General features: G+C 60.4%; 102 protein-coding genes, 1 tRNA gene and 1 riboswitch (1 of these 104 running past the window's edge). Of the genes, 68 read left to right on the forward strand and 35 right to left on the reverse strand.

Features of this window, described 5'->3' with window-relative positions; all coding sequences use genetic code 11:
- The 3 genes from CQ019_RS12715 to CQ019_RS12725 form a co-directional block, all read left to right on the forward strand.
- Nucleotides 1–575: cytidine deaminase (locus tag CQ019_RS12715; RefSeq protein ID WP_258133973.1), on the forward strand; the 575-nt coding region annotated here is incomplete at its 5' end.
- Nucleotides 576–930: 355 nt separating this feature from the next.
- Nucleotides 931–1,416: an AAA family ATPase gene (locus tag CQ019_RS12720; RefSeq protein WP_181148478.1), complete on the forward strand. Its 486-nt coding sequence runs from the start codon at nt 931–933 to the stop codon at nt 1,414–1,416.
- Between the two features lie 229 nt (nt 1,417–1,645).
- Nucleotides 1,646–2,209: a GNAT family N-acetyltransferase gene (locus CQ019_RS12725; RefSeq protein ID WP_105569855.1), complete on the forward strand. Its 564-nt coding sequence runs from the start codon at nt 1,646–1,648 to the stop codon at nt 2,207–2,209.
- 342 nt (nt 2,210–2,551) lie between these two features.
- Here the strand turns inward: CQ019_RS12725 and CQ019_RS12730 are convergent, their stop codons facing one another.
- A complete protein-coding gene (locus CQ019_RS12730) occupies nt 2,552–4,339 on the reverse strand; it encodes an ABC-F family ATP-binding cassette domain-containing protein (RefSeq protein WP_096287593.1) in 1,788 nt (595 codons plus the stop codon).
- 188 nt (nt 4,340–4,527) lie between these two features.
- Here CQ019_RS12730 and CQ019_RS12735 point away from each other — a divergent pair.
- The 3 genes from CQ019_RS12735 to CQ019_RS12745 all read left to right on the forward strand — a co-directional run bounded on the left by CQ019_RS12735 (nt 4,528) and on the right by CQ019_RS12745 (nt 7,240).
- Nucleotides 4,528–4,602, forward strand: a tRNA-Gln gene (locus tag CQ019_RS12735).
- A 135-nt stretch (nt 4,603–4,737) separates the two neighbouring features.
- On the forward strand, nt 4,738–6,189 hold the full coding sequence (glmU, locus tag CQ019_RS12740) for a bifunctional UDP-N-acetylglucosamine diphosphorylase/glucosamine-1-phosphate N-acetyltransferase GlmU (RefSeq protein ID WP_105553845.1): 1,452 nt from the start codon (nt 4,738–4,740) through the stop codon (nt 6,187–6,189).
- A 70-nt stretch (nt 6,190–6,259) separates the two neighbouring features.
- The gene (locus tag CQ019_RS12745) at nt 6,260–7,240 is read left to right on the forward strand and encodes a ribose-phosphate diphosphokinase (RefSeq protein WP_096287589.1); all 981 of its coding nucleotides are present in this window, start codon (nt 6,260–6,262) and stop codon (nt 7,238–7,240) included.
- A gap of 83 nt (nt 7,241–7,323) precedes the next feature.
- On the opposite strand, the gene CQ019_RS12750 is transcribed toward CQ019_RS12745, so the two are convergent.
- Nucleotides 7,324–7,767 carry a DUF1801 domain-containing protein gene (locus CQ019_RS12750; protein ID WP_105569856.1) on the reverse strand — a complete coding sequence of 148 codons (444 nt, stop codon included), beginning with the start codon at nt 7,765–7,767 and terminating at the stop codon, nt 7,324–7,326.
- A 302-nt stretch (nt 7,768–8,069) separates the two neighbouring features.
- Between CQ019_RS12750 and CQ019_RS12755 the strand changes: the two genes are divergently transcribed.
- The 4 genes from CQ019_RS12755 to sufU all read left to right on the forward strand — a co-directional run bounded on the left by CQ019_RS12755 (nt 8,070) and on the right by sufU (nt 10,934).
- Nucleotides 8,070–8,354: a 50S ribosomal protein L25 gene (locus tag CQ019_RS12755; protein ID WP_105553843.1), complete on the forward strand. Its 285-nt coding sequence runs from the start codon at nt 8,070–8,072 to the stop codon at nt 8,352–8,354.
- A gap of 45 nt (nt 8,355–8,399) precedes the next feature.
- Nucleotides 8,400–8,981 (forward strand): aminoacyl-tRNA hydrolase, encoded by a 582-nt coding sequence (gene pth, locus CQ019_RS12760; RefSeq protein ID WP_105569857.1) that lies wholly within the window; start codon nt 8,400–8,402, stop codon nt 8,979–8,981.
- A 198-nt stretch (nt 8,982–9,179) separates the two neighbouring features.
- Nucleotides 9,180–10,481, forward strand: a complete 1,302-nt coding sequence (locus CQ019_RS12765) for a SufS family cysteine desulfurase (RefSeq protein WP_105553841.1) — start codon at nt 9,180–9,182, stop codon at nt 10,479–10,481.
- Entirely contained in the window at nt 10,482–10,934 is a 453-nt protein-coding gene (gene sufU / locus CQ019_RS12770) for a Fe-S cluster assembly sulfur transfer protein SufU (protein ID WP_105553840.1), read from the forward strand.
- 97 nt (nt 10,935–11,031) lie between these two features.
- On the opposite strand, the gene nhaA is transcribed toward sufU, so the two are convergent.
- On the reverse strand, nt 11,032–12,315 hold the full coding sequence (nhaA, locus tag CQ019_RS12775; protein WP_308727260.1) for a Na+/H+ antiporter NhaA: 1,284 nt from the start codon (nt 12,313–12,315) through the stop codon (nt 11,032–11,034).
- 228 nt (nt 12,316–12,543) lie between these two features.
- Nucleotides 12,544–13,038 carry a DUF2505 domain-containing protein gene (locus CQ019_RS12780; protein ID WP_096287575.1) on the reverse strand — a complete coding sequence of 165 codons (495 nt, stop codon included), beginning with the start codon at nt 13,036–13,038 and terminating at the stop codon, nt 12,544–12,546.
- A 226-nt stretch (nt 13,039–13,264) separates the two neighbouring features.
- Here CQ019_RS12780 and mfd point away from each other — a divergent pair, with 226 nt between their 5' ends.
- Nucleotides 13,265–16,891 (forward strand): transcription-repair coupling factor, encoded by a 3,627-nt coding sequence (gene mfd / locus CQ019_RS12785; protein WP_105569859.1) that lies wholly within the window; start codon nt 13,265–13,267, stop codon nt 16,889–16,891.
- A 59-nt stretch (nt 16,892–16,950) separates the two neighbouring features.
- Here mfd and CQ019_RS12790 read toward each other — a convergent pair whose 3' ends face one another.
- The 5 genes from CQ019_RS12790 to CQ019_RS12810 form a co-directional block, all read right to left on the reverse strand.
- Nucleotides 16,951–17,430, reverse strand: coding sequence for a tetratricopeptide repeat protein (locus CQ019_RS12790; protein ID WP_258133972.1), 480 nt, complete (start codon nt 17,428–17,430; stop codon nt 16,951–16,953).
- 104 nt (nt 17,431–17,534) lie between these two features.
- Nucleotides 17,535–17,786, reverse strand: a complete 252-nt coding sequence (locus CQ019_RS12795; protein WP_105569860.1) for a hypothetical protein — start codon at nt 17,784–17,786, stop codon at nt 17,535–17,537.
- A 35-nt stretch (nt 17,787–17,821) separates the two neighbouring features.
- Nucleotides 17,822–18,508: a deoxyribose-phosphate aldolase gene (gene deoC / locus CQ019_RS12800; protein ID WP_181148502.1), complete on the reverse strand. Its 687-nt coding sequence runs from the start codon at nt 18,506–18,508 to the stop codon at nt 17,822–17,824.
- 56 nt (nt 18,509–18,564) lie between these two features.
- Nucleotides 18,565–20,295, reverse strand: a complete 1,731-nt coding sequence (locus tag CQ019_RS12805) for a phospho-sugar mutase (RefSeq protein ID WP_105569862.1) — start codon at nt 20,293–20,295, stop codon at nt 18,565–18,567.
- A 37-nt stretch (nt 20,296–20,332) separates the two neighbouring features.
- Nucleotides 20,333–21,133, reverse strand: coding sequence for a purine-nucleoside phosphorylase (locus tag CQ019_RS12810; RefSeq protein ID WP_105569863.1), 801 nt, complete (start codon nt 21,131–21,133; stop codon nt 20,333–20,335).
- Between the two features lie 114 nt (nt 21,134–21,247).
- On the opposite strand from CQ019_RS12810, the gene CQ019_RS12815 reads away from it, so the two are divergent.
- The 3 genes from CQ019_RS12815 to CQ019_RS12825 all read left to right on the forward strand — a co-directional run bounded on the left by CQ019_RS12815 (nt 21,248) and on the right by CQ019_RS12825 (nt 25,362).
- Nucleotides 21,248–22,660 (forward strand): NAD(P)H-quinone dehydrogenase, encoded by a 1,413-nt coding sequence (locus CQ019_RS12815; protein WP_105569864.1) that lies wholly within the window; start codon nt 21,248–21,250, stop codon nt 22,658–22,660.
- Nucleotides 22,661–23,037: 377 nt separating this feature from the next.
- Complete coding sequence (locus CQ019_RS12820) at nt 23,038–24,426, forward strand: MFS transporter (protein WP_105569865.1); 1,389 nt, start codon at nt 23,038–23,040, stop codon at nt 24,424–24,426.
- A 183-nt stretch (nt 24,427–24,609) separates the two neighbouring features.
- On the forward strand, nt 24,610–25,362 hold the full coding sequence (locus tag CQ019_RS12825) for an SDR family oxidoreductase (protein WP_105569866.1): 753 nt from the start codon (nt 24,610–24,612) through the stop codon (nt 25,360–25,362).
- A gap of 78 nt (nt 25,363–25,440) precedes the next feature.
- On the opposite strand, the gene CQ019_RS12830 is transcribed toward CQ019_RS12825, so the two are convergent.
- From CQ019_RS12830 to CQ019_RS12855, 6 genes are read right to left on the reverse strand one after another with little or no spacing between them, the layout of a single operon-like run.
- Nucleotides 25,441–28,635, reverse strand: a complete 3,195-nt coding sequence (locus tag CQ019_RS12830) for a type I restriction endonuclease subunit R (protein WP_219844261.1) — start codon at nt 28,633–28,635, stop codon at nt 25,441–25,443.
- A gap of 22 nt (nt 28,636–28,657) precedes the next feature.
- Nucleotides 28,658–29,764: a YhcG family protein gene (locus tag CQ019_RS12835; protein ID WP_105569868.1), complete on the reverse strand. Its 1,107-nt coding sequence runs from the start codon at nt 29,762–29,764 to the stop codon at nt 28,658–28,660.
- A gap of 47 nt (nt 29,765–29,811) precedes the next feature.
- Nucleotides 29,812–30,525 (reverse strand): hypothetical protein, encoded by a 714-nt coding sequence (locus CQ019_RS18300; RefSeq protein WP_146113372.1) that lies wholly within the window; start codon nt 30,523–30,525, stop codon nt 29,812–29,814.
- Between the two features lie 29 nt (nt 30,526–30,554).
- Nucleotides 30,555–31,760 (reverse strand): restriction endonuclease subunit S, encoded by a 1,206-nt coding sequence (locus tag CQ019_RS12845; protein WP_181148480.1) that lies wholly within the window; start codon nt 31,758–31,760, stop codon nt 30,555–30,557.
- Nucleotides 31,747–33,375, reverse strand: coding sequence for a class I SAM-dependent DNA methyltransferase (locus CQ019_RS12850; protein WP_105569871.1), 1,629 nt, complete (start codon nt 33,373–33,375; stop codon nt 31,747–31,749). Before CQ019_RS12850 ends, CQ019_RS12845 begins: the two co-directional genes overlap by 14 nt.
- On the reverse strand, nt 33,362–35,401 hold the full coding sequence (locus CQ019_RS12855) for a hypothetical protein (protein ID WP_105569872.1): 2,040 nt from the start codon (nt 35,399–35,401) through the stop codon (nt 33,362–33,364). The genes CQ019_RS12850 and CQ019_RS12855 overlap by 14 nt, the downstream gene beginning before the upstream one ends.
- A gap of 232 nt (nt 35,402–35,633) precedes the next feature.
- On the opposite strand from CQ019_RS12855, the gene CQ019_RS12860 reads away from it, so the two are divergent.
- From CQ019_RS12860 to CQ019_RS12875, 4 genes are read left to right on the forward strand one after another with little or no spacing between them, the layout of a single operon-like run.
- The gene (locus tag CQ019_RS12860; protein WP_105569873.1) at nt 35,634–36,104 is read left to right on the forward strand and encodes a hypothetical protein; all 471 of its coding nucleotides are present in this window, start codon (nt 35,634–35,636) and stop codon (nt 36,102–36,104) included.
- Between the two features lie 2 nt (nt 36,105–36,106).
- Nucleotides 36,107–36,754, forward strand: coding sequence for a DUF3552 domain-containing protein (locus tag CQ019_RS12865; protein ID WP_105569874.1), 648 nt, complete (start codon nt 36,107–36,109; stop codon nt 36,752–36,754).
- 52 nt (nt 36,755–36,806) lie between these two features.
- Nucleotides 36,807–37,586, forward strand: coding sequence for a TM2 domain-containing protein (locus CQ019_RS12870; protein ID WP_258133970.1), 780 nt, complete (start codon nt 36,807–36,809; stop codon nt 37,584–37,586).
- A gap of 11 nt (nt 37,587–37,597) precedes the next feature.
- Nucleotides 37,598–37,876 carry a hypothetical protein gene (locus CQ019_RS12875; RefSeq protein WP_105569876.1) on the forward strand — a complete coding sequence of 93 codons (279 nt, stop codon included), beginning with the start codon at nt 37,598–37,600 and terminating at the stop codon, nt 37,874–37,876.
- Nucleotides 37,877–37,985: 109 nt separating this feature from the next.
- Here the strand turns inward: CQ019_RS12875 and CQ019_RS12880 are convergent, their stop codons facing one another.
- On the reverse strand, nt 37,986–39,758 hold the full coding sequence (locus tag CQ019_RS12880; RefSeq protein WP_105569877.1) for a biotin carboxylase N-terminal domain-containing protein: 1,773 nt from the start codon (nt 39,756–39,758) through the stop codon (nt 37,986–37,988).
- A gap of 1,088 nt (nt 39,759–40,846) precedes the next feature.
- Here CQ019_RS12880 and CQ019_RS12885 point away from each other — a divergent pair.
- Entirely contained in the window at nt 40,847–43,852 is a 3,006-nt protein-coding gene (locus tag CQ019_RS12885; RefSeq protein ID WP_146113373.1) for a hypothetical protein, read from the forward strand.
- Nucleotides 43,853–44,032: 180 nt separating this feature from the next.
- Nucleotides 44,033–44,668, forward strand: a complete 636-nt coding sequence (locus CQ019_RS12890) for a hypothetical protein (RefSeq protein ID WP_146113374.1) — start codon at nt 44,033–44,035, stop codon at nt 44,666–44,668.
- A gap of 460 nt (nt 44,669–45,128) precedes the next feature.
- Here the strand turns inward: CQ019_RS12890 and CQ019_RS12895 are convergent, their stop codons facing one another.
- The 4 genes from CQ019_RS12895 to CQ019_RS12910 all read right to left on the reverse strand — a co-directional run bounded on the left by CQ019_RS12895 (nt 45,129) and on the right by CQ019_RS12910 (nt 51,401).
- Nucleotides 45,129–45,767: a nucleoside triphosphate pyrophosphatase gene (locus tag CQ019_RS12895; protein WP_105569880.1), complete on the reverse strand. Its 639-nt coding sequence runs from the start codon at nt 45,765–45,767 to the stop codon at nt 45,129–45,131.
- Nucleotides 45,764–49,204: an MMPL family transporter gene (locus CQ019_RS12900; protein WP_105569881.1), complete on the reverse strand. Its 3,441-nt coding sequence runs from the start codon at nt 49,202–49,204 to the stop codon at nt 45,764–45,766. Before CQ019_RS12900 ends, CQ019_RS12895 begins: the two co-directional genes overlap by 4 nt.
- A 3-nt stretch (nt 49,205–49,207) precedes the next feature.
- A complete protein-coding gene (locus CQ019_RS12905; RefSeq protein WP_096287537.1) occupies nt 49,208–49,879 on the reverse strand; it encodes a TetR family transcriptional regulator in 672 nt (223 codons plus the stop codon).
- Nucleotides 49,880–50,018: 139 nt separating this feature from the next.
- Complete coding sequence (locus CQ019_RS12910) at nt 50,019–51,401, reverse strand: dicarboxylate/amino acid:cation symporter (RefSeq protein WP_176484225.1); 1,383 nt, start codon at nt 51,399–51,401, stop codon at nt 50,019–50,021.
- Between the two features lie 505 nt (nt 51,402–51,906).
- Here CQ019_RS12910 and CQ019_RS12915 point away from each other — a divergent pair.
- Entirely contained in the window at nt 51,907–52,296 is a 390-nt protein-coding gene (locus CQ019_RS12915; RefSeq protein WP_105553823.1) for a VOC family protein, read from the forward strand.
- A gap of 61 nt (nt 52,297–52,357) precedes the next feature.
- On the opposite strand, the gene CQ019_RS12920 is transcribed toward CQ019_RS12915, so the two are convergent.
- From CQ019_RS12920 to CQ019_RS12930, 3 genes are all read right to left on the reverse strand, one after another.
- Nucleotides 52,358–54,025, reverse strand: coding sequence for a DUF885 domain-containing protein (locus CQ019_RS12920; RefSeq protein ID WP_105553822.1), 1,668 nt, complete (start codon nt 54,023–54,025; stop codon nt 52,358–52,360).
- Between the two features lie 131 nt (nt 54,026–54,156).
- Nucleotides 54,157–54,375, reverse strand: a complete 219-nt coding sequence (locus CQ019_RS12925; protein WP_105553821.1) for an acyl-CoA carboxylase subunit epsilon — start codon at nt 54,373–54,375, stop codon at nt 54,157–54,159.
- Nucleotides 54,376–54,421: 46 nt separating this feature from the next.
- Nucleotides 54,422–56,032 carry an acyl-CoA carboxylase subunit beta gene (locus CQ019_RS12930; RefSeq protein ID WP_105553820.1) on the reverse strand — a complete coding sequence of 537 codons (1,611 nt, stop codon included), beginning with the start codon at nt 56,030–56,032 and terminating at the stop codon, nt 54,422–54,424.
- 195 nt (nt 56,033–56,227) lie between these two features.
- On the opposite strand from CQ019_RS12930, the gene CQ019_RS12935 reads away from it, so the two are divergent.
- The 7 genes from CQ019_RS12935 (at nt 56,228) to CQ019_RS12965 (ending at nt 63,896) form a co-directional block, all read left to right on the forward strand.
- Complete coding sequence (locus CQ019_RS12935; protein WP_105553819.1) at nt 56,228–57,085, forward strand: NAD(P)-dependent oxidoreductase; 858 nt, start codon at nt 56,228–56,230, stop codon at nt 57,083–57,085.
- Nucleotides 57,086–57,124: 39 nt separating this feature from the next.
- Nucleotides 57,125–57,991, forward strand: a complete 867-nt coding sequence (locus CQ019_RS12940) for a biotin--[acetyl-CoA-carboxylase] ligase (protein WP_105553818.1) — start codon at nt 57,125–57,127, stop codon at nt 57,989–57,991.
- Between the two features lie 86 nt (nt 57,992–58,077).
- Nucleotides 58,078–58,629, forward strand: coding sequence for a hypothetical protein (locus CQ019_RS12945; RefSeq protein WP_105553817.1), 552 nt, complete (start codon nt 58,078–58,080; stop codon nt 58,627–58,629).
- Nucleotides 58,626–59,837: an adenylate/guanylate cyclase domain-containing protein gene (locus CQ019_RS12950; RefSeq protein ID WP_105553816.1), complete on the forward strand. Its 1,212-nt coding sequence runs from the start codon at nt 58,626–58,628 to the stop codon at nt 59,835–59,837. Before CQ019_RS12945 ends, CQ019_RS12950 begins: the two co-directional genes overlap by 4 nt.
- On the forward strand, nt 59,838–60,767 hold the full coding sequence (locus tag CQ019_RS12955; RefSeq protein WP_105569882.1) for a PP2C family serine/threonine-protein phosphatase: 930 nt from the start codon (nt 59,838–59,840) through the stop codon (nt 60,765–60,767).
- 87 nt (nt 60,768–60,854) lie between these two features.
- Nucleotides 60,855–63,098 (forward strand): NAD-dependent DNA ligase LigA, encoded by a 2,244-nt coding sequence (gene ligA, locus CQ019_RS12960; protein WP_105569883.1) that lies wholly within the window; start codon nt 60,855–60,857, stop codon nt 63,096–63,098.
- Nucleotides 63,099–63,896, forward strand: coding sequence for an inositol monophosphatase family protein (locus CQ019_RS12965; protein WP_105569884.1), 798 nt, complete (start codon nt 63,099–63,101; stop codon nt 63,894–63,896).
- Nucleotides 63,897–64,002: 106 nt separating this feature from the next.
- Here the strand turns inward: CQ019_RS12965 and CQ019_RS12970 are convergent, their stop codons facing one another.
- From CQ019_RS12970 to CQ019_RS12980, 3 genes are all read right to left on the reverse strand, one after another.
- Entirely contained in the window at nt 64,003–64,515 is a 513-nt protein-coding gene (locus tag CQ019_RS12970) for a hypothetical protein (RefSeq protein WP_146112477.1), read from the reverse strand.
- 277 nt (nt 64,516–64,792) lie between these two features.
- Nucleotides 64,793–65,017, reverse strand: coding sequence for a hypothetical protein (locus CQ019_RS18875; protein ID WP_308727261.1), 225 nt, complete (start codon nt 65,015–65,017; stop codon nt 64,793–64,795).
- A 266-nt stretch (nt 65,018–65,283) separates the two neighbouring features.
- A complete protein-coding gene (locus CQ019_RS12980; protein WP_105553931.1) occupies nt 65,284–66,090 on the reverse strand; it encodes a glucosamine-6-phosphate deaminase in 807 nt (268 codons plus the stop codon).
- A 566-nt stretch (nt 66,091–66,656) separates the two neighbouring features.
- On the opposite strand from CQ019_RS12980, the gene CQ019_RS12985 reads away from it, so the two are divergent.
- Nucleotides 66,657–67,193, forward strand: a complete 537-nt coding sequence (locus tag CQ019_RS12985; protein ID WP_105569885.1) for a GNAT family N-acetyltransferase — start codon at nt 66,657–66,659, stop codon at nt 67,191–67,193.
- 72 nt (nt 67,194–67,265) lie between these two features.
- Entirely contained in the window at nt 67,266–69,179 is a 1,914-nt protein-coding gene (locus tag CQ019_RS12990; protein ID WP_105569886.1) for a penicillin-binding transpeptidase domain-containing protein, read from the forward strand.
- A 13-nt stretch (nt 69,180–69,192) separates the two neighbouring features.
- Here CQ019_RS12990 and CQ019_RS12995 read toward each other — a convergent pair whose 3' ends face one another.
- Nucleotides 69,193–69,795 carry a GNAT family N-acetyltransferase gene (locus CQ019_RS12995; protein ID WP_181148482.1) on the reverse strand — a complete coding sequence of 201 codons (603 nt, stop codon included), beginning with the start codon at nt 69,793–69,795 and terminating at the stop codon, nt 69,193–69,195.
- 54 nt (nt 69,796–69,849) lie between these two features.
- On the opposite strand from CQ019_RS12995, the gene CQ019_RS13000 reads away from it, so the two are divergent.
- From CQ019_RS13000 to gatB, 4 genes are all read left to right on the forward strand, one after another.
- The gene (locus CQ019_RS13000; protein ID WP_105719015.1) at nt 69,850–70,476 is read left to right on the forward strand and encodes a 1,4-alpha-glucan branching protein; all 627 of its coding nucleotides are present in this window, start codon (nt 69,850–69,852) and stop codon (nt 70,474–70,476) included.
- An 86-nt stretch (nt 70,477–70,562) separates the two neighbouring features.
- Nucleotides 70,563–70,859 (forward strand): Asp-tRNA(Asn)/Glu-tRNA(Gln) amidotransferase subunit GatC, encoded by a 297-nt coding sequence (gatC, locus tag CQ019_RS13005; RefSeq protein WP_096287501.1) that lies wholly within the window; start codon nt 70,563–70,565, stop codon nt 70,857–70,859.
- The gene (gene gatA / locus CQ019_RS13010) at nt 70,849–72,402 is read left to right on the forward strand and encodes an Asp-tRNA(Asn)/Glu-tRNA(Gln) amidotransferase subunit GatA (protein ID WP_181148484.1); all 1,554 of its coding nucleotides are present in this window, start codon (nt 70,849–70,851) and stop codon (nt 72,400–72,402) included. The genes gatC and gatA overlap by 11 nt, the downstream gene beginning before the upstream one ends.
- 9 nt (nt 72,403–72,411) lie before the next feature.
- Nucleotides 72,412–73,920, forward strand: coding sequence for an Asp-tRNA(Asn)/Glu-tRNA(Gln) amidotransferase subunit GatB (gene gatB / locus CQ019_RS13015; protein WP_105553806.1), 1,509 nt, complete (start codon nt 72,412–72,414; stop codon nt 73,918–73,920).
- A gap of 355 nt (nt 73,921–74,275) precedes the next feature.
- Here the strand turns inward: gatB and CQ019_RS13020 are convergent, their stop codons facing one another.
- Together CQ019_RS13020 and CQ019_RS13025 are read right to left on the reverse strand one after the other, a co-directional pair.
- Nucleotides 74,276–74,506: a hypothetical protein gene (locus tag CQ019_RS13020; protein WP_146112476.1), complete on the reverse strand. Its 231-nt coding sequence runs from the start codon at nt 74,504–74,506 to the stop codon at nt 74,276–74,278.
- A gap of 310 nt (nt 74,507–74,816) precedes the next feature.
- Nucleotides 74,817–75,290, reverse strand: a complete 474-nt coding sequence (locus tag CQ019_RS13025) for a DUF664 domain-containing protein (protein WP_105553804.1) — start codon at nt 75,288–75,290, stop codon at nt 74,817–74,819.
- A 137-nt stretch (nt 75,291–75,427) separates the two neighbouring features.
- On the opposite strand from CQ019_RS13025, the gene CQ019_RS18305 reads away from it, so the two are divergent.
- Nucleotides 75,428–75,607, forward strand: a complete 180-nt coding sequence (locus CQ019_RS18305) for a hypothetical protein (protein ID WP_146112475.1) — start codon at nt 75,428–75,430, stop codon at nt 75,605–75,607.
- Nucleotides 75,608–75,996: 389 nt separating this feature from the next.
- The gene (locus CQ019_RS13030; protein ID WP_105553803.1) at nt 75,997–76,212 is read left to right on the forward strand and encodes a hypothetical protein; all 216 of its coding nucleotides are present in this window, start codon (nt 75,997–75,999) and stop codon (nt 76,210–76,212) included.
- On the opposite strand, the gene CQ019_RS13035 is transcribed toward CQ019_RS13030, so the two are convergent.
- Complete coding sequence (locus CQ019_RS13035; protein ID WP_105553802.1) at nt 76,209–76,415, reverse strand: hypothetical protein; 207 nt, start codon at nt 76,413–76,415, stop codon at nt 76,209–76,211. The two genes, CQ019_RS13030 and CQ019_RS13035, sit on opposite strands and share 4 nt — an antisense overlap.
- Before the next feature lie 147 nt (nt 76,416–76,562).
- Between CQ019_RS13035 and CQ019_RS13040 the strand changes: the two genes are divergently transcribed.
- From CQ019_RS13040 to CQ019_RS13090, 11 genes are all read left to right on the forward strand, one after another.
- Nucleotides 76,563–77,471 carry an aminoglycoside phosphotransferase family protein gene (locus tag CQ019_RS13040; protein WP_105553801.1) on the forward strand — a complete coding sequence of 303 codons (909 nt, stop codon included), beginning with the start codon at nt 76,563–76,565 and terminating at the stop codon, nt 77,469–77,471.
- A gap of 101 nt (nt 77,472–77,572) precedes the next feature.
- Nucleotides 77,573–78,760 (forward strand): ROK family protein, encoded by a 1,188-nt coding sequence (locus CQ019_RS13045; RefSeq protein ID WP_105553800.1) that lies wholly within the window; start codon nt 77,573–77,575, stop codon nt 78,758–78,760.
- Nucleotides 78,761–78,886: 126 nt separating this feature from the next.
- The gene (locus CQ019_RS13050; protein ID WP_105553799.1) at nt 78,887–80,482 is read left to right on the forward strand and encodes an ABC transporter substrate-binding protein; all 1,596 of its coding nucleotides are present in this window, start codon (nt 78,887–78,889) and stop codon (nt 80,480–80,482) included.
- A 79-nt stretch (nt 80,483–80,561) separates the two neighbouring features.
- Nucleotides 80,562–81,485: an ABC transporter permease gene (locus CQ019_RS13055; RefSeq protein ID WP_105553798.1), complete on the forward strand. Its 924-nt coding sequence runs from the start codon at nt 80,562–80,564 to the stop codon at nt 81,483–81,485.
- The gene (locus CQ019_RS13060; protein ID WP_105553797.1) at nt 81,482–82,390 is read left to right on the forward strand and encodes an ABC transporter permease; all 909 of its coding nucleotides are present in this window, start codon (nt 81,482–81,484) and stop codon (nt 82,388–82,390) included. Before CQ019_RS13055 ends, CQ019_RS13060 begins: the two co-directional genes overlap by 4 nt.
- Complete coding sequence (locus CQ019_RS13065) at nt 82,390–83,406, forward strand: ABC transporter ATP-binding protein (protein ID WP_105553796.1); 1,017 nt, start codon at nt 82,390–82,392, stop codon at nt 83,404–83,406. The genes CQ019_RS13060 and CQ019_RS13065 overlap by 1 nt, the downstream gene beginning before the upstream one ends.
- On the forward strand, nt 83,387–84,424 hold the full coding sequence (locus CQ019_RS13070) for an ABC transporter ATP-binding protein (protein WP_105553795.1): 1,038 nt from the start codon (nt 83,387–83,389) through the stop codon (nt 84,422–84,424). Before CQ019_RS13065 ends, CQ019_RS13070 begins: the two co-directional genes overlap by 20 nt.
- A gap of 71 nt (nt 84,425–84,495) precedes the next feature.
- Nucleotides 84,496–85,677, forward strand: coding sequence for a Gfo/Idh/MocA family protein (locus CQ019_RS13075; RefSeq protein WP_105553794.1), 1,182 nt, complete (start codon nt 84,496–84,498; stop codon nt 85,675–85,677).
- Nucleotides 85,678–85,789: 112 nt separating this feature from the next.
- On the forward strand, nt 85,790–85,939 hold the full coding sequence (locus tag CQ019_RS18565) for a hypothetical protein (protein ID WP_181148486.1): 150 nt from the start codon (nt 85,790–85,792) through the stop codon (nt 85,937–85,939).
- A gap of 54 nt (nt 85,940–85,993) precedes the next feature.
- On the forward strand, nt 85,994–86,638 hold the full coding sequence (locus tag CQ019_RS13085; RefSeq protein ID WP_105553792.1) for an isochorismatase family protein: 645 nt from the start codon (nt 85,994–85,996) through the stop codon (nt 86,636–86,638).
- A gap of 98 nt (nt 86,639–86,736) precedes the next feature.
- Complete coding sequence (locus tag CQ019_RS13090; RefSeq protein WP_181148488.1) at nt 86,737–88,011, forward strand: low temperature requirement protein A; 1,275 nt, start codon at nt 86,737–86,739, stop codon at nt 88,009–88,011.
- Nucleotides 88,012–88,088: 77 nt separating this feature from the next.
- Here CQ019_RS13090 and CQ019_RS13095 read toward each other — a convergent pair whose 3' ends face one another.
- Nucleotides 88,089–88,763: an HAD family phosphatase gene (locus CQ019_RS13095; RefSeq protein ID WP_258133599.1), complete on the reverse strand. Its 675-nt coding sequence runs from the start codon at nt 88,761–88,763 to the stop codon at nt 88,089–88,091.
- A 34-nt stretch (nt 88,764–88,797) separates the two neighbouring features.
- Nucleotides 88,798–89,244, reverse strand: a complete 447-nt coding sequence (locus CQ019_RS13100; RefSeq protein ID WP_105569888.1) for a MarR family winged helix-turn-helix transcriptional regulator — start codon at nt 89,242–89,244, stop codon at nt 88,798–88,800.
- A 113-nt stretch (nt 89,245–89,357) separates the two neighbouring features.
- On the opposite strand from CQ019_RS13100, the gene CQ019_RS13105 reads away from it, so the two are divergent.
- Both CQ019_RS13105 and CQ019_RS13110 read left to right on the forward strand, forming a co-directional pair.
- Nucleotides 89,358–90,542, forward strand: a complete 1,185-nt coding sequence (locus CQ019_RS13105; RefSeq protein ID WP_105569889.1) for an MFS transporter — start codon at nt 89,358–89,360, stop codon at nt 90,540–90,542.
- A 79-nt stretch (nt 90,543–90,621) separates the two neighbouring features.
- Nucleotides 90,622–91,452, forward strand: a complete 831-nt coding sequence (locus tag CQ019_RS13110) for an aldo/keto reductase (RefSeq protein ID WP_105553788.1) — start codon at nt 90,622–90,624, stop codon at nt 91,450–91,452.
- Between the two features lie 195 nt (nt 91,453–91,647).
- On the opposite strand, the gene CQ019_RS13115 is transcribed toward CQ019_RS13110, so the two are convergent.
- On the reverse strand, nt 91,648–92,553 hold the full coding sequence (locus CQ019_RS13115) for a LysR family transcriptional regulator (RefSeq protein WP_105553787.1): 906 nt from the start codon (nt 92,551–92,553) through the stop codon (nt 91,648–91,650).
- A gap of 136 nt (nt 92,554–92,689) precedes the next feature.
- Between CQ019_RS13115 and tdh the strand changes: the two genes are divergently transcribed.
- The 5 genes from tdh (at nt 92,690) to hutI (ending at nt 100,946) form a co-directional block, all read left to right on the forward strand.
- A complete protein-coding gene (gene tdh / locus CQ019_RS13120) occupies nt 92,690–93,736 on the forward strand; it encodes an L-threonine 3-dehydrogenase (protein WP_105553786.1) in 1,047 nt (348 codons plus the stop codon).
- A 10-nt stretch (nt 93,737–93,746) separates the two neighbouring features.
- Entirely contained in the window at nt 93,747–94,946 is a 1,200-nt protein-coding gene (locus CQ019_RS13125) for a glycine C-acetyltransferase (RefSeq protein WP_105553785.1), read from the forward strand.
- Nucleotides 94,947–95,080: 134 nt separating this feature from the next.
- On the forward strand, nt 95,081–98,044 hold the full coding sequence (locus tag CQ019_RS13130) for an AAA family ATPase (RefSeq protein WP_181148490.1): 2,964 nt from the start codon (nt 95,081–95,083) through the stop codon (nt 98,042–98,044).
- A 90-nt stretch (nt 98,045–98,134) separates the two neighbouring features.
- Entirely contained in the window at nt 98,135–99,550 is a 1,416-nt protein-coding gene (locus CQ019_RS13135) for an FAD-binding oxidoreductase (RefSeq protein WP_105553783.1), read from the forward strand.
- Between the two features lie 196 nt (nt 99,551–99,746).
- Nucleotides 99,747–100,946: an imidazolonepropionase gene (gene hutI / locus CQ019_RS13140; RefSeq protein WP_105569890.1), complete on the forward strand. Its 1,200-nt coding sequence runs from the start codon at nt 99,747–99,749 to the stop codon at nt 100,944–100,946.
- Here hutI and CQ019_RS13145 read toward each other — a convergent pair.
- Entirely contained in the window at nt 100,930–101,562 is a 633-nt protein-coding gene (locus CQ019_RS13145; RefSeq protein ID WP_105569891.1) for a bifunctional 2-polyprenyl-6-hydroxyphenol methylase/3-demethylubiquinol 3-O-methyltransferase UbiG, read from the reverse strand. The genes hutI and CQ019_RS13145 overlap by 17 nt on opposite strands.
- A gap of 132 nt (nt 101,563–101,694) precedes the next feature.
- On the opposite strand from CQ019_RS13145, the gene tpx reads away from it, so the two are divergent.
- The 12 genes from tpx to CQ019_RS13205 all read left to right on the forward strand — a co-directional run bounded on the left by tpx (nt 101,695) and on the right by CQ019_RS13205 (nt 112,632).
- Complete coding sequence (tpx, locus tag CQ019_RS13150) at nt 101,695–102,195, forward strand: thiol peroxidase (protein WP_105553780.1); 501 nt, start codon at nt 101,695–101,697, stop codon at nt 102,193–102,195.
- A gap of 275 nt (nt 102,196–102,470) precedes the next feature.
- The gene (locus CQ019_RS13155) at nt 102,471–103,343 is read left to right on the forward strand and encodes an SIS domain-containing protein (protein ID WP_374954795.1); all 873 of its coding nucleotides are present in this window, start codon (nt 102,471–102,473) and stop codon (nt 103,341–103,343) included.
- A 9-nt stretch (nt 103,344–103,352) separates the two neighbouring features.
- Nucleotides 103,353–104,291 (forward strand): ROK family protein, encoded by a 939-nt coding sequence (locus CQ019_RS13160; RefSeq protein ID WP_105569893.1) that lies wholly within the window; start codon nt 103,353–103,355, stop codon nt 104,289–104,291.
- Complete coding sequence (locus tag CQ019_RS13165) at nt 104,288–105,220, forward strand: 1-phosphofructokinase family hexose kinase (protein WP_105569894.1); 933 nt, start codon at nt 104,288–104,290, stop codon at nt 105,218–105,220. Before CQ019_RS13160 ends, CQ019_RS13165 begins: the two co-directional genes overlap by 4 nt.
- A 12-nt stretch (nt 105,221–105,232) precedes the next feature.
- Nucleotides 105,233–106,069, forward strand: coding sequence for a class II fructose-bisphosphate aldolase (locus CQ019_RS13170; protein ID WP_105553776.1), 837 nt, complete (start codon nt 105,233–105,235; stop codon nt 106,067–106,069).
- A gap of 511 nt (nt 106,070–106,580) precedes the next feature.
- Complete coding sequence (locus CQ019_RS13175; RefSeq protein WP_105553775.1) at nt 106,581–107,840, forward strand: extracellular solute-binding protein; 1,260 nt, start codon at nt 106,581–106,583, stop codon at nt 107,838–107,840.
- Nucleotides 107,841–107,976: 136 nt separating this feature from the next.
- Complete coding sequence (locus CQ019_RS13180; protein WP_105569895.1) at nt 107,977–108,906, forward strand: carbohydrate ABC transporter permease; 930 nt, start codon at nt 107,977–107,979, stop codon at nt 108,904–108,906.
- A gap of 2 nt (nt 108,907–108,908) precedes the next feature.
- Nucleotides 108,909–109,766 (forward strand): carbohydrate ABC transporter permease, encoded by an 858-nt coding sequence (locus CQ019_RS13185; protein WP_219843930.1) that lies wholly within the window; start codon nt 108,909–108,911, stop codon nt 109,764–109,766.
- Between the two features lie 2 nt (nt 109,767–109,768).
- Complete coding sequence (locus CQ019_RS13190; protein WP_105569896.1) at nt 109,769–110,479, forward strand: copper homeostasis protein CutC; 711 nt, start codon at nt 109,769–109,771, stop codon at nt 110,477–110,479.
- Nucleotides 110,480–110,491: 12 nt separating this feature from the next.
- Nucleotides 110,492–111,295, forward strand: a complete 804-nt coding sequence (locus CQ019_RS13195; protein ID WP_105569897.1) for a DeoR/GlpR family DNA-binding transcription regulator — start codon at nt 110,492–110,494, stop codon at nt 111,293–111,295.
- A 119-nt stretch (nt 111,296–111,414) separates the two neighbouring features.
- On the forward strand, nt 111,415–112,167 hold the full coding sequence (locus tag CQ019_RS13200) for a CPBP family intramembrane glutamic endopeptidase (protein ID WP_374954796.1): 753 nt from the start codon (nt 111,415–111,417) through the stop codon (nt 112,165–112,167).
- A 57-nt stretch (nt 112,168–112,224) separates the two neighbouring features.
- Nucleotides 112,225–112,632 carry a GNAT family acetyltransferase gene (locus CQ019_RS13205; protein ID WP_219844260.1) on the forward strand — a complete coding sequence of 136 codons (408 nt, stop codon included), beginning with the start codon at nt 112,225–112,227 and terminating at the stop codon, nt 112,630–112,632.
- A gap of 97 nt (nt 112,633–112,729) precedes the next feature.
- Here the strand turns inward: CQ019_RS13205 and CQ019_RS13210 are convergent, their stop codons facing one another.
- A complete protein-coding gene (locus tag CQ019_RS13210) occupies nt 112,730–113,374 on the reverse strand; it encodes a VOC family protein (protein WP_105553769.1) in 645 nt (214 codons plus the stop codon).
- A 173-nt stretch (nt 113,375–113,547) separates the two neighbouring features.
- A riboswitch (SAM riboswitch) is annotated at nt 113,548–113,665 on the forward strand.
- A 91-nt stretch (nt 113,666–113,756) separates the two neighbouring features.
- Here CQ019_RS13210 and CQ019_RS13215 point away from each other — a divergent pair.
- Nucleotides 113,757–115,100: a bifunctional o-acetylhomoserine/o-acetylserine sulfhydrylase gene (locus CQ019_RS13215; RefSeq protein ID WP_105569900.1), complete on the forward strand. Its 1,344-nt coding sequence runs from the start codon at nt 113,757–113,759 to the stop codon at nt 115,098–115,100.
- A 2-nt stretch (nt 115,101–115,102) separates the two neighbouring features.
- Nucleotides 115,103–115,343, forward strand: the 5' end (the start) of a protein-coding gene (locus tag CQ019_RS13220) for a homoserine O-acetyltransferase (RefSeq protein WP_105569901.1). The gene runs 905 nt beyond the window's last position; only the first 241 of its 1,146 coding nucleotides appear in the window; its start codon is at nt 115,103–115,105; the stop codon falls past the right edge of the window.

Raw genomic sequence — 115,343 nt, forward strand, 5'->3', positions numbered from 1 at the left:
CTGAATCAGGAACGGCCACCGGGAATCCATTGGTAGAGGATTTCGGCAGCCGTTGGATAACTGATGAAAGATCTGGGTTAGAACTAGCCAATAACATTTTGCTGAGTGGTTCATGCCAGAATGCGTTTATGAAACTTAACCAAAAACTCGTCAACGCGGCAATAGAACACATCAATCGTCGCTGGCCAGATGCGGAGCAGGCCGTCGCTGCCGCCTTGTACCTCGAAGATGGACAAATATTAACTAGCATCAGCCTCGACAATTTTAATGCTGCGGCTAACCTGTGTGCTGAAACGGGTGCCATCTGTCAGGCGTACAACATGGATCGACGAGTAACCGCCTCAGTTTGCGTGAGCAAGGCAGCCGGTGAAGACCAAGTTACGATTCTTGCTCCTTGTGGTCTTTGTCAAGAAAGACTCGCACTTTGGGGGCCGGACGTTCAGGTCGCGGTATCAGATCCCGGCTCAGCTGGAGGGTGGGCTGCGCGTACGCTGATTGAAGTCAATCCGTACTACTGGGCCACGGAGTTCACCGATGATGGGGCATGGCCAACTACTGCGGACCACAACGGATAACCGAAGGCAACACTTCTTTTCGCGTCGTTGGCTTTCGTCCCGCATACATTCCACTGGCTAATGCAGTCCACGCTTTACTAATTGCAATGCCATGTTGCACTAAGCGGACCATTTTTGGAGTCGTGCCAGATTTTAGGTTCCCTAAAAATGAGAGTCTACGATCCGTCCCATGAGCCGGTCGCTAGCCGATGAGTTTGCGGTGGGTGTTCGGAGCCTTCAGCATCTGGGCAGTACGCCCGCATGCCGAACGCTCTGTGGGACGCCGTCATCTATGCCAGAGCTAGAATGAGGTCATCTGCGTGCAGCGATGCGTATCGGTTTCATATTTGGATCTTAAGGAATGCAGGTGATGTGTATGTTGATAGTGATTCGTGGAAATTCAGCCTCAGGGAAAAGCACGATCGCGCGCATGCTGCAAACCAAACTCGGGAAACTTACAGCGGTGCTTCAGCAGGATCACTTTCGCAGAGTTATTTACCATGAGCGAGAGCAGGAAAGCCTAGCTCACGCAGACCTACTCGAAATTGCTGCCATTCATTGTCTAAACCGTGGACACAACGTAATCCTGGAAGGGATCTTTAACGCCTCCAGATACGGGGGAATGTTAGAGCGCGTGGCAGCGCATACTGCTGATGCCAGATTTTATTCATTCGATCTCGCTTTCGAAGAGACTGTCAATCGACATTCGACGAGACCGCAAGCCACTGAATTCAGCGATAAAGATATGCGCGGTTGGTACCACGGATGGCAGCCTCTTCCGTTCGTATCAGAGATGCGAATTGTTGCTGATGAAACTCCCGAGCAAATCGTTGAACGTATTTTGCAGCGCCCCACCCGCTAGAAGGAACTTTTCACCTACAGGTTTCCCGTAAGCCGGTCCTCTGGGGAAACGTACGTAAGAGGAACGCTCTACGGGACGAAACCATCACCACGGCGTATCCCGAAGATAGATAGCACCTTTGCGGACACCGGCCCGGCACGTTGTTGTTGGGCAAAGCGTCATGCCTGATGTCGCGCTGGCTTCCTCGCCTGGAATGCTCCTGAGGAAACAAGACATAGACTGAGTCACTATGAGAGAGACCGATCAAGAAGTTGGTTACGTCCGGTTCGAGCATGTTGCCCCGGACGAGATTTGGGCTGAAGTCACAAATCTCTTCGTCTTGTGTTTCGCAGCCCATCCTTACAATGAATCAGCAGATGAGCTACAAAGTATTGTTCAATGGGGCCCAGAGAAACTTGCTAGTCCTGGTGGGCGGCTTGTCGTGGCGAGGCACGATGATCAACTGGTCGGCTTTGCTTTATCTCAGAGGCTTGACCAGGACAGCTCTTGGTTGCAACGACTCAATGGGATGCCGCCAATGCTAGATTTGGACATCTTGCCTTCGAGAACCTTGGTTGTCCAGGAACTCGCTGTCAACGAAAACTTTCGAGGCCGTGGGATAGCCAAACAATGCATCCGTGGACTTCTCTCTAACCGAGCCGAACAAGATGCCGTCCTAGGTGTTTTTGGCCAAGCCACCCAAGTCCGAGAAATGTATAGGCACTGGGGTTTTTCGGAGCTCGGCACCTCTCCCATTTACGGCGGAACCGTGACCCTGCATGCCTTGCATCACAAACTTCCATGGACGGCCTAGGTTTCCAGCTTCAGACCAGTCCGTATGCGGGAACCCGCAAGCAATCATCTTCACCTCTGCAACAGTCGCTTCGTCCCACAGGGGTATGTTGGGACTATCGTTCGGGACCGTCCCGCAAGACGGTCGTTATACGGGACAGACGCTCAGCTGACTTCTGATATTTTCAAAACTTCGAGTTTCCAACGATTTCGCATTCCCATATACCCCGCCCGAGAAAATGCCCGGTGAACGGGGGCTAAGCGGGACACATTTCTGGGCGTTTGCTCCATAAAAATAGTGGCGCAGAAACCGAAGTTTCTGCGCCACCATTTCGTCAATTCAGGAAGTACCCGAAGCGGCCGACTAGTCGACTAATTCTGACAGTTCCAGCCAACGTTCTTCCAGGACGTCAACTTGTTCTCGAAGTTCACGAATCTCGGCCGTGATCTTGCCCAGACCTTCGAAGTCGCTTTGATCATGTGCTGCCAACTTTTCGTTCAGCTTGCTGATCTTCTGGTCGAGCTGACCGACCTTGCGCACGTTCGCGTTCAGTTCTTTCTGCGCGGCTCGACGGTCAACGCCCGAGCCGCCCGCAGTTTTGCCGCCCTTTGCAGAAGCGCTTGTGGGGTTGCCCGAGCCCTTGGAGCTTTCTGAACTGCGCAGCTCCAGGTATTCATCTACGCCACCTGGCACATGACGGAAGTTTCCATCGAGGATTGCGTACTGCTGATCGGTGACGCGTTCTAGCAAGTAGCGGTCGTGGGAAACGACAATCAAGGTACCTGGCCAAGAATCCAACAGATCTTCGAGGGCGGCCAGCATGTCGGTATCAACATCGTTAGTCGGCTCATCGAGGATCAGCACATTTGGCTCATCCATCAGGATCATCAGCAACTGAAGCCGGCGGCGCTGGCCACCGGATAGTTCCCGGACCTTGGTGGACAGATGTGCCGAGGAGAAGCCCAAGCGCTCCAAAAGCTGCGCCGGGGTCAGATCCTTGCCGTCCACATTAAAAGTAGTGCGGTAGCGGGCCAAGATCTCTCGGACCCGATCCTCGCCGATCTTTTCCAATTCACGGAACTGCTGGTCCAGCACCGCGAGCTTAACCGTCTGGCCGCGCTTGATCGTGCCGCCGGTAGGCAATACGGTTCCTGCAATCAGGCCCAAGAGCGTGGACTTGCCTGCGCCGTTGGCACCGAGCAGGCCGGTGCGCTCACCCGGGGCGATGCGCCAGGTGAAAGGCTTCAGGATGCGCTTCTCACCGAAGCTGACCTCGGTGTCCAAGAGATCCACCACATCCTTGCCCAGACGCGTGGTTGCCATCTTCTTCAGTTCCAGCGGATTGCGAACCGGTGGAACGTCGGCGATCAGCTGGTTTGCCGCTTCGATGCGGAACTTCGGTTTGGCAGTTCGCGCCGGGGCACCTCGGCGAAGCCAAGCGAGTTCCTTTTTCATCATGTTCTGGCGCTTGCCTTCGGTCACCGCCGCAATGCGATCACGCTCGACGCGCTGCAGGATGTACGCGGCGTAGCCGCCTTCGAAGGGTTCAACTAGGCGGTCATGGACTTCCCAGGTGTCGGTGCAGACCTCGTCCAGGAACCAGCGGTCGTGGGTTACGACCATGAGCCCGCCCGAATTCTTCGCCCAGCGATTCTTCACGTGATTCGCCAGCCACGAAATGCCTTCGACGTCCAAATGGTTGGTTGGCTCGTCGAGGATGACCACGTCCCAGTCCTGGACGAGCAATGCGGCCAAGGCGACGCGTCGTCGCTGGCCGCCGGAGAGGGTGGAAATTTTCGCTTCCCAATCCAAATCCGCCACCAGGCCGGAAACCACATCGCGAATGCGTGCCTCGCCGGCCCATTCGTGGTTTTCCATGTCGCCGACCAGCGCGTAGTGCACGGTAGCGTCGGAATCCAAGGTATCGCTCTGGTCGAGCACACCGACGCGCACTCCGCTGCGTCTAGTCACGCGGCCTGAGTGCGGCTCGATTTTGCCCGCGAGCATGCGTAGGAGCGAAGATTTGCCTTCGCCGTTGCGTCCCACGAGCCCGATGCGGTCACCTTCGGAAATACCGATGGTGACCGAGTCGAATACGACGTGAGTGGGATATTCCAGATGTAGGGTTTCGCCCCCGAGTAAATGAGCCACACCTCTAGTTTACGAAGCAGGGCAAATCGAGACGGATCCGCATCACCTGGAACCGGTGATTTTTTGCCGGAGAACAGCTGGAAGGACAAAAATACCCCTTCTTGGGTGTGTTGTGCGATTTCACTCAGGACATGGAACGTGGCAGAATAATTAGCGTGCTAAACGGGCAATGCCCGCGCGGTGCGTTTTCCGCCCTGGTGTAATGGCAACACGCCAGCCTTTGGAGCTGTGCATTGTAGGTTCGAATCCTACGGGCGGAACCACTTTGCTCAAGCGCCCCCTGCGGGCGCTTTTCTTTTTGGCGCCAGTTAAGCCGATCTTCTTCCGCGCGATAGACTGTCACCGGGGTTTTACTTCAATGCCGGAAACCTCAAACTCGACTTCGCAGGAGAAAGCACTTGAGCGATCAGGTCAACGCACCAGTAGCCGTTATCGTCCTCGCCGCAGGCGCGGGAACTCGGATGAAATCGGCGAAGCCGAAGATCATGCATGAAATCGCAGGTCGTTCCATGATTTCCCACGCGTTGCACGCAGCTTCTGCGTTGGAGCCAAAGAGCTTGGTCGCCGTGGTGCGTCACCAGCGTGACCTCGTGGCGGCGCATATTCTGGGCCAGTTCCCGAACATCACCATTGCCGACCAGGACGAAGTTCCCGGCACCGGACGCGCCGTGCAGCAGGGCCTTGAAGCGGTGGATCCAGCCCTCGAAGGAACCGTCGTGGTGACCTACGGCGATGTGCCATTGCTCACCAGCGAGGTGCTCTCCGGATTGGTTGTCACCCACGAGGCCAGCGGCAACGCGGTCACCGTGCTGACCACCGAGCTGGATGACCCTTCGGGCTACGGGCGCATCCTTCGCGATGAGAACGGGGACGTCTCCGGCATCCGCGAACAGAAAGATGCCAACGAGGCCGAGCTGGCCGTCAAGGAAATCAACTCCGGCATCTATGCATTCGATGCCGCCATGCTGCGTTCGGCGCTGACCGAGGTCACCACCGACAACGCGCAGGGCGAAATGTACCTGACCGACGTGCTCGCCATTGCTCGCTCGCGTGGCGGCCGCGTCGCTTCCTCGCAGATCGCCGACCGCTGGCAGATCGAGGGCGCGAACGACCGCGTCCAGGTCTCCAACCTGGCCCGCATCTACAACGAGCGCAAGGCCGAATTCTGGATGCGCCAGGGCGTGACCATCGTTGATCCGGCCACCACCTGGATCGACGCGACGGTCATCATTGGCCAGGATGTCACCCTGAAGCCGGGCACCCAGCTGCACGGGGAGACCATCATCGGCACCAACGCGGTAGTTGGCCCCGACACCACCTTGACCAACGTGGTGGTCGGCCAGAACGCCACGGTGAAGCGCACCGACGCTACCGACTCGCGCATCTCCGAGGGAGCCAGCGTGGGTCCATTCGCTTACCTGCGCCCGGGGACCGAGCTCGGCCCGGACGGCAAGATCGGCGCGTTCTACGAAACCAAGAACGTCACCATCGGCCGCGGCTCCAAGCTCTCGCACCTCGGCTACGCCGGGGATGCCGAAATCGGCGAATTCACCAATATCGGCTGCGGCAACATCACCGCCAACTACGATGGCGAAAAGAAGCACCGCACCAAGATCGGTTCGCATGTGCGCACCAGCTCGAACACCGTGTTCATCGCCCCGGTAGAACTCGGGGACGGCGCCTACACCGGCGCTGGCGCGATCGTACGCAAAAACGTCCCGGCCGGTGCGCTTGCGCTGTCCGTGGCCCCGCAGCGCAACACCGAGGGCTGGACGCTGGAGAAGCGCCCCGGCACCCCTTCGGCCGACGCCGCGTTCAAGTCCTCATTGAATGGCTCGGATTCCGAGTAATTCATTCGAGGAAGTCATTTCCTCAGACCACCTCATACGTGATAGCGAAGCGAGCGAGAAAGCAAACCCCATGAGTGAAATCAGCCATAATGTCGATAAAAAGCTGGTCCTGGCCACCGGCCGGGCACACCCGGAACTGGCAGCGGAAGTCGCCAAGGAACTGGACACCGAACTGCTCCCGTTGAACGCCTACGACTTCGCTAACGGCGAGATCTACGTTCGGTCGGATGAGTCGGTCCGCGGCAAGGAAGTCTTCCTGCTGCAGTCCTACCCGGCCCCACTGAACAACTGGCTGATGGAACAGCTGATCATGATCGATTCGATGAAGCGCGCCTCGGCGCGGCGCATCACCGTGGTCGCACCGTTCTACCCGTATGCCCGCCAGGACAAGAAAGGCCGTGGCCGCGAGCCGATCTCGGCTCGTCTGGTCGCAGACCTGTTCAAGACCGCAGGCGCAGACCGGGTGATCTCTTGCGATCTGCACACCGCGCAGATCCAGGGCTTCTTCGACGGTCCGGTGGACCACCTGTTTGCTTTCCCGCTGCTGGCCGACTACATCCGCACCAAGGTGGATGTGGAGCAGGTTACCGTGGTGTCCCCGGATACCGGCCGCGTGCGCGTTGCCGAGCAGTGGGCCGAACGCCTCGGCGGTGCCCCGCTGGCGTTCGTCCACAAGTCCCGCGATCTGACCATGCCTAACCAGGCCGAGTCCAAAACCGTGGTGGGCCAGGTTGAAGGCCGCACCGCGGTGCTGATCGACGACATGATCGACACCGGTGGAACCATCGCCGGCGCGGTGCGCGTGCTGAAGGAAGCCGGAGCCAAGGACGTCATCATCGCCGCCACCCACGCGGTGTTCTCCGAGCCTGCCGCGCAGCGTCTGGCCGAGTCCGGTGCCACCGAAGTGGTTGTCACCAACACCCTGCCGATCCCTGAAGAGAAGCGCTTCGAGAACCTCACCGTGCTCTCGATCGCACCGATGCTGGCTCGCGCCATCTCCGAGGTCTTCCACGAAGGTTCGGTGACGAACCTCTTCGACGGCCGCGCCTAGCAGTCCTCGTTTCGCAAGCCTCTGGCCGGCACCTTCGGGTGCCGGCCAGAGGCCGTTAAAAGCTATTTACCAGCGCATGAAGCTCAGCCGTCGGAAACCGGACCCTGCCCGGCTTCGGTGCGCGCCAAGGTGTGAGAGGCTTCGAGCAGCTCACGAAGCACGCCCAGATCGATCTTGGACAGCCGTCCCAGATAGAGGCAGGCCTTGCTGGCCCGGTGCGGGCCGAGCGCCGCGAGCAGTTCGGGCCACTTCTCGGCGAAATCGCTTTGGAGATAGAGGGTGTGCTTTGCGGATCCTGGGGCGAAGGCCATGAGCGGCGCCCGTGCGCTGCGCCCGTTGGCATGGAAGTATTCGTATTCACCGAACCCGATGATTTTCCCGGCCCAGACCACCGGTGTCTCTGCCGTGATTTCCTGATAGAGGCTCAGCAGCTCCTCGGCCTCGGCCCGCCGTGTCCCGGGGGCACGGTCCAAGACTTCTGAAACCGGCATCTCGGACGGTGACATCGCTGGTTGTTTCGTAGCCACAAGTGCTCCTTGGTTTAGGCGGATTCTCACCGTTGATCTATTGGATTGTTGCCACGCTACCGGGGGAGCGGAACTATGCCAAAAGGTATCATCTCTTGATGATGTGGGATGGGCTACATGTTTTTTCTCCGGGGTGAGTAACTGGTAGAATTACTCATTGTGCCCAGGCGAGGGAAACATCTTTTTTGATGTAGCCGTTATCGACAAGGCCGGAAAAGCTCTTTCATCTCCAGATGATGGATGCTTCCCAGGTCCACGCAGGGCGTAAGAAGTAGCATTCATTTACTCTAAGGAGATTCATCATGGCATCTGTCAACCTTGACGCCGTAGTCCGTTCCGATTTCGGCAAGGGCGCAGCCCGTCAGGCCCGCCGCGACGGCATGATCCCAGCAGTCATCTACGGTGCAGGCTCCGAGCCACAGCACATCCTGCTGCCAATCCACGAGACCACCCTGGCCATCCGTGACCGCAGCGTTCAGCTGGTTCTGAACATCGAGGGCAAGGAAGTAACCACCTCGATCAAGGATGTTCAGGTCCACGCCATCAACCGCACCGTTGATCACATGGACCTGCTGATCGCTGCGTAATTGCACTCTTCGGAACTGCAATACAGCTTTTAGTAGCTAAGACTCATGAGCAATGACACTTGGCTGGTAGCCGGGCTCGGGAATCCCGGGCCCGGCTACGCTGGCAATAGGCACAATATCGGGCACATGGTGCTCGACGAGTTGGCACAACGTTCCGGCTCTAAATTCAAAACCCATTCCTCGCGTGCCCAGATTATCCAGGGCCGGCTAGGCATCGGCGGACCCCGCATCGTCTTGGCCAAACCCCTGACCTACATGAACCTCTCCGGTGGACCGGTCGCGAACCTCGCCAAATTCTTTGGCATCGGGATCGAAAAATTGATCGTCGTCCACGACGAGATCGACATTCCCTTCGATACGGTCAAGCTCAAGCGCGGCGGGGGAGAAGGCGGCCACAACGGGCTGCGCGATATCTCCAAGGCCATGGGCTCCAAGGACTATCTTCGCGTGCGTGCCGGCGTGGGGCGTCCCGCCGGGCGCATGGATACCGCGGACTGGGTGCTGCAGGACTTCTCGAAAACCGAAAAGCAAGCGCTGCCGTTTCTCATCGACAATTCGGCGGACGCAGTCGAACTGTTGATGTCCTCCGGGTTGGAAGCGGCGCAGGAGAAGTTTCACACTTCCTGATCGTATTGCGATCAAAGCGGTCAGAATTTTTGCCACTGCGGCAGGGGTTCTGGCCGTTTTGCCTTTGCTGAGGGGTTGCTAACTAAGGACTTACTTAGATGTGTTCTGCGTTCTAGAGTGGAATAATTAGCTAATGTACCCTTTGCCTAATCAGCTTAAGCGATCTGGCAAACCACATCCATTACCTCGGAGGACCACGTGCAGACGGTTACCGGTCACCCAGAAACCACCGAAGCGCTCTCTCAAGCAGAGGTCGCACGGATCAAAGCAGACTTTGAAATCCTGGAGCACCAGGTCAACGGCACCGAGCTCATCTATTTGGACTCCGGAGCGACCAGCCAGAAGCCACGCTGCGTCTACGAAGCCGAGCAGCATTACTACGAGAACGCCAACTCGGCAGTGCACCGCGGTGCACATACCCTCGCCGTTGAAGCCACCGATATTTTCGAGCAGGCACGCGAGACCGTGGCCAAGTTCATCGGCGCGCGCAGCAACGAACTGGTGTGGACCTCGAATGCCACCGAAGCGTTGAACCTCATCTCCTACTCGCTTTCCAACGCCTCGCTCGGCCGCGGCGGCGAGTCTTCCGCACGCTTCCGGATCGGTGCCGGCGATGAGATCCTGGTGACCGAGATCGAGCACCACGCAAACCTGATCCCTTGGCAGGAATTGGCGTTCCGCACCGGCGCGACCTTGCGTTACGTGCCGGTCGACGAGCACGGGGCACTGCGCTATGAGTTGCTCGACGAGCTGATCAACGAGAAGACCAAATTGGTGGCCTTCACCCATGTGTCCAACGTCCTGGGCACCATCACGGACGTCGCGCGTTTTGTCACCGCCGCGCGGAAGGTCGGAGCACTGACGGTGCTGGACGGATGCCAGTCGGTCCCGCATATGCCCGTTGACGTGAAGGCCCTGGACGTGGACTTCATGGCCTTCTCCGGACATAAGATGCTCGGCCCAACAGGCATCGGCGGCCTCTACGGCCGTGCCGAGCTGCTGGACGCCATGCCGCCGTTCCTGACCGGCGGATCGATGATCACCGTGGTCGATATGGAACATGCCGAATTTCTTCCGTCGCCGCAGCGCTTCGAAGCCGGGACACAGCGCATCGCGCAGGTCCACGGGCTGGCTACCGCCGCCAGCTACTTGGACGAGATCGGCATGGATCGCATTGCCGCTTGGGAGGAACACCTCGGGGCCATGCTCTTCGAGGGACTGTCCAAGCTGGAAGGCGTGCGCGTTTTCGGTCCCTCCGGCATCAAACGCATCGGCACCGTGCCTTTCGAAGTCATCGGGGTCCACCCGCATGATGTGGGCCAGTTCCTGGACTCGCGCGGCATCGCCGTGCGCGTCGGACACCATTGCGCCCAGCCGCTGCACCGTGCCCTGGGAGTATCTGCCACGACTCGTGCAAGCACCTACCTTTACAACACCGAGCAGGACGTTACCGCGCTGATCGAGGCCGTTGCCTCCGTGCGTGAATACTTTGGAGTTTAAATGAACGAGCTAGATCAGCTGTACCAACAGGTCATCCTCGACCATGCCAGGCGTCGTTTCGGCTCGCCCTTGGTCGACCCGGCAGACGGCGAACTGCATGGCGAATCGCACCAGCACAATCCCATCTGCGGAGATCAGATCCGTGTCCGCGTGGCTCTGGATGGCGACGCGCATTTCACGGCGATGAGCTGGGAAGGAGACGGCTGTTCCATCTCCATGGCCTCCGCCTCGGTGCTCAGCGAGATGCTCCCGGAGATGACCAAGGATGAATTCCTGGACAAGCTGGAAGTCTTCCGTGAAATGATGCGCTCGCGGGGCACCATGGTTCCGGACGAGGACGTGCTGGAAGACGCTGCGGCATTCGTTGGTGTCTCCAAGTTCCCGGCACGCGTTAAGTGCGCCATGCTCGCCTGGGTGGCAGCCGAAGCAGCCATGCTGGGTGCCAACGCCTGAGCGGATCTCAGGGCAGCGCCAGAGCCTCTAGATATAAAGAAACCCTTGCTCCGCACATTGAAAATGTGCCGAGCAAGGGTTTCTTCGTCAAGCAGAGCTAGTCTTTGTCGCCGGGCTGGTAAACATCCGGGATGCCATCTTTGTTGTCATCGCGTGTTTCGCGGGCGGCAATGATCTTGTACCCACGGTTGCGCGGGATCAGCCACAAGGCGCCGAGGATCGCGGCAATGAAGGAGCCGGCCAGGATTGCGACCTTTGCATGTTCGTAGTGCACCGATTCCAGACCGAAGGACAGCTCGGAGACCAGCAAGGAGACGGTGAAGCCGATGCCCGCCAGCAGCGTCACGCCGAACAGGTCAGCCCATTTGGCGTCCTTATCCAAGGACGCCTTGGTGAACTTGGTGAGCAACCAGGTGAAGCCCATGATGCCGATCGGCTTGCCGAGCACCAAGCCAAGCACGATGCCCCAGAGCACCGGGTCGGTGAACAGCCCGCCGCCGCCGGAATCGGAGGAAACCACAGTGACACCCGCGGCGAAGAAGGCAAAGATCGGGATGCAGAAACCGGAAGAGAGCGGACGGAAGCGGTGCTCGAAGAGTTCGGACAAACCATAGCCTTCACGACCGTCGGTGCGTTTGACCGGGATGCAGAAGCCCAGAACCACGCCCGCGATGGTTGCGTGAATTCCCGAACCGAAGATGAAGATCCAGGTAATGACGCCCAGCGGCAACAGGATCGCCCACGCCGCCCAGGCGCGCTTGGCGAAGAACTTGCCCAGGGAACGGGCCAGCACGGTGAACAGGATGATCGGAATCAGGGCCAGCCCGAGGTAGGCCAGCTTGAGCTCGTCGGTGAAGACGAAGGCGATGATGACGATGGCGATCAGGTCATCAACCACCGCGAGGGTCAGCAGGAAGATGCGCAGCGCGGCCGGCAGAGCCGAACCGATGACGGCAAGCACCGCGACGGCGAAAGCGATATCGGTCGCCGTGGGGATCGCCCAGCCGCGGAGCAGCTCGGTGCCGCCCCCGGAACCGGCGGCGATAGCCACGAAGACCAATGCCGGAACCAGCACGCCACCGAAGGCAGCGGCAACCGGGACCGCCGCGGTTTTGACGTTGCGCAGATCGCCAATGACGAATTCTTTCTTCAATTCCAGACCGGTCAGGAAGAAGAACACCGCCAGCAAGGCGTCGGCTGCCCAGTGGCCGATGGAAAGATTCAGGTCGACACCGAAGAGGGTGGGCCCGAAATGAAAATCACGCAGCGCAAAATAGGAATCGCGCATCGGCGTGTTGGCCCAAATGAGAGCGAGGATCGCGCCAGCGATGAGGACCATGCCGCCGACGGTTTCCTTGCGCAGGATATCTCCAATGCGCACCGACTCTTTGTAGCTTGGGCGCGAAAACAGGTTCCTTGGCGAACCTGAAGAGGGCGTTGGAGTCATTGTTGAACTCGCTTACTTCGATAAATGAAAATTTGTTCGCCGACCAGACTTCCCGGCACACCTGACTTTAACACTAGCGCGAAACGTGGCTCGAACCACAAAATCCCGGGTGAGCGCATCTTCACACCGACCCGGGATCTTGCCGCTGGTTCTTGACGGCGGTTAGCGCGAAAGCCACTCATTGACCTGAGCGGCCTGCATGTTCAGCGCCTTGCCCAGGTACGGCTCCGCAGCGGAGGCAAGCTTGCCGCCGATGAACGGAATCGACGAGGAAACCTTCGCATCGATAGCGAATTCGCTCTGCTCACCGGCTGGGCTCAACGATTCGGTGCCGGAGACCGACACCGGGACGCCTGCCACGTTGATCTTCACCGAAGCCGAACGATTGCCTGCTGCATCCGGTGCGCTCCACTGCTCGACCTGCGTGACATCAATGGAAGCGCCCACGAATTTACGGGCGAAGTCCGGCACGCGGTCGGTGGGCAGCGCGCGGACGGTGGTCAGCGTGAAGGCGCTATTGGTGTCGCCCTCAACGGTGAAACTCGTCAACGTGCCCTTGGCGAGCGAGGTCAGATGCTCGGCGAAACCGCGATCGGCCAAGGTCGCGATGACCTTGTCTGCAGGGTGCGCGATCTGCGTGCTTGCGTTCAATGCCATGAATACGAATCCCGTTCTTGAAAGGTTCGGCGGTCGTGCAGAACAATCTTGTGTTCCGTGCCGGTTCTGGTCGTTATTAACCCTATCGGTTCCCTCAGGTTAGGTAGGCTAGGAAGGCCGCATAAAACAACATATTGGCATTGCGCCGACCGCGGAAACATTTTGCGGTCGTTGTTTGTGGTGCGCTACCGGATATTTTGCCTTCAGGAGAGGAACTTTAAGCAACATGAGCCTGAGCGGACTTCATGATTTCCTGCGCGAGGAACCGTCATTTAGGCGAATCCAGCAAGGCGCCTCGTTGGCCTTCAACGCCCGCAGCGAAGAGCTGGAGATCGCCGCCCCGCCGGGGATGCGCGCGATTCTCGGCGCCCACGTCGCCGAGGGGCTCTTCTCCGGGCAAGAGCAGTCGATCATGCTGATCGTGACCGCCACCGGGCGTGAGGCCGAGGATGTTTCGGCCTCCCTGACCGCATACATGCCCGCAGAGCAGATTGCGGAGTTCCCTTCCTGGGAGACCCTGCCCCATGAGCGGCTCTCCCCGCGCAGCGATACCGTGGGCCGTCGCCTGGAAGTCCTGCGTCGGCTGCACGACGGAGACCCGACGCTGAAGGTCATCATCGCGCCGATTCGCGCGGTGCTCCAGCCGCTGGTCTCCGGATTGGGGCAGCTGCGCCCGGTGGAGCTCGAGCTCGACGCGGAGCCGGGCTTCGAAAGCGTCATCAGGGATCTGGCCGCGGCGGCCTATGCCCGGGTGGACATGGTCACTCATCGCGGCGAATTTGCCGTCCGCGGCGGCATCATCGACGTCTTCCCGCCAACTCTCGAGCATCCGGTGCGCATCGACTTCTTTGGCGAGCAAATCGATTCGATGCGCTACTTCTCCATCGCCGATCAGCGTTCCTTGGAGGGCGAGGCTCCAGCCAAGATCGTGGCCACTCCCTGCCGCGAAATGCTCATTACCCCGCAGGTGATGAGCCGGGCCGCCAACCTCAAGGCGAACTTCCCCGCGGCGACGGAAATGCTGACCAAAATTGCCGGCGGCATAGCGGTGGAAGGCATGGAATCCCTGGCGCCGCTGCTGGTGGACGAGATGGTGCCGTTGCTCTCGCTGCTTCCGGCCTCGTCCATCGCGCTGGTGATGGAACCCGAGCGAGTCCGCTCCCGCGCCCACGACCTGAATGCGACCAACGCTGAATTCCTCGCCGCGGCGTGGGCCTCGGCCTCCGACGGCGCGGCGGCGCCATTGGATCTGAGCACCGCGGAGTCCGGACGCAAGCTCGCCTCCGGCGACTTCGCCTCACTGGCCGAAACCGTTGAGCATGCCAAAGACGCCAAGGTCTCTTGGTGGTCGCTGACCTCGCTGGGTGCGGATGAAGATCTTGGCCTAGGCGCGGCGACCATCCGGGTCGAGGCCCGCGAACCACGCGGCTACCAAGGCGACATCGAAGCGATGATGGAATTCCTCTCCGGCCGGGTCAAGGACGGGTGGCGCTTGGTGGTGGCCACCGAAGGCCCGGGCCCGGCGGCGCGGCTGTCTGAACTTTTCCAGGAATACCAGATCCCGGCGCACCGTGTCCCGGAGCTCAGCGAGCTGCCCACGGCGGGACTCATCGAAATCACGCAGGCCACCGCCGGGCGCGGCTTCGTTTTTGACGAGCTGAAATTCGGGTTGCTGACCGAAGCCGACCTGCTGGGGCGTTCGAGCGCCTATGGCAGCCGCAAGACGCGCAAGCTCAGTGCCAAGCGCAAGCGCAATGCGGTGGATCCGCTGTCCCTGCAAACCGGCGACTACATCGTGCACGAGCAGCACGGCATCGGCAAATTCGTGGAATTGGTGGCACGCAAGGTGTCCGGGTCCTCGAAGGATGCCAAACGCGAATACCTCGTGGTGGAATACTCCGCTTCGAAGCGCGGGGCACCGGGGGACCGGCTCTTCGTTCCGATGGAGCAGCTGGACCTGGTCACCCGCTACGTGGGAGGCGAAGCGCCAAGCCTGTCCAAGATGGGCGGCTCGGATTGGGCCAGCACCAAATCAAAGGCCCGCAAGGCGGTCAAGGAGATCGCCGGGGACCTGATCAAGCTGTACTCCGCGCGAATGGCCAGCCGCGGCCACTCCTTCGGCCCGGACACCCCGTGGCAGAACGAGCTCGAAGAGGCCTTCGCCTATATCGAGACCCCGGATCAGCTCACCGCCATCAACGAGGTCAAGCAGGACATGGAGCGCGAGATCCCCATGGACCGGCTGATCTCCGGTGACGTGGGCTTCGGCAAGACCGAGATCGCGGTCCGGGCCGCGTTCAAGGCGGTCCAGGATTCCAAGCAAGTGGCCATCTTGGTGCCAACCACGCTGCTTGCCTCCCAGCACCACCAGACCTTCACCGAACGCTATTCGGGATTCCCGCTGCGGGTGAAGTCGCTTTCCCGTTTCCAGACGGCCAAGGAGTCCAAGGAAATCCTTGCCGGGCTCAAGGACGGCTCGATCGATATCGTGATCGGCACCCACCGGCTGCTGTCCAAGACGGTCCAGTTCAAGAACCTCGGGTTGGTGGTCATCGATGAGGAACAGCGCTTCGGTGTGGAACACAAGGAAGAGCTGAAGAAGATGCGCACCAACGTGGATGTGCTGGCGATGAGCGCCACGCCAATCCCGCGCACCTTGGAAATGAGCCTGACCGGAATCCGCGAGACCTCGACGCTGGCCACGCCTCCGGAGGAGCGCCATCCGGTGCTGACCTTCGTCGGACCGCGCAGCGATAAGCAGATCTCCGCCGCGATCCGCCGCGAGCTGATGCGCGACGGCCAGGTGTTCTTCGTGCACAACCGGGTCTCCTCCATCGACCGGGTCGCCGCGGAGCTGCGCGAACTGGTTCCTGAGGCGCGCGTCGAGGTGGCGCACGGCAAGATGAGCGAATCGCGGCTGGAACGAATCATCCAGGACTTCTGGGAGAAGAAGTTCGATGTGCTGGTCTCCACCACCATCATCGAAACCGGCCTGGACATCTCGAACGCCAACACGCTGATCGTGGACCGGGCGAACAACTACGGGCTCTCCCAGCTTCACCAGCTTCGCGGGCGTGTGGGACGTGCCCGCGAGCGCGCCTACGCCTACTTCCTCTGGGATGTGGAGAAGCCGCTCGGCGAGGTGGCGCTGGAGCGGCTGAAGGCCGTGGCAGCGCATAACGAGCTCGGCTCGGGCTACCAATTGGCGATGAAGGATCTTGAATTGCGCGGAGCGGGCAACCTGCTCGGCGGGGAGCAGTCCGGGCATATCGCCGGGGTCGGCTTCGACCTCTACCTGCGCCTGGTCGGCGAGGCGGTAGCGGACTTCAAGGGCGAAGGCGAAGAAGAAGCCACCGAAATGAAAATTGATCTTCCGGTCAATGCGCACCTGCCCCACGAATACGTGCCGGGTGAACGGCTGCGTTTGGAGGCCTACCGCAATATCGCCGGAGCCGAAACCGCCGAAGCGCTCGCCGAGGTCCGCGAGGAACTTGAGGACCGTTATGGCAAGCTGCCGCAGCCGGTAGAGAACCTGATGCGTGTCGCGGCGCTGCGCGTGAGGGCACGCGCGGTGGGGCTGCGTGACATCCAGCAGATCGGGAACCACATCAAGGTGTCACCGGCGAAGATCGAAGACCTTCCGGCCTCGCGTCAGGTCCGTTTGGAACGCCTCTACCCAGGGGCCACGAACAAGCCCGCCTTGAACGCAATCTTCATCCCGAAGCCGCGGACGTCGCCGGTGGGCGGCAAGGACCTTGCCGACGAGGCGATCCTTGAATGGGCCGAGCGCATGCTCTATGGAATCTTCGAGCCGACGCCGGCGGCACCAGCGGCGGCCGAAGCGAAAAAGTAGGCCTCGAGCAAATCGATGGCCGGGATTCCAGAACTGGATTCTGGGATTCCGGCCATCGGTCAGCTGGTGCGCAATTCGGCCGCGTAGGCGTGCACCGGCCGGGCATAGAGTTCCAGGCTCGGAGCCAATGCCTGCAAGGCGACCTGAAGGGCCGCGGAGCCTTCACCGGCATCATGCAAGGCCAAGGCGAGAAACGCTTGGGCATCACGGTGCAAGGAAGAATCCGGGCCGACCATACGGAGCAATTCGATGGCTTCCCGGACCTCTCCCAAATTGCGCAGGGTGCTGGCCAGCTGGATTCGCGCTTCGCTCAGTTTCTGCTCGCTCAACCTCCCGGCAATCGCCGCGCGGTAGGGGCCGACGGCCAGGGCCTCCTCGCCCAGATAATCGTGCAGCGAGGCTCGTTCAAAAAGCGCCTCAGCATCATCGGCTGGCTTTTGCGCAAGTAGTTGCGCCAGCTCATTGCGCAGGGAATCTGGATTTTTCGCCCCTGCGGTGTTCCAGAATAATTCGATACGTTCTTGCCAGCTGCCGGTCATGGCTTGAGACTAGTCTGGCAATCAAAGCCCAAGCAAGCAGCCTTGGCCGGACGGGGCGCGAAAAAGGGGGAGGCCCGAAGACCTCCCCCTAGCTCAAGCTTTACTTACTTGGCGGTGCTAGCTGCGGCAGCCACGGCGATGGAGTCCGAGCGGCCCATCAGGTGCATCGGAATTGCGAAGGCGCCGAACGACAGCACGAAGCATGCGATGGTCGGCCACCAAGCGGTCTCCAAGGTCCAGTAGGACAATGCGTAGATGCCGGCCGAGAACAGCACCAGGAAGATCACGGTATTAACGATGTTGCCAACGAGGCGACCTTCACCAGAGTGGGCGGTGTTCTTGCCGTTCGAGTACACTTTTTCTCCTTGAGGAAACGAATGGGTGCGGTGCCCTAGTAGCTGGACCCGCTTTGCTCTCCCTCTAGGATAGCAACTCCGGAGCTGGAACCGAGACGTGTTGCGCCGGCGGCAATCATGGCCCGGGCGGTTTCCACGCTACGCACGCCGCCCGAAGCCTTGACCCCTAGATCGGGGCCCACGGTTTTGCGCATCAAGGCGACATCTTCCACGGTGGCTCCACCGGTGGAGAAACCGGTGGAAGTCTTCACGAAATCGGCTCCCGCGGCCTTGGCGGCCTCGCAAGCCAGAACCTTGGCCTCTTCGGTAAGCAGGCAGGTTTCGATGATGACCTTCAAGATCGCGCCACCTTCGTGGGCTGCCTGGGCAATGGCGAAGATCTCGTTAACCAGCGCGTCGCCATCGCCACGCAGCGCCGCGGACACGTCGATCACCATGTCGATCTCGTTGGCGCCGTCGGCGACCGCGGTGCGGGTTTCAAAGACCTTGGTATCGGTGGTGGAGGTGCCCAGCGGGAAGCCAATCACCGAACAGGTTAAGACGTTGGAGCCGGACAACTCGCGGGAGACCGTGGAAACCCACAGCGGGTTCACGCAGACGGACTTGAACTCATACTGCTTGGCTTCTTCGCAGATCGTCACGATCTGTTCGCGCGAAGCGTTCGGTGCCAGCAGGGTGTGGTCGATATAGCCGGCAATTTCGCGGGCGCTCAGTTCACTCATCATGATCCTCTGTTCGTTCTCTTACATAGTTTTTGAGCAGGTCCTGTACGAAGAAATTATTCGTTCAGGAACGCTTCGAGTTCGCGCTTTATGGCTAGGCACTGCTCGGTGCCTGCCGCCCGGGCGGCAGGCACGCCGGCCAAGTCATCTGAATGTTCCACGGTTTCGAGGTAGCACTTGAGTTTGGGTTCGGTGCCCGAGGGGCGGACTATGACGCGTGCCCCGGTAAAGGTGTGCAGCACCATTGCATTGGTGGCCGGCAGCTTTTCGGTGCCGCGGGACAGGTCGGTGACCTCGGTGACCGCCGCTCCGGCCAGTTCTGCCGGGGCGTTGGTGCGGATCTTGTCCATCAATACCGGGATCTGCGACAGGTCGGTGAAGCGCAGAGAAAGCTGGTCGGTGACGTGCACGCCGTGTTTGGCCGCCAGCTCGTCCAGGCGTCCCTGGATGCTGTTGCCGCTGGCCTTGAGCTCCGCCGCCAGGTCGGCGAGTACCAACGCCGCGGACATTCCGTCTTTGTCGCGCACGAGCCCCGGGGCTACGCAGTAGCCCAGTGCTTCTTCATAGCCGAAGCCGAGGTTCTCCACCCGCGAGATCCACTTGAAACCGGTGAGGGTTTCCTCGTGTTCGCGCCCGCTGTCCTTGGCAATCGCCGCGAGCATGCGCGAGGAGACGATGGAATTCGCCAGCTTCTGTTCCGCCGGGAGGCTGCGTGAAAGCTGATCTCCGAGCAGCCAGCCCACTTCGTCGCCACGCAGCATGCGCCACGCGGTGCCGTCATGGATGGCGCCGGCGCAACGATCCGCGTCGGGGTCATTGGCGATAACCAGATCTGCGCCGACCTTGCGCGCCAGGGCCAGGGATAAATCGATGGCCCCCGGCTCTTCGGGATTGGGGAACTTCACCGTCGGGAAGTCCGGATCCGGGTGTTCCTGCTCGGGGACCATATGCACATCGGTGAACCCCGCGTTGCGCAAGGCTTGGCGCATGGTGTGGCCGCCGACGCCGTGCATGGCGCTGACCACTACCTTCAGCTGCTTGCGGTGCAGCGCGCGGGCTTCATCCGCCGCGTCAATCACCTTGCCGATCGAATCCAGGTAGGCCGCCTCGACATCTCCGTCCTGGCCGGCACCCGGAAGCACCGTCCACCCGGAGGGCAGACGCTCAATCTGAGCCACCGGCTGGTTCGGGTCGATGAGCTCCGCGATCTGCTCATCGATGGGGGAGACGATCTGCGCGCCGCGGCCCACCTCGTCGGCCACCCTGCCGCCGACATAAACCTTGTAGCCGTTATCTCGGGGCGGGTTGTGGCTCGCGGTGACCATGACTCCGGCCTCGGCGGAGAAGGTGCGCACCGCCCAGGCCAGCACCGGGGTGGGCAGTGCCGAAGGCATGAGCAAGACCTCGAAGCCGGCGGCGGTGAAAACCGCCGCCGAATCCACGGCGAACACCTCGGAGTTGTAGCGCGCGTCGAAACCGATCACTACCTTGGGCGCATAGGCGCCCGCGGCCCGTTCGCTGAGGAACCGGGCGATCCCGGCGGCGGTGCGCATGACCACGACGCGGTTCATCCGCATCGGGCCGGCGCCAAGTTCGGCACGCAACCCGGCGGTTCCGAATTCGAGCACGCCAGAAAAGCGCTCGGCAAGATCGTCCATGGCGATCGCATCCCCGGATTCGACCCGGGCGATCAGCTGCTGGAGTTCTTCGGCGGTAGCCGCATCAGGGTCCTGCGCTGCCCAATGGGCCGCCCGCGCAAGGAGCTGGATTTTCTCGGTGTGGTTCATCGTTTTCCTAGCCTCGAAAAGTGAAGTTGATTCTCGCCTAGAGCCGGGCGATGATCTGCGCCAGAAGTTTCGAGATGCGCGGGCCGGCAGCCTGGCCGGCTTCGATGACCTCTTCGTGACTCAATGGAATCGGGCTGATGCCGGCGGCCAGGTTGGTCACCAGCGAGATGCCGAAGATTTCCATTCCCGCATGGCGGGCGGCGATGGCTTCCAGCGCGGTGGACATGCCCACCAGATCGGCGCCGATGGTTTTGGCGTACCGCACCTCGGCCGGGGTCTCGTAGTGCGGGCCGGTGAACTGAGCGTATACGCCTTCGTCCAGGGTCGGGTCGACCTCACGGGCCACCTCGCGCAGGCGCGAGGAGTAGAGGTCCGTCAGATCCACGAAGGTGGCCCCTTCCAATGGGGACGTGGCGGTGAGGTTGAGGTGATCCGAGATCAGCACCGGGGTGCCCGGAGTCCATGCTGGATTCAGCCCGCCGCAGCCATTGGTCAGCACCACCTGGGTGCAGCCGGCGGCGGCTGCGGTGCGGATGGGGTGCACTACCGAACGGACGCCGCGCCCCTCGTAATAGTGGGTGCGCGCGCCAAGGACCAGCACGCGCTTGCCGGTTTCGGTCAGGATCGAGGAAATGCTGCCGCGGTGGCCGGGTACGGCCGGGGCATGGAACCCGGGGATGTTGGCGGCATCCAGGGTGTGGGTGGTCTCGCCGATCAGCTCGGCGGCCTGGCCCCAACCGGAGCCTAGGACCAGAGCGATGTCGTGCTTTTCGACGTTCGTCTGCTCGGCAATTACCTGGGCGGCCTGTGCCGCCAACGCCTGTGGGTCGTTTTGCATATCATTCACGTGAAATACGCTACCGGTAGGTAGCCCCTTTGTCAGGTGGCAACCGTGGCAACAGGGCGAAATTCACTCGATCGTGATGTGCGCAAATCCGGTGCATGGTGAACAATGGGAAAGGTGAGCGCAGATCGTAGGAATAAAGCAACCCGTTTAGTAATCCTTGGTGGCGGACCAGGTGGCTATGAAGCTGCCATGGGAGCCGCCCAGCTAGGTGCCAATGTCACCGTTGTAGAGCGCGCCGGGATGGGTGGTTCGGCGGTCCTCACGGACGTCGTGCCGTCCAAAACCCTCATCGCTACCGCTGACGCGGTACGCCGGGTGCAGCATGCGGAAACCTTTGGTGTCAACATCGAGGGCATCAACGATGCGCAGACCGACTTCTCGGTGGTCAACCACCGTTTGCTGGCTCTGGCCAAGGAGCAGTCCGGGGATATCCGCACCGGTCTGGAGCGCGCCGGGGTGCGTATCGTGATCGGCGAAGGCCGCCTGGTGGACCGCAAGACGGTGGCGGTAAGCCACCCGGACGGTTCCGAGCAGTCGATCGAAGCAGACGCCATATTGCTTGCCGTCGGCGCCCATCCGCGCGAACTTCCTACCGCCAAGCCAGATGGCGAGCGCATCTTCAACTGGACCCAGATTTATAACATGAATGAGGTGCCAGAGCACCTGATCGTTGTCGGCTCCGGTGTCACCGGTGCCGAGTTCGCTTCCGCCTATAATTTGCTTGGCGCCAAGGTGAGCTTGGTCTCCTCGCGTGACCGTGTGCTTCCGGGCGAGGACGCGGACGCCGCGGCCGTGCTTGAGGACGCCTTCAAGGAAAACGGCGTCAATGTCGTTTCCCAGGCTCGCGCCGAAGGGGTGGAGCGCAAGGGGGACAAGGTGTTCGTCACCTTGGCCGATGGCCGAGTGCTCGAAGGCAGCCATTGCCTGGTTGCGGTCGGCGGCATCCCGAATACCGAAGGCCTCGGTCTGGAGGAAGCCGGCGTTCAGCTCAGCGATTCGGGCCACATCAAGGTGGATGGCGTTTCGCGCACCACCGTCACCAACGTCTACGCGGCTGGCGACTGCACCGGTGTCTTCGCGCTGGCTTCGGTGGCCGCGATGCAGGGCCGCATCGCGGTTGCTCACCTGCTTGGCGACTCGGTGAAGCCGATCGATCTGGATTTGGTCTCCTCGAACGTTTTCACCTCCCCGGAAATCGCCACCGTCGGTGTCTCGCAGCGTGCGGTCGCCGAGGGCAAGTACCAAGCGAACATCATCAAGATTGATCTGAACACGAACGCTCGGGCAAAAATGATGAACGTCGAACAGGGCTTCGTGAAGATCGTTGCGCGCAAGGGCTCGGGCACCGTTATCGGTGGCGTCGTCGTCGCACCGCGGGCCAGTGAATTGATCTTCTCCTTGGCGCTTGCGGTGCAGAACAACCTGCACGTGGATGATGTAGCCGAAACCTTCTCGGTCTACCCATCGCTCTCCGGTTCGTTGGCCGAAGCCGCCCGCCGTTTGCACCGTCACATCTAGTTCTATCGCTGCATAAGCCGGGCGTTCCTGAGCAATATTCGGGAATGCCCGGCTTTTTCGCGCTGCCACGGCGAGTCGAAGCCAGCGCCAGTCGGTGCGCACGGCCACTGCCGCGAAGTTGCGCAGAAATATATTCTCGTGCGGCACTTCACAACCGGATTGCCTTTTGGTAAGTGGCATGAGCTGCGTCCACCTGCCGCGTCTCACTATTCGGGAGCGCATTTCGCGCAAGTCAGGGGCCAATAATGGTACAGATGGGTGTTGAATAATAAATGTGTCCAAATATTGGACACAAATATCCACATACTGGTCGTTTCGGCTTACCATTATGAAGTCATAAACGAGCCTTTACTCGCACTTCAGAAGGAGCCGCCGCCATGTCGCAGGCTAACCAGACAGTAGCGCCAAAGGAAAACACCCGTGGGCGTGTGCTGTTCGCCAGCATGATTGGCACCACGGTCGAGTTCTTCGACTTCTATGCCTACGCCACCGCGTCGGTATTGGTTTTCCCAACGCTGTTCTTCCCCAACGCCACGGCGATCAACGCCATCCTGTCCTCTTTCGCCATTTTTGGTGTCGCATTCATCGCGCGCCCGCTCGGTTCGATCGTCTTCGGCCACTACGGCGACAAGCTAGGACGCAAGGGAACTCTGGTTGCCTCGTTGCTGCTGATGGGTATTGCGACCTTCCTGATGGGCTTCCTACCCGCCGCGCAAGGCCACTGGACGGTGCTTGCGCCCACTGCGCTGGTGATCCTGCGCTTCGCACAGGGCCTGGCCTTGGGCGGCGAGTGGTCCGGTGCCGCATTGCTTGCCACCGAAAACGCTCCGAAGAACAAGCGCGCCATCTACGGAACCTTCCCGCAGCTCGGCGCACCGGTTGGCTTCATCCTGGCTAACCTGATGTTCGTGGTCCTGCAGACCACGCTGACCGCCGAGCAGTTCTTGGCCTGGGGTTGGCGCGTTCCGTTCTACTTCTCCGCGGTGATGGTCATCATTGGCCTGTGGGTGCGCCTGAAGCTCGTGGAATCGTTGTCCTTCCAGAAGGTGCTCAACGAGAAGAAAGTGGTGAAGTCCCCATTCTCGGTGACCATGAAGAACCACTGGCGACCAACCTTGGCCGGTACCTTCATCATGCTTGCCACCTATGTGCTCTTCTACCTGATGACCTCGTTCACGCTGACCTACGGCACCACCGCGGCAACGATTGAACAGGGACAGGCCGCCGCCGATGCCGCAGGAAAGACCTTTAGCGCCGAAGGGTTCGTCCCGGGTCTGGGTATCGAACGCCCAACCTTCTTGACCATGCTCATCATCGGCGTCGTATTCTTCGGTATCTTCACCGTGGTCTCCGGGCCACTGGCCGAGAAGTTCGGCCGCCGCAAGTTCCTGATCTGGGTTACCAGCGGAATCTTGGTCTTCGGCTTGGCCTGGACCCTGTTCTTCGGTCCGGGGCAGGGCGCGGCGATGGCCGGTCTGGTCATCGGTTTCACGCTCATGGGCCTGACCTTCGGTCCGATGGCTTCTTTCCTGCCTGAGCTGTTCCCTTCAAACGTGCGCTACACCGGTTCGGCAGTTGCCTACAACATGTCTTCGGTGATCGGTGCGGCTCCGGCTTCGTTCGTGGCCATCGCATTGTGGAGCGCCGGCAAGGGCAACACGATGGGCGTCGGAATCTACCTGGCCATCGCCGCGGTGCTGACGCTCTTTGCGCTCTTCCTGACCCGCGAGACCAAGGACGTGGACATGGAGGAATTCGTCGAGTAGCCTCGGTCGCCGAATGTTTTCGAAGGTGCGCAGGGAATTCCGCCAGGAAATTCCCTGCGCACCTTCTTTTGCTTTTGGCGGTTCAAAACGGCTGAGCTTGTCGTAGAGTCGGAATGGAAAGAGACGAGCTAGTGCTCATGGTGAGCCTGCTGACGTGGCAGGCATCCGAGATAGGGAAAGCCCATGAAGATTGCTATTGCAGGTGGAACCGGAACTATCGGCCGTCACGTGGTGGCCGCGGTTGAAATGGCCGGTCACCAGCCGCTGATCCTGACCCGAAAAACGGGCATGGACCTGCTGACCGGCCGCGGCCTGGCCCAAGCCCTGGCAGGGGTGGGCGCGGTTATCGACGTTACGAGCACCACAAGCATGCGCACCAGCACGGCGGTGGAATTCTTCACAAAGGTCACCGAAAACCTGCTGGCCGCCGGTCGGGCGGTGGGCAGCGCCAATCATGTGGCCCTGTCGATCATTGGCGCTTTGGCGGTGGACGCCCAATATTATGCGGGCAAGGCAGCTCAGGAGCGTTTGCTGATGGCGCAGCCCGGCGGATATACCCTGCTGCGCACCTCCCAATTCCACGAGTTCGCCGGTCAAATGCAAGGCCGTTTGGGCCTTGGCCCGGCGCAATTTGCTCCGGCTATGCGTTCGCAGCCGATCGCGGCGGCCGAGGTCGCCGCCGAATTGGTGAAGCTTGCGGTGGCCCAGCCGCAAGGCGTGGTGGCAGATCTCGCCGGTCCGCGCGAAGAGCGGATGGTGGATCTGGTTCGCGCCTATCTCAAACACGCCACCGGAAGGGCCAAGCGCGTGATGGAAATACCCATTCCCGGGCCAATGGGCCGTGCCATGCGCAATGGCACATTGCTGCCCGGAACCGGCGCGCGGCTGGGCTCCCAGACCTTTGCCGATTGGCTGCAGGAACAGCAAAGGCAGTAAGAGCCCGTTTGCGGTTTCGCGGAGCCGGCAAGCAGCCGGGAATGCAGGGAAGCAACGCAGGAAGGCCAGCAAGAGGTATCAGTGCACCCTGGCGCGGACGTTCTCGCGCAGGGCCATGGTTTCCATCTGCTCGATCACGAGCTTGATGGCCTCGGGCTGCTGGTCTGGCGGGTAGCCGTTGATCACCAGCAGCCGTTTGACTTGGGAACGCAATTTGGCGCGTACATCTTCGCGTACGGTCCAATCGGTTTTCGCATCCCTTTTCATCATGGCGACGAGCTGGCGGGCGATCTCGGCAAGGATTCCCGGACCTTGCAGATCGACCGCGGACTCATTCTGGCTGATGGCATCGTAGAACGCCAGTTCCTTGTAGTCCAACGGCGGCTCGAAGCGTTCGCCACGGCTGGCCTCATCGGTGATTTCGTCGGCCATCTCCAGCAGCTCTGCGATGATTTCCGCGCTGGTGAGTTGCTGATTCGTGTATTTGCGCATCAGTTCGGTGATGCGCTGCGAAAAGGCGCGCTGGCGAATCATGTTGTGCGCGGTGACGTTGATGGATTCCTCGGCTACCAATTTACGCAGTGCCTCGATGGCCAGATGCTGGTTCTTGGCCTTCTTCGCCTTCGCAACAAATTCCGGGGTGAGCTGGCCTAAGCTGGGCTTGGGCATCCCGGCGGCTTCGTAGATGTCTAAGACCTCACCGGTGACATCGGTGGACCGGGCAATGAGGTTCCCCAGCAGCGTCTGGATCTCGCTTGGAATCGGGCGTCCGTTGGCGCGGCGCTCCTGCGCATCGAATTTCGCCATCCAGACACGTACTTCCTCGAAGAACTGCACATCTGCGCGCAGCTCATCCACCGCGCCGGAGGCGGAGCACAGCGACCAGGCGCGCGCCAAGGCCGAGGATGCGATGCGATAGGTTGCCCCGAGGCTGGCTTCGCCTTCGGCTGGCTGATTGCCTGGAGTCAGCGGATCGCGCAGGTAGTTCACCGTGCTGTGCACCGCGCCGAGCCAGGAACGGGCCGAAGGCCCGCTGCGCAGCAACCGCCAGTCGATACCGGCGAGCATCTTTTCGATCTGGGCGATCAGCTGCTTGGTGAGGACCGCCAGTTCCTCGACGTTGCGGCCCACGGGTTTGCGTTTCTGGTCAGTGGAGGAGTATTCCTGCAAAGCCGCCGCCAGATTATCGGCCAACGGGGCGAAGGCCACCAGCAACCCGTCTTGTTTGCCGCGGAAGGTGCGGTTCACGCGGGCCAGGGTCTGCATAAGCAGGGCGCCCTTGAGCGGGCGGTCCAGGTACAGGGTATGCAAGGCCGGGGCATCAAAGCCGGTGAGCATCATGTCCTTGACGATGACCAATTCCAGTTCGTCCTCGGGGTTCTTCACCCGGGCCTTGACGATATTGTTCAGCGAGTCGCGGCGGACATGCGTGGACACCGGCGGCACATCCGTGGCATCCCCGGAATAAACCACCTTGATTTTGCCGGCGGTCAACTCATCGCTATGCCAGTCCGGGCGCAGCCTGATGACCGCGGCGTAGAGGTTTGCGCAGATTTCCCGGGTTCCGCCAACGATCATGGCCTTGCCATAGGTGGGTTTTCCCTCCGGCTCGGCGATGAACCCGGACATGGTTGCCCGACGCTCCTCCCAGTGATCCACGATTTCCTTGGCGAGCATCTCGATGCGCTCAGGGGCGCCGTAGACCGCATTGACCACGGCCACCGATTGCTCGATCTTGACTCGTTCGGTGTCGTCCAGCCCGACGGTGGCCTCATCCGCCGCGTTGTCGATGTCCTCTTCGCTCAATTCCTCCGAGCGCTGCACCTTGATCAGCCGCGGCTCGAAGTACACCGGAACGGTAGCCCCGTCGTCCACGGCCCGGGACAGGTCGTAGATGTCGATGTAGTCGCCGAACACGTCGCGGGTGTTGCGGTCTTCAAAGGAAATCGGGGTGCCGGTGAAGGCAATGAGCGTGGCACCGGGCAGCGCATCGCGCAGGTGGCGGGCATAACCATCCAGATCGTCGTAGTGGCTGCGGTGGGCCTCATCCACCATGACGATGATGTTCTTGCGGTCCGACAGCAATGGATGGCTTTGGCCGGTTTCGCGTTCGCGCTTGGTCTTGCCGAATTTCTGCAAGGTGGTGAAATAGATGCCCCCGGTCACCCGATTGGACAGTTCTGCGCGCAGGTCGCTGCGCCGTTGGATCTGCATGGGAGTGTCCGGGAGCAGCAGCGAGCGCTCGAACCCGGCGAAGAGCTGGCCGTCCAATTCGTTCCGGTCGGTGATCACCACGATGGTCGGATTCTTCAGCTGAGCGTGCCGCATCACCCGGTTGGCGTAGAGCTCCATTTCCATGGACTTGCCCGAGCCCTGGGTATGCCAGACCACCCCGGCCTTGCCGGTGGACTTCACCGCTGTGATGGTCGAGCCTACGGCCTTGGCCACGGCAAAGTACTGGTGCGGCTTGGCGATGCGCTTTTGCAGCTCCTCGCCGCCGTCGAAGGCGGTGTACCAGAAGAGCAGCTGGAGGAAGCGGGACGGATTGTAAAGCCCGGACAGGGCAGTTTCCAGTGGCAGCGGCGCTTCACCGCTAAGGTCATGGCCGGTTTCCACCGGCACCCCGTCATCATCGACCTTCCATGGAGAAAAATGGTTCAGCGGGGTAAATGGGGTGCCGTACCGTGCATCCAGTCCGTCGGAGGCGAGCGTGAACACGCAGAAGCGGAAAGCCAACGGGAACTCGCGCAGATAGGTTTGCAGCTGGGCGTGGGCAGTGGCCACGGTGGCGGAGACCGCACCGGCCTTCTTCAGCTCGACGATGCTCACGGGCATGCCGTTGCAGTAGAGCACTACGTCGAAGCGGCGCTCGTATTCGCCCTGCACGAGGCGGACCTGGTTGACGGCCAACCAATGGTTGTCCGTTTCCTCCATGCCCATCAGGCGCAGGGTCGGGTTTTGTTCGGTCCCGTCCGTATCGTAGTAGGACAGCCGATAGCCTTCGGTGAACATCCGGTGGACCCGGTAGTTCTCCGCAATGGCATCTTGGGATTTGGGAGCGATGATTTCAGCCAAGGCTTGCTGCAGATATTGGTCCGGCACTCCAGGATTCAACCGACGCAAGGCGGCGAGCAGGCGCGGCTTGATCAGCAGTTCATCCCAGGAGTCGCGCTCGCCGGTGCCAGGGGCAATGTACTTGCCGTGTTTGGGTTCCCAGCCTTCTTCGCCGAGCCGTTCGAGAGTGATACCTTCCCAGACATCCTCGTTGTTCATCGAATTCATGAGGGATCCTTTCCTAGGACTGCTGATCTAGCTGATGGGCATCTTCGAGTTCTGATTCGAGCTCTTCGATGGTTGGAAGTCCTGTGGCGAGCTCCGCCGGCAGGGAGTCCTTGATTTCGGTGGCCCACTCGGCGACGCCGATGGGGGATTTGAACCCACGCAACGCGTATTCGGCCACGACTTCGTTTTTCGTCTTGCACAAGAGCAGTCCGATGGTGGGTTCATCGTCTGGCTGGGCGAGAAGGTCGTCTACCGCGCTCATGTACATGCCCAATTGCCCGAGGTGGCCCGGTTCGAATTTGGTGACTTTCAATTCGATGACGACGAAGCGGCGGAGCTTGAAGTTGTAGAAAAGCAGGTCCGGGAAGAACTCGTCTCCGGCGATATTCAGTCTCATTTGCCGGCCGACAAAGGCGAATCCACGGCCAAGTTCGAGCAGGAAATGCTCGACATGCTTGATGAGCTGGTTCTCGAGGTCCCGCTCGTTGCGTTGGTTGCCCAGCGACAGAAAATCAAAGATATATGGGTCTTTGATGGACTCTTGGGCCAGAGTGGCAGCCGATTCGGGAAGCCTGTCGTGGAAATTGGTTACTGCTTTACCGGAACGTTCATGCAGGTGAGTCGCGATCTCGTGGACGAGGGAGTTACGGGACCAGCCCTCTTCGATAGCTCGCGATGCATACCAGAGCCGAGCCTCGGAATTATCAAGCTTCTCTAGCAAAGCGATGTGGTGGTACCAAGGTAATGTTGCAAGCGGCGCTTGCAACATTACTGAGCCCGGCCATGCCTCGGCTAGCGATTTCATGTACCGGAGATTTCGCGGAGAGTACCCTCGCGCGTCAGGAAACCGTTCCTTCAAGTCAGAAGATAAGCGCGTCACTACACGTGCGCCCCAGCCTTCCTCGGTTTCTCGGGCGAGGAGCTCGGCGCCAATTCCCCAGTAGGTGTGGATTAATCCCTGATTTACGGCGGAAATAGTACGAGCTTGACCAGTCTCGATACGCGTGGAGACAGCCGTCAGGAGGTCGATGTACCATTGCGGAACGGAGGATCGTGCTGGGGCATTCGAGAACCCGATTTTACTCAGTCTGCTGGAATCCCTGGGCTGAGATTCATGCATGATAGAACTCCGTTCAACAAGTTGGGGCGGGTTACTGTCTCGTTTTGCTATCCTGCTTCTTCAATGAGGATTGGGCGGGCCAAAATGATGCGCCGTTCATTAACGTCTGCAGTATCCAATACGGCCGCAGTTAGCCGAGCGGAAGGGAGACGGATTTGCCGATCCCAAGTGCGGCGTGAACGTTCAGTCTCCTGCATGGCAAAAACTGCACGATCACCGCTTTCGATCCATACAGCCATCATTGCGGAGACATCGGCAGCAACTTCTGGTGAGTTGAGCTCAAGTTCCGTCCGCACTATTTCGGCAAGGATTGATGGATCAGAAGGGTATCCGCGTGTTGTGCGTAGCTGCTCCTTGGTCCAACCCCGAACCCAGCCACCATGGGCGACATTGTCAGGCGAACCCACAAGAATTAGATCCGTTTCTTGCTCTCGGAACGGTTGTTGTGGAGGTGTATTCGAATGTCCCCACATGACGCTTGCCTCGCCATAAGTACTGTTCCCGAATAATCCAAATGGCATAACGCCGATGCATAGATTGGTAACGTAAGTATCTAGTAATGAGCCTTCGAATACTTCCCAAGGGTCTTTTCGAATTTGGCGATTCTTTCGTCGTGCCACTTTGAGAGCCATATCGACGCGTTCAGCCGACGAGAGTACTTCGCTATGTTCGATGTTTCGTTCGGCGCTGAAAAATCGCGATAAACCAACTTTCCATCCGCGAGTGCGAGACAGTATATGCCCATCGTGCACGTGATCCATGAGCGCTCGCTCCGAGAAATAGTGCATGGCTAAGCGCCTGCCTGCTGAGCGATATGTTCAGCATCTCTGACACTAAGTTTTCCGGACATGAGCTGCGGGAGGAGCGTATCCCGTGTTAGCTGCAGGAGCTCGTTTTCGGCCAAGAATCCAGCGATGGTATTTTCAATTGCGCCGACCTTTGATTCAATTTCTGATGCAATATCTTCACGCACCGTAGGGACTAGAATCCCATGCAACTGAGACTTGTTTATGGAACCAAAAACGGTCCCTTCTGCTTCGTACGGTGCCCAAACCGAACTTTCATGTCGAAGCAGGTGGAACAAGGTAGCCTGACGGCCAAATTTGTGTCTAACCGCTGAAAGTCCGCGACCTATGCAAACCTCATCTTGAGAGAAATTCACTTCCCCAACAGGGGCACGTACGCTCAACAGTATGTCGCCCTTTTGCGCAAGTCGTAATGCGTTAGTTGTGCTAACGCGACGCGATGGGAAACGCATGCCGAAATCGCGGACCCCTTGGAAAAACGCTATGCCCTCGCTATTTTCATTCAGGTCTGATCCTTTAGGAGAGGTACCCATGACAATGTTCGCGGCTTCATCGAGTCGTTGAGTCAATGACGTGACTGTCATTCGAACCATAGTTTTGGCTAAGTCGTCTGCAGTATCAGCGAGTTTTGTATTTGCCGCGATCTTGTCGTCGAGCGCGCCGAGAACTTCAGCGATGGCTTGTTGAGTGCCGATTAAAGGTAGAGGCACTAAATGCGAAGCGGCAAAATCGGTGTATTGGAATCGAGCAACGCCAGTATGCTGAACTTGGTACTGCTCAATTTCACCGGAGAGATACATCGACTGTAGATACCAGTAGAGGTATCTAGGGTCAACGATTTCACTATTCGCACGCATAAATCGGGCGAAGCTGGCGCATGTGACTGGACTGCTGAACCCTGCTTGAACTCGTTCCGAAAAGATCATGGTGCGCCCGGTTGGCCGACCAGGTGAGCCCCCTGCTGTTTCTATTAGAATGTCACCTGGCTCCAAGGTTCTACGCTGTACGTTTTTCTGATTCAAGAAGCGGACAGGGACTTTTCGCGTATCTCCAACGGAGACATCATGGAAATCAGTAGCACGAATTACTTGGTACTTTTCATAGCCATCCTGCTCCTCTGCTTTCCCCCAATCGCCATCCTTTGTTGTTATCAGGAGGTCTTTGAGGAGAATTCTACTAGTCTTGTGCATTCTGAACTCTTCCCAACTGCTGGCGAACAATTTGATCCAGTCGCGACGACTCATCCAACTGATCGAAGAGTCCCTTCTTCAACCGTTCTATCTTCTCTTCGATTGGTTCACCGTCGTCTTCGACTTCAGCGGCCCCGACGTAGCGTCCCGGGGTAAGGGCGTATCCCGCATCCTTAATTTCCTGAACTGTGGCCGAGTAGCAGAATCCCGGAACGTCTTCGTAGGCCCCTTCGGCAGATTCCTTGCCACGCCACGTATGGAAGGTATTGGCAATCGTTGAAATATCTTCATCGCTGAGTGCTCGTTCGGCGCGGTCAACCATGTGCCCCATACTGCGGGCGTCGATGAACAGCGTTTGCCCCGAGCGGTCCGTGGAGCCACCTACGCTGGCAGTTTTGTCTTTCGCGAAGAACCAGATGCAAACGGGGATGCCGGTGGAGCGGAAGAGCTGGGTTGGCAGGGCCACCATGCAGGAGACCACATCGTTCTCCACCAGCTTGGCGCGGATGTCTCCCTCGCCACCGGAGTTCGAGGACATGGAGCCATTGGCCATAACCACGCCGGCGGATCCGCCGGGTGCAAGTTTGGACAGGATGTGCTGGATCCACGCATAGTTGGCGTTGCCGGTGGGCGGAACACCGTAGGCCCAGCGGGGGTCTTCCTCGTTCCTCGCCCAGTCCTTGATATTGAATGGTGGATTGGCCATGATGTAGTCGGCTTTCATCTCCGGGTGGAGATCGCGGCCGAAGGTGTCTCCCCAACGGGGGCCCAAATTCGCATTTAGGCCGTGAATGGCCAGGTTCATCTTGGCCATGCGCCAGGTGCGCTCATTGAGCTCCTGGCCGTAGACGGAGATCGCCGTGCGATCCTCATTGTGGGATTCAAGGAATTTCTCAGTCTGGACGAACATGCCGCCCGAGCCGCACGCTGGGTCGTAGACGCGGCCGCTCTGGGGTTCAAGCACTTCAACCAGGACTCGCACCACGCCTGCTGGCGTGTAGAACTCGCCGCCTCGTTTGCCTTCGGCACGGGCGAACTTCTCCAGGAAGTATTCGTAGACTTCGCCGAGCAGGTCGCGGGCACGCGTTGACCCTTCACCAGTGAACCGCGCACTGTTAAACATGTCGATCAGTTCACCCAAGCGGCGTTGGTCTACGCTGTCGCGGTTGAAAATGCGCGGTAGGGTGCCGGCCAGCGTTGGGTTGGCTGTCATCAATTCATCCATGGCGGTGTCCACAAGCTCACCGATGTTCTTCGGAGCATTTCCGTCAACCGCGGACAGGCCCTTGGCATTCACAGCCAGGTGGGACCAGCGAGCGGCATCTGGAACAAAGAATGCGCCATGTCCGGTGTACTCGTCCGGATCATCGATCAGCAGGGCGATCTGGGCCTCGGCCAGGCCGCTGTCCGTCAATTCGGCGCGGATCTGTTGACGCCGCTCTTCGAAGGCATCCGAGACGTATTTCAGGAAGACCAGACCAAGGATGACGTCCTTGTACTGCGAGGCATCCATGGATCCGCGAAGCTTATCCGCAGCTTTCCACAAGGTGTCTTTGAGTTCCTTCATAGTTGAAGGAAGCGCGGCTTGGGCCGCTGACTTTTTACGGGGTGGCATTGCTGCCTTCCTTTCGCTGGGTCCTGCGATCAATCATGTCAATTTTTTGGTCAATAACCATATTGGTTAATGAGTTTTCAAGCGCGTTAATCGTTTCTATTCTTTTTTGCGCGATCTTTTGCTCATTTTTCAGAAACTCCAAAGCTCGAACCAGCAGGTCTTTTTTGTCTTCGGGACAGATCCGGATATGCGTTCTCGGCCATTGCTTCAGCTGCTGGCGGTTAAGCGCTTCGACTATGAGGTCAGGGATCAGCCCACTGGAATTGTCCGCGGTAATTCGCAATGCCTTTGCCGGGAATCGCACCACTCGTGAGCCTTCGCGATCTACGACCGCCCGGACTTCGCCGGTTGTGCTGAAGACAATGTCGCCGGGTTCGGTCAGTTGGCTGTTCCCATAGCCGTTGGCCAATGCGAAGTGGGAAATAGTTGCATCCGTTTTGGCACTGGGTAGCAAGCTTGCCTCCCAGATGCCGATGCCAGAACGTACTGAGTCGTCGACATCACCTGGAGCAAATCTGGTGCCCGGCAGATGCTTCAAAGCACCGGACTCAAGCAGCTCACCGATGGTTGGTTCATGTCCGCGCTTGAAGTCCAGTCGAGTTTCCAATGCAGAAAATTCGAAAGGAAAACCGGGGCGGGCTTCGTTGGTTTCCTGCACTACATCGGCAAGAGCCTCCAACTCGGTGACGGCTCGGGCGGACGTTGCGTAGTCGGTGTAGATCTCCCGCTCCATGCGTGGTGCGGGAATCAGTCCTCCGGATGCAGCGACCAACGTGGGAAGTGGCATCCAGCGTGAGTGGATTACGGCCACTGGTCTCTTGCTGGTCATATTCCGTAGACCAAACGCCACCTGCGCGCCAAAATCCGCATTGAGCAACTGCGTCAACGTCCGTAGGCTCAGATCCGAGACGAGCATGCGTGCCGGACTCTCTCCGGTGCTTGGCAGTTCCGGCCCAAGAATCCACAAGGCCATGCGCTGCCGTGGCCTCGCGGCCCTTACGCCAGATGGGAGGGAAACGATCACGTGAACACGCCGACTGCGCAGGATCGTTGAGCGGATCGAGTCCAGCTCCTTGTCTTCCAGCCGGTCGCTGAGAATCGATGCTGGTCCAACGATCAGTGCTCTGTCCTGGCGGTCGAGGCTGAGGGCAAGCTCATCGATTTGGGAAAGCAAGGCACTTGCCGGGGCATCCGGGGCCTCGGGGGATGGCAGTTGGGCCAGATATGTTGCCTGTCCGTCCGTATGGACTGAGTCCAAGATGACATTGTCCTTACCGGCGGCAACGGCTACCACTCGACGCATGGCCATTCGCGCCAGTGCCGACCGCGCGGCCGTGTCCGATTGCTGCAAGCCAACGGTGAGCGATTCTGTTTCCGGGAGCCGTGCCAGTGTGCTGAGCAGCAGGTCGCTTCCGCCGCGGGTGGCCTCAACTATCGCGCCTTGACCGCGCAGGGCCAAGGCCACGTCGGCGAGGAATGAGAGCGCGTCTTCACTGAGAGCCGTTTGGGATCGCTCCTTCAGGTCATCGGTATTCCGCGCCGAATAGATGGCTTCCAAAGCGTGAGCCGCCGTATATGCGGCGTCAGCGCACATGTCCGCCTTCTTTGCCAGATGCTGCAGGTTCCGTGATTCATGGATTTCCTTGAAAAGGAACTCATCATCCGGATCTTCTTCGTCGGCCAGGTCCACGAGGTCATCGACTGCGTAGGTGCCCAAAGGCTCTCCGACCAGGGTCCTCAAGGCCAACAGCGCGGTCAATGGCTCGATGTCCTGCGGATCAATCTGGATATTTATTCCAGCGTCGGTCCGGACATGTGGGTTGTTCCCTTTGCCAGTCTCTTCCAGCCACGACACCACGTCATGCGAGAAGAAATAGCGCTGTTCGCCGCGAATCACGGCAGGTTCTGGAAATGGTGTGGAGCCGGCGGCATGCCGCTTGATCCACATATTCACGACGGGACGCCTGACCTGAGCCAGGCTCGCAATATCGGACATGCTCATGAGGTCACCGTGTTGATTTTCCATGAACACCTCCTGGAATTGTGGCGCCGATTGTTCCTTTCTCCATCATGTCAGAGTTCCAAGCATTATTCTCATTTTCTTTGATAACCCCCATTATCAGTTTATTTAATGACTCAGAGTTAATGTTCTCCGTAGCGTGGACTCGTCAGCACAAGCTGGCATCCAGTTGGGCCGGGCCAAGTTTGGGGACGCGGTCCGGCCCAACAGATCTCATCACTTTCCAGGAGGTAGCGACATGTCGGAGACAGCCGACCAACCGCCAACTGAAACCAGCGAATTGGAGCAAGCAACGCGCTTGCCGCGACGGTGGATGCTCCCGGCAGCAATTGGGGGAGTTGCCGGTTGCCTCATCGGTGCGCTGGCGGTTGCCGGCATGTCGAACCCTGGACTGTTTGCCGGCGGGCCCGATTTTGCCCAGGTTGCCGAAGAATGCGAAGTTTCCGCGGAAGGCTTTCTCGTGCTGGATGACGGCGAGGCGCTGCAGCTGGACAGCAAAGGCAGTGACGTCTGGGATTCCGGAACGGAGGACTTCGCGCAGATTGCCTGCGTGCTGGCCGGGCTGGAGGTCCCCGGATCGGTGATCAGCAAGATCGACAGCACCCGGGCGCTGGATGGCCGCCAAGACGACAGCTGGGACGGCGTGGCAATTTCCTGGTCCTACCACCCCGACTCCGGGGTGGACATTCTTCTAGAAAAGGAGCGGTAACCATGAATTCCACCGAGCAATCCTCCGGAGCTGATTCTTCGCACGTCAACCGAAAGCGCCGCGGATGGTTCAAACCTTTGCTGGCGCTCGTGGTCCTGCTGGGAACGCTGGCCGTCGGTTTCCTTGTCGGAACCGACAGCATGGATCCGACCCAGAGCGAGGAATACGCCGCTCTGGGGGCCGAGAAGTCCGCCGTGGAAGGCGAACGGGATGCCTTCGAGGAGGCGCGCGACGAGGTGCGGCAAGAACTCGACGAGTACCGGGACGAAACCGAAACCCGGGAAGCCGAGCTGGCTGAGCGCAGCGACGAGCTGGATTCCAGATCCAAGGGGCTCGACGAGCGCAAGGAGGAGCTGGATGAAATCGATGTTGCGCTGACCGAACGCGAGAAAGCCGTCGGCAAGGCCGAGGACGAGAAAGAAGCCAATACCGTCAGCAACGGCGTGTGGACCATTGGCGTGGATATCAAGGCCGGAACCTACAGGTCTGACGCGCCAGTCTCCAGCGACTGCTATTGGGCAGTGCTCAAAACAGGGACCAATGGGGACATCATCGACAATGACATCCCGGGCGGCGGACGTCCTTCGGTCACCGTGGGCAAAGGCCAGGACCTCGAGCTGAGCCGTTGCGGTACCTGGACCAAGCAATAACTGATCATCACTACCTATGACGCAGCTTCTGGCTGCGAGATTGAGGAACATCATGTCCAACCATATTCAGCAGGCTTATGGCGCTCCGGGTTATCCCGGTGACCAGGCGCCAGCAAAATCATTTGTCGCCACCTGGCTCTTGTCCTTGTTCTTCGGGTTCCTCGGAGTGGACCGGTTCTATCTCGGCAAGATCGGTACCGGAGTGCTGAAGCTCTTGACCTTCGGTGGTCTGGGAGTGTGGGTGCTGATCGACTGGATCATCATCCTGACCGGCTCGATGCGCGACAAGTCCGGCAGGTTGCTAGAGGGCTACGCTAAGCACCGGCTCGTTGCGTGGATTGTCACCGCCGCGTTGCTGGTCGTGGGGATGGTGTCAGGCGGTAGCAGTGCCGCAATGCTTGCCAAGACGGCCGCAGACGTGCCGGCGGTGTCGCAGCAGGCAGATCCCAGCTCCGCGGCAGCAGCCCCGGCTGAAGCCGAAGAAGAAGTTGTCGAGGACCCGGTCGGCGAAGCCGTCGAAGAGGCTGCAACCTGGCAAGAAGTGGTCACGCTGGACGGCGGAACCGATAAGTCCAGCTCCACCTTCGAACTGACTGGCGCGGAAGCCCGCATGACGTACTCGTTCGCCGGCGGCGAGGACTTCGCCATCGGTGCCATCTACGTCTTGGAAGAAGGGATCGTGTTGCTCGAAGACGGCGGCATTCCCGAGGTCATGCTCGACGGCCCTGCCGAGGATGAAACTGCACTCCATAAGAGCGCGGGCACATACTACTTGGACGTCAACGCGGCGAACTTCAGCGGGTGGACCGTTACCATCGAAGAGCTGCGGTAGGGACGGGGAGAATGAAATATCTGCTGTCCAAAAAGGCGGAAGTCCTTGTATCTGCCATGTTCCTCACCGGCTGCTTGGCCATTGCCGCCTCCAACATTCTGGACAACATTGACGAAGCCACACGCGGGGCGGAGCCCAACTACCTGATCACCGGAGTCTGGGTACTGGTCGCACTAGTGCAGATAGTGCTCTTCATCATGCACTTGAGCGCCTTGCGCACCTATAAGCGGTACGTTGCACAAACCGGAAAAGCGCAGGAAGCCAAAGCCGGATCGGAGAACTTGGAGTAGTCACCGGCAAGACTCGCACAGGGAAGGGCCAGGGCAGATAGCAAAAGCCGGGCTTGTTTGACCTAGGATTCCAAGGTCAAACAAGCCCGGCTTTGTGCTGCCTGTTAGACTAGTCGGCGTCGACGATCGAAGCGATCACGGCACCGGAGGACAATGATTCACCGGGGCTGACTTCCAAGCCCTCGATCTTGCCAGCGCGGTGCGCGGTGATTGGCTGCTCCATCTTCATCGCTTCGAGCACCACGATCAAGTCGCCTTCGGCTACGGTGTCACCGCTTTCAACGGCTACCTTCACGATGGTTCCCTGCATGGGCGAGCGCAGCTCGGCACTGTTTCCAGCGGCGGCCCCGGCCTTGCGGCCCGGCTTGCGCTTCTTCTTGGCAGCCTTGTCATTCGCGGCGGCAGATGCCGCGCCCAGCGAGGAGGGCAAGGTGACTTCCAAGCGCTTGCCGGCAACCTCAACGGTGACCGAGGTGCGTTCTGCAGCTTCTTCCGCCTCGACCTGTGGCATCGGGTGCGGCTCGATGACGGTGGCGAATTCGGTTTCGATCCACCGGGTATGCACCGTAAAAGGCCCGGATTCGGGCACGAAGGCCGCATCGCTCATCACCGCGCGGTGGAATGGCAGCACCGTGGCCATGCCTTCGAGCTGGAATTCTTCCAGCGCGCGGCGGGCGCGGGCCGCGGCGATCTCACGGGTGGAACCGGTGACGATCAGCTTCGAGATCATCGAGTCAAAGTTGCCCGAGACGCTCTCGCCAGCTTCGACGCCGGAATCCACGCGCACTCCGGGGCCGGTAGGCAGAGTCATCTTGGTGATGGTGCCAGGGGTGGGGACGAATCCGCGTCCGGCGTCTTCGCCGTTGATGCGGAACTCGAAGGAGTGGCCGCGGACCTCGGGGTCCGTGTAGCCGAGCTCTTCTCCACGGGCGATGCGGAACTGCTCGCGGACCAGATCCAGCCCGGTGACCTCTTCGGAGACGGTGTGCTCCACCTGCAGGCGGGTGTTGACCTCGAGGAAGGAAATGACGCCATCCTGTCCCACGAGGAATTCGCAGGTGCCGGCACCGGTGTACTTCGCCTCGCGCAGGATCGCCTTGGAGGATTCGTAGAGCCGGGTGATCTGCGCTTCGCTCAGGAACGGAGCCGGGGCCTCCTCGACAAGCTTCTGATTGCGGCGCTGCAAGGAGCAGTCGCGAGTGGAGACCACCACGACGTTGCCCTGGATATCGGCCAGGCACTGGGTTTCCACGTGGCGCGGGGCATCCAGGAAGCGCTCGACGAAGCATTCTCCGCGGCCGAAGGCCGCGATGGCTTCACGCACGGCGGACTCGTAGAGCTCGCCGATGTCTTCGCGGTTGCGCACCACCTTGATGCCGCGTCCGCCGCCGCCGTAGGCGGCCTTGATGGCCAGCGGCAGGCCGAACTCGTCGGCGAATGCGTAGACCTCTTCGGCCGAAGCGACCGGATCCTTGGTTCCCGGAACCAGCGGAGCGCCCACCTTCTCGGCGATATGGCGCGCCTTGACCTTGTCACCCAACTGGTCGATGGAATCCGGGCTGGGGCCGATCCAGGTCAGGCCCGCGTCGATAACGGCCTGGGCGAAATCGGCGTTCTCGGCCAGGAAGCCGTAGCCGGGGTGGATCGCGTCGGCGCCGGAACGCTGGGCGATATCCAGAATCTTCTCGATACGAAGGTAGGATTCGGCGGCGGTGGTGCCGCCCAGTGCGTAGGCTTCATCTGCCAGGCGCACGTGCAGCGCATCGCGGTCCGAGTCGGAGTAGATCGCAACCGATTCGATTCCTTCATCGCGTGCTGCACGGATAATTCGCACTGCAATCTCGCCGCGGTTGGCGATTAGCACCTTCGTCAATGGATTCATGGGTGAACCTTGTCTATAAAAAATTAGGGTTTCTCACCTAGGAGCCTATCGGCTTTGTGGGAAGTATATGTACTTATCCGGAAAATCTGGGGTGTTAGGCCGATATTTTTGGAGGGTTCCTACAAAAGTGATGAGCTAGCACCACTATCATTTGAGCTATTCGAACTTGAATCCTCTTTCTCAGTGCTTGGAGTGTTTCTGTAGCTCTCCATCGGACGCTCATTCTTGAAGACAGCAAGCCCGGTGAAAGGCGCAACCATGAATGTAATTTACCGATTAGCCAATATTTGGTAATTTATGCGGGATTTTCGATGAATCACAAATCTGACCTTACTTGGATCTAGTATGGTAATTCGTTCAGTGCACTGACTGGATGATTTAGTGCTTCCAAGATCTTGGCTCTAGATCGCGATGCTCAACCTTCGGAAACGTGACCGAGTGTGTTGGGAATAATTGACGACAGTTCAATGCGATTAATGAGATCCAGAGGCAGCTTGGAATATTGCGCCCCTTGTTCAGATTTCCATAATCTGTCTGACCGGATAGATTCACGTACGTCAATAATTCCATGGCAGCGTACGCAACTAAAGTACTTACGGGGAAACGGTTCCCAGTAAATGGGGGCGGCGCTTCTTGAAATCGGGTCGGATGCTGCACGAACTAGTGCAAAGTCCTCCGATGGTGCGTTCCCTGAACGTAGCATCTGCGATTGCGGAGTTGCGCTCGATACCATTGTCGAGCCCAACCATGCTTCAATATCTAATTGTCACTGAAGATTTTTACGAGATCCGAAGCGCAAATCGATGGTTGAATCCCAGGAATAGTGTTGCTTTGCTATCTTGTCAGCAATTGCAGTCGGTTGATGACGTTCGTTTTTCCGGTTCGAATCCGTCTAGGGTTAGCCGTTGAACACATGACTGGATTTTGCTCAGACCTGTCGATAATCATCGAACTTGGGTTTTCTGTGGGCTGGAACAGTTAGAACAAGAATTGCCAGTTGAGTTTGAAGCATTTCTAAACCTGTCTGCGTAGCCAATTATGGGGATCAAGTAGAACTGTTTAATCGATACTCCTGACTACTATGAAGTGTGACCGAACGATCGGTGGTGTGCATCGGTGAGATGCAGTTAGGGGATGTTGTGGGACGGAGCAAAACGAGAAGGCGAAAACCTGTCCTCTCAGAGAAGATGAAAACTCATCTCAATGAACTGGCACGATCCTATAGTCGCTACGACGCAGACGAACTATGGACCGCGCTATTTGCGGCAGCTTCATCGCCTTCCGCACGTCACCGCGCCACTTCGATAGGTGCGGCGCTCGCTGCTAGCCTCCGAGTGAACTCGATTCCCAAGATGGATCAACGAGAGCCGCTCCCTGCTGTGCAAGAACTGGTTGACGAGGCAGCGGATTCCCTGGGTATTGGCGCTATGCACGAGGACTACGTCCCGATGGACCCCACGAACGTCGCGACCGTTCGAGTCGGCGACGAATTGCTGCGTTATGTCCCTGGACTGGTCGAGAGGCCGATTGCTGATTTGTCTCGCGCATTGCGACTAGCCGCTGCGGTGGACCATCGGCTTATGTGGCGTTATAAGTTTGGCATCGCAAATGTCGTAAGAGTGGCCCTCAAATACGTGGACTTTTGTCTGCGGAGCCAGCTGGAAAGTTGGGAACCAGCTCCAGACATTAGATTGAGTGACGCGATCTCCATACCCGCCAACGAACTTACCGCTTCACGTAAGCTCCTTTCTCAGGATCCGCTTGATTCGCTACAACTTGAGCCTGCGGATTTGCTTGCACTTGAGTGGATGACGGCACCAGCATCCTCAGTTAAGTTCGACCATGAGAGCCCGACTAGTCCCTTCGGACGGGCGCTGCGTTACCGGAACAAAGACGCCGATCAACATGATCGATGGTTGCCTCCGACCTATGTTCCAGAAGTTCTTGCTCACGCGGTGTCGGAGCTCGTCGGGGGTCTTAACCGCGACAAGCACGCTCGACGGGCGCTCCGAGCATCCTACATTGAAGCGACTCGACGTGCACTTTGGCGTTTTTCGAAGACACTGATTGAAGCACCGCCCAGATCTCTCGACGAAATGCGCCCGCTGGCAGGAAGCGAAATCCATTGGCTAGTTCCTGTTGACGGCGTAAAGTTCATCGCCGTCTCGATCCTCTACGCAGAAGACCTTCCTCAAGCGGGCTCACCCTCAATAGCGTGCGTAAGGCTGGCCGAGCAGATTCGTGCGCACAACCCGTCCAAGGGGCCAATTTCAACGAAACTGGCTGGCGACGGGAACATTACGTTGCTACCCGGCGCGACGGTAGTCCCACTCATTATTGTCGCTGGCACTTCTCATCTGATGTCTCCTCAGATGCCTGGTCAAGCAACTATGGCGTTGGAAGATCTGACGTGGATCGCAGAGACAGCAACAGCGGATGACGATCTATATCGTTTTGCGCGTGATTTGAGCTCGCCGGATTTTCCTTCCAGTTTCGGCTGGGAGGCAATTAATTATTGGGAGCCTTGGAAAGCGAACGGCAAGACCTTCTTCAAAGGCGGGATCAGCCCTACGCATATGCATTTCGAGGCACATGCGGGCGATGCGGAGTGGGAAAGAGCCGTCGCGCTCTCATCACTGGAGTCGGCCCTATATGGGACGGGATTGCCAGCTTTGCGAAACGCAGAGATGGCAGAATCCTCATCTGGAAATGTCGCATCGGTAGCCTTTGATCGACCAGGTAGCAAGTACGACATCCGGCGCGGAACCCATCATGCTCCAGAAAGTGTCGCGTGGACCTTGGCCCTGACCACACCGCCAATTGCAATAGTCAGATCTGATCCCGATTGGACTAGCGGACAAGAGCATCAGTTCTTTTTCGATGTATGTGGAGGACTCGTATTTGCGTTCGTCTCGATTGGTGAGTCGTGGAGAAACGCGCACAAGGAACTCGACGTTCCAGGATATCGACTGGGGCTACGGTCGATTGACGGACAAATTGGCCCGGCCGAGGGGGTAGTTGATTTTTCGCCCTCGATGAATATCGTGGAAGGTGCAACGCGGGTAGCGACTTGGGGCTTCGATGTCGAGGGATTTGTGGAGGAAGCAGACGGGAACCCCCACGCAGCGAACATATTGACGGTTGCCTCTCTCGAGCAGCTTCTCGAATACGGTGGGAATGACTTTAGTATTGCTCAAGAGATCGGAAAAGAGTGGCTTACACGTGGTCCGTTCCTGATTCTCGAAACAAAGTTAGCCCGAACCAAACTGCAACGTTTGCCAAACCCTTGGGCGATAAACCAATCTGATCAGTCGGCAGCAACAGCGTCGTTTGCTCGCCGCTTACATTCTGCAGGAGTACAACCTGGTCGATATAGTGGGGAGGCTGCCAATTCTCTCGTCCAGGAGCATCTAGCTCCTACTGCACTCAAAGAACTCAATGACCGTATCGCGATGCACGATACGCAGATGATCATTGATACAGGGATGGAACAGCTCAATCGGGTAGTTGACCACCTCCAGTACGAACAAGAAAACCTAACCCGAGTCGTGCGCAATTTGGTCACTGAATGGGACCCAATTACGCGAATGACGGATCTCGCTAGTGAATCCTTTGAAATACGGCAGAGCAACGAAATTATTGTAGAAGCCGCTCTGAGATCACAAAGTAATGCTGGCACAGATCATCCTGTCACGCATCAGAGCTGGAGCGCGTTACTGGCAGCCGCGGAAGCCTACCGTGCAATGACTTTGTTGAGCGAGGGACTCCACCACCGAGTAACTCGTACCACCATCGATATAAGTTCTACATATGAGCTCACATTCCAACACGACGAATGTGCGACTGATGATTCTTGGGTATTGGAAAGCGAAGCTTTCAACACAGCGGCCGCCAGTATCCGGCTTGCGCCGACAATTGATGGTGACGTGCCTAGCGCAGATCGAGTCAATGATGCCATCGACCTCGCATTGCTGGAATCATTCGGAGTCTCGACCTTCGACTTATTCCTGACTCTGCAGGCACTAGCACAATGGGAGACCTTCGGAGAATATCAAAGCATCGCGTTCGCATCTGAAGAAGAGGCTGTTAGTTGAGTATGTAAAGTAGACGGTGATCCCAACCAAGAAAAGCGTCTTCGCATTCAACATGCAATTCAAATGCTTATAATTTCCTCCGATGTACTCCGCTCCAGTAGTTGGAAACCTTGGCAAACTCGAACCCGCAGGCATCGGCTTCTCGTCCAACCGTTGGTGAGACGTTCAGATGGCGGGATCTTGATCGCTCCGCAGTATTTACTGACGACATTAAGCGTATACAACAACCACCTGACTCAAGGCGTCCTCCCGTGGACAGGAGGGGTTCCTGAATTAGTGAATAAAGCCCTGGCCGAGAGGCGCGCGAAGCGAAACTTGGCATTCGAACACGGGCTCCAACAGCAACTGCATGAAATTGGTTTCTATACGATCGCGCGTGTAAAGCCTGGTGACCATGCGCGGCTGGGTGTCCCGATACTCACGACGGAGATAGATCTTGTATGTGGCCGTGTCGGGGACCCGAACATCTGGCTGATCGAGGCCAAAGATCCGGCTACAGTCCACGGATTCGCAGAAACCGCACGTCAACTGCGGTCTTTCTACCTTGACTCAGAAGTCAAGGGACGTATTAAACCGTGTTATGCGACTCAGCTTTCACGTAAGGAAGCAGAACTTAAGCCATACATTGAAAAGATAGCAGAAAAGCTCGGTGTAGGCTCGGCGCCTGAACAAGGAGATTTCGTCCTTCAAACACGGTTCGTAACTCGCCGGCTAACCCCCGCCAGTTTCATGATCTCACGGCCCTACGACGTGCTCACCGCAACCGAATTCCTAAATGAACTTGGACAGGTTGGTGGGCATTCGAACGAGAAATAACAGGAGCTAACGTGGATTTCCGACATGTAGGGTACTTTTTCAATTAGGAGTGCCTTTAGTTCGTAGAGAATGCAATATTCGATGAAGTCCTCGCTTCCTCAATCCCAGAAGGTTCGCGAAATTGGGCTACCCATCAAATCAGGTCATTGAATCTGTTGATGCTTCACACCTTGTGACTTTGTGTGTGAGTGAACCCCTCAGGCAGACGGGAGAAAATTCGTGGATTCGAAATCAAAGATCGAGAATTAGTATTGAAAAACTTCCCTATTGTGTCCGCACCGATTGTGGGAATGTCGGTTAACACACAACTGAAATCACGGCAATGCACCGTTCCGACTGAACGAGACTTGATCCGAATCGTTTCGATCGGGCAATTCGACCAACGAATCCGCAGGGGGATAGTTAAACACCGCGTCCCTGTCCGAGAATAAATCTTGGACAGGGACGCGGCGGGAGATGGCTACTTCCAGAGGCTCACAATCGGGATTCCGGCTTCCGCCAGCAGCTCGCGCAGCACGAAGATATCCAGACCCACCACGTTTTGGAAGTTCCCTTCGATGGACTCGATGAAGGCCGAGGCCAAGCCATCGATGGTGAATGCGCCGGCACAGGGCAGCGGTTCACCGCTGGCCACGTAGGCTTCGATTTCCTCGTCGCTGACCTCGGCGAAGTGCACGGTGGTCGAGGAGACACGTCCCCTCGCGCCTTGCGGGGCGTCGGTGTCGACCAGCCAATGCCCGGAATGCAGGATGCCGGTGGCGCCACTGAGCTGCTGCCAGCGTTCGCGGGCCACCTCGGCGGTATAGGGCTTGCCATAGGCTACGCCATCGAGCTCGAAGACGGAGTCGCACCCCAGCACCACTGTGCCCTCGGGGTGCTCACCTGCGGCGACGTTCTCGGCCTTGGCCCGGGCCAGGAGCAGCGCGGTTGCTTCCGGGCTTTGCGGACCGCCGGCGCTCACGGCGGCTGCCAGCACGGCATCCTCGTCAACGCGCGAGACTTGGGTTCCGAAGGCCAGCCCGGCATCGGACAATAACTTCTGCCGCCCAGCGGAGGCGGAGGCCAGCAGCAGCCGGGCGCTCTTTTTGCTAGCGGTCATACGGTTACCTCTTCCTTGGCCGAAGCTTCGCCGAGCGGCCGCTCGGCCTTGCGGTCCAGCATCTCATTGAGCTTTGCGCCCTCGACATCCACGTCTGGAAGGATCTTATCCAGCCATTTCGGCAGGTACCAAGCCTTGTCGCCCAGCAGGTGCATAATCGCTGGAATCAGCGTCATGCGTACCACGAAGGCATCAAAGAGCACCCCGGTGGCCAAGGCGAAGCCCAACGGCCGAATCATTGACAGGTGGGAGAAGATGAATCCGGCAAATACCGCGATCATGATCAACGCGGCCGCGGTCACCACCGGGGCGGCCATGGAGAATCCCGAGCGCACCGCGTCCCTGGCCGACAATCCGTGGGCGTAGTGCTCACGCATCGCCGATACCAGGAACACCTGATAGTCCATGGCCAAACCGAAGAGGATGCCGGTGAGCAGGATCGGCAGGAAGCTCAGCAGCGGGCCGGGGACATTGACGTCGAAGACCGAACCCATCCAGCCGAACTGATAGACCATGACGCTGGCCCCGAAGGCCGCAGCCAGCGAAAGCAGGAAGCCACCGGTTGCCAACAGCGGAACCACTACCGATCGGAAGACCAGCAAGAGCAGGATCAGCGAGAGCCCCACCACGATAGCCAGGTACGGAGGCAAGGCGGAGGTCACCTTCTCCGAGACATCGATCTGCGCTGCGACCTGGCCGGTCACCGCGATCTTGGCGCCCGTGGCATCGTTGATCCTCTGGGCATCGTCGCGCAGCTCGTGCACCAGCGCTTCGGTGGCGGCGGAGGCGGGGCCATCTGCCGGGATCACCTGGATCGCGGACAGCGACCTGTCTTCGGTCATGGTCACCGGGATGGCGGCGACCACGCCGTCGTATTCACGGAGCATGTCTGCGATATCCAATGACTTGGATTCGGCCTGCCGCTCGGATAGGTCTGCGGGAAGGTCCGCGAGGACCAGCAGCGGGCCATTGTAGCCGGCGCCGAACTTGTCGCTGGTCTGCTGATAGGCCTGGAAGGCCTGCGAGTCGGCGGCTTCGGCGCTGCCATCGGGCAAGGCGGTACGCATCTGCGATACCGGGATCGAAATGGCGCCGAGCACCACGACCACCAGCAGCGACACGGGAATCGCGATCTTGGTGACCAGGCGGACCCAGCGCGCCGAGACAGGTTCCTTGGCCACCGGCTTGTCCGCCTTTTTCCGGGCACGCTTGGACACCAGCTTGGAGCCGGCCATGGCCAGCAGCGCGGGGAGCAGCGTGATGTTCAGCAACACCGAGCAGAGCACGGTAAAGGCCGCGGAGAGTCCGAGCACCGTCAAGAACGGCAGACCCGGAACCGCGAGGGCGGACAGCGCGATGATGACCGTCAGCCCGGCGAAGACTACGGCATTGCCGCTGGTACCCACCGCGCGGGCGATCGATTCGCCGACCTCCATGCCGGAGAGCAACTGGGTGCGGTGGCGGTGAATGATGAACAGCGCGTAGTCGATTCCCACCGCGAGTCCCAGCATCAAAGCCAATGCGGGGGTAATCGAGGCCATGGTGAACATCGAGGAGAAGGCAAGCGTGGTGCCCACCCCGGCGCCAACACCCAGCAGGGCGAGCAAGAGCGGCAAGCCGGCGGCGATCAGGGTGCCGAGCATGACCAGCAGGACCACGGCGGCGATCACCACGCCGATGATTTCGGCGGTGCCGAAGACCTCCGAAATGTCCTGCAGGATTTCCTTGGAGAAGAGCACCTCGACACCGGTGGACTGCGGCCCGCTGGCGATTGCGGTGATGGCTTCACGATCCGAGGCGGTCAATGCGTCGGTCGCGATGCGGAAACTGACTTGGGAGACGGCGGTGGAGCCATCTTCGGAGACGAAACGCATGTCCCCGCTGGCGCCTACCTGGCGGGAGGCGAACTCAAGTTCGGCTCGTCCGCTCTCGAGGTCTTTTTCTCCCTTGGCGATGTCTTTTTCGCCCTCTTCGAGCTCTTTGGTCTTTTCCTTGATCGTCGTTTCGGACTCGCGCAGCTGTTTCTCTGCGTCCGCCAGTTGCGCTTTGCCGGCTACGAAGGCAGCCTTTTGCTTGTCGAATTCTGCCTGTCCGGCGTTGAGCTCGGCGCGGCCGGATTCAAGTTCGGCACGCGCCTGCGCCAGCTTTGACTTGTTCGCATCGATTTCTTGCTTGCCCGAGGCAAGCTGTGCCTTGGCCTGGTCAAGCTGCTTTTTGGCGGAGGCCAGTTCGCCGCGGCTAGCCTCGAGCTCCTGGCGGCCTTCGGCGGCCTGGGTGGCCCCGGCATCCAATTCCTTGCGCGCGGCATCCAGCTGCTTCAGGCCCGCCTCGGCCTGGTCGATCTGCTTCAGCGCGGCGCTGGCCTGAGCCTTGCCCTCGGTGGCCTGCAGCTTGGCGGCATTCAGTTCGGCGAGGCCGCCCTGCAGTGCCGTCAGCTTTTCGGTGTACTCGCGAATCAGGGCTTCGTCACCCTCGGCTTCGGCCTGTTTGAGCGCCTGTTCGACTCCGGGGATCTGGGATTCCAGTTCCGAGATTTGCGGTTCAATGGTCTTCAGGCCCTCTTCGGCCTTCGCCAGGCCCTCGGTGGCCTGCTCTTTGCCGGCAACTAGTTCCTTGTCAAACTGGCTGCGGGACTTGCCGTCCAGAAGCTTGTCCAGCCCCGCCCGGTATTCTTCCTCGCCTGCGCTCAGCTGCGCCTCTGCCTGATCGAGCTGCTTTTCTCCGGCTTCGAACTGGCTCCGACCGGACTGGTACTTTTCGAATCCCGCATTGTATTCGGCGAGGCCCGCCTTGTATTTCTTTTCGCCGTCGTTCAGCTGCGCCTGCCCGCTGTTCAGCTGGGTTTCACCGGCGCGTAGCTCATTCCAACCGGCGGCCAGCTTCTTTTCGGCCGCGGCGATCTGCGGCTCGGCGTCCTCGATTTCCTTGGTGCCATCGAAAAGTTCGGACCAGCCCTCGGTGATCTTCTTTTGGCCGTCCGCGAGCTGTACCTTGCCGTTAGCTACCTGTTCCTTGGCATCGTCGAGTTCCTTCTGCCCGTCCACCAGTTCTTGTTGGGCGTTGTCCAGCTCGGGCTTGGCGTCATCAAGCTGTTTCTGCAGTTCGAAGGGGCTCATGGCCTCGACGACCTGCGGATGCAAGGCCAGCTGATCCAGGGAGTCTTGGATCGCCGATTTCTGGTCCGCGTTCAACTCGCGGTTTGAACCTTCACGGAAGACGATGGTGCCCTGTCCGCCGGCAAGATCGGGGAGTTCTTCCTTCATCCGGTCCATGGTGCGCTGGGTTTCGGTGCCCGGCAGGGTGAAGGTGTTCGACAGCTGCCCCATGAACAGGCTGGCACAGACGCCGATGGCGATAAACGCCGCAATCCACATGGAGAGCATGCGGAAACGGTGCCTATGGGCCCACGAGGCGAGGCGGTAAAGGAACGTAGCCATGGCTTAGTCTTCCTTGAGCGAGTTTGGTGCGGTCAGTGGCAGCGAGTTGAAACCCGCATCGAGTGTTTCCATGGCCCGGGTGATGAGCCGATGGAAGGAAGAGATGAGTTCGTCGGAAACGTGCAGCCCGGTCGCATCCGGCTCGGGCAGCTGGTCGATCCACGTATCGAAGGCCGCTTGCCCCGCCCCGAGAATGGCATGCGTGAACACGCGGATGGAGTAGGCATCGGTATGCGGGTACCGGGCGGCTATTTTGGCGATGACGTCGCCGGTGGCGCTTTGCCAGGCAATGAAATTCGGCGGGTAGCAGGTTCCGTTTTCCTGCCGGCGCAGATAGGCGCCGAATTGCGCGACCTGCCCCAAAAGCTCGGTGGCCCGCTCGGATTCCAAGGCGCGGACCACTGCTTGCATCAGTGGCAGCTGGTCGGTCAGGGGAGTTAATGTCTCGACCATGTGTTCGAGCACCGCGTGCAGGGGGTAGGACAAGATTGCATCTACGGAGGGGAAATAATTGAACAGGGTGCGCCGGGAAATGCCGGCAATTTCGGCGATTTGGGTGGCGGTGATCGCCGTGCCGTGCCCCTCGCGCAGCAGTCGAAGGGCGGCGTCGACGATCGCCTGATGCGTCGCCTGCCTATTGAGTTCGCGGCGCGTGCCGGTGCCATTGGAAGTCACGTAATTACACTACGTGCAAACTTGCACGCTGTGCAAAGTGGGGAGTTGTGTTCTGCCCCACGAAAAAGCGGTCGGCATCCTCCTGATGGGAGGATGCCGACCGCTGGGTGCTGCTCAGGCCGCTCGGACCTGAGGGGAACTAGGCATTTGCCGACGTTGCCGCCGACTGATCCTGGGTGGCCGCGATGCTGTCGTCGGCGAATGGATTGCCATTGCGTGGGGCGTTGTACAGCTCCGCATCCAAGATGCCTTCGCGCTTGGCGACAATCGTTGGGACCAAGGCCTGGCCGGCCACGTTGACCGCGGTGCGGCCCATGTCAACAATCGGATCAACCGCGAGCAGCAGGCCAACGCCGGCCAGCGGAAGTCCAAGGGTGGAGAGGGTCAATGTCAGCATCACTACCGCTCCGGTCGTGCCGGCAGTAGCAGCCGAGCCCAGAACCGAAACCAGGGCAATTAGCAGGTAGTCGGTCACGCCGAGGTCAATTCCGAAGAACTGCGCCACGAAGGTGGCGGCAATCGCCGGATAGATGGCTGCGCAACCATCCATCTTGGTGGTTGCACCCAAGGGGACGGCGAAGGATGCGTAGCCCGAGGGCACGCCGAGGTTGCGTTCGGTCACGCGCTGAGTCAGCGGCAGCGTGCCGATGGAGGAGCGGGAGACGAAACCGAGCTGCACCGCGGGCCACACCCCGGAGAAGTACTGCTTGATGGAAAGGCCGTGGGAGCGAACCAGGATGGGGTAGAGGGCGAAGAGCACCAGGGCCAGACCGATGTAGATGGCGAGGGTGAACTTGCCCAGCGCCCCAATGGTGTCCCAGCCGTAGCTTGCGACGGCGTTGCCGATCAGGCCAACGGTGCCGAGCGGGGCGATGCGGATAATCCACCACAGCACCTTTTGGATGATCGCGAGGATCGAAGCGGAGAAGGCCAGGAATGGTTCGGCCGCCTTGCCGACCTTCAGCGCGGCAATGCCCACGGCGATGGCGATCACCAGGATCTGCAGCACATTGAAGCTGATCGAGGTGGTGGCCGCATCCTCGGCGAGCTTGGTGCTTGCGCCCAGGCCCAGGAAGTTCGAAGGGATCAGCCCGGTCAGGAATCCGAGCCAGTCGCCGGTCTTGCCGTCGTACTCGGCCGGTGCGCTTTGGCCGGTATTGGCGCCGGGCTGCATCAGTACGCCCAGTCCCATGCCGATGGTCACGGAGATTAGCGCGGTGATGCCGAACCACAGCAGGGTCTGCCAGGCCAGGCGTGCAGCGTTTGTCACCTGTGCCAGATTGGCAATGGAAGCAACCACTGCGAAGAAAATCAGCGGGATGACGGCCGTGCGCAGCAGGGCAACGTAGCTGGAGCCGATGATCTGCAGGGCTTCACCGAGCGCGTTGGGTTCCTCGGAAGTGCTGCCGGTGTACTTGGCGACCAGGCCGAGGATCAGACCGACGATCAACGCAGCGATAATCTGCGGACCGAAACTGGTCATCCAACGAGGCAGTCGGGATGAAGGTGCGGTGTTAGACATGACTAAAACGGTATGCCGGAAAACGCCAACCATCGCAGTTAAAGTTACGCAACATTACGATTCTGGATTATTCCGTTATTGACAGCTCAATTACTGTGCGACCGGTCACCGATCTGGGCTGAAATCCAGAGGTGTTTTGCGGATTGCGACGAGTGCCCCGGCATTCGGAGGTGCCCTGCGCGGCGTACCGGAGGCCTCGCCCAGGAGTTTCCAGATGGATTTTCGTAGGTAATTATGCTTCCAAGGATTTGGTTATTGCCGGTGAAATACAAGATGGCAGTACGAACGGTCGGCGCCAGGCGAAAACGCGCAACGAACGGTCTCAGCAGTTCTTGGGCTCCGGGCTGCACGCAATGGAATGGCACCGCGTACTGGCGAACTGCACCGCCTGCGCAGGGGTCGGTCCGCCGGCTGTTGACGATGGCCAGTTGGCTTTGAAAGTCGGTAGATTGGATGCCGCTAGGGGATTCGCCTTAGGCGTGCGACGACGAACATCGGAGAAATCATGCGGGTATATATCACTAGCGTCATGGTTGATGACCAGGCGAAGGCCGAAAAGTTCTACACCGAAATTCTCAGATTTGTGAAGAAGCACGATGTGCCGGTGGGTGAATTCAAATGGCTGACACTTGTCTCGCCAGAAGATGAGGCAGGCGTCGAGGTCCTGCTGGAACCTGCCGAGCATCCGGCGGCGCGACCATTCCAGGCGGCTCTTTTCGCCGATGGCATTCCGCTGACCTCATTCGCGGTTGACGATGTCCGGTCCGAATATGAGCGTTTGCGCGCCCTGGGCGTGCGGTTCACCCAGGAACCCACAGAGATGGGCCCGGTGACCACTGCCGTATTGGATGACACCTGCGGAAATCTGATCCAGCTGTCCAACTACCGCGGTTAATGACGCGGCAGGAGCCGTTGGCTGCCGGGAATCCCCGGCAGCCAACGGCTTGGCTAGCTGCCTAGCTGCGCAGGGCGCGGTTGAGCGTATCAAGTCCCACCGAGCCGAGTTTCAGCGCCTTGGTGTGGAAGTCCTTGAGCTCGAATTGCCCGCCATCGTGGGCGGCAACCTCGTCGCGGGCCTGCTCCCAGAGCCGCTGGCCGATTTTGTAGCTGGGGGCCTGGCCCGGCCAACCGAGGTAGCGGTTGTATTCGAAGTCCAACTGGCCCTCGGTGAGATCCAGATTCTTCTGCAAGAACTCATACCCGTTATCGGCGTCCCAGGTTCCGGTGCCCCACTGGGGAGGAACCGCCAGGGCCAGATGCACGCCAATGTCGAAGACCACGCGGGCCGCACGAATGCGTTGGGCATCAAGCATGCCCAGATAGTCGCCCGGATCATCGAGGTAACCCAGCTTGTGCATCAGCCGCTCGGAATACAGCGCCCACCCCTCGCCGTGGCCGGAAACCCAGCAGAGCAGCCGGCGCCAGCTATTGAGCGTGTTCGCCTGCATTTGCGCGGTACCTATCTGCAGGTGATGGCCCGGTACCCCTTCGTGGTACACGGTGGTCAGCTCCGACCAGGTGGAGAACTGGTCTTCGCCCGGCGGCACCGACCACCACATGCGTCCGGGGCGGGTGAAATCTTCCGAGGGCCCGGTGTAGTAGATTCCCCCGTCTTCTGTCGGGGCGATCAGGCACTCGATTCGATCCATCGGGGCTGGAATATCGAAGTGCCTGTCGCGCAGCTCGGCAATCGCCTTGTCGGCTTTGTCCTGCATCCAGCTCTTCAGGGCCTCGGTGCCGTCCAGTTTGCGCGCCGCATCAGCGTTGAGGATCGCCTTGGCTTCCTCGATGGAGGCGCCGGGCTTGATCAGTTCGGCCACGCGCTGCTGCTCCGCGATGATCGCATCTAGCTCGCCGACTCCCCAGGCGTAGGTCTCGTCCAAATCAACCGATGCACCCAGAAAGCGGCGGGACATCAACGCGTAGTATTCACGGCCTGCCGCATCCGCCTCGGGGGCCTGCGCCAGCAGTTCTTCCCGAAGCATTTGCGCAAGCTTCAGGTAGGCGTTCTTCGCCACGGACGCTCCGGCGTGCAGCGACTCGGCGAGCTCGGGGTCTTGCTCGGCACCGGAGGTGGCTAGCCGATCGAAGAACCCACCGTCTTTTGCATAATCCCGGCACTGGCCGGCGACGATCTTCACCTGACGCTTAGCCGACACCAACCCCTTGGAGGCCGAATCGCGCAATGAGGCGATGTAGCCGTCAATCGCCTGCGGGACGTTGGCAAGCCGGGCGGCCACAAATGCGAAGTCCGCTGCGCTCTGCTGCGGCATGAGGTCGAAGACCGAGCGGATTTCCTGCGCCGCGCAGGCGATATTGTTCAGCTCGGTGCGTCCGGTCAGCTGGATTTCCAGATCCAGGCCGAGCCGCTCCTGCATCGCATCGAGGGTGACCGAGTCGATGTCATCTTGTGGCTTCGCCGCCTCAAGGTCCGCGAGAGTCTCCCGTAATAGCTCGATCTGCTGATCGGTGCCCTTGGGGGAGTAGTCGGAATAGGCCGACTCGTAACCGGGGAGTCCGAATGAAACGCCGTACTCCGGAACTAATTCGAGAGTCTTGGCAAAGAAATTTTCCGCAATGGCGTCGATGCCCGTCGGCACGCGCTGCGTAGCAGTGGATGTCATGGAGCTAACACTAATAGATATGAAAGATTTGTTGAAGAGTATTGGGTAATTGCCGGCACACTTGTTTGGAATGCGATAAACCCCGGAGCCCTGTCTTTCGACAGAACGCCGGGGTGCAATACCAGCTGCCTCTAGCGTCGGCCTAAGCTCCAGCCGAGGCGGGGAGTCAGCGCGCGGCGTTTGCGAATGCGTGCCACGCGCTGTGGTTCGACTGGCATATCGTTTTCTGCCGGTGCGGCGGTGCCCATCGCCGTGAGCAGCGCGGTAACCGCCGCGAGTTCCTCGGCGCTGGGCTTGCCCTTGGTCACGGTGATGAGGGCGGCCGCATTGGCGGTGCTTTGCTCGGGCACAGGCTACTCCTTGAGAAAATTAGTTGCTGGTCAATGAGTCCGCCGCTTACAGCGGGATATTGCCGTGCTTCTTCGGGGGCAGGCTCACATGCTTTTCACGCAGCGCGCGCAGCCCGCGCACTAGCTGCAGGCGGGTCTCGCTCGGGGCGATCACCGCGTCGATGTAGCCAAGCTCGGCGGCCTGGTACGGGTTGAGCAGCTCCGCCTCGTAGTCCTCGATAATTTGCTTGCGGCGCGCCTCGACGTCTCCGCCTTCGGCTTCTACCGCGGCCAGATCGCGGCGGTAGAGAATATTCACCGCGCCCTGTGCTCCCATGACGCCGATCTGCGCCGTCGGCCAGGCCAGGTTGAGGTCTGCGCCAAGCTTCTTGGAGCCCATCACGATGTACGCTCCGCCGTAGGCCTTGCGGGTGATCACGGTCAGCTTCGGCACGGTCGCCTCGGCGTAGGCATAGAGCAGCTTCGCGCCGCGGCGGATGATGCCTTGGAATTCCTGGTCCTTGCCGGGCAGGAAGCCCGGGACGTCCACGAAGGTCAGGATCGGGATATTAAAGGCATCGCAATTGCGCACGAAGCGGGCTGCCTTCTCCGAGGCGGCGATATCCAAGGTGCCGGCAAACTGCATCGGCTGGTTGGCGACCACGCCTACGGTGCGCCCCTCGACGCGGGCGTAGCCGATCATGACGTTCGGCGCGTAGAGCGCCTGCATCTCGAAGAAGTGAGCGTCATCGACAACCGACTCGATCACCTTGCGCATGTCATATGGCTGGTTCGCGGAATCAGGAATCAACGTGTCCAGGGACAGGTCATCGTCGTTGAGTTCCAGGTCCTCGTCGAATTCGGCGATAATCCCGTCGGCGAGATTCGAGGAAGGCAGGAAGTCCAGCAGTTCCTTGCAGAACTCCACGGCGTCTTCCTCGTCGGTGGCCAGATAGGTGGAGGTGCCGGTGTTCGCGTTGTGCTGGCGTGCACCGCCCAGGGACTCCATGTCGATCTCTTCGCCGGTGACGGTCTTGATGACGTCGGGGCCGGTGATGAACATGTGGCTGGTCTTGTCGACCATGATCACGTAGTCGGTCAGCGCGGGGGAGTACGCCGCGCCGCCGGCGCTCGGGCCCATGATCAGTGAAATCTGCGGGACGACGCCGGAGGCGTGGACGTTGTTGCGGAAGATGTCCGCGAACATGGCCAGCGAGGCGACGCCTTCTTGGATGCGTGCTCCGCCGCCGTCGAGGATGCCGACGACCGGGCAGCCATTGCGCAGCGCGAATTCCTGGACCTTGACGATTTTCTCGCCATTGACCTTGGAGAGGGAACCGCCGTAGACGGTGAAGTCCTGCGAGTATACGGCGACAAGGCGGCCATCCACGGTGCCGTAGCCGGAAACGAGTCCATCGCCCAGGGGCTTCTTCTTTTCCATGCCGAAGGCGGTGGAGCGGTGCACTGCAAGGGCATCAAATTCGATGAAGGAGTCTTCGTCCATCAGCATCTCGATGCGTTCGCGTGCGGTGTGCTTGCCGCGGGCGTGCTGCTTTTCGATGGCGGCTTCACCCGAAGGCGCCTGTGCCAGACTCTGGCGGCGGCGGAATTCGGCAAGCTTGCCGGCGGTGGTGGACAGATCGATTGATTCTTCCGTCTCGGTACGGCCCTGCGTCATGCCTTCGACTCCCTCGGGTTATGTCTTATGTGTAGGAATGGCACAAGAAAAATGCCAACTAGGTCAGTCTAACCGGGAAAATTTCGGTTTTTGTTGTAGGAAACTTACAAATTGGCCCCGGGGAGAACGTGAAGCACGCCAGAATAAGTTACTCACGAGTAGCTTAGTGCGGCGACATCGCGTAATCTAGGTCACATGACTAATGAATTGCGAGCCGACATCGCCCCTGACATCTCACAACTTAGCGGCCGAACCATCGTGATGAGTGGTGGAAGCCGCGGCATCGGATTGGCCATCGCCGAAGCTGCGGCAAAAGCCGGAGCAAATATTGTCTTGCTGTCAAAGACAGACACGCCACACCCCACTCTGGAAGGCACCATTCATTCTGCGGTAGCGAAGATCAACGCCGCCGGAGGCCAGGGGCTGGCGGTAGTCGGAGACGTGCGTGAAGATGCGGACGTCCGGCGCGTGGTCGATGCGGCGGTCGAAAAATTCGGCGGCATCGACATCGTCATCAACAACGCCTCCGCCATCAACCTGGCCAAAACGGATGACCTGGACATGAAGCGCTACGACCTGATGCAGGACATCAACGTGCGCGGCACCTTTCTGCTGTCCAAAACCGCGCTTCCCTACCTGCGCCAATCGACGCACGCGCATATTCTCACCTTGTCGCCGCCGCTGAACCTCGACCCGCACTGGGCGGGCCTGCACCTGGGCTACACGATGGCCAAATATGGCATGTCATTGACCACCCTCGGGCTGGCCGAAGAGCTCAAGGGCGAGGGCGTCGGGGTGAATTCCCTGTGGCCGGCAACCCTCATCGATACCGCAGCCATCCGGAGCTTGCCAGGGGGAATGAAAATGATTCAGGCAGCACGCACCACGGACATCGTTGCGGACGCGGCGATGTGCATCTTGGCCAGCACTCCGTCTTTGGTGAGCGGGAATTTCTTCACCGACACCCAGGTGCTGGAGCTTTCCGGGGTAACCGACCTGGAAAAGTACTCGGTGAATCCCCAGGCCCAACTCATCGAGGACATTTTCCTTTAGAACCGAAGTTCGGTGCCGTGCGTGTCATAGAGTTGAAGGATGAATCCTGAAACATCCTCGGCGCGTGCGGCACTGGACCCGTTGCCGCTTCATGAATTGGCCGCGCAACTGCGGCTGGGATTTATCAAGGTGCTCGCTACCTCGGGTTCCACCAACACCGAGCTTGCCCAGCTGGCAAGCTCCGGCGCCGCCGGGCACCTGAGCGTCCTATTCAGCGAGCATCAGCAGCAGGGCAAGGGGCGGTTGGGCCGCGAATGGGTAACGCCGGCCGGGTCGGCCATCACGGTCAGCGTCCTCGCTTCGCCGGGCACTGCTATGGAGCCAGAGTCCTTGTCCTGGTACACCATGCTGGCGGCACTGGCCTGGTCGCAGGCCGTAGAGGAACTAGCGCCGGTGAAGCCGCGCATCAAATGGCCCAATGATCTGCTTGCCGGAGACCGGAAAATCTGTGGAATTCTTGCCCAGCTGGTGCAGACGCCGCAAGGATTCGCTGTAGTCGTTGGAACCGGGATCAATGTAGATCAAGAAGCCTCGGAGCTTCCCGTTGCCACGGCAACCTCGCTGCGACTAGCCAGCGGCACCCGGGTCGACCGCGGTGAGCTCCTAGCCGAATATCTGCGTCGCTTCACCGCATTGGATGCCGCTTTTCGTGCGGTGGGCGGGCAGAGCACCGCGTCGCTCGGAGAATATTCCGGCCACTCCTTGCGCGACCTCGTCGCGGCTCGTCTGGCCACCCTGGAGCAGGACGTCCGCGTCGAATTCCCCGATGGATCGCAGCTGCTCGGACGTGCGGTGCAGTTGGCCGAGGACGGAGCGCTAGTGGTGGAAAACGCTTCGGGCCAAAGCCAACGAATCTTGGCAGGCGACGTGCACCATGTGCGGCGCGCCGACGGCAAATACGCGTAACAGGCGAAGCACAGAATACGCGGACTAGTATTAGTGGAGAAGACTGTACAGAAGAACCTGCGGTAGGAGGGGCGAGGAACTAGACGATGAAGGTGCCGTTACATGACAGGGAGCGCGTGGTCATCAAGACCCGAGAACATTCCCGAGTGTTACGCCAACCTTTTGCCGTCTTTTTATTCCTCACCGCCGGGTGCGCGTTCTTGCTGGGCTACCTTTCACGCCATGACCTCTCGGACTGGCTCGCGAGCGAATCCGATCTATGGATGGTTCTCAGCCTGGTGCTCTGGTTCATTCTGGTGCTGATTTGGTGCGTGACACCGTGGGTGCGTTGGCTTCGCAGCTGCATCATCTTGACCACCGAGAGAATCTTGTTCCGGACCTCTTTTGGGCGCGCGGACCTTGAATCTGTCGGACTTTATTCCGTGCGCGACGTAATTGCGCACACCAAACAACAAGCTGCGATCACGAAACCAGGGGCCTTGGACGTTGTCTTAAGCCATGGACATGTGCGTATTATGCATGTGCCCGCAGTATCTTATTTCCGCACGTTGGCTATCGAAATGATGAGCAACTTGCATAATCAGCAGTCATCGAACTCCCAGGTAGATGCATCGAACAGTGAGGGCATTGGACAATGAGCACCGACAACTCCAATCCATCACGCCCAGATACCCCCTTGGCGGCCTCCGAAGCCGTACGCGAGGCACGCGGGCACACGGCAAACCATGAGATCCCGGCGGAGCTAGACCCGATTGCGGAACTTGCACAGGCAATGGAGAGCCCCCTGCAGGTACCTGACCATGCTTCCGACGCGGTCAAGGACCACATGGCCGAATTGGAAAAACGGCTGATCGGTGGACAGCGCGAATTCAAGCGGCGAGAAGTCGCCGCCGATGCGGGGGTCTCGCTACTTTCGGCGCGCAAACTTTGGCGCGCCATGGGCTTTCCCGAGCTCGGCGACGATGAGGTCTTCTTCAGCGGACGTGACACCGAAGCCCTGAAGACCATGGTCGACCTGGTCCGCGAGGGCAAGCTCACCGACGAAACGGCGATCTCGCTGATGCGCTCGGTCGGCCAGATGACCGATCGGATGGTCGTATGGCAGGTCGAGGCGATCGTCGAGGACATGGTTGCCAACCAGAATATGAGCGACCGGCAAGCCCGCCGCCAACTACTCGAGAGCCTGCCCGAACTTATCGGCCCTCTGGAAGAACTGCTGGTTTATTCCTGGCGCCGCCAGCTCAATGCCGGCATCCACCGGCTGGCGCTGCGCGCCGAGGCCGGGGTGGCTGCCTACAATCAGGACTCCAGCGATAGCGATGACACGCCGTTGCCGCTTGCCCGCGCGGTAGGTTTCGCCGATTTGGTTTCCTACACCTCGCTCTCTCGCCGGATGAATGAGCGCACCTTGGCGCAAATGGTGCAGCGCTTCGAGTCCAAGAGCGCCGAAATCATTTCGGTCGGCGGCGGTCGCTTGGTTAAAACCATTGGCGACGAAGTCCTATACGTGGCCGAAACCCCGCAGGCCGGTGCCCAGATCTCCTTGGCCCTGTCGCGCGAGTTCGAAGCGGATGAGCTCTTGCCACGCACTCGCGTGGCCGTGGTGTGGGGACGATTGCTTTCCCGCCTGGGCGACATCTACGGTCCGACGGTGAACCTCGCCGCTCGTCTGACTTCCCTTGCCGAGCCTGGCATGGTGCTGACCGATGCGGTGACCGCCAATACCTTGAAACAAGACGCCCGATTCATCCTGACCGCGCAAGAGGTGACCTCGGTGCGTGGTTTTGGTGATATTCAACCCTATGAACTCTCCGCTGGCGAGGGTGGCAGGCTGGTGCTGGACTAAATGGAAACCGAACAGCACGCAGAAAGCTTCCGCCTTGCGGTGAGCGGACAAACCCACGTGGGTCTGAAGCGTCAAGACAATCAGGACCGTATCCTGATCACCGACGTGATCCAGGCGGTAGCCGACGGCATGGGCGGGCACGAGGCCGGCGAGGTCGCAAGCCAGCTGGCGGTGGAGACCCTCGAAGAGCTCAATACCTTCAGCTTCAAGACCGTGGTGCCGCGTCTGCCCACCGTGGAACAGATCCAACGCCAGATCCAACTGATCGATGACCGCATTCGTGATGCCCTGGAGTCCCGTGGCGGCACGACCCTCTGCGCCTTGGCGCTGGTCCGCAGCGCCGGCCCGGGGCAAGACCAGATCAGCCAGCCAATGGTGGTTCCCCCGTGGACCGGCAGTTTTAAGATGAGCCAGAACACCGATGTGCTCAGCAAGATTACCCCCGAGATGCTGGCCGAACACCGCGCCCGGACCGAGAAGGTCAGTGCGGAAACCCAGAGCACCGGCGAATATACGAGCCTGCTATTGGTGAATGTCGGAGACTCGCGAGGGTATCGTTTGCGCGGGCAGGAACTGCGCCAGCTCACCCGGGATCATTCGGCCGTACAGGAAATGGTTGATGCCGGACAGATCACCGAAGCCGAGGCTCGCAGCCATCCGCATCGGAATCTCATTACACGGGCGCTGGGTGCCGGTGCCGACAGCCAGCCCGATCTCACGGTGCTCCAGCCACGCATCGGCGACCGCTACCTGTTGTGCAGCGATGGGCTGAGCGGGGAGCTGACGGAGATGAATATCCAAGAACTCCTGATCAACCACCCGGACCGCCAAGAGGCTACCCAGGTTCTGACCCAAGCGGCATTGGAGGCCGGGGGCCGTGACAACATCGCGGTGGTAGTCATCGATGTGTTGCCTGACACCGGTTCCTGAATACCGGGCGTGCTAGAGGCCAAAGCGTCGGCCGGGTGGGGCACAATTGGATACGTGAGTGAAAATCCAGTAACACCAGCAGACTCAATGATGACCCCACCGGATAGCGTTCGGGAACGCTATGAGACTCTGGTGGAACAGATACGCGCACATCGCGAGGCTTACTACCAGCAGGACGCTCCGCTGGTCCCCGACGCGGACTACGACGCGCTATTCCACGAACTGCAGCTGGTGGAGAGCCAATACCCAATACTCATGGGGCAGGATTCACCCACACTTGAGGTGGGCGGCGAAGTCAGCAGCGCCTTTGCGCCGGTCAAGCATGCAAGCCGCATGTACTCGCTGGAAGATGTTTTCACGCTTGAAGAGCTGGATGTCTGGCTCGAACGAGCCCAAGCGAATGCCACGAAGCTACGTCCCGAATCTCCGGTTAGCTGGCTGTGCGAAGTCAAAATAGATGGATTGGCGCTGAACCTGACCTATCGGGACGGCAAGCTCGTGCGCGCGGTGACCCGCGGGGATGGAACCACCGGGGAAGACGTCACGCACAACGCGCTGACCATCTCCGATATCCCGCAAGAACTCTCCGGGTCCGGCTACCCGCAAGAATTCGAGGTGCGCGGTGAGGTTTACATTGCCACCAAGGACTTCAACGCCTACAACGAGATGCTGATCGCCGAAGGAAAAGCACCGTTGGCGAATCCACGCAATGCCGCCGCGGGCTCGCTTCGGCAAAAAGACCCGCAGCAGACCGCCAAGCGTCCGTTGCGGATGTTTGTGCATGGGCTCGGACGCAGTCGGGACTTCTCGATGACCCACCAGTCCGAGGCCTATGAACTAATGCGCGGTTGGGGCCTTCCGGTCTCGCCTTATGGCCGCGTCGTTACCTCGCGTGCCGAGGTTACGGACTACATCGCCGAGAATGGCGAAAAGCGGCATGAGCTGATCCACGATATCGACGGCATTGTCATCAAGGTCGATGACCTGGCCACCCAGGAACAGCTCGGTTATACCTCCCGCGTCCCACGCTGGGCTGTGGCCTATAAATACCCGCCCGAAGAGGTCCACACCAAACTGCTCGACATCCAGGTGCAGGTAGGACGCACCGGACGGGTGACCCCCTTCGGCGTCATGGAACCGGTACTCGTGGCCGGATCCACTGTTGCCCGGGCAACCTTGCATAACCAGGAAGTGGTCAAGGCAAAAAATGTGCAGATCGGTGACACGGTCATCTTGCGCAAAGCCGGAGACGTGATCCCGGAGATCGTCGGCCCGGTCCTCGCCTTGCGCGAAGGCAATGAGGGCTTGCGGGACTTCGTGATGCCCACCGAATGCCCATCCTGTGGCCAGCCGCTGGCTCCGGCCAAGGAAGGCGACGTGGATATCCGTTGCCTCAACGCCGAATCGTGCCCGGCTCAGCTCACCGAACGCGTTGCCTACCTAGGCGGGCGCAGCGCCCTGGACATCGAGGCTCTGGGCTACGAGGCAGCCGCGGCCTTGACCAGCGGCCCCGGAGAAGACCCAGCCACCCAGGGTGGTGTCATCCTCCCGGCGGGCCCCGGCCCGCTGCGCAATGAAGCCGAGCTTTTTGACCTGAAGGACAAGCTGGAACAGCTTGCCGAGGTCAAGGTGTGGCGGGAGAAGCGCGCCAAGGGAGAAGGCACCGGGGAATTTGAACTGGTGCCGTACTTCTTCACCAAGCCCACCGCCAAAAAGCCCTCGGTTGCCACCAAAGGCACCGAGAAGCTCTTTGACGAACTGGAAAAAGCCAAGAGCAACCCGCTCTGGCGCGTGCTGGTCGCTTTGTCGATCCGTCATGTGGGTCCCAACGCTTCGCGTGCGATCGCTACCCGCTACGGATCCATGGACGCGGTGCTAGAGGCCCTCGAATCAGCTAACGCGGTGGAGGAACTGAGCCAGATTGACTCGGTGGGTTCGATTATCGCCGAAGCGCTGCTGGACTGGTTCAAGGTTGACTGGCACCGTGACATCGTCGCCAGTTGGCAGGCCGCCGGGGTGAAGATGCACGACGAACAAGATGAAAACGTCCTCAAGCACCTAGAAGGCCTGGCCATTGTGGTCACCGGTACTCTGGAGAATTTCTCCCGGGACACCGCTAAGGAAGGCATTATCATCCGCGGCGGCAAAGCCACCGGAAGCGTGTCGAAAAAGACCGATTTCCTCGTAGCCGGGGAAGCCGCCGGGTCAAAGCTGGATAAGGCGCAGTCGCTCGGGGTGCCGGTATTGGACGAATCAGGCTTTGTAGTACTGCTCGAGCAGGGCCCCGACGCGGCACGCGAAGTTGCATTGACAGCAAATCAAGGAGTCTAAGTGGAAAACAACAAGGCCGCACACGACCCGCTGGTGCTCGTAGCACGCCGCGCAGCGGCGGCCGGCGCCGAGGTGCTCTCCAAGCGTGATGTGGAAAAGTTCAACGTTGACGAGAAATCTGCGGCGGGAGACTGGGTCACCGACTTTGACCGGGCCGCCGAGGAAGCCATTCGCGCCACGATCACCACCACGCGCCCCAACGACGAACTGACCGGCGAAGAGTATCCGAGTCGGAAGCCGAGCAATCCCAGCGGCTACCGCTGGAGCATCGACCCGCTCGACGGCACCACGAACTTTGTTCGCAACATCGCCTACTACTGCTCATCGGTGGGTGTGTGCCAGAAGCAGGAGGATGGAACCGATTTGTGGTTGGCGGCGGCCATTGTCGCTCCGGCCTTGCAAGTCGAATACTTCGCCGGTCGTGGACTGGGAGCTTGGAAGCATGATTTGCGTACCAAGAAGATCACCAAGCTCGCCGGGCCGGTTGAATCCGACGCCAAGTTGTTGGGCACCGGTTTCGGCTATGACGCAGAACGCCGCGGCTTCCAACTCGGGGTCTTGGAGGAGCTTCTGCCTGATTTTGTGAATATCCGTCGAATCGGCTCGGCAGCACTGGATCTGTGTTTGGTCGCCGAAGGCTCACTCGACGCGTACGCCGAATTTGGCACTCAGGAATACGATTGGGCGGCCGGCGCTTTGATTGCCGAGGAAACGGGCACCCCGGTGGGTCGTCCCGTGGGATATCCGGGATGGCAGTACGCCGGACTTGTAGATACCGAGAAGCTGGTCAACCCCTAGCGCATCGCCTTGCAACGCGATGCTCTCGACCAACCAAGCTCAACCTGGCTCGGTCCGCCGCCCACAAAATGGACGGCGGACCGAGCCAGAAGTGTTTTGCGGACTATTATCCGAGCAGAGCTAGCTGGCTACTGAAATAACTGATCAATACGCCGACCATGACTCCACCACACACCTGGGAGGCGGTGTGCTGGCTGCTACGGATGCGCGACCAGGATAGCAAAGCAATGAACATTATTGCCGGGGCGAGGAAGGCATCTCCTGCGGAGATGTGAAGTACCACGTAACAGCCCACGGCTAGATGTACCGAGACTTTCCACCATAAGTTGATCAAAGCCACCGTGAGTAGCCCCGCCAAGATGGACAGCACCTCGACAAACATTGTGGCGCTTGCCCCGAGCCAGCCGAGCAAGGCCAGTCCACAGAGGATCGACACCGCAGTCAGGGCAAAGATCTTATGGCGTTGACTGCGTTGGGTGACGTGCAGATCGCTCACGCCGCCGCGGAACTTCGCTAGCACCAAAAATAGCCAAGGAATAATTATGGTGAACGTCGTGGCGGCTACCGCCTCAACCCAGGAGATCCCGTTGTGCCGCAAGGGCGTACCGATCAACAGCAAACCGACCAGCAGGACAGGCGAGAGGACATGCGAGACTACGAGCGCAATTTTGCCCGCCAGCGAATGGCTGGTCGCTGGGGGTTGAGTTTGTGTGGTGATAGGGAAGATCCTTGATCAGTGCGTCAGGCAAAACGGCTGCAGTTGTTCGGTCTTTTCAGAACACTTTAAGCTTAACGAGTAGTGGACTTAAAGTCTGCCCGGACCGGCAGTGCGTCAATTTCCAACGGACTAGTGGATGCGAATTAACCATCCATTGAGGATCCGCGCCAGCTGAGAACTATCCATGCAGGAGAAAATCATTGCGCTGCCGGATAAGCCGGGGCAGGTACCAACCCAGGACCAACCTTTCGGCCAGCCATCCCAGGGGACCGAAAGGTGCGGCGAAACGTATCCGGTCAACCATTAGCGTCTCTCCGTGGAGTTCATGGAACTCGTGGACGTGATGGAAAGACTTAAACGGTCCGCGGAGCTGTTCATCGACGAACATTTCTGCGGATTTCATCTCGGTGATTTTCGTCGTGAGGCTAAACGGGAGCCCGAAATGTCGAGCCTTCCAGGTAACTTGTTCGCCGAGCGAGATGAGTCCACTTCTCACCCCGGCTATGGCTTGTTCTTGGGTGTTAGCCATGGAACCGCGGTGCAAATCGATGCTCCTCGAACGGTCAAAAAGTTCGGTTCGATCCATTGGAGTGCGAGTGACACATTCGAAGTAGACAGCCATACGCCCCAGTATTGCAGCTAGGTTTCGCAGGGCTGTGTTGAACCGGCTTAGTGCACTCGGAGATTTTCCAAACTGATTCCCTCGGCTGCATCGTCATAGTAGGCACGCTTCTTCAAGCCCGCCGCGGCTGCCTCGTCGAGCACCACCACAGCATCCTGATGCAGCTGCAGTACGGACCCGGGGCACGAAGCCGACAACGGTCCTTCCACCGCCAACGCGATCGCCTCTGCTTTCGACTCACCGGTAGCCAGCAGCACCAGCCGCCCGGCCTCCAGCACCGTGCCAAGACCCTGGGTGACGCAATGGGTTGGAACATGCTCGATTCCGTCGAAGAACCGTGCATTGTCGATTCGAGTCTGCGCAGCCAAACGCTTGATCCGGGTCCGGCTACGCAAGGCGCTGCCTGGTTCATTGAAGCCGATATGGCCGTTGCTGCCGATTCCAAGGATCTGAACCTGGACGCCGCCGGAATCCTTGATCGATTGGTCATAGGCGCGTGCGTTGGCTTCGATTTCCTCTAAGGAATCGGCCATACCCTGAGGCGTGTGCAGCCCGCTGACCGGCATGCCGAAGGTGTTGCAAACCTCGGCGATGAGTGTCTGGCGGTAGGACAGTTCATGAGTGTCCGGAATGCCGATGTATTCGTCCAGCGCGAAGCCCTGGGCCTTGGAAAAATCTGCGCGTCCCTCGGCTACTGCCGCACTGAGCTCGCGATACAAACCAAGCGGCGAAGAGCCAGTGGCAACACCGAGCACGGGGTCTTTCCCTTTGCCGTGGTGAGCCAGTCCAGCGAGGACGTTATCTGCGGCGATACGGGCAACATGCTCCGCGGAAGAACCAATGAGAACGCGCAAGTCGTTCACTCTCCGATCTGTTAGTGGAAAATACTTCTAGTTGGGCAGGCCGCGAGCCGTAGGCCTAATCGTTGGATGTGAACCATCACGATGCCCTTTGCAGCACAAAAATCAATAAGTAAGTGGCCGATTCCTTGAGCGGAGTCCAAAATGCCGGCCGTGGCCGAAAATCATCCTAAAAACAACTGATTGGGCGCCGAATGGATTGCTCGGCCGAGTCCTCGGGCTGGGCGTTCACCACAGTGTGAATATCGAGGATTGCCGCGTGAACTGCGGCAACGCTAGTAAGTTTACTGGTTGCCGGCCCGAGATGGCAGCTGAACTAACTATTGTTGCTTCGAAAATCGGCTTGTTTCCCGTGCCGGCTTGGGAGAATTACCTTGTCGACTTCAACCGGCATATGACTCGTCATTTACGATCAGAAGCATCGGTACGGCCTCACGCTGCAGAGCGAACTCTTCACGATTCGTTTATTGCCGGGCGGCCGAGCGGTGCAGGCCCAATAGTCGGCGAAGTGCCCTGCCGCAGCACCGCGAGCCGGATATCAATGGCAAACTAGAGGCACCATGTCTGAAGTTGATGATTGCAAAGCAGCCAAGGGCCAGTTGCGCATCGAATTGGCCAGCGCAGCCGATTACGAGCGCATCGGCGACCTCACCGTTGATGCGTACCTGCAGGCCGGGCATTTTGACGATCCGCAACATGAGTACCTGCACTTTGTTCGCCAGGTTGCCCAGCGCGGTGCCCACTGCGATATTTTCGTGGCACGCAAAGACGGCCGGATCATTGCCTCGATGACCCTGATCCAAGCGGGCAACGAATACGCTGACGTTGCCCTCGAAGGTGAACTCGAAATCAGGATGCTCAGCGTGGATCCAACCGTGCAACGCGCTGGCGCCGGACGAGCCATGGTGCTGGCGGCGATCGAGCATGCCCGCCAGCTACCGGGGGTGCACGCCGTGTCTCTGACCACCGGTGGCCACTGGAGTGCGGCCCGGCGGCTGTATGAATCCCTAGGCTTCACCCACCGCCCGGAACGAGACTGGGTGGTTCCGGATACCGACATTCGCCTCGTGGTGTATGCGCTAGTGCTGGAAAGCTAAAGAATGTGCCTAATGCTGACTTGTGGCGAGCCATTCTGGCTTGGCGCTCTCGCATTTGCATAGACTGGCGCCATGCGTCGTTTCCCCCGAAGTGCAGTCGCCCTGTCCATTGCAGCCCTCGTTGCTGGCTCTTTTACCGCCTGCAGCGCGGCGACACCGGATCCGAAGCCCGCGGCCGAGGCGCTTGCCGCCGCGCTTGGCTCCGGCGACTTCTCCGCGGTGCCACTGGCCGGAAGCGACGCCAGTGCGGCGGCGAAGAGCCTGGAAACCGCGTATGGCCCGATGGGGGACATCAAACGCAGCCACACGGTGCTCGGTGCCGCCGAAGACGAAGAGTCCCAAGATGGGGTGAAGACCGCCACCGCGACGCTGCAAACCACCTGGGACGTTGACTCCAGCGATACCGATCTGACCTATGACACCCAAGCGGTCATGGAATTTGATGAAGAGTCCGAGCAGTGGAAGCTGCGCTTTGATCCGAAGATTCTCGCACCAGAACTGGAAGCCGGCCAATACCTCGATGCGCGCTTCAGCGAAGCCGCACGCGGGCAGATCCTTGGCGGCAACGGCAACGCGCTGGTGAAGAACCGTCCGGTGGTGCGCGTGGGGATCGATAAGACCCGAGCAGAATCCGGCGAGTGGGAAGCCTCCTCACGCAACCTGGCAAAACTCGTGGGCATTGACGAAGATTCCTTCGCGAACCGTGTGGAAAAAACCGGTGCCAAGGCGTGGGTCCAGGCAATCGTATTGCGCGATGATGCGGACCGCGAAGTGACCGACGAACAGATTGCAGAGATTCCCGGAGCCCTCGGGCAACCCGATGAGATGCCGTTGGCGCCCACACGAGCCTTCGCCCGCCCGATCCTTGGAAGCGTCGGCCAGGCGACCGCCGAAATCATTGAAAAGTCCGAAGGGAAGATTCAGGCAGGTGACCAAGTTGGTCTTTCCGGCCTGCAAGCCACCTATAACGAGTCCCTGGCGGGCACCGCCGGGGTAACGGTTTCGCGGTACAACGCGGAGCACGAACCGGTGGCCGAACTGCTGGGCACCGAGCCGGTGGCTGGCGAGGATCTCCAGCTTTCGCTGAATGAAAAGCTGCAGACCGTCGCAGAGTCCCTGGTTTCCGAATCCGATTCTGCTTCATCCATCGTGGCGATCCGGCCATCCGATGGCCAGGTGCTGGCGGCAGCTTCCGGGCCAGAGTCCAATGGGCTGAATACCGCGCTGAAGGGGCGGTACGCTCCAGGATCCGTCTTCAAAGTCATCAGCGCCTTAGCGATGCTCCGCGAGGGCGAAACCCCGCAGAGCCAGGTGCAATGCCCGGCGAGCACCGAGGTAGATGGCAAGAGCTTCAAGAACTATGACGGCTACCCCTCGGGTGCCGTGGGCACGATTCCGCTGGCCGAGGCCATTGCCGAATCCTGCAATACGGTATTCGTCAATGCAGGCAGCGAACTAGGTGCTGAATCCGTAGCCTCGGCCGCCAGCTCGCTGGGGCTTGTCGCCGAGGATGGCACCGGAGCCGAAGCATTTATCGGCTCCGTTCCGGATGCCTCGGAAGGAACCGAACTGGCTGCCAACATGATCGGACAGGGTGTGGTCGAAGCTTCCCCGCTGGGCATGGCCACAGTCATGGCATCAATCGCCCAGGGCAGCACCGTGCAACCACGGCTGGTGCTGGACCCCGAGCCGAAGGAACCTGCGCAGGCGAAGACCGAATTGACCGAATCCGAAGCCGGACAGCTGCAGGAAATGATGGCTGGGGTCGTGGACCATGGCACGCTGAGCGACCTGAAGTCGGTGCCGGGAGCAAAGATCATTGGCAAGAGCGGCACCGCGGAATACGATGCGGAACGCAACGCGCACGCCTGGGTGATCGCCGCCCAGGGCGACCTCGCGGTGGCGGCCTTCGTCGAAGACGGCGACGGGGGAGCGCAGACCGCCGGTCCGCTGGTCGCCGATTTCCTCACCGGCGCCGGCAAGTAAGCCCGCCCGGGGTTCAGGGTCGCGCGGTGGCGAAGTAATCGCGGGCAAGGAGACCCATGATGAGCTGGTCATGAAACTTGCCTTGGTGGAAATACACCTCTCGTTCGCGGCCTTCGAGGCTGAAGCCGGCTTTTTCATAGGCCCGCAGCGCACGGGTGTTGAACGCCGCGACCTTTAAGCCAATGCGGTTCAGCCCCATCTCGTTGAAGCCGTAACCGGTCATCAGCCGGACCGCACGGGTGCCGTAGCCACGGTCCACGTGCTCCCCGCCAAGCATGATGGCAAATTCCGCTGCGCGGTGCGGCAGCGCGCCACCGGCGAGCGTGGCATGCCCAATGAGGTTGCCCTGCGGCTTTTCGAAGATGCTGAATCCGGCGTCCCCGCTGTTCGGCTTGTTCTCGCTCCACACGGCCAACATATCCATTACCCGCTGCGATGGCCTGGGCTTGGCGATCCTCTGTTGGAGCACCGCCCACTGCGGGTCATTCCACCACGCCGCCAGCTGGGCCAAGTCTTCTGGCTCCACCTCGCGCAGGCACACCCGTTCATCCTGTAACAGGGCTGCGCCGTAACTTTGGGCTTGGCTGGCCTGGTTCCACTGAGCATCGGTTGTCATGGATCCCATGCTATCGATATCCTCTGGCGGCACGGGCTCTGCAGGAAAATTAACATGCGCCTTGAGAGCCGCGGGCAACACGAGGGTCAAGCTCTTGTGCGCACGTCGCTGACTTGGCAGACTGAGCCCATGGGCATCGTCTACAACACCTCAATGTCGCCAACCAAAAATGAGTTGGTGTCCGCTTGGCTGGTCAAGCAGGACTTCTATTCTGGTCAGGGCGTCCCGAAACTTGAACATATCGGCGGATTCCGGCTCGAAGACCCCCAGGGGAAGGTCGGGGTGGAGCTGCGCATTTATGCGGATCATGCCGACACCTCCGAGGTGATTTACCATGTGCCCTTGAGCTATCGAGAAGCACCCCTCGAAGGCGGCGAGCCGTACCTGATAGGCATCAGCGAGCACGCCATCCTGGGGCCGCGCTATGTCTATGACGCGGCCGGGGACCCGGTCTTCAACGACCAGGCGCGCGGACTGCTCGCGGGCAAATCCATCCCGCAGCACCACACCGAATCATTTACCGACGATGCACGGATCACGCTCACCGGCGAGACCAGCGGGAAGCGCGCCGTCATTATCCGCAAGCCGGTGGCCGGCAAGGCCAGCGCCCCGGGAGTCATCGGCTTCTGGGAGAATGCGCTCGGCCAGGAGCTGAGCGGTTTGGTATTGCGCACAGCATAACCTCCGAAGGACTTTTGCGACCTAGTTGAGGGCGGGCAAGGGATAGACTTGTCTGTGAAACCCATCCGCCCACTTTAGGGAGATATATGTCTGCCATCAGCCGTGAGGACCTCGTGCACTTGTCACGATTGGCCCACATCGAGATGAGCGGCGCAGAGCTGGACAAGATGACCGGTGAGCTCGGCGTGATCGTCGATGCCATCGCATCCGTCAGCGAAGTCGCCTCCTCCGATATCCCAGCCACCAGCCACCCAATCCCGTTGACCAACGTATTGCGTGAAGACGTGGTGGGGCAGACGCTGAGCATCGATGAAGTTCTGCTCAACGCGCCTGACTCGGACTCGAACCGCTTCAAGGTCCCGGCAATTCTGGATGGTGAATAACCTAGTGTCAGATCTGATTCGTCTTTCCGCCACCGAGCTGGCAGCAAAGCTGCGCGCTGGCGATGTGACTTCCGTAGTCGCCGTCCAGGCTCACCTGGATCGCATTGCCGAAGTTGATGGTGCACTGAACGCCTTCCTGCATGTGAACGCCGAGGAAGCGCTCGCCGTCGCCGCCGAGGTGGACGCGATCCGCGCCGCCGGCGGAGCCGAAGCCGAAGCGCTGCACCCACTGGCCGGCGTGCCTATCGCCATCAAGGACCTGATCGTCACCAAGGGCCAGCCGACCACCGCGGCATCGAAGATGCTCGAAGGATGGATGAGCCCCTATGACGCCACCGTCATCGAGAAGATCCGCGCAGCGAAGCTTCCGATGCTGGGCAAGACCAACCTGGACGAGTTCGCCATGGGCTCCTCCACCGAGCACTCCGCCTACGGGGTGACGCGCAACCCGTGGAACCTGGATCGCATTCCCGGCGGTTCCGGCGGCGGCTCGGCCGCGGCCGTAGCCTCCTTCGAGGCGCCGCTGGCGCTGGGCACCGACACCGGTGGTTCGATCCGCCAGCCCGGCGCCGTCACCGGCACCGTGGGCGTGAAGCCGACCTACGGCGGGGTCTCGCGCTACGGCGCGATCGCCATGGCCTCCTCGCTGGACCAGATCGGCCCGGTCTCCCGTACCGTGCTCGACTCGGCGCACCTGCAGGAACTGATCGGCGGGCACGATCCGAAGGATTCCACCTCCCTGCCAAAAACCCTCGAGGGCCTGGTAGCCGCCGCAGAATCCGGCGCCACCGGGGATCTCAAGGGCCTGCGCATCGGTGTGATCACCGAGCTGCAGGGCGAGGGCTACCAAGCCGGCGTGCAGGCACGCTTCGAGGAGTCCCTCGAACTGCTCAAGGGTGCGGGCGCAGAAATCGTCGAGGTTTCCTGCCCCAACCTGAAGTACGCACTGGGTGCCTACTACCTGATCATGCCCTCGGAAGTCTCTTCCAACCTGGCGAAGTTCGACGGGGTCCGCTACGGCAACCGGGTGCTTCCAGAAGACGGCGCGCTGACCATCGAACGCGTGATGGGAGCCACTCGTGCCGCCGGTTTCGGCGACGAAGTCAAGCGCCGCATCATCCTGGGCACCTACGCGTTGAGCGCCGGCTACTACGACGCCTACTACGGCTCGGCGCAGAAGGTCCGCACGCTGATCCAGCGCGACTTCGACGCCGCGTTCGCGCAGGCCGACGTGCTGGTTTCGCCAACCGCGCCGACCGTCGCCTTCGAGCTGGGCGCCAACGACAACGACCCGCTGGCCATGTACCTCAACGACGTGGCCACCATCCCGGCAAACCTCGCCGGCATCCCGGGCATCACCGTGCCCGGCGGGCTGTCCGAGGACCTGCCGGTGGGCATCCAGTTCCTGGCTCCTGCCTTCGAGGACGCTCGCGTCTACCGTGCAGGCGCGGCATTGGAAGCACTGCTGGAAAAGAGCTGGGGGCACACCCTGATCTCGCAGGCACCTGCCATTGATTCCGCGTCGATCGCGCCAAAGGCCTAAGGGGAGCACATGTCTAACTACACCGATGAACTCGTCGACTTTGATGTGGCACTGGAGAAATATGATCCGGTGCTCGGCTTCGAGGTCCACGTAGAGCTGAACACCAAGACCAAGATGTTCTCGGACGCCCCGAATGCCTTCGGCGACGACCCGAACACCAACGTCACCCCGGTTGACCTGGGTCTGCCTGGCGTACTGCCGGTGGTCAACAAGACCGCCGTGGAGTACTCCATCCTGATCGGCCTGGCGCTGAACTGCCAGATCGCCGAGCGTTGCGGCTTCGCGCGGAAGAACTACTTCTACCCGGACACCCCGAAGAACTTCCAGACCTCGCAGTACGATGATCCGATCGCCTTCGACGGCTGGCTGGATGTCGAACTGGAGGACGGGGAGATCTTCCGCGTGGAGATCGAACGCGCCCACATGGAGGAAGACGCCGGAAAGCTGACCCACATGGGCGGTGCCTCCGGACGCATCCAGGGCGCGGACTACTCACTGGTGGACTACAACCGTGCCGGGGTGCCGCTGGTTGAAATCGTCACCAAGACCATCGAGGGCGCCGGCAAGCGGGCGCCGGAGCTGGCAAAGGCCTATGTGGCTGCGGTGCGCGAAATCGTGAAGAACCTCGGGGTTTCGGACGCGAAGATGGAGCGCGGCAACGTGCGCTGCGACGCGAACGTTTCGCTGATGCTCAAGGGTGCGGACAAGTTCGGTACGCGTACCGAAACCAAGAACGTGAACTCGTTGCGCGCCGTGGAGCACGCCGTGCACTTCGAAATCGAACGGCACGCGGCCGTGCTGGACTCCGGGGCGAAGATCGTGCAGGAGACCCGCCACTGGCACGAGGACACCCGCAGCACCACCTCGGGCCGTCCGAAGTCGGATGCCGATGACTACCGCTACTTCCCGGAGCCGGATCTGGTGCCGATCGTGACCACCGCCGAATGGGTTGAGGAACTGCGTTCGCGTCTTCCCGAGCCGCCGGCGGATCGCCGCAAGCGGCTGAAGGCCGACTGGGGTTATGCGGATAAGGAATTCCGTGACGTGGTCAACGCCGGGGTGCTCGATGAGATCGAAGCGACCATCGCCGCCGGTACGTCCGCCGCGGTAGCCCGCAAGTGGTGGATGGGCGAGATTGCCCGTCTGGCCAAGGCGGCGGACAAGGAGATCGCGGATCTGGGTGTTACCCCGGAGACCATCGTTGAGCTGAACTCGCTGATCGCCGAGAAGAAGATCAATGACAAGATCGCCCGCCTGGTGCTCGAGTACGTGGTTGACGGTGAAGGCAAGCCAACCGAGATCGTTGCCAAGCGCTCCCTCGCCGTGGTCAACGACGACGATGCGTTGGGCAAGGCCGTGGATGATGCCATGGCCGCCATGCCGGACGTGGTCGAGAAGATCAAGGGCGGCAAGATGCAGGCCATCGGCGCCCTGATGGGACCGGTTATGAAGGCCACCCGCGGACAGGCAGATGCCGGCCGCGTGCGCGAAATCGTGATCGAGAAGCTGGGCCTGTAAGACCCTTCCTTAGGTACAAAAACATCGAACCCCGAATTCTGGTCAACGGAATTCGGGGTTCATTGTTTTTCCTGCAAGCGACTCAGAGCGGATGATCGATCGCAGGCGTTGCCCGAGTTCGGAAATTGTAACGGGATCAGCTAGGCCGTCGCCGCCTCTGCGGGCGGCTCCGCTCGGCTGTGCTCGCCAGACGGTGCCATTCTTTGGACTGGCGAATCTTATAGCGCGGGCGGGAGCGGTGGGATAGCGGAGAGGAGCTTCGAAGTCCAACCCGCCGGCAGACGCAATGCCGGGGCCGCCCCCGAACGCCATTCGACCTCAGGACGCGGCCAACGCGCGGGGCGCGCGATTGAAGTTACGGGATTTGGTTTTTGCCCGAGTGGCGGTACGGGGAATGGCCTGCACCGCGGGCTAGGGAGTGCTCGGAAACGAGCGAACCAATGAGAAGGGTGCCTGCGGCGCATATTCCGGGCACATAGGATGCGAAGCCGGAAGCGCCGTCAAGCAGCCAATGAGCCACGGCAAAAACCGCAAATGCCGAAGCGAGGCAGAGGAGCAGGGATCCCCACTTAGTTTTTTCGCTCACGCCATCGCCTGGTGGTGCCGATTCGTTTTTGGCCTTTTCTTCCAGGCCAAACCAAGCAAGCATGCGACTCACGAAGCCCTTCTGTGCATGTCAGGTAATTCAATCCAAATTCGAACTGATTGGTTCCTATAGGAACTACCATCTTCACAATACGTTGCCTTGGCGGCCATGGCTATCGTCAATTTGGATGATTAAAATCCCTCTGAGCGTTCGGTGAAAGGCTGCATTCCGTGGAATTATGCAGCCAGTGGAGTTAATGTCCAGTGTTCGAACGCGCGGGGCAAGGGCGTGAAGGAGACTTGCCGGAGGCTCAGCGCCAACCGGCGAGCAGCAGGTCCCTGGTGATCTCGAGGTGTCCTAGATGCTGGCAGAACTCTTCCAATACGTGCAGCAGAACCCCCTGGCAGGTTTGTGCGAAATATTCGTCCTCGCGGCCAGCTGGCAACGAAGCTGGCCTGGCTTGCATTTCGGTCTGCGCCAGGTCGGCGGCGAACTCTGCGCGCACTGCGGTTGCATGGGCCAGTGCTTGCGCAGTGGGGAGAGCCGCGGTGAATTCGGCCGCTCGATCGCGGGGAATCGCTACCCCTAGATTCACCGTTGAAGACCAGCGGCGCATCATCCCGCAGCAGTGCACCAAGAGTTGGATGGGTGAGTTGCCGCCGGGAATCCCCGGGCGGGTATTGGGCAGTTCCTCCGGCAGTTGGGCGATAATTTCGATAATCTGATCGAACTTTTCCAGGAGCAGCTGGACGAGGATCTGTTCGCTTGGTGAGTGGCTGCGCATGGAGTGATTCTAGCCTGTCCGAGGTCAGTAGCTTGATGCTCTAGCGCCGAGACCTATTGCCCGCGATGCATCGAAGGTAGACTGCCTCGAACAACGACTTCAACGTCCCTGGGCGTTTTCTAGAGAGTAGGCGAATCATGAGTGCTTGGCCGCGAATCGCTGCGTTGGCGATGCTCCTCCTGGCGATGGTGCTGTTGATCATCTGGCAGTGGTTGCCCGCATTGCTCCTGCTTCCCTCGGCCGGCGGACTCGTAGCCTGGGAGTCCCAGGATGCACGTACCCGCAGCAGCCGGAACAGCAACGGTGGATTAAAGTAAATCAACGTCTCGCCGAGCTTTCTGCTGGCCAAGTAATTGGGCGCGCACACGGACGCAGCAACCCCATGTTTGCTGGTGGGTTCTTCGCTTTGAGCCTCCGTCTTCGTTCCCAAAAAACGCCTCTTTTCATGTGTACTTATGATGAGTCAACGCGCTTGGTCGAGGGCAAGGATTTTCGCGTGCTGCCCTCCTAGTAAAGTATGAGCGTGTTGGCGTTGACTGCGTTTGCTACTCGTCAGTACGCTTGATGATTGTACGCAGGGTTGAAATAATTCGAGCAAGCGAAAAGCCTCTGGTTAAGTGTTCTAAACCTCCGTAAAGCAAGCGGTGATTATCGAAAAGCCAAAGCTGATCAACGAAACAGCGAGATGCTCGCTAGGAGACATGCAATGCGCTCGACCAATAAAGCGTCTTTATTCGGGATGCTTCTCGGCTTTGTGCTGGGCACCGCAGCAGAAGCGATCCGCTACAACATCGGCGACCAGCGATCCTTCGGAGAAATGGCATTTTTTGTTATCTCAATGATGATCATCGGTGCCATCGCCCCGCTGTACAAGGTGAAGAGCGAAAAGCGGAAAAGTAACGAAGGTAGTGAAGAAAGCTAGGCGTATTGCGCCCAGATGAACACCTCTGCGATGGGACGGTTCGCAATGGCCGCAGCAAGCAAAAAATGCGAGAGCAGACGTTTACCGTCTGACTCGAAATAAGCGTCGGATTTGGCACCGGCTGAGGTTTCCGAAGCAATGAACACCTCGGCCAGTTCACCGCCGATTTCATATCGGTGACGAAGGACAGCGGGTTCCGCCACCAGGAGGGTCCTTCGCCGAGGATGCCTTGCACGTCGTATACCCAGGCGGTGCCCACACGGGCGCGGGGGCTACCTCTCTGCTCGGGGATAGTCGTCCAAAACGGAACGCGAACGGTCACTTTGGCGGGATTGATTTAGCATGGAGCAATGACCTTCCAAGAAATGCCGGTTTCGGCTATGCCGGCGGCCGAAGTGTCTATTGACCGGGACCTGGTGCGCGAATTGATCCTCGCGCAGGCACGCCAGTGGGCCGGGAAGCCCCTGACGTATCTGGCCACCGGCTGGGATAATGAGGTTTACCGTTTGGGTGAAGACCTGTTGGTGCGATTGCCTCGACGTGCGCTGGCCGAAAAGATCGGGCACAAGGAACGCCAATGGTTGCCTCGCCTGTCGTCCGACAGCGGCTTGGATGTGGGGGCTGCGGTATTCATCGGCGAGCCGACCGCGAATTACCCGTTCACCTTTTCGATCTGCCGCTACGTGCCTGGCATCAGCGCCGCGACGCTGGGGCGAACGCAACGTGATGCCTACGCACCGGCTTTTATCGACTACCTGCTGGCGTTGCATGGCCCGGCTCCGGAGGATGCGCCACGCAGTGAATTCAGGGGCTGCGAATTGCAAGCCGTGGACCGGCGCACCAGGGAGCAAATCTCCCAGCTTCCAGCGACGTACCGGCGTGGTGCGCAAGGCATCTGGGAGCAGTCGCTGGAGGCCGAAGCCTATGGAGGGCCGCCACGCTGGCTCCACGGTGATCCGCATCCACACAATACGATTGTGACCACCGTTGCGGGCAGGGCCGAGCTGTCCGCCCTGGTGGATTTCGGAGATCTCTGCGCCGGAGATCCAGCTTCGGATTTGGGGATGCTGTGGATGCATTTTACCGAGGAGCCGCGGGAGCAAGCGTTGCAGAGGTACAGCGTCGATCGCGGCATGTCAATGAGGTTGCGTGCCCGTGGTTGGGCGCTGCGCTACGCCATGCTCACCGCGCCACTGGGCGCAGCCGATCCCTTGGGAAAAATCGGCCGGGATACCCTGAAGGTGCTGCTGAAGCCGTGAGCCTGCCAGGCCGGCAGATGCGCAAGTCTGCTGTACAGATGAAAGAATGATGAAAGCATTCCTAGACAAAAGGAATATTCTGGAAGAAAGGTGCCCCTGCCATGAGCCGTAGGACCGATCCGGCCCGCGCTCGGAATTTTGCGTCGGTGCTGCGCGAAACCTTCGCTTCTCCCGGGCGCTCACGCAAGGAAATTGCCGACGCAATCGGCATTAGCGCCGCCTCGGTCACGAGCATTGCCGCCAGCTTGCTGGATCACCAGCTGATTGCCGAGGCCGATGCGGTGGCCGCGGGCCAGGGCAGGCCCCGCGTTCCGCTGAGCGTGGACAGCGAATCGAACCTGGTCATGGGCATCCACCTCGGCCCGCGGGTTACCGGCGTGGTGTTGACCGGATTGGACGGAATCTCCAAGGCGTCGGTCCTCGTTCCGCACGCGGGACTGGATGCCGAAGCCTCGTTTGCGCTGATCATCGAACAGGCGAACCTGCTCATAGCCGAGCACGCCAAGGGGCGTCAGATCCTCGGGACGGGAGTCGCGACCGGTGGCATTGTCGACCGGATCAATGGCCGAATCGTCGAGAACCAGGGCGCAGGATGGAGTGAGGTTCCGGCGGTCAGCATGCTAGCTGACCTGCCCCAGCCGCTGATCTTGGATAACAATGCCAGAGCTGCGGCGCAATCCGAACTCTTTTACGGACATGGAGCCAGGGAATCAGATTTCCTGCTCATGGTGATTACCTCCGATCTCGGGGCGGTGCTGGTCAGCAATGGACAGATCCGTGCCGGATGGTCGCAGCATGCCGGGAACATTGCTCATCTGCAGGTCAGCGACGCAGGATATCCCTGTGCCTGCGGACGCCGCGGATGCCTGCAGGTGATGGCCACGGATGAAGCGACGGTGCGTCGCGCCCACGAGGCGGGGAGACTGGACGTCAAGGACTATGGGGATATCGACCGGCTTTATGATGCCGGAGATGAGCAGATCCGCTCGCTGGTCACCGAACGGAACGGTTTTGTGGCGCACGCCGCCGCTACCGTATTCGACCTGCTTGACCCCGGGCTGCTGGTGATTGCCGGTACGCCAGCCGAGCGTCCCGAAACCCTGGCCGGGGTGCAGTCTGTCGTGGCCAGCCGGTCGTTGCAAGGACCGCTGGCCGCCCAGCGGGTGGTCTACTCCAGCGATCATGAGCTATCGCTGTCCATTTTTGCCGCCAGCATCATGGTTAACGAAGTGCTGAGCAACCCGCTGAGCTTCATCGAGCGGATGCACGCCGAGGCAATCCGCAAGTAATTTCATGCACAACTGTTGACATCATCCTCCTATCGTGTTTACTTTATTTCATAAAATAAATAAATGTGACGGCAGCCACTGCCTTGGCGCTCGTGCCCGGAATGCCGTAAATCAGGGAGGAAAAGGATGAAACAATCCAAGAAAATCGCGTTCGTTGCGGGGGTGGCCTCGTTGGCGCTCCTCGCCACGGGATGCTCATCGTCGAGCACGGCCGCAACCGGTGCCGAAGGATCAGACGCGACCTTGACATTCATGTCGACGGAACCAAAAAGCATCACTCCGCAGAAGGAACCCGGAAGCCAGATCGGCATGGCGCTCTGCGCGAACCTGATGGAGGTCAACTCCCAGAGCCAGAAACTGGAGCCATTGGCCGCCAAGTCCGTCACCAGCCAGGACGCCAAGGTCTGGGACATCGAGCTGCAGGACGGATGGACCTTCCACGATGGCACGCCGGTCACCGCATACTCCTTCGCCGAGGCCTGGAACGCGACAGCCACCGGCTCCAACGCCTGGCAAGGCAACGGTACCTTCGTCTCCTTCAAGGGCTACGAAGAACTAAACCCGACCGATGGCAGCAAGGCTTCGACCGAAAAGCTCTCCGGGGTGGAGGTTGTCGACGAAACCCATCTGAGGGTCACCCTGAACGCGCCGAACGCCGACTTCCCGAAGCTGTTGAGCACCAATCCGACCTGCCCCATGCCGGAATCCGCCTTCGAAGACCTGGACGCCTACGAGCAGTCCCCGGTCTCCAACGGCCCCTACAAGTTCATCTCCTGGGACCATAACCAGCAGGTCGTCCTGGAGAAATGGGACGGCTTCAAGGGCGCCGAAGGATTCTCCGGCGGTGCGGACAAGCTGGTCGGCAAGATCTACACCGCGGTGGATGCCGCCTACACCGACATGACCGCCGGAAACCTCGACATGATCCGCAATGTGCCGGCGACCATGGTCGACAAAGCCAAGAACCAGCTGGGCGAACAGGCCCTCTACGAGGTGGAAACCGCCTCCAAGCAGCAGACGCTGCAGATCCCCGAATACGTCGAGGAACTGAAGTCCCCGGCATTGCGCCGGGCCATCTCGCTGTCCATCGACCGCGAAGCCATTGCCGCCTCGCTGCTCAAGGGCCATGCGCAAACCTCGGATTCGCTGGTGCCTCCGTCGCTGGGCTCCTATGTGTCCGGCTCCTGCGCCGACTGCGTCTTCGACCCGGAGCGGGCCAAGAAGATCCTGGCCGAGGGCGGCGGGTTTGACGGCACGCTGATCATCGAGAGCAACTCCGCCTCGGACCAGCAGCTGGTCCAAGCGCTGACCAAGCAGATCCAGGACAACCTGGGCATCAAGGTGCAGCTGAAGCCCACCCTGGGCACCGAGCTTTCCGAACGCCGCAACAGCCAGAAGCTCGATGGAGCCGTGTTCGGCCTGTGGGGCTGGTCCTACATGTCGCCGGACCAGTACCTGAGCCAGTACGAGACCGGGGGAGACGGCAACGCCGTGACCGGCTACTCGAACGACAAGGTCGACACGCTGCTGCGTGCGGCCCGCGCAGAAATGGACGAAGCCAAGGCCGCGAAGCTCTACACCGAAGCCGAGGCGATCATCGTCGAGGATCTGCCGGCGATCCCGCTGTTCATCCCCACCGACTACGGACTGCAGTCGCAGTGCGCGCAGCTGAACGACGTCCAGGGAGACCTGCAGTACTACCGCGCCGGCTACGGCTGCTAGCAACGGTTCCGTTTGGCTGGTGCGGCCGCACGAAGATCTTGCGGCCGCGCCAGCCACCTATTGTGATGAGGGAGTACCCATGCTGGGCTATACCGTTCGGCGTATCGGGCAGATGATCCCGGTGCTGCTCGGCGCCACATTCATCATCTACGCGTTGACCTTCCTGATGCCCGGTGACCCGATTTCGGCATTGACCGGGGAGCGTCCCTTGCCGGAAGCCACCGTGGCGCAGATCCGCCAGGCCTACCATCTGGATGATCCGTTTTTCGTCCAGTACGGAAACTACATCCTCGGCGTCTTCCGCGGCGATTTCGGCATCGACTTCTTCGGCCGCCCGGTGCTGGGCCTGATCCTGGAACGCCTGCCAACCACGCTGGCCCTCGCCCTGACCGCATGGGTGCTCAAGCTTTTCATCGGCCTGCTCATCGGGGTCTACGGCGGGTTGCGTGCCGGGAAAACCGGGGACCACTTCGCACTGGTCTTCACGGTCCTGTTCATGGGGGTGCCGGGGTTCGTCATCGCGCTGGGTGCCCAAACCTACTTCGGCGTGCACCTGGGCTGGGTCGATCCGGCCGGCATCCGCGCCGGATGGCCGATGGCCTTCATCCTGCCTGCCTTGGTGATGGCGCTGGAGGCCGCCGCCGGCCTGGCCAGGCTGACCCGCACCTCGCTGGTGGACGTTCTGCGCGCCGAGTACCTGCGTACCGCGAAGGCCAAGGGCCTTACTCCGCGGCGCATCATCTGGGGCCACGCGCTGCGCAACGCCATGATCCCGGTGGTCACCTACCTGGGCCTGAGCCTGGCCGGGATGCTCGGCGGGGCAGTGATCATCGAGGCCATCTTCAATCTGCCGGGCATCGGCGGGCTGATGGTCTCCTCCATCAACAACAAGGAAGGCACCGTGGTGGTGGGCATCGCCACCCTGCTGGTGCTGGTCTACCTGGTCTTCAACCTCCTGGTTGACCTGACCTACGGCCTAATCGATCCACGGGTGAGAATATGAGCGCGACAAGCACAACAATCGGCCCCGGCGACGGCGCCCAGGCGGTGGACCGGGCCCCGGCTCCGAGCCGCGGCGCCCACCGGCGCTGGTGGCTGCGCCCCCGGCTGGCCATCTCCGGCACGATCGTGCTGCTGATGATCATCATGGCGGCCTTTCCGCAGCTGTTCACCGGATTCGGCGCCGGACCGACCGAGAACTGCGACATCATGCTCTCCAACCAGGCCCCGAGCGCCGCGCATCTCTTCGGCATCGACATCCAGGGCTGCGACTACTACACGAACGTGATCTACGGGGCCAGGGCCTCCATCCTGGTGGGCATCGTGGTCTCGGCCATCGCCTTCGCCATTGCCGCCCTGGTGGGCGCGATCGCCGGCTACTTCGGAGGCTGGGTGGACGCGGTCATTTCCCGCATCTGCGATATGGCCTTCGGCCTGCCGTTCATCCTGGCGGCGATCGTGGTGCTGCAGCTGTTCGGCCAGCGCAATATCTGGACCGTGATCTTCGCGCTGGCACTGTTCAGCTGGCCCGGCGGGGTGCGCTTCATGCGCTCCTCGGTGCTCGAGATCCGGCACCGCGAATATGTGCAGGCCGCCCGGCTGCTCGGCGCCGGCAACCGGCGCATTATCGCCAAGCACATCGTGCCCAACGCCGTCACCCCGCTGCTGGTGCTGCAGACCCTCGGGGTGGGCGGCATGATCTCCGCGGAAGCCGGGCTGACCTTCATCGGCATCGGGCTGACCCCGCCGGCGGTCTCCTGGGGATTGCAGCTGGCGGCCGCCCGCGACTACATCGACGCCGCACCGCACCTGCTGCTCTTCCCCGCGATCTTCCTGACCATAACGGTGCTCGGCTTCGTGCTCTTCGGCGAAGCGCTGCGCGACGAATTCGACCCGAAAGGAAAGTAATGAGGCAACCGCACCACGCCCCGCGGCCGCTGCTGGAAATCCGCGACCTGCGCGTCCAGTTCGCCACGCCCCAGGGCACCGCGACCGCCATCAACGGCGTCGACCTGCAGCTTGCCGCCGGCCAGTGCCTGGGCATCCTGGGCGAGTCGGGATCCGGCAAGTCGGTGACCGCCCGGACCATCATGGGGTTGCTCGACACCCCTCCGGCCAGGGTCGCCGGCGGCGAAATCCTGCTCAACGGCGAAGACCTGCTGTCCATCGGCGCCAAACGCCGCCGGCAGCTGACCGGCCCGTGCATGTCCATGGTGTTCCAGGACGCGCTCAGCGCCCTGAACCCGGTGCATCCGGTGGGCCGGCAGATCGGCGAGCTGTTCCGGGTGCACCGCGGCTACAGCCGCAAGGCCGCGAAGGCCGCGGCCATCGAGATGATGGACCGGGTGCGCATCCCGGCCGCGGCCAGCCGGGTGAACGACTACCCGCACCAATTCTCCGGCGGCATGCGCCAGCGCATTGTCATTGCCATGGCGCTGGCCTTGGGACCCGAACTGCTGATCGCCGACGAACCGACCACCGCCCTGGATGTGACCGTGCAGGCCCAGATTCTGGAGCTGCTCAAGGAGCAGCAGGCGGAGAACAATATGGGCCTGATCCTGATCACCCACGATATTTCGGTGGTGCGCGAGGTCACCGACCAGGTAGCGGTCATGTATGCCGGACGGATCATCGAGCAGGGGCCGACCGCCCAGGTGCTTTCCGCGCCGCGCCACCCCTATACCCGGGGGCTCGCCGAATCCGTGGCCAGTGAAGCGCTCAAGGGGCACCGGCTTCCGGCGATTCCCGGCAGCCCGCCGGACCTGTTGAACATTCCCGTGGGCTGCTCGTTCGCCAACCGGTGTTTCCTGGCCGACGAAGCCTGCACCGCCGCCGTGCCCGCGCTGGAGGCCATCTCGGCCGGACGCCAATCGGCCTGTTTCCATTCCCAGGAGGTACCGAGTCATGCCGCATACAGCCACTGAGCCGCGGACCGGCAAGACAGCATCCGGACCGATTATGGAACTGCGCGATATCAGGATGCACTATCCGGTAGCCCGGCCGCTGCCCTTCGGAGCGAAGAAGGTGCTCAAGGCGCTGGACGGGGTGGACCTGCAGGTGCCCGCCGGGCAGACGCTGGGGATCATCGGTGAGAGCGGCTGCGGGAAGTCCACACTTGCCCGCATCCTCTCCGGGCTGGAAAAGCCCAGCGAAGGCCAGGTGCTCTTTGACGGGGTGGACATCAACGAGCTGCAGCGTGCCGAGCGTGCCCTGATGCGCCGGAACATCCAGCTCATCTTCCAGGATCCCTACGCTTCGCTCGATCCGCGGATGACCATCGAGCAGATCCTGCTTGAACCCTTCGAAATCCATCCCGATCTGGTGCCCCGTGCCCGGCGGCGGGCGAAGATCGCGGAGCTGATGGAATTGGTGGGGCTGAACCCGGATCATTTGAGCCGCTATCCGCATAACTTCTCCGGCGGCCAGCAGCAGCGCATCGGCATTGCCCGCGGCATTGCGCTGAATCCCCGGGTGCTGATCTGCGATGAGGCGGTCTCGGCCCTGGATGTGTCGGTGCGCGCCCAGGTGGTCAACCTGCTTCAGGATCTGCAGCAGGAACTCGGGTTGACCTTCGTGTTCATCGCCCACGACCTGCAGATTGTCCGGCATATCTCGGACAGCGTCGCGACGATGTATCTGGGCAAGGTGGTCGAATCCGGAAGCTACGACAGGGTCTATGAGCACAGCGCCCACCCCTACACCCAGGCGCTGCTCTCTGCGGCGCCCGAACTCCGGCAGGGTTCGAGCACACCGCGTGAATTGATCCTGCTGCAGGGGGATCCGCCCTCGCCCATCGACCCGCCGACGGGGTGCCGATTCCATACCCGCTGTCCCATCGCGCAACCCAGCTGCGCCGCCTCCGAGCCGCGGCTGGACCCGCTGCAGGGTGATCATGCGGCCCGCTGTTTCTTCCCCGGCCCGCTGAACCTCGGCTCAGGCTAGCCGCGCCGGCTTCATCCGGTCATCAAATATTTGCTGCGCGCCGCAAGGGCGCCAATCAAAAGGAGAACTACATGGACCTCAAGGTCGGAATCGTCGGCTTCGGACTGCGGGCTTCGCTGCACCGCTACCTGCAACGTCCGGGGGAAGGCAGCGTGGTCCGGATCGTCTGCGATACCAGCGAGCGCGGCCGCGAGGATGCCCGGGCGGCCTTGCCCGAGGCGGAAGTCACCGCGGACCTGCAGGTATTGCTGGACGCCGGCCTCGACGCGGTCCTGGTCCTCACCCCGGATTTCACGCACCGCGACGTAGTGCTCCGCACGCTGGAAGCGGGTATCCCCACCTTTGTCGAAAAGCCCCTGGACATCACCCTGGAGCGCGCCGACGAGATCCTGGCCGCCGCCCAGCGCACCGGCACCAGATTGTACGTCGGGCACAATATGCGCCATATGCCGGTGATCTGGCAGATGAAGCAGCTGATCGAACAGGGTGCCATCGGCGAGGTGAAGGCCGTGTGGTGCCGGCACTTCGTGGGCAACGGCGGAGATTACTATTTCAAGGACTGGCACGCCGAACGCCAATACAGCAATACCTTGCTCTTGCAGAAAGGGGCCCACGATATCGATGTCATCCACTGGCTGGCCAACGGCTACAGCACCCAGGTCTCCGGCGTCGGATCGCTGGCGGTCTACGGTCAGGTGGAGGACCGGCGGAACAATGCGGACCTGCGCCTGCGCGACTGGTTCTCCCTGGAGAACTGGCCGCCGTCCGCGCAGCGCGGCCTGAACCCGAAGCTTGATGTGGAGGATCTGTCGATGGTTCAGATGAAGCTGGATAACGGGGTGCTGGCCTCCTATCAGCAGTGCCATTTCACCCCCGACTACTGGCGCAATTACACGGTCATCGGCAGCGCCGGAAGGTTGGAGAACTTCGGTGACGGCCCCGGGGACTTCATCCACGTGTGGAACACCCGCACCACGCATGGTTTCGCCGAACCGGATCTGAAGGTTGAGATCAAGGGTGATGATGCGGGCCACGGCGGCGCCGACCCGAATCTGATCGCCGAATTCCTGCGTTTCGCCCGTGATGGGGGAGCGACCGAAACCTCGCCGCTGGCTGCCCGGGCTGCCGTCGCCGTGGGTGATTTGGGTGCCCGTTCGCTGCGCTCGTCGGGGCAGACGCTGCAGATTCCCGGTCTGGAGGAAGGCCTGGTCAGCTACTTCGAAGCGGACCAGCAGGCGCAGCACGTCAACTAGGGAGCCGTCATTTGGCCAGATGGCTTCCGAACGCTCGGCGGAACCTCGGCCGGGTGGGATTCGATGGGCGATCCGTCTGGTCCCGGCGCGCAAGAGTGTGCCACTTGGCGCAATGGTGCAGCTGGAGCCGGAGGAGAATCCCGCATTGGCGGTGCAGCCGCGCCTTGCTGCCCAGGCGCCTGCCTTGGGCCGGTCCAATGGGCCGAAGGCATTCGCGCGCGCCTCGCTCTGGCCTCTGGTTCCGCCGCACCGCGTAGGATAACGTGTTTTCCACGTACCCCTTTTCGTTGGTGAATAGGCCCTGAAGGAGAAGCAGATGTCCAAGAAGACCTCGCCGGAACCGATCCGCGATCAAGCGCACGATCACTTGCTGACACCGCAGAACTGCGTCTTGGCGCTGATCGATTACCAGCCCGAGCAGTACGGCACCGTCACCTCGGCCACCCGTGAGCGGATCGACTTGAACGTCGTGGCGCTGTGCCGCCTGGCCATGAAATACGAGATTCCGGTGGTGCTCTCCACGGTCGGCGTGGACATGGGCGTGAACGAGGGCACCGCGCAGCACATCAAGGACGAGCTGCCCGGAGTGCCGGAGATTGACCGCAGCGGTGTCAATGCGTGGGAGGACGCCGAATTTCGTGGGGCCATCGAGGGCAGCGGCCGCCGCAAGGTGGTGATGGCCGGGCTGTGGACCGAAGTCTGCCTGACCTTCCCGACCTTGGACATGCTGGCCGAAGGATACGAGGTCTACCCGGTAGCCGATGCCGTGGGAGGAATTTCGCAGGTGGCCCACGATCGGGCCTTCGACCGGATGATCTCCGCCGGCGCGCAGCCGGTGACCGCGATTTCTTTCGGCGGGGAGCTGATGCGTAATTGGGCACGCGGTGACTCGGATAAATTGCGCGAGAACATGCGCTGGTACTTCCCGCTGAAGCACGAGCTTGACGCTGCCGGGAAGTAGCAAAGAAGCGGTGGTCGATGGCGGTTGCTTGCGTATTTCAGTGTTCGGTCCAATATTCTATTGCTGTTCGCAAGTTGCCGTTCGAAAAGGCTGTATCGATGACCGTAAGCACGGGAGATAATTTCTACCAGCATGGCCTGCGGCGCATGCGCGGCCGGGATCCGCAGGAGAAAAACAGGTCCGCCAGCACCCTGGAGTTATTCTTCGACCTGACCTTCGTCACCGCCTTCGGCGTGGCCGGTAGCGAGCTGGCCCACGGCATCGAGGTAGGCCATTATCTGCCGGCCATCGTTTCCTTTGTCATCGCCTGCTTGGCGATCGTCTGGGCCTGGGCCAACTATGCCTGGTTGGCCTCGGCCTTCGACAATGACGATTGGCTGTTCAGGAGCCTGACGCTGGTGCAGATGGCGGGCGTCATCGTGCTGGCGGTCGGCATCCCGATGATGTTCCAATCCATAGATCATGGGGCGGTGCTGGATGCCAATGTGATGGTAGTCGGCTACATAGTCATGCGCATCGCGCTGATCGGGCAATGGCTGCGAGTCGCCCGGCAGGACCCGCGGCACCGAGTGGTGGCCCGCGGAAACGCTATCGGCGTGGGCATCGCGCAGATCGGCTGGACCTCGTTCCTTTTCCTTCCGCTGTCGCTGGTTCCGGCCTTGGTCTGCCTGGCAATTTTCTGGGTCATCGATTTCAGTGCGCCATTGATTGCCGAGAAGGTGGCCCGCCGGCGCGGCGAATCAGGCATTCCCTGGCATGCCCACCACATTGCCGAACGCTATGGCTTGATGGCCATCATCGCTCTCGGCGAATGCATCGTGGGAACGCTGGCGGCGGCCCGCGCGATCTCGGCGGGCTCGAATTGGAGCTTTGAGAGCGTGGTGGTGGTCTCGGTAGGCGTGCTGATCTCTTTCAGCCTGTGGTGGGCATACTTTCAGCTGCCCTCCGGGCCGGTCCTGCATCAGCGGCGAGACAAGGCTTCCGCGTGGATTTACGGTCATATTGCCCTGTTCACCTGCATCGCCGCGATTGGTGCCGGGCTGCATACGGTCGGCTACGCCTATGACCCGCAGGCCGCCACGGATCCGGTCGTGGTGATCCTCGCCTTGGCGATTCCGGTATTCATCTTCATGCTGATCATCGCCTCGTTGCTGACCTGGTTGCTGGACGCTGCGATGTTTACCCTGGCGCATCTACCGACGTTTCTGATGCCGCTGGCTGCGGTCCTGCTGAGCCAATGGGGCCTTCCGGCCTGGGCTTGCCTGCTGGTGCTGCTGTGCTCGCCGCTCACCGTGATTGTCGTGTATGAACTAGGTTATTGGCGAAAGCTGGCGGTGACCCTCGACCGTGCGCTGCAGCAACCTGCGCGGTAGTTGAGCACTTTCGGAAACACGGTGACGCACGCCGCCAGCGGCGTCGGCTGCGTAATCCCGGCCAGAGACCCGGGACGCTAATCCTTGATGGTCAGCGCGTGCAGTTGGTCCATGCTGCTGAAAATCCGGCTTGCCCCGGCCGCCAGCAGGTCCTCGGCCGCGGTGCTGCTGGGACCGCCATTGGCGAAGCCGAACACCGTCGCGCCGGCTGCCACCCCGGCGGTGACTCCGGTGACGGTATCCTCGATGACCAGCGCCTGAAGCGGGTCAATTTGCAGGGCCGCGGCGGCTGCCAGATACACATCCGGTGCTGGCTTGCTGCGCGGATACTCCATGCCGCTGAATACGCGATCTCCAAACCAGGGGGCCAGGCCGGTAACCGAAAGCTGCATTTCCACTTTGCCTCGATCCGCGCCGGAGGCGCAGGCGATCTTTGACCCGTAGGTCTTGGCGATCGCGGCTACCGCGTGGGCCGCGCCGTCGATCGGGGCCAGCGCGCTGCGCAGCGCATCATCTCGGCGTGCGCGGAATCTGGTGAGCCACGCATCGTCGATGCGGAATCCGGTGTGCGCGTAAATCGGTTCCCATTGGTCCTTCAGTGCCTTGCCGATAAAAATCTCCAGGCAATCCTGCACGCCGATCTCCCAGCCCAGCTCGAGCAGCATAGTGCGGAGGACCGAATTGGTGATCAGTTCGGAGTCTACGAGGACGCCGTCGCAGTCGAAAAGCACGGCGGAGAAGCGGGGTATCACGATGGTTGTGGCCTTTCGCGGAAGTGGCAGAGGGCTAGGCGGAAGGGAACTGAGGCAGGATCCGGGCTAGCGGTGCGAGTTCGGGCTGCTGCTCGGCCTCCTTGAGCACGCGTTCCAGGGTTGCGTCGTGAATTGGCTTCGCCTTGCGGTAAAGCTGCTGGCCGGCGTGCGTCAGCTCGGTGTAGATGCCGCGTCGATCATCGGCGCAGAGCACCCGGGAGAGCAGGGCGCGATCTTCCAAACGGCTCACCAGGCGTGTGGTGGCGCTGGGGCTCAGTGCGGTCGCCCGGGCCAGTTGCGCCATGCGCATATGCCAGCCGTCCTGCCGGTTCAGCGCGTCCAGAAGTGTGTACTCCACCACAGACAAGCCGACTTCTGCGCTGAGGTCTTTTTCCAGTGCGGACTCGATAATTCCGTGCAAGGCCGCCAATGTACGCCACCCGTGGGCACGGATTTCGACCGCGTCGTCTGCGATTCCCACTTCATCCTCCAAAATGATTGCTTGCGCGCATTAGTTGCGTGTGCAACTATTTAACCCATCGGCGCAATAACAAGCGTCTGCAACTATTTTTCAAGTTTATCAGGAGTAAGCAAATGCCACTGGGACTCATCGCGCTGGCCCTAGGTGCCTTCGGCATCGGGCTCACCGAATTTGTGATCATGGGCCTGCTGCCCGAGGTGGCGGCGGACTTCGGCGTCAGCGAAGCGGCCGCAGGATGGCTGATCTCCGGCTACGCGCTGAGCGTGGTGGTCGGCGCTCTCGGGCTGACCGCCGCCACCGTGCGCCTGCCGCGCAAACCGGTATTGGTGGGGCTGCTGGTGCTGTTCATCATCGGCAATACGCTCACCGCCATCGCCCCGGACTATATGGGGGCCATGATCGGGCGGGTGATCGCCGCACTATGCCACGGCGCCTTCTTCGGCATCGGCACCGTCGTCGCCGCGGATCTGGTGCCCGGGGCCAAGAAGGCGCGGGCCATCGCCGTCATGTTCACCGGACTGACCGCCGCCAATGTCCTTGGCGTTCCCTTCGGAACCTTCCTGGGCCAGCAGGCGGGGTGGCGTTCCACCTTCTGGGCCATCTCCGGCATCGGGGTGCTCGCACTGATCGGCATCCTGCTTCTGGTGCCGGTGCTCCGGCATGCCGCCGAAGCGGTATCCCTGCGCAGGGAGCTGAGCGCCTTCGCCTCCCTGCAGGTGTGGCTCTCGCTGGGTGTCACGGTGCTTGCCTATGGCGGGATGTTCGGTGCCTTCACCTACATCGCCTACACGCTGACCGAAGTCTCCGGCTTTGCCTCCGGAGCCGTCCCATGGCTGCTGGTGCTCTTCGGCGTGGGGCTATTCGTTGGCAATTGGTTCGGCGGACGCATGGCCGACCGGAACATCGACCGCACGCTGCTGATCTTCATCGCCGCCCTGGTTGTTGTCCTGGTGGGCTTCGGTGCCCTGGCAGCAAGTCCGATAGCCACCGTCGTGGCCCTGCTGCTCATGGGTGGATTCGGCTTCGGCACCGTTCCCGGCCTGCAAAGCCGCATCATGCGCTACGCCGGGACCGCCCCGACGCTGGCTTCCGGAGCAAATATCGGCGCCTTTAATGTCGGCAATGCCCTCGGCGCTTGGGCCGGCGGGGTGGGCATCGCCGTGGGGCTTGGCTACACCTCGCCGATCTGGATTGGCGCCGCCATCACCGTAGCCGCGCTGCTGTTGATGCTGCTGGCCGCCTCGTTGGCCAAGCGGGAGCCGTCGAGTGCGCGAACCGCGGTTATGGCAGCAAGCTAGGCCGCAGGCTTTCACCGACCGGGCTTTCACCGCTCAACTAACCACTGAATGACCAGAAAAAATTCTCAAAGGGAGTCCCATGACCAATTCAATCCCAAACCTCACGCTCAACAACGGCATCGAAATGCCGCAGCTGGGCTTCGGAGTCTTCCAAGTGCCAAATGAGCAGACCACGGCAGCCGTCGCCGCCGCGCTGGACGCTGGCTACCGCAGCATTGACACCGCCGCGATCTACGGCAACGAAGAAGGCGTGGGAAAGGCCCTGGCCGAGTCCGGCATAGCCCGTGATCAACTGTTCATCACCTCCAAGCTCTGGATCGCCGATATGGGCTACGAGCAGACCCTCGAAGCCTTTGGGGCGAGCCTTGAACGCCTGGGCCTGGACTACTTGGATCTATTCCTGATCCACTGGCCGGCGCCCGCGAAAGATCTCTACGTCGACTCGTGGAAAGCGCTCGAAAAGCTCTATTCCGAGGGGAAAGTCCGTGCCATTGGCGTATCGAACTTCCAGCCGGGGCATCTGGAAAAGCTGGTCGAGGCGGCGGACATCGTTCCGGCGGTCAATCAAGTCGAGCTGCACCCGGCACTGCAGAATCGCGAAGTGATCGCCGCGAACGCCGAGCACGGCATCGCCACGGAAGCCTGGAGCCCACTGGCGCAGGGAGCGCTGCTGAGCGAGGAATCGATTCTGGCGATTGCCGCAATGCACAATGTCACCGCCGCGCAGGTGATCCTGCGCTGGCACCTGCAGGAAGGAAGGATTATTATCCCGAAGTCGGTCACCCCCGCGCGGATCGCCGCCAACCTAGACCTGTTCGGCTTTGAGCTCTCCGCTGACCAGATGTCCGCGATTGAGGCGCTGGACCGGGATGGCCGCACCGGTCCAGATCCGGACGCCTTCAACGGCTGATAATGAACTGCTTCTAAACGCCCGTCCCTTTCGAGGGGCGGGCGTCTTCCGTACCCGGAGCCATTCCGCGGCCACCATAAAAGGCGGCGGCGGTGGGTAGAAAGCCATCGGGCACGCTCGCGGGCCAGTGACCGACATGCAAAAGAGGGTTTTGCCTTGCGGTTTCGTGCCTAGGGGTGATTGCGTATTGCTGCCTCAGCTGATTACCAGCCGCTGCACCGTACTGCGGATGGCGTTGATGACATCGTTTACCGTGCCGCGGTGCAAATGCTCCGCCCGCAGTAGAAGGTCGATTTGTCGACCTGAGTTCAAGCCTTTGATTGGTCGTAAAATCACCGTTTCATCCAGGGTGTTGCGCGCCGTGTACCGCGGCAAGATTCCTAGGCATTTGCTGGCTTCAATCAATGCCCCGGCGGTGGCGTAGTCATTGACTCGGTGTTCCACCATTGGTGCCCGGCCGGCGAGGGCGGCGATGGTCTCCAGGACGTCGGCCGGCGAATAGCCAGAACGCGAGACCACCCACCGCTCGTCGATCACTTGTTCCGGGGAGAGCTCGGAGTACGCTGCCAACGGGTGATCGCGGTGAATTGCGATATCCAAGGGTTCAAAGGCCAGCGGGATCACGGCAATGCGTTCTTCCGGCCAAGGCGCGGTATGCGGCATGCGGTGGGCCAGTACCAAATCGTAGCCGGAGGTCAGTGCCGGGAAGTCCTGTTGCGAGACATCCTCATCGGAGAAGCGCAGCGGGGGTAGCTCCCCTTCCGGGTAGGTCAGCAGCGGAGCGAAGATCGTCTGCCCGATGGAGTGGAACCCCGCGATATGTATTGGCACCTCGAGGTCTTGGTCCTGTGTGCGGATCTTCGCCTCGACCTCGGCCAAGGTCGAGGCAACCGAGGCGGCGGCCGAAGCCAGCAACTTTCCCTCGGCCGTTAGCACCAGCCGGCGTCCATCCTTCTGAGTCAGCGCGGCTGGGAAGCCGCGCTGCAACTGCGCGAGGTGTTGGGACACGGCCGACGGTGAGACGTACAGGGCCTTCGCGACCGCGTTGACGCTGCCTAAATCCGCTAGCTCGCGAAGAATCCGCAACTGATGTAATTCCATGAAGTAAATACTAAATCGTTAGATCAGGAAATCGAAGTTCGTCTAAGGTTTCTTCCCATGCTGTTGGGTGCGACACTTGAAACAACCCCAAGTCTGTCGTGCACGCACCCCGATGCCCGATCCCAAAGGAACCAGCATGAAAGCACTGTACAAGTCCGGACCACATGCCGGCCTGGAACTCGTCGACCGGCCAGAGCCGGAGGTCGGCGTCCACGATGTCAAAATCCGTGTGATGACCGCCGGAATCTGCGGCACCGATCTGCACATCGAAGCCTTTGACGATGCAGCGAAGGCCATGATCAACACCCCGCTGGTCCCCGGCCACGAATTCTACGGTGAGGTCGTCGAGGTCGGCTCGTTCGTGCAAGGCGTTAAGATCGGTGACCGGGTTTCCGGCGAAGGCCACGTGGTCTGCGGCCTGTGCCGCAACTGCCGGGCCGGGCGCCCCCATATGTGCATCAACGTCAACTCCGTCGGCGTGCAGCGCGATGGCGCGTTCGCCGAATACGTGGCGATCCCCGAAAGCAACGTATATGTTCACCGCGACGAGCGCATCACCCCGCTGCTCGGCGCTATCTTCGACCCATTCGGCAACGCCGTGCACACCGCGCTGCAGTTCCCCATGGTCGGCGAAGACGTGCTCATCACCGGAGCCGGCCCCATAGGCCTGATGGCCGCCGCGGTGGCCCGCCATGCCGGCGCCCGCAATATCGCCATCACCGACGTGTCCGAGCAGCGCCTGGAGCTGGCCCGCACCATGGGCGTGGACCTGGCGATCAACGTGGCCCAACAGCGAATCGCCGAAGCCCAGAAGGAATTGGGAATGCGCGAGGGTTTCGACTTCGGCATGGAAATGTCTGGTCACAAGACCGCGTTGCCCGAAATGATCGAAAACATGAACCACGGCGGCAAGATCAGCATGCTCGGCCTGCCCAGTGAATCGATCGATATCAACTGGGGCAAGGTCGTCACCCACATGCTCACCCTGAAGGGCATCTACGGGCGCGAAATGTTCGAGACCTGGTACGCCATGAGCGCCATGCTCACCACCTCTGATATTTTGCGTGAACGCGTCGCCTCGGTGGTCACCGACTTCCTGCCGGCTACCGAATGGCAAGCAGGCTTCACCGCCGCTCGTGGGGGACACGGCGGCAAAGTTGTTTTGGACTGGACAGTTTTCTAGGAGATATGACATGTATACAGATATGAAAGACCAGCTGTCCGCGGAACTGGAGCAGCTTAAGGATTCGGGCCTCTTCAAGGCCGAACGCCACATCGACTCGGCGCAGTCCGCATCGATCATGGCCGGCTCGCTGGGAAGCGAATCCCGCCGGGTATTGAACTTCTGCGCGAATAACTACCTAGGTCTGGCCGACGACCAGCGCATCATCGACGCGGCCAAGAACGCCATGGATGATCGCGGCTTCGGCATGGCCTCGGTCCGCTTCATCTGCGGCACCCAGGACCTGCACCTGGAACTTGAAGCCAAGCTCTCGGCATTCCTCGGAACCGAAGACACCATCCTGTTCTCCAGCTGCTTCGATGCCAACGGCGGTGTCTTCGAATCCCTGTTCGGCGCCGAAGACGCGATCATCTCCGACGCGCTGAACCACGCGTCGATCATCGACGGCATTCGCCTGTCGAAGGCGGCACGCTTCCGCTACAAGAACCAGGACATGGAAGACCTGGAAACCCAGCTGCAGGCGGCCGCCGCCATGAACGACGGCGCCGGTGCCCGGCGCACCATCGTCGTCACCGATGGCGTGTTCTCCATGGACGGATTCTTGGCCCCGCTGGAAGCGATCTGCGACCTGGCGGACAAGTACGGCGCACTGGTGATGGTCGATGATTCCCACGCGGTGGGCTTCATGGGCTCCAACGGTGCCGGAACCCCGGAGCACGCCGGCGTCTCGGACCGGGTTGATATCTACACCGGAACCTTCGGCAAGGCGTTGGGCGGTGCCTCGGGCGGCTACGTTTCCGGCCGCGGGGAGATCGTGGCGATGCTCCGCCAGAAGGCACGCCCATACCTGTTCTCCAACTCGCTGGCCCCGTCCATCGTGGCAGCCACGCTGACCGCCCTTGACCTGGTGGCAGGATCCGGAGATTTGCGCGAGAAGCTCTTCGAAAACGCGGCGCACTTCCGCCGCCGGATGACCGAGGAGGGCTTCGACCTCCTCGACGGCGAGCACGCGATCATCCCGGTCATGTTCGGGGACGCGGTCAAGGCCGCTGAAGTCGCCGGCAAAATGCTGGAGCATGGCGTCTTCGTCACCGCGTTCAGTTTCCCTGTCGTGCCGAAGGGGGCCGCGCGCATCCGTGTGCAGCTCTCCGCCGCGCATTCGGCCGAGGACATCGAGGCCTGTGTGCAGGCTTTCGTCGCCAGCCGCTAAGCAGCAACACCAAACCGCCCGTGCTTCCGTTCCCGGAAGCGCGGGCGGTTTTGCGTTCCGCGTCGTCTGGGCATTGTGGCACCAGTTAGGTGGTGCCACAATGATATGTGGGGCCAACTCGGGGAAGGCCAATAGTGCTATATCTGAATTTGTTTGGGGAACAGCGGCTCACCGCGTGGGGCGCTGATGTTCTCTCGGGCCGATCGCGGGCACTTGAATTGTTGGCCTATCTGGTGTTGCATCCCGGAGTCCAAATACCACGGCTGCTTTTAGCGGGAACCTTCTGGCCGGAATCCAGCGACTCCCAAGCACAAACGAATCTGCGCCGCGAACTTCATAACCTGCGCATCGGGCTCGGCGAGGTGGACTGCCTGGGCACTGCCGATGGGGCCATTTCCTGGTTGGGCAGTGCCGGGATTCGCGTAGACGCCCAAATTTTCGCCGAACAGCGGGCCAAAGCAGAGGCTGCCACCGCGCGCGGAGATGATCAGCGATTCTTGGATCATGCCGAACTAGCGGTAGCCGAATACCTGGGTGAGCTGATGCCCGGTAGCTACGCCGACTGGGTGTTGCATTCGCGTGAACGGCTCGCGGGGCAGTGCGCGCAGTTGTGCGCCCAGGCCACCGATGGATGGCTGAACAGGGGCCAGGGCCATCGAGCCCTAGCCATGGCGCAGAGACGCGTGGATGTCCAACCCTTGGAGGAGGCCGGGTATCGGGACCTGATGCGCGTGCAGATGTCGCTGGGCGAAGATACGGCGGCCATGTACACCTTCCATAAGTGCGCTGAGGTTCTGGACAACGAACTGGGCGTCGCTCCGGGCCGCGATACCCAGTCGCTGATTCAAAAAATGCTGCCTCGGATGCAACCCGGTGCCCAACGCGCGTCAAGTCCACGAAGCGAATCGGCCGATGGCGGACAGGAAAGTACTGGGCGTGAAACCGAGACGAACACCCTGAAACAGCTCTGGGCCGAGACGGTGCGCGGAAAACGATCAATGGTAGTGCTCCAAGGCGGGCCGGGAGTAGGCAAGACCCACCTGGCCCGACAGCTCGAAATCCATGCCCGCGCTACCGGCGCCTTGATTGCCCGAGCACGCTGCGTGGACTCCGGTGGGCTCATCCCGCTTGCGCCGGTGGCCGGTTGGTTGCGTGATCGAGCCTTCGCCCCGCTACTGGCTGGATTGCCAGTGGAGCTCAAACGCGAGGTGGGCAGGTTGCTGCCCGGGCTGCTGGGCGAGCCGCAACGCGCCGAAGCCCACGCGGGAAACCGGGCTATGGTTGATGCCTGGCAACGCTACAGGTTTTTCGAAGGGCTGGCCCGCGCGATGGGTACCGCGGGCCGTCCGATACTTTTGATCCTCGATGACCTGCACTGGTGTGATGCCGACACCGCTGCCTGGATATCTTTCCTGTTTTCGGGACCTCATACCAGCCAACTCCTGCTCGTGGCCACCATGCGCACCCCAGACGCCGCTTGCAGCCCCGCCGTGGCGGGAATGCTAACCACGCTGCGAAACGCCGGCGCGCTGGGCGAACTGAGCCTCGAACCGCTGGGGGTCGAGCAGAGCGCCGAACTTGCTGCACGAGTTCGCGGCCAGGCGCTGACCGGCTCCCAAGGTAAGCTTTTGCACGCCGCGACAGGCGGATACCCGCTGTTCATTCTCGAAGCGGCCCGAGCTGCCTCATCATCCGGGGATCTGCAGGACACTGGATTCTATGCGGTGCTTGATCATCGATTCGAACAGCTCTCACCCGCGGCCAAGCACTTGGCGGAGCTTGCCTCCGCGTACGGCCGCGAAATCACCCTTGACCTGCTCAGCGAGGCAGCAGATCTGGAGAATCATGACCTGGTCGGTGCGGTGGATGAACTGTGGCGATTGGGAATTCTGCTACCGGCAGGAAATGGTTATGACTTCGTGCATCATCTGGTGCGCCGGGCAGCCTACGAGAAGGTTACTCCGGCCAACCGTTGGCTGCTTCACCGCAGGCTGGCCCAATCCCTGGAATTACTGCACTCCGCAAATCTCGACCCGGTAGCCGCGGTGCTCGCCGAACAATACGCGCTGGGTTCAAACCCCGGTCGTGCCCTGGATTTTGCGCTCAGCGCCGGAGCGGCGGCTTCAAGGATCTATGCAAATTCAACCGCACTGGTCAACTTCCGTACCGCTTTGGAACTGATCTCCGCCCAGCCTGCCGGGCGCGAACGCGACGAACGGGAGCTTTCCACCCGGACGGCCATGTCCTCACCGCTGACCGCGTTGCGCGGCTACTCGGCACCCGAACTACTGGACAATCTCGAACGCACGGCGCAGTTGGCCCAAGAATTGGGCCACCCGAAGGCTCTCGCCGCAAGCCTGATCGGGCTGTTCGCCGGGCGCTACGTCGAAGGCAAGAACCCGTTGTGCCACAGCATCGGGTTGCACGCCCTGGAACTGTCGCAAGGAGATGCCGACCTGACTGGCCAATCGCATTTCGCGGTGGCGGGTGGTGCGTTGGCCCTGGGCCGGCATCAGGAAGCCATCGAGCATTTTGCCGCCTGCTACGAGAGCGGACAGAACGGCTATTCGTTCATCCTGGGCACACGGCTTGAAATCCATGCGCGAGCGTGGGCCTCGCACGCGCATTGGCTTGCCGGCCACACGGAGCAGGCCCTGCGCTTAGGCTCAGAAGCGCTGACCAGGGCGGCCGCCTCCGGGCATCCCTATACCAGGGCGGTGGCTCTGGGGTATGTGTGCCTGCTGCATCAGCTTGCCGGGGACCGGGCGGAACTGAGCCTGCGGATCGCTGAACTACTTAAAATATGCCGCCGCTACGAGATCGCCTACTACGGGCAGTGGGCCGAGATCTTCGCCGGGTGGTACGCCGGCGGCAGCGCAGGAATCACCCGGATCCACGAAGGCATCAGTGCCCTCGAGGCACAAGGTGCGCTGGCGAGGATGCCCTACTGGCGCATGCTGCTGTCGGATGCGCTCGCCGACCACGGCCAGTTGGATCTGGCCCGCACCGAATTGGATGCAGCACTGCGGCAGGCCGAAGAACTTGGGGAGTGCTGCTGGAGCCCGGCCCTGCTGCGGCTACGCGAACGGTTGGGATAGCACGGCTGCGAACGCTGCGAACGCCAGACGAACGCGCGGGCTCCTAGGGTGGGTAAAACCCAGCAAGAGAACCGAACGAAGGAGTTGGTCATGGGTAGCAAGACAGAAATCCTTGCAGACCTCGCGGCAGCGCTGCGCGGGCCGCTGACCTTGCCCGAGGACCCCGACTATGACAAGGTCCGCGCCGTATACAACGCGATGATTGACAAATATCCGGCAGCCATTGCCCGCGTGGCGGACACCGCGGACGTGATCACCTGCGTGAACTTCGCGCGCGAGCACGAGCTTCTCCTCGCGGTACGCGGCGCCGGGCACAACGCCGGAGGCCTGGGCATCGCCGACGACGCGCTGGTCATCGACTTGGGGGCGCTGCGTAGCACCACCGTGGACCCTGCGGCGCACACCGTGCGGGTCGACGGCGGCGCCACGTGGGCAGATGTGGACCATGCAACGGTGGCCTTCGGCCAGGCAACCCCGAGCGGCTTCATTGCCTCCACCGGCGTGGGAGGCTTGGCCTTGGGCGGCGGCATCGGCTACCTGACCCGGCGCTTCGGACTGACGGTGGATAACCTGCTCTCCGCCGATGTGGTGCTCGCCGATGGCGCCCTGGTCACCGCCGATGAGAACCGCCACCCGGACTTGTACTGGGCCTTGCGCGGGGGAGGCGGAAACTTCGGGGTCGTCACCTCCTTCACCTTCCGCACCCACGACATCGGCGAGAACGGGATCATTATCGGCGGGCCGGTGCTCTACGACATCTCCGACACCACCGAGGTCATGCGCTGGTACCGGGAAATACAGCCTTCGCTGCCGGAGGAACTTTCGGGCTGGATCGGGTTGCTGACCATCCCGGGTGCCGCGCCGTTCCCGGAGGAGCTGTGGGGCCGGCAGGCCTGCGGGATCCTCTGGTGCTACACCGGAGCCCATGAGCTGGCCGAGCAGGTGATGGCCCCGGTGAAGGAATTCGGCAACCCGCTCTTGGTGGGGCCGCACGAGATGCCGTTCAACATCCTGCAGCAGGCCTTCGATGCGCTCTACCCGGCGGGGATGCAGTGGTACTGGAGGGCGGACTTCGTCACCGAGCTGACCGACACCGCGATCGAGGTCCACAACTACTTCGGTGCGCAGCTTCCCACGGGCCACTCCACCATGCACCTGTATCCCATCGACGGGGCGGCAGCACGTGTTCCGGTCGAGGACACGGCCTTCGCCTACCGCCAGGGCGGCTGGGCCGGAGTCATCGTCGGGGTGGATCCAGATCCGGCCAAGGCCAAGCTGATCACCGATTGGACGCAAGCCTATTCCGAGGCCCTGCATCCGACCACCGCGGGAGGTGCGTACGTTAACTTCCTGATGGACGAGGGCGAGGATCGGGTGAAGAGCGCTTACCGGGAAAACTATGAGCGGCTGAGCCACATTAAGGCCGTCTATGACCCGGGGAACCTGTTCCGGGTGAACCAGAACATCGTTCCGGCGCAGGGCCGCAGGGAGCGCCAATACCGCTAGACGGCTACGCCACACTGGATAGTGAGCCACCTCAGCGCATTGCTGGGGCGGCTCACTTTGTCCGAAATACCGGATTCAATTTGGCCGCGGAACTTCACTGGCCAGGTTCTATTGAATAGTCTCTGAGGAGGCCCTCAGGGCACACCTCAGAGGCAGGGGTGCCCTCACACGCAGTGAACCCAAGGAATCAAGGTAGATGAACACCCACTTACTGACCAACATCTCCCAGCTGTGCACCGTAGACCGCGAGGGCACCGTGCTCAGCAACGCGGCGGTGCTGATCCGCGATGGAATCATCGATTGGGTGGGTGCAGCGCAGCAGGCACCGTCGGCAGAGAAGGTCACGGATCTGGACGGACGCGCGGTCCTGCCCGGTTGGGTGGATTCGCACAGCCACCTGATCTTCGCCGGAGATCGCGCGGATGAATTCGTGGCCCGGATGGCCGGGGAAGACTATGCGGCGGGCGGAATAGCCGTGACTACCACGGCTACCCGGGCCACCGATGACCAAGCGCTGCGTGAACTGGTATCCGCACGCCGGGCGGAAGCCTTGGCCATGGGCACCACCTGGATGGAAACCAAAACCGGCTACGGGCTGACCCTCGATGAAGAGGTCCGCCATGCACGATTGGCCCGGGAGCTGGTCGATCAGGTGACCTTTCTCGGCGCACACCTCGTCCCTGCCGGACGGGACGCGGACGAGTACACCGCGGAGGTGGCCGGACCGATGCTTGACGCCGTGGCCGGAACCGTAGATTTCGTGGACGTGTTCTGCGAGCGCGGAGCCTTCAGCGAAGCGCAATCGCGCAAGGTGCTGCAAGCGGCAAAGGATCGGGGATTGGCCACCAAGATCCACGGAAACCAGTTAGGCCCGGGCGCCGGAACTCGACTGGCGGTCGAATTCGGCAGCCTCTCGGTGGACCACGTGAACTATCTGGAGCTCGGCGACATCGATGCGCTCGCCGGAACCTGGTCAGCGTGGAATGCCCGACAGCGCACGGGCGACCGCGGAGTGGTCGCCACCTGCCTTCCGGCCTGCGACTTGTCCACCCGCCAGCCGCTGGCTCCGGGGCGTGAACTGCTGGATGCCGGAGTGGTGATCGCCTTGGCCAGCAACTGCAATCCCGGCACCAGCTACACCAGCAACATGAATTTCTGTGTGGCGACGGCGGTGCTGCAAATGAATCTCAGCCTCGCCGAAGCGATTGAGGCAGCCACCATGGGCGGTGCGATGGCGCTCGGAGTGGCAGATAAAGTCGGCTCGATCGAGGTCGGGAAGCGCGCGGACCTGCACGTACTTCAAGCAGCCACGGCGGCTCACCTTGCCTATCGTCCGGGAATGCCTCTGACCCACAGCGTGTATCGGGCCGGGGAACTGGTCAGCGACCGAGGATGAACTTTCCGTCCGGAGTTTGCGGAAACTCGCGTGTTTCGGTGCGGGCGAAGACGCTTACGGACCAGGGGGAATCATCCGAAAAAGGGTTCAGATGCCAATCCGCGTAACGGTGAGTGAGCAGCAGCTCGGTCGTCTTCGAGGCTTCATCTTGATCTTTCGGGCCGCCGCGCAACGCGCTGGTAGTTCCGAGAATGAGTGCACCTTGGGGTCTAAGCAGTTCGCCAAGCAGTGCAAAGCAGGTGCTGAACTCGGCCGGGCTCAGGAACGCAGGAACATTTCCCGACAGCAGTATTGCATCGTAGGCAACGGGAAGCTCGGCACGGACTAAATTATCAACGGAAATCTCGGTGGCACTGATGGGGCGGAACCATGCCGGGTCGTGGAGTTCCGCGGCGACCTGCAGCACTGCTTCGGTGGGATCGATCCCGTAGGCGTTGTGACCGCGGAACCTTAACCCGTGGACGGCGTTTCCAATGCCGCAACCGATGTCCAAGATCGTTGCGGCACGTGAAGAAAGCATGTCCACGAAGCGAACGTCGACCTCAAGATCAGTACCTTCTTCGGTTAACGCACGCATTTTTGCTGCATATGCGTTGAGGTCGGTGGCCGTATCCATGCACTGAGTCTGTCATGGGAAGGTACGCTTGTGCTGCGAAAAATCGGGGCGAAGGGTGAAAGTGAGCTTTGCTTCGTTGCGCTCTGGCCGAAATATGGCTGGGATCTGGCCATTCGTGATAGACAATGAAGTATGGCTATTACTGCATTCAAAGATACCCCTGTCCAGACTATTGGCGAGCTGCCTGCCGTTGGCGCGCAGGCACCTTCCTTCACCCTGACCGACACCAACCTCGCAGAGGTCACCAGTGAATCACTGGCCGGCCGTCGCGTGGTGCTGAACATCTTCCCATCCGTTGATACCGGCGTATGCGCTGCCAGCGTCCGTAAATTCAACGAGCTGGCTGCCGGCCTGGAAAACACCACCGTGGTGTGCGCCTCCGCCGACCTGCCATTTGCCTTGGGCCGCTTCTGTGGCGCCGAAGGCATCGCGAACGTTGTGGCAGCTTCCGTCTTCCGCTCGGATTTCGGTGCTGACTTCGGCCTAACCCAGATCGACGGCCCGCTGGCAGGCCTGCTGGCCCGCGCTGTGGTCGTTTTGGATGAAACCGGCAAGGTTGTTTACAGCCAGATCGTTCCAGAGATCACCACCGAGCCAGATTACGATGCCGCTATCGCTGCTCTGAATAGTTAATCTCCGTTCTGCGCCCTCGGACCTGAAAAGGTGACGGTGCAAGAGTCGTGGCGATGCGCCGCTCCCTTAAGTAGGGGGCGGCGCATTTATTTTTCCCCGAGGCATTCTCAAGAGCGGGTTCTAACTCTATACTCGTTTAAAGATCGTTTGTGATTGTTAGTATCTTGAAAAGATCACAAAACATCAAAATGTAGATTCTGTCCGACTAGATATTGAGAATTTGATCCCGGAAGGGGAGAGCTGCCGTGAGCGAACAAGTCGTGCTGGGTGCGCATATGGAGCAGGAGCTAGTTTCACAGCCAGAGATGTGGCGGCGAGCAGTGGCGCAGCAAAAAAGTGAGAACCTGCTGCCAGCACCGGGTCTTAAAGTCGCGGTCATTGGCTGCGGCACTTCATGGTTCATGGCCGAGGCCTATGCCGCGGCGCGCGAAGCGGCAGGCCAGGGGATCACCGACGCATTCGCCGCCTCGGAAGCCCGAATCACCACCCGCGACTACGACGTACTGGTTGCCATAACCCGTTCAGGCACGACCTCCGAGGTGCTTCAGGTCCTTGATGACCTCCGAGGTTCCCTGCGCACGGTTGGAATTATTGGCGATGTCAGCTCGCCAATCATGGAAAAGCTCGACGCGGTAGTCGAACTTTCCTATGCAGACGAGCGTTCGGTGGTTCAGACTCGCTTCGCGACCACCGCCTTGGCTTATCTGCTCTCCAGCGTGGGCATCGATTTGGACGAGGCAATTGTGCAGGCCGGGGAACTGGTCAACGCGCAGACGCCCCAGCAACTCATCGAAGCCGAACAATTCACCTTCCTTGGCCGCGGTTTCAGCGTGGGGCTGGCCCATGAAGCTGCCCTCAAAATGCGCGAAGCGGTCCAAGGGTGGACCGAGGCGTACCCGGCGATGGACTACCGCCACGGGCCAATTGCCATTGCCGCACCAAACCGGGTGACTTGGATGTTCGGTGAAGAACCGGAAGGTCTGGGCGCACAGGTTCAGCGCACGGGGGCCATCTACGTCAATAATGATCGGCACCCGCTGGCGGAACTGGCCTACGTTCACCGCGTCACTTTAGACCGTGCGCGAGCTCGCGGTATGGACCCGGATAGTCCACGTAACCTCACTCGTTCGGTGATCTTGGAAGACTGAGCTAGCCACATGAGTGAGCATTTCCTACTTTTTGATGTCGGTGGAACAGACATCAAGGCAGCCCTTGCCGATGAGCATGGCCAGTTCCTGCACGTTCTGCGCGAGCCGACCATCGTGGCTGGTGCCGAGCTGGCAGCCGCCACGCTGATGAGGCAGTTGGTTGAACTGGCGGCGAGGCTTCGCAAGCTTTCCGGGCAGACGCCGCTAGCCGCAGGGCTGGTGGTATGCGGACTAGTTGATGCCGAGCACGGCATCGGGATCTTTTCCGCCAACCTTGGCTGGCGTCGGGCGCCACTGCGCCAAATGGCAGAGCAAGCCTTGGGCCTGCCCGTCGGCTTCGGGCATGACGTCACGCTGGCGGCCCGGGCCGAACTGGAGTTTGGAAGTGGCGCTGCCGATCCGGACCTGAAACGCAGCACGGTCGTGATGATCATCGGAACCGGAATCAGTTCCGCGCTGCTTGTTGACGGGCGGATAGTCAGTTCCGGTGGATATGCGGGCGAACTGGGCCATGCGCAAGTTCCCGGAGGGCTCGATTGCAAATGTGGCAACACCGGATGTTTGGAAACTCTGGGTTCTGCGGGCGCCATCGCCAGCAGATACGAGCAGCGCACCGGCCGCCGCGGCGGGGCCAAGGAGGTCTTCGAGGCCCGCAAGGCGGGAGACAGCGCAGCGGCACAAGTCATTGCCGACGCCATTGAGGCGCTGAGCTTCACGCTCGCCCAACAATGCGCATCGATTGCGCCCGAAGGCATTGTGATCGGTGGCGGACTAGCGCAAGCCGGAGACCGGTTCTTCGAGGAGTTGCAAGTTGCGTTGTATGCCAGGCTTTCATTTCATCGTAAACCTCGCTTGGTTCCAGCACAGCTCGGGGCCAACGCCGGACTGCGCGGTTCATTGATCTTGGCTCAAGAAGCATCCGTGAAAAATCAGGGGAAAACTCCATGATTCTCAGCTTCACCCCGAACCCTGCCATCGATGAGAGCTACACGGTGGAAAACCTCACGCTTGATTCGAGCCATCGAGTTCCGTTACCGACCTCCCAAGCCGGTGGCAAGGGAATCAACGTGGCCCGGGTCCTGCACTCTCAGCATCACCCGGTGCTTGCGCTCAGCCCCACCGGCGGTAACAGCGGGATTGAATTTACCGAGAATGTGCTGGGCAGCGGCCTGCCCTTCAGAAGCATCCCGGTGACCGCGTCCACCCGGCGTTCTATGGCCTTTCACGATCCGCAGGCGAATACCACGACGTTATTCAATCAGGCCGGACAGGCGCTGGACGACCGGCAATGGAAAAACATTCTTGCCGCCTATGCGGAAGCACTCGGTGCTGCCACCGCGGTCAACATTTCCGGTTCGTGGCCTCCGGGAACCGAACCGGGACTAATCGGAGAGTTCATCAACCTCGCAACCGCGCGTGGATGCCCGGTGCTCGTCGATGCCACCGGCCCATGGCTCCTGCAAGCTGCCCGGCATCATGCGGTGCTCAAGCCCAACGAATACGAATTACGCGAGGCAACAGGCTGCCAGGACCTGGCCTTGGGCGCACGCAAGCTGATCGACCTCGGAGCCACGGAGGTATTCCTGAGCGCCGGTGCGCGCGGCATCTTCCGTTTTTCCTCGGCTACCCCTGCCATAGGCCATGCGGTGTTGCCAAGGTCCCTCAGCGGAAACCCGACTGGCGCCGGAGACTCGGCCGTGGCAGCAATCATGACCGGCTATTTGCGTGAGCAAGAACCTGAATTTACCTTGCGGCTCGCCGTGGCCTGGTCTGCGTCCACGGTGCTCATGCCCACCGCAGGTGCCCTTGCGCCTGCTCATCAAGAGCTCTTCGACGAAGTCGAGTATCAAATTCTGCCGGCAAACGCCGAAATCTAAGGAGAAACGCCCATGCCATTGGTGCCCACCCGAGAAATAATGGACCTCGCACAGGCAGGGGCCTTTGGACAAGGCGCCTTTAATGTCATTCATCTAGAAACGGCGCAAGCCCTCATTCAAGGGGCCGAACTGGCGAATACCGCGTTGATCTTGCAGATTAGCGAGAACTGCGTGAAATACCACGGGGGACTAGCGCCCATTGCCGCGGCCAGCAAGGCGTTGGCCGAACTGGCCAGCGTGCCAGTGGCCCTGCACCTGGACCATGCAGAAGACGAACAGTTGGTCTATCAAGCGCTAGAGCTTGGCTTCGGGTCCGTGATGTTCGACGGGGCGAAGCTGGGCTTTGAAGATAATGTCGCAGCCACCCGCCGTGTAGTTGCGGCCGCGAAACTCACCGGAACCTATGTTGAAGCCGAGCTCGGGGAGATCGGCGGAAAAGACGGGGCTCATGCTCCCGGAGTCCGGACCGACCCAGGCGAGGCAGCCCATTTCTCCTCGCTGACCGGCATAGATGCATTGGCCGTTGCTGTCGGTTCGTCGCACGCGATGTTGCACCGCGGTGCGACACTGGATCTGGAGCTCATTGGGCGGCTTAAGGAAAGTCTGGACATTCCGCTGGTGCTCCATGGGTCCTCGGGAGTGCCCGACGAAACACTGGTCGACGGAATCCGGGCCGGGATGCGCAAGATCAATGTCTCTACGCATTTGAACGGGTACTTTACTCGGGCGGTACGGCAATGGCTCGCGGAACATCCCGAAGCGGTGGATTCGCGCAAATACATGGCTGCCGGGCGAACCCAGATGGCAATCGAGGCAGCGCGACTGCTCAAGCTCTTTGCCTCTGCCTAAAAGCCATGAGCCGTTGTCGCGGATCGGTGGCAATCCGCCGAAGGGACAGTTCTCCGCTCCTGCCCAACCACGTCGGACTTCAAGGCCAATTTCTGGCCCTTGCGGTTGGGCCTGCGCGTGTATTCTTCGTTGGCTGCTTCTAGGGCACGCAAAATCCCACCCTGCCCAGAATCCGTAATTCTCTTCGCGGAGCTCTACCCGACAGGGCTGGAACGGAACCGAGCCGGCGTGAATCGTTGCACTGCCGCGCGAATGAGTACGTCCAAGGCATGCGGTGATGCCTATCCGTCACCTTACGTCCCGAACGTAGAAAAATTCATCCCGAAGTGATTGTTTATGATCTTTTAGCGCCTAGTTAACTCTAAAAATATCATCATGAAGCCTTGACCAGTGATCTCTATCACTACATAATCGGTGTAGGCTGATTTTTTTCTGACTATAAGTCGCCAAAAAAATCAGAATCATTCACACCGAGTAGGGTGCCGCAATGGCGCGACAATGAGGAGCAGAGATGAAACGAACTACACGTACCGCGGTGGTGGCCCTGTCTGCAACGGCAGCGCTGCTGTTGAGCAGCTGCGGTTTTTCTGGCGGTGAAAGCGATGCCTCCACAGATGCGGCGGGCGGCGAAAACACCACTTTGGAAATGCTCGTTCCTACCTACTCCACAGGCACCAAGGCCCTGTGGGAAGGTGTGATCGAAGACTTCGAAGCCGAACACAGCAACATCAGCATCAACCTCGAGGTGCAATCGTGGGAAAATCTTGAAGGCGTACTGAAGACCAAACTTCAGGGTAACCAGGCACCCGATATTTACAACGGTGGCGCCTTTGCCGAGTTCGCCGCAGAAGGACTGCTTGCTCCGGTCTCAGATGTCGCTTCACCCGAAACCATTGAGGACTTCCAGCCCGCCTTCGCAGATGCCGAAAAATTTGAAGGCACCCAGTACGGACTGCCACTGATTGCCTCGGCCCGCGCGCTGTTCTACAACGAGACGCTGATGGACGAAGCCGGAGTCCAGGACGTCCCAAAGACCTGGGATGAACTCTACGAAGCATCAAAGCTGATCAGCGAAAAGACCAAGGCGGACGGCTACGGCATGCCTCTGGGCAGCGAAGAAGCCCAAGGCGAGTCACTGATCTGGTTTGCGGGAAACGGAGGCAACTTCGGTGATGCAGATTCGATCTCCGTGGACACCCCGGAAAACCTCGAAGCCGCCGAATTCATGAAGAAAATGATCGATGACGGCGTCACGCAAAACGATCCGGGCGCTACCCAGCGCACCCCTATGCTGAACACCTTCATCCAGGGCCAACTAGGTTTCGCCTATGCACTGCCACAGACCGTGGGGCAGATTGAAAAGGAAAACCCCGATCTGAAATACGGGGTTACCACGGTCGCCACCAAGACAGGGGAACCTGCAACCTTAGGCGTCGCGGATCGGCTGATGTCTTTCAAGAATGACGGAAGCAAATCGGCAGCCGTCAAGGAATTCATGGACTACTTCTACTCGGCCGATGTCTACACCGATTGGGTCAGCACCGAAGGATTCCTTCCAACTACCCAGTCCGGTTCCGAGAAGCTCGCCGGGGACGAAGTCCTCAAGCCATTCTTGGACATGTTGCCGAACGCGGTCTTCTACCCCACGACCAACCCCGCATGGAATGCGACCGACGGTGCTTTCAAATCGCTGATGGGCGAACTGGGTACCGGTAAGTCCGCCGAGGACGTGCTCAAGGGCATCCAAGCCAAGGCTGACGCGGCCAGCTAGCAGCCTGGGTGAATCCAAGTAACCACGCAATAAGAGGCCCGACGAGTGTTTCGCCGGGCCTCTGTTGCCGAACCAAACGATACGGCCGGCCCTCGTAGTTTTCCCGTGGCGCCGAAAGAATAAAGGAGAGCAGAGCGTGAGTACCTCGTTACAGGTCACCCCGGCACCTGCCAAGAGACGCAAACGCGGTAATGACTCGCAGTCATTGCTGTCCTCAGTGCCCTGGATAGGGCCGGCTTTGCTCTTGATTTTGGCCATGGTGGTGTATCCGGCCGGTTACATGATCTACAACTCGACCCGTAAGATTTCATCGGTTGGCACCGACCTTCATTCTGTCGGATTGGACAACTTCGTCACGGTCTTCCAAGATCCGGCACTGCCTCGGATCATGATCAACACCGTGGTTTGGGTCCTCTCCGTTGTCGTGATCACGGTGCTTCTTTCATTGGCTCTCGCCCAATTCTTGAACAAGCCGTTCCCCGGGCGCACTTTTGTGCGAATGGCCGTCATCGTTCCCTGGGCCGCCTCGGTAGTCATGACCACGACAGTGTTCTACTACGGCTTGGATCCCAACTACGGAATCTTCAACAAGTTCTTCATCGACATAGGGCTCATGGACGAAGGGTTCGGTTGGACTAAAAATGCGGTCCCAGCGATGCTGGTTTCGATCGTCGTTGCCATTTTCGTTTCGATACCCTTTACCACCTATACGCTGCTCGCCGGGATGCAGGCCATCCCGGAAGAAACCCTAGAGGCAGCTCGGGTGGACGGGGCAGGTAAATGGAAAACCTACATCTTCGTGATCCTCCCGCAGCTGCGCTCGGCGCTCGCCGTCGCGGCTCTGATCAACATCATCAACGTTTTTAATAATCTCCCTATTCTGAAGGTGATGACCGGTTCGATTCCGGGAAACAGCGCCGACACGCTCATGACCTACATATTCAAGGTTCTGCAATTTGATCGCCGCTTGGATATCTCCTCAGCACTTTCCGTGGTGAACTTCGCCATTGTTGTTGTCATCGTGGCCATCTACGTCAAGTCCGTCAAACCAATGCAGGAGGTATAGAGATGGCGTTTCTCGTCACCGCCGATCGTGCCTCGCGCAAGACGGTGATCATGCGCATGCTGATCGGTGTACTAGTTGTTCTAATCTTCCTTCTGCCATATCTGACCATGCTCATTGGCTCCATAAAAACACAGGCGGAAATCCTCTCTATTCCGCCGGATTATCTCCCGCGTGAAGGTGCACAATGGTCGAACTACGCTTCGATGTGGGCGACTCCAGAGACACCGGTCCCATATAACCTCATTTCCACGATTGTCATCTCGGTTTTCGCCACGCTGTTGGTGCTTTTGGTAGCTACCCCGGCGGCGTATTACACGGCCCGTTTTAAGTTCCCGGGCAAAATGGTGTTCATGTTCTTGGTCATTGTGACCCAGATGCTGCAGCCTGCGGTGCTTACCGCCGGCCTGTTTAAGCAGATGCTTGCGTGGGATCTACATGACACGTGGCTGGCCATGATTCTGATCAATGCGGCCTTTAACCTTGCCTTCGCCGTATGGATCATGCACTCCTTCTTCGCAGGCGTTCCGCGCAGCATCGACGAAGCCGCGCAAATCGACGGTGCAGGAAAACTGCGCGTGCTCTTCACCATCAATCTGCCCTTGGTTTGGCCGGGCATCGTCACCGCGGTGATCTTCACCTTTGTCTCCTGCTGGAACGAATTCGCAGCGTCATTGGTGATCTTGTCGACGGCCGAGAATCAGCCGCTCTCCGTGGCGTTGACGAAGTTCGTGGGACAGTACTCCACCGCCTGGCAGTACGTCTTTGGGGTTTCGATTGTCGCGATTGTTCCGGTGATCATTCTGTTCGCCCTGATTGAAAAACGACTGATCGGTGGCCTTGCCGCTGGGGCGGTGAAATAGCTATGCCAGGTAACGCGCCTGCGCTGGAAATCGTTGCAACTTCACCAAGCTGTGCCGCGCGCGCGGTGGGGGCAGGAGCCGACAGAATCGAAGTATGCCAAGCGTTGGAACTCGGCGGGCTTACCCCAAGCCCCGAACTGCTGGTCAAAGCCCTGGAGCAGTCGCCCCCGCTTGGCGTACATGCACTTTTGCGTGAGCGTCCCGGTGATTTCACCTACACTGCCGAGGAACTAGATTTGCTGGTCAGACAGGCGCAGCGGCTTGCCTTCGAAGGAGTGCAAGGACTGGTCATCGGGGCTTCGACCGCTGAAGGATCCCTAAATATCCCGGGGATTCGCGTGCTGATCGAGGCTGGGCGGCAGATCAATTCGCAAATGGAAATCACGGTGCACCGCGCCATCGATGCAACGCCCGATCCTGCGCACAGCGTCCTTGAGCTTTTGCAACTTCCGGTCACACGAGTGTTGACTAGCGGAGGACGAAGTACGGTTGGTGAAGGGCTACCCATGATCAAACGCATGGTGCAGCGTGCCGAAGGAAGAATTGAAATCATGTCCGGTGGTGGCATGAAGCCACGGGACGTGCGTGCGGCTTATGCCACAGGCATAGCGGCGGTTCATTTCTCCGCCAAAATACCTTATGCGCAGAGCCTGGCCGTTGATGAACAACAGGTTAGAGAACTACGCAATTTACTTGATGATTTGCACTATTAGAGAGCTGGATCCATGAAACGCGAGGAACGCCTGAACCATATCCTCGACCTCCTGGCTAGCAATGGCCAGATTGATGTCGAGCAGATTGTTCAGCAGCTGGAAATCTCGCCTGCGACTGCACGACGGGACCTGGACTCGCTGTCCAATGCCTCGCTTCTCACCCGAACCCACGGTGGTGCAGTCTCAAACACGGTCGCCTACGACCTTCCCTCGCGGTATCAGCGTGAAGACCATGACGAACGCAAACTTCAGATCGCAAGGCTCGCCGCTGGCATGGTTGAAGCCGATACCGTGGTCGGACTTTCTGGGGGCACTACCACTAAAGCAATAGCCATTGAACTGGGCATGCGCCAGGATCTAGTGGGGGAGCCCGGTCGTATCACCCTCACCGTAGTTACCAACGCAGTCAATATCGCCTCTTTGCTCGCCGTGCGCCCGCACATTCGCGTTATGGTCACCGGTGGGGTGCTCAACGAGCGCTCCTACGAGCTTGTCGGCCCGCTAGCGCAAAATTCGCTTGGCAAAATCACGCTCGATATGGCTTTTGTAGGCATCAATGCGCTGGAACCGAGCATCGGAGCGATGGTCAGCGATGAGATGGAAGCAGCAGTCAACGAATTGATGATCAACCAGTCTCGTAGGAGCTACCTGGTGGCAGATGCTTCGAAGATCGGAGGGCATTCCTTCGTGATCTTAGATCGCGAAAACCTCACCGGCCTGATCACCGACGATCAGATCACGGACGAGCAACGGGAGGCCCTTGCCATGGCAGGAATCCCGGTCATCACCAAAACGGGAATGTCTGCGGCACAGTAAGTGCATCGGGCCAACGCTGAAGCATGGTCAGGCGCTGCAGCAAGATCCGCTCGGACTCCTTGCTCAGCCGCAGCACAGCAGTCGAAGTCTATGATCGATATGTGACTGGTGAAAAGACATTGACGACGAGCGGCACTCGCATCCTGAAGATTGAGATTTTCCTCGTTCTAGGGCTCTCTCTCGGACAGAGCGCCGTGTATTCGCTTATCAGCTTTGCCGACAAGGCGACTCGTGCGCCACTGCGCGAGCAGACCACATCCATGAACAATCCGTTGAACACGCGAGAATACTTTGACCTGGCGTACCAGCTCCTGGATATCCTTTTCGCCCTGCTCCCGGTGGCCCTCGCGCTCTATTTCATGCATCGAACGCTCGGACGAAGCATCAGGGACATAGGCTTCGATTTCCGTCGTCCTGGCAAGGATGCGCTGCTCGGGGTGTGCTTGTTTCTCGTCATGGGAATCGGCACGCTAGGCGTATATGCAGCGGGTCGGGCATTCGGCATCACCACAGCGCTGGCCACGGCAAATCTCGCAGACTACTGGTGGAGTGTGCCGGTGCTGGTCCTTTCAGCGGTACGCCATGCAGTACTGGAGGAAGTCGTGATGTTGGCTTTCCTCTTCGGCTACGGCAAGAGACTCAATCTTGGACCCTGGGTGCTGATTCTCGGTTCGGCCCTGTTGCGCGGAAGCTATCATCTGTACCAAGGGGCCGGACCGATGATCGGCAACTTCGCCATGGGTGTGGTCTTTGGCTGGATCTATCATAAATACGGTCGCGTCATGCCCCTGGTCATCGCGCATTTCCTGCTGGATGCCGTTGGTTTTGTAGGCTTCTTGCTCATCGGCCCGGCCATCGGCATTGGTGCCTGAGCGCTTTCCAGATTCATGATGGCCCAATTTCTGAGTGCTTTTAGCAGGGGAGCGAAAATGCAGATTAGCGAGCTTCAGATGAATGGCCTTGCCGAGGTGGTCGCACTCTGGCAACGGGTGGAACTCACCCGGCCTTGGAATGTTCCGCTGGCCGATGCGGAACAAGCGCTACGCAACGAGTCATCCACAATTCTTGTGGGGCACCGCGACGGAGCGCTGCTTGCCTCCGCGATGGGTGGTTTTGATGGTCACCGCGGGTGGCTGTACTACGTTGCGGTCCGTCCCGAGAGCCAGGGCCAAGGACTGGGCCAACAGATCGTTGGCGCGGCCACCGATTGGTTGCGCCGACGTTCGGTGCCCAAGGTGCAGCTGATGGTTCGCTCCGAGAACTCGCAGGTCATTCGATTCTACGAGCAGCAAGGCTACGAAACCCAAGACATTGTGGTTTTGGGCAAGCGGCTATAGGCAGAGCAGAGCCTTGCCAGTTTGAGCGCACAACTGGCATTAAAGAAGAGTAGGTGGGGGCGCCATTGCCCCCACCTACCTTCGTGCGTACCTTGTCTTACAGCACCACGGTACCGTTATCGGTTTCGAAAGTTACAGACAAGATGCCCGGGGTCCCGTTGGGTGCTTCATACTCCATGCTCACCGCACCGAGATTCACGTTTTCTGGCTGCCCCAGCCAATCAAGGACTCGGTCGCGTGAACCGGCAATGGCAATGCTCTGGATCTGGCCAGCGGGATCCAGCGCACGGGAAGGGTGCAAGTCTTCGGTGCCGGCGTCCCAGCGCAACAAGTATGGAACCTGCGGGTCCGCGATCAGACCCTTGATGCCAATCTGCTGCCAGGTGAGTTCGCGGCCGTCAGGGAACTTGCGGTTACCCGGAACCGATTTGCGTCCCAGGCGCTCTTCTGCGCTTGAGAGATCCTCAACTGAAACACACCATCCCATCCATCCGCCGCCCAGCTCGGAACGGGCACGGACCGCCTGCCCAAACGGTGCCTTGTCGCTAGCGGGGTGGTTCAGAACTTCAACTACTTCTAGGTATTGGTCATGCTTGAGCGGGAAAATTACATTGCGAGTTCCGAATCGCGGATGCACGCCTCCCTTGACGAATTCCAAGCCCAAAGCCTCGGAGATTCTTTCGGCGGTTGGCATGAGCCCGTCCGGGCCACATGCGTACGTAACGTGATCTAGCCTCATCATGTGCCCATCATGTCACTATGTGATTCAAGTCTCGACTTAGGCTACCCTAACTGGCGAACTGGCGATCGAACGCTCTGCATAAATTGCGTTATAAAAGTGCAATATGACCGATTGCGTCACTTTGAGCCACTTCATATTGCCAAGATCTTCGGTTGTCCGGCAGACTTGTGTCAGGTCATGAGTCCCAGTAACAAGCCCCGGCTTACTGGGCGGCAACCCTCCTCCGCGGTGGGGTGCCCCGGGTGAAGACCTGGCCCTCGGCACAAACTGTGTCTAGGACAAGCGCGGGTTACCCCCTGGAAAGTACCTCGACGAGGAGCTTCCTGTCGGTGTGTTTTTTAGTGGTGTACCCCCATAGTCAACAAGCTATATGGAGGAAACCATGAGTAACAACTGGTCATTTGAGACGCGTCAGATCCACTCCGGACAACAGCCCGACCCGGTTACCGGAGCGCGTGCCTTGCCGATCTATCAGACGTCTTCGTTCGTCTTCCCCAGCGCAGAGAGCGCGGCCGCGCGCTTCGCCTTGCAGGAGCTGGAGCCGATCTACACTCGCATTGGAAATCCAACCCAGGAAGCCGTCGAAAACCGCATTGCCGACCTCGAAGGCGGTGTCGGCGCACTTTTGCTCGCCTCCGGGCAGGCGGCCACCACCTTCGCCATCCTGAACCTGGCCCACGCCGGCGACCACCTCGTTGCCAGCCCAAGCCTGTATGGCGGAACGCAGAACCTGTTCAAGCACACGTTGCGCAAGCTCGGCATCCAGGTCACCTTCGTGGCCGATCCGGATAACCTGGCGCAGTGGCGCGAGGCTGTGCAGCCAAATACCAAGGCGTTCTTCGGCGAGGTGGTCTCCAACCCGCGTCAGGACATCCTGGACATCGAGGGAATCTCGGAGATTGCCCACGAAGCCGGTGTTCCGTTGCTGGTGGACAACACCTTGGCCACCCCATACCTGATCCGTCCGATCGAGTGGGGCGCGGACATCGTCATCCACTCGGCCACCAAGTATCTCGGCGGGCACGGCACCGCCATTGCCGGCGTCATCGTGGATTCGGGGAAGTTCGACTTCGCCAAGGATCCGGAACGCTTCCCTGATTTCAACACCCCGGACGAGTCCTACAACGGATTGGTGTTCGCCCGAGATCTGGGCGTCAACGGCATTCTCGGCGCAAACCTCGCCTACATCCTCAAGGCACGCGTGCAGTTGCTGCGCGACCTGGGCTCATCGGTGGCACCCTTCAACGCCTTCTTGATTGCCCAAGGGCTGGAAACCCTGTCGCTCCGTGTGGAACGCCACGTGCAGAATGCCAAGGAAGTCGCCGCCTGGCTTGAAGGCCATGGCCAAGTCGAGCAGGTCGCCTATGCCGGGTTGCCTTCCTCGCCATGGTTTGAGCGTGGCCAGAAATATGCGCCAAACGGTGTTGGGGCGGTCATCGCCTTTGACGTTGCCGGCGGCGCCGAAGCGGGCAAGGCATTCGTAGATGCCCTAGAACTCCATTCAAATGTGGCGAATATCGGCGACGTTCGCTCGCTGGTGATTCACCCCGCTTCGACCACCCATGCACAGCTGACCGAGGCGGAACGCCTGTCGGCCGGCGTGCGCCCGGGGCTCGTTCGGCTGAGCGTGGGGCTGGAGAACATCAAGGACATACTCGCTGACTTGCAACTTGGTTTTGCTGCGATCGCAGAGCCTGCCAACCAGGAATTGCAGGAAACCCTCTAGGCATGGCATCCATAGTGACTACCGAAGAGACTCTCGACTCGAAGAACCTCGCCGACGGACAGGACGGCATTTTGCGCCGCGCGTCCGTGGGGGAGTACACCTTCGAAACCGGTGGATACCTGCCGCGTATCGAGCTGGCCTATGAATCATGGGGGCAGCTGAACGAGGACGGGTCAAATGCGGTGCTGGTTATGCACGCGCTGACCGGTGATGCTCACGTATCGCAGGGAGATTCGCAGACCC

This window comes from Arthrobacter sp. MYb229, from assembly GCF_002975405.1.
In the GTDB taxonomy this organism is placed as follows: Bacteria; Actinomycetota; Actinomycetes; order Actinomycetales; family Micrococcaceae; genus Glutamicibacter.

Bases quoted from the DNA above. Each gene is read 5' to 3' on its own strand.
- CQ019_RS12720 (WP_181148478.1), top strand. From the start codon at position 931: ATGTTGATAGTGATTCGTGGAAATTCAGCCTCAGGGAAAAGCACGATC.
- CQ019_RS12725 (WP_105569855.1), top strand. From the start codon at position 1,646: ATGAGAGAGACCGATCAAGAAGTTGGTTACGTCCGGTTCGAGCATGTT.
- CQ019_RS12745 (WP_096287589.1), top strand. From the start codon at position 6,260: ATGAGTGAAATCAGCCATAATGTCGATAAAAAGCTGGTCCTGGCCACC.
- CQ019_RS12755 (WP_105553843.1), top strand. From the start codon at position 8,070: ATGGCATCTGTCAACCTTGACGCCGTAGTCCGTTCCGATTTCGGCAAG.
- pth (WP_105569857.1), top strand. From the start codon at position 8,400: ATGAGCAATGACACTTGGCTGGTAGCCGGGCTCGGGAATCCCGGGCCC.
- sufU (WP_105553840.1), top strand. From the start codon at position 10,482: ATGAACGAGCTAGATCAGCTGTACCAACAGGTCATCCTCGACCATGCC.
- CQ019_RS12780 (WP_096287575.1), bottom strand. From the start codon at position 13,038: ATGGCATTGAACGCAAGCACGCAGATCGCGCACCCTGCAGACAAGGTC.
- mfd (WP_105569859.1), top strand. From the start codon at position 13,265: ATGAGCCTGAGCGGACTTCATGATTTCCTGCGCGAGGAACCGTCATTT.
- CQ019_RS12790 (WP_258133972.1), bottom strand. From the start codon at position 17,430: ATGACCGGCAGCTGGCAAGAACGTATCGAATTATTCTGGAACACCGCA.
- deoC (WP_181148502.1), bottom strand. From the start codon at position 18,508: ATGAGTGAACTGAGCGCCCGCGAAATTGCCGGCTATATCGACCACACC.
- CQ019_RS12805 (WP_105569862.1), bottom strand. From the start codon at position 20,295: ATGAACCACACCGAGAAAATCCAGCTCCTTGCGCGGGCGGCCCATTGG.
- CQ019_RS12810 (WP_105569863.1), bottom strand. From the start codon at position 21,133: ATGCAAAACGACCCACAGGCGTTGGCGGCACAGGCCGCCCAGGTAATT.
- CQ019_RS12815 (WP_105569864.1), top strand. From the start codon at position 21,248: ATGGGAAAGGTGAGCGCAGATCGTAGGAATAAAGCAACCCGTTTAGTA.
- CQ019_RS12820 (WP_105569865.1), top strand. From the start codon at position 23,038: ATGTCGCAGGCTAACCAGACAGTAGCGCCAAAGGAAAACACCCGTGGG.
- CQ019_RS12825 (WP_105569866.1), top strand. From the start codon at position 24,610: ATGAAGATTGCTATTGCAGGTGGAACCGGAACTATCGGCCGTCACGTG.
- CQ019_RS12830 (WP_219844261.1), bottom strand. From the start codon at position 28,635: ATGAACAACGAGGATGTCTGGGAAGGTATCACTCTCGAACGGCTCGGC.
- CQ019_RS12835 (WP_105569868.1), bottom strand. From the start codon at position 29,764: ATGCATGAATCTCAGCCCAGGGATTCCAGCAGACTGAGTAAAATCGGG.
- CQ019_RS18300 (WP_146113372.1), bottom strand. From the start codon at position 30,525: ATGGATCACGTGCACGATGGGCATATACTGTCTCGCACTCGCGGATGG.
- CQ019_RS12845 (WP_181148480.1), bottom strand. From the start codon at position 31,760: ATGCACAAGACTAGTAGAATTCTCCTCAAAGACCTCCTGATAACAACA.
- CQ019_RS12850 (WP_105569871.1), bottom strand. From the start codon at position 33,375: ATGCCACCCCGTAAAAAGTCAGCGGCCCAAGCCGCGCTTCCTTCAACT.
- CQ019_RS12855 (WP_105569872.1), bottom strand. From the start codon at position 35,401: ATGGAAAATCAACACGGTGACCTCATGAGCATGTCCGATATTGCGAGC.
- CQ019_RS12860 (WP_105569873.1), top strand. From the start codon at position 35,634: ATGTCGGAGACAGCCGACCAACCGCCAACTGAAACCAGCGAATTGGAG.
- CQ019_RS12865 (WP_105569874.1), top strand. From the start codon at position 36,107: ATGAATTCCACCGAGCAATCCTCCGGAGCTGATTCTTCGCACGTCAAC.
- CQ019_RS12870 (WP_258133970.1), top strand. From the start codon at position 36,807: ATGTCCAACCATATTCAGCAGGCTTATGGCGCTCCGGGTTATCCCGGT.
- CQ019_RS12875 (WP_105569876.1), top strand. From the start codon at position 37,598: ATGAAATATCTGCTGTCCAAAAAGGCGGAAGTCCTTGTATCTGCCATG.
- CQ019_RS12880 (WP_105569877.1), bottom strand. From the start codon at position 39,758: ATGAATCCATTGACGAAGGTGCTAATCGCCAACCGCGGCGAGATTGCA.
- CQ019_RS12895 (WP_105569880.1), bottom strand. From the start codon at position 45,767: ATGACCGCTAGCAAAAAGAGCGCCCGGCTGCTGCTGGCCTCCGCCTCC.
- CQ019_RS12900 (WP_105569881.1), bottom strand. From the start codon at position 49,204: ATGGCTACGTTCCTTTACCGCCTCGCCTCGTGGGCCCATAGGCACCGT.
- CQ019_RS12910 (WP_176484225.1), bottom strand. From the start codon at position 51,401: ATGTCTAACACCGCACCTTCATCCCGACTGCCTCGTTGGATGACCAGT.
- CQ019_RS12915 (WP_105553823.1), top strand. From the start codon at position 51,907: ATGCGGGTATATATCACTAGCGTCATGGTTGATGACCAGGCGAAGGCC.
- CQ019_RS12920 (WP_105553822.1), bottom strand. From the start codon at position 54,025: ATGACATCCACTGCTACGCAGCGCGTGCCGACGGGCATCGACGCCATT.
- CQ019_RS12930 (WP_105553820.1), bottom strand. From the start codon at position 56,032: ATGACGCAGGGCCGTACCGAGACGGAAGAATCAATCGATCTGTCCACC.
- CQ019_RS12935 (WP_105553819.1), top strand. From the start codon at position 56,228: ATGACTAATGAATTGCGAGCCGACATCGCCCCTGACATCTCACAACTT.
- CQ019_RS12940 (WP_105553818.1), top strand. From the start codon at position 57,125: ATGAATCCTGAAACATCCTCGGCGCGTGCGGCACTGGACCCGTTGCCG.
- CQ019_RS12945 (WP_105553817.1), top strand. From the start codon at position 58,078: ATGAAGGTGCCGTTACATGACAGGGAGCGCGTGGTCATCAAGACCCGA.
- CQ019_RS12950 (WP_105553816.1), top strand. From the start codon at position 58,626: ATGAGCACCGACAACTCCAATCCATCACGCCCAGATACCCCCTTGGCG.
- CQ019_RS12955 (WP_105569882.1), top strand. From the start codon at position 59,838: ATGGAAACCGAACAGCACGCAGAAAGCTTCCGCCTTGCGGTGAGCGGA.
- ligA (WP_105569883.1), top strand. From the start codon at position 60,855: ATGATGACCCCACCGGATAGCGTTCGGGAACGCTATGAGACTCTGGTG.
- CQ019_RS18875 (WP_308727261.1), bottom strand. From the start codon at position 65,017: ATGAAATCCGCAGAAATGTTCGTCGATGAACAGCTCCGCGGACCGTTT.
- CQ019_RS12985 (WP_105569885.1), top strand. From the start codon at position 66,657: ATGTCTGAAGTTGATGATTGCAAAGCAGCCAAGGGCCAGTTGCGCATC.
- CQ019_RS12990 (WP_105569886.1), top strand. From the start codon at position 67,266: ATGCGTCGTTTCCCCCGAAGTGCAGTCGCCCTGTCCATTGCAGCCCTC.
- CQ019_RS12995 (WP_181148482.1), bottom strand. From the start codon at position 69,795: ATGACAACCGATGCTCAGTGGAACCAGGCCAGCCAAGCCCAAAGTTAC.
- CQ019_RS13000 (WP_105719015.1), top strand. From the start codon at position 69,850: ATGCGCCTTGAGAGCCGCGGGCAACACGAGGGTCAAGCTCTTGTGCGC.
- gatC (WP_096287501.1), top strand. From the start codon at position 70,563: ATGTCTGCCATCAGCCGTGAGGACCTCGTGCACTTGTCACGATTGGCC.
- gatA (WP_181148484.1), top strand. From the start codon at position 70,849: ATGGTGAATAACCTAGTGTCAGATCTGATTCGTCTTTCCGCCACCGAG.
- gatB (WP_105553806.1), top strand. From the start codon at position 72,412: ATGTCTAACTACACCGATGAACTCGTCGACTTTGATGTGGCACTGGAG.
- CQ019_RS13025 (WP_105553804.1), bottom strand. From the start codon at position 75,290: ATGCGCAGCCACTCACCAAGCGAACAGATCCTCGTCCAGCTGCTCCTG.
- CQ019_RS18305 (WP_146112475.1), top strand. From the start codon at position 75,428: ATGAGTGCTTGGCCGCGAATCGCTGCGTTGGCGATGCTCCTCCTGGCG.
- CQ019_RS13030 (WP_105553803.1), top strand. From the start codon at position 75,997: ATGCGCTCGACCAATAAAGCGTCTTTATTCGGGATGCTTCTCGGCTTT.
- CQ019_RS13040 (WP_105553801.1), top strand. From the start codon at position 76,563: ATGACCTTCCAAGAAATGCCGGTTTCGGCTATGCCGGCGGCCGAAGTG.
- CQ019_RS13045 (WP_105553800.1), top strand. From the start codon at position 77,573: ATGAGCCGTAGGACCGATCCGGCCCGCGCTCGGAATTTTGCGTCGGTG.
- CQ019_RS13050 (WP_105553799.1), top strand. From the start codon at position 78,887: ATGAAACAATCCAAGAAAATCGCGTTCGTTGCGGGGGTGGCCTCGTTG.
- CQ019_RS13055 (WP_105553798.1), top strand. From the start codon at position 80,562: ATGCTGGGCTATACCGTTCGGCGTATCGGGCAGATGATCCCGGTGCTG.
- CQ019_RS13060 (WP_105553797.1), top strand. From the start codon at position 81,482: ATGAGCGCGACAAGCACAACAATCGGCCCCGGCGACGGCGCCCAGGCG.
- CQ019_RS13065 (WP_105553796.1), top strand. From the start codon at position 82,390: ATGAGGCAACCGCACCACGCCCCGCGGCCGCTGCTGGAAATCCGCGAC.
- CQ019_RS13070 (WP_105553795.1), top strand. From the start codon at position 83,387: ATGCCGCATACAGCCACTGAGCCGCGGACCGGCAAGACAGCATCCGGA.
- CQ019_RS13075 (WP_105553794.1), top strand. From the start codon at position 84,496: ATGGACCTCAAGGTCGGAATCGTCGGCTTCGGACTGCGGGCTTCGCTG.
- CQ019_RS18565 (WP_181148486.1), top strand. From the start codon at position 85,790: ATGGTGCAGCTGGAGCCGGAGGAGAATCCCGCATTGGCGGTGCAGCCG.
- CQ019_RS13085 (WP_105553792.1), top strand. From the start codon at position 85,994: ATGTCCAAGAAGACCTCGCCGGAACCGATCCGCGATCAAGCGCACGAT.
- CQ019_RS13090 (WP_181148488.1), top strand. From the start codon at position 86,737: ATGACCGTAAGCACGGGAGATAATTTCTACCAGCATGGCCTGCGGCGC.
- CQ019_RS13105 (WP_105569889.1), top strand. From the start codon at position 89,358: ATGCCACTGGGACTCATCGCGCTGGCCCTAGGTGCCTTCGGCATCGGG.
- CQ019_RS13110 (WP_105553788.1), top strand. From the start codon at position 90,622: ATGACCAATTCAATCCCAAACCTCACGCTCAACAACGGCATCGAAATG.
- CQ019_RS13115 (WP_105553787.1), bottom strand. From the start codon at position 92,553: ATGGAATTACATCAGTTGCGGATTCTTCGCGAGCTAGCGGATTTAGGC.
- tdh (WP_105553786.1), top strand. From the start codon at position 92,690: ATGAAAGCACTGTACAAGTCCGGACCACATGCCGGCCTGGAACTCGTC.
- CQ019_RS13125 (WP_105553785.1), top strand. From the start codon at position 93,747: ATGTATACAGATATGAAAGACCAGCTGTCCGCGGAACTGGAGCAGCTT.
- CQ019_RS13135 (WP_105553783.1), top strand. From the start codon at position 98,135: ATGGGTAGCAAGACAGAAATCCTTGCAGACCTCGCGGCAGCGCTGCGC.
- hutI (WP_105569890.1), top strand. From the start codon at position 99,747: ATGAACACCCACTTACTGACCAACATCTCCCAGCTGTGCACCGTAGAC.
- CQ019_RS13145 (WP_105569891.1), bottom strand. From the start codon at position 101,562: ATGGATACGGCCACCGACCTCAACGCATATGCAGCAAAAATGCGTGCG.
- tpx (WP_105553780.1), top strand. From the start codon at position 101,695: ATGGCTATTACTGCATTCAAAGATACCCCTGTCCAGACTATTGGCGAG.
- CQ019_RS13155 (WP_374954795.1), top strand. From the start codon at position 102,471: ATGGAGCAGGAGCTAGTTTCACAGCCAGAGATGTGGCGGCGAGCAGTG.
- CQ019_RS13160 (WP_105569893.1), top strand. From the start codon at position 103,353: ATGAGTGAGCATTTCCTACTTTTTGATGTCGGTGGAACAGACATCAAG.
- CQ019_RS13165 (WP_105569894.1), top strand. From the start codon at position 104,288: ATGATTCTCAGCTTCACCCCGAACCCTGCCATCGATGAGAGCTACACG.
- CQ019_RS13170 (WP_105553776.1), top strand. From the start codon at position 105,233: ATGCCATTGGTGCCCACCCGAGAAATAATGGACCTCGCACAGGCAGGG.
- CQ019_RS13175 (WP_105553775.1), top strand. From the start codon at position 106,581: ATGAAACGAACTACACGTACCGCGGTGGTGGCCCTGTCTGCAACGGCA.
- CQ019_RS13185 (WP_219843930.1), top strand. From the start codon at position 108,909: ATGGCGTTTCTCGTCACCGCCGATCGTGCCTCGCGCAAGACGGTGATC.
- CQ019_RS13190 (WP_105569896.1), top strand. From the start codon at position 109,769: ATGCCAGGTAACGCGCCTGCGCTGGAAATCGTTGCAACTTCACCAAGC.
- CQ019_RS13195 (WP_105569897.1), top strand. From the start codon at position 110,492: ATGAAACGCGAGGAACGCCTGAACCATATCCTCGACCTCCTGGCTAGC.
- CQ019_RS13205 (WP_219844260.1), top strand. From the start codon at position 112,225: ATGCAGATTAGCGAGCTTCAGATGAATGGCCTTGCCGAGGTGGTCGCA.
- CQ019_RS13210 (WP_105553769.1), bottom strand. From the start codon at position 113,374: ATGATGAGGCTAGATCACGTTACGTACGCATGTGGCCCGGACGGGCTC.
- CQ019_RS13215 (WP_105569900.1), top strand. From the start codon at position 113,757: ATGAGTAACAACTGGTCATTTGAGACGCGTCAGATCCACTCCGGACAA.